The sequence below is a fragment of the Gordonia sp. CPCC 205515 genome (assembly GCF_048537925.1).
GTDB lineage: Bacteria > Actinomycetota > Actinomycetes > Mycobacteriales > Mycobacteriaceae > Gordonia.
This window is the reverse complement of sequence record NZ_JBCLVJ010000002.1, coordinates 741,973-857,315: the sequence shown is the minus strand read 5'-3', so window position 1 is coordinate 857,315 and position 115,343 is coordinate 741,973. Positions and strand designations below refer to the sequence as shown.

102 protein-coding genes, 1 tRNA gene and 1 pseudogene (1 of these 104 running past the window's edge) are annotated in these 115,343 nt (G+C 66.8%); 30 read left to right on the top strand and 74 right to left on the bottom strand.

The genetic code is table 11. The features are described from left to right. The 3 genes in view from AAFP30_RS04305 to AAFP30_RS04295 are tightly spaced (at most 30 nt apart) and all read left to right on the top strand, a layout consistent with a single transcriptional unit that may run on beyond the window. A protein-coding gene (locus tag AAFP30_RS04305; protein WP_419228575.1) for an APC family permease crosses the window boundary here: on the top strand, positions 1–755 show its 3' portion. Its footprint begins 733 nt before the window's first position; only the last 755 of its 1,488 coding nucleotides appear in the window; the start codon falls outside the window, past its left edge; its stop codon occupies positions 753–755. A 30-nt stretch (positions 756–785) separates the two neighbouring features. Beyond that, complete coding sequence (locus AAFP30_RS04300) at positions 786–2,396, top strand: amidohydrolase (protein ID WP_419228574.1); 1,611 nt, start codon at positions 786–788, stop codon at positions 2,394–2,396. Positions 2,397–2,406: 10 nt separating this feature from the next. Continuing rightward, positions 2,407–3,048 (top strand): TetR/AcrR family transcriptional regulator, encoded by a 642-nt coding sequence (locus AAFP30_RS04295; RefSeq protein WP_419228573.1) that lies wholly within the window; start codon positions 2,407–2,409, stop codon positions 3,046–3,048. Positions 3,049–3,129: 81 nt separating this feature from the next. Here the strand turns inward: AAFP30_RS04295 and polA are convergent, their stop codons facing one another. The 7 genes from polA to AAFP30_RS04260 all read right to left on the bottom strand — a co-directional run bounded on the left by polA (position 3,130) and on the right by AAFP30_RS04260 (position 11,835). After that, positions 3,130–5,886, bottom strand: a complete 2,757-nt coding sequence (gene polA, locus AAFP30_RS04290) for a DNA polymerase I (protein ID WP_419228572.1) — start codon at positions 5,884–5,886, stop codon at positions 3,130–3,132. A 46-nt stretch (positions 5,887–5,932) separates the two neighbouring features. Next, positions 5,933–6,502: a GNAT family N-acetyltransferase gene (locus AAFP30_RS04285; protein ID WP_419228571.1), complete on the bottom strand. Its 570-nt coding sequence runs from the start codon at positions 6,500–6,502 to the stop codon at positions 5,933–5,935. Between the two features lie 26 nt (positions 6,503–6,528). After that, a complete protein-coding gene (locus tag AAFP30_RS04280) occupies positions 6,529–7,311 on the bottom strand; it encodes an ABC transporter ATP-binding protein (RefSeq protein WP_419228570.1) in 783 nt (260 codons plus the stop codon). Next, positions 7,295–8,251, bottom strand: a complete 957-nt coding sequence (locus AAFP30_RS04275; protein WP_419228569.1) for an ABC transporter ATP-binding protein — start codon at positions 8,249–8,251, stop codon at positions 7,295–7,297. Before AAFP30_RS04275 ends, AAFP30_RS04280 begins: the two co-directional genes overlap by 17 nt. Next, complete coding sequence (locus AAFP30_RS04270; RefSeq protein ID WP_419228568.1) at positions 8,248–9,465, bottom strand: branched-chain amino acid ABC transporter permease; 1,218 nt, start codon at positions 9,463–9,465, stop codon at positions 8,248–8,250. Before AAFP30_RS04270 ends, AAFP30_RS04275 begins: the two co-directional genes overlap by 4 nt. Beyond that, positions 9,462–10,505, bottom strand: coding sequence for a branched-chain amino acid ABC transporter permease (locus AAFP30_RS04265; protein ID WP_419228567.1), 1,044 nt, complete (start codon positions 10,503–10,505; stop codon positions 9,462–9,464). The genes AAFP30_RS04270 and AAFP30_RS04265 overlap by 4 nt, the downstream gene beginning before the upstream one ends. Positions 10,506–10,596: 91 nt before the next feature. Next, positions 10,597–11,835: a branched-chain amino acid ABC transporter substrate-binding protein gene (locus tag AAFP30_RS04260; RefSeq protein WP_419228566.1), complete on the bottom strand. Its 1,239-nt coding sequence runs from the start codon at positions 11,833–11,835 to the stop codon at positions 10,597–10,599. Between the two features lie 261 nt (positions 11,836–12,096). On the opposite strand from AAFP30_RS04260, the gene AAFP30_RS04255 reads away from it, so the two are divergent. Further along, on the top strand, positions 12,097–12,783 hold the full coding sequence (locus AAFP30_RS04255; protein WP_419228565.1) for a hypothetical protein: 687 nt from the start codon (positions 12,097–12,099) through the stop codon (positions 12,781–12,783). A gap of 69 nt (positions 12,784–12,852) precedes the next feature. On the opposite strand, the gene AAFP30_RS04250 is transcribed toward AAFP30_RS04255, so the two are convergent. Further along, a complete protein-coding gene (locus tag AAFP30_RS04250; protein WP_419228564.1) occupies positions 12,853–13,482 on the bottom strand; it encodes an ANTAR domain-containing response regulator in 630 nt (209 codons plus the stop codon). Between the two features lie 152 nt (positions 13,483–13,634). On the opposite strand from AAFP30_RS04250, the gene AAFP30_RS04245 reads away from it, so the two are divergent. Next, a tRNA-Leu gene (locus AAFP30_RS04245) sits at positions 13,635–13,711 on the top strand. Positions 13,712–13,789: 78 nt separating this feature from the next. On the opposite strand, the gene AAFP30_RS04240 is transcribed toward AAFP30_RS04245, so the two are convergent. The 4 genes from AAFP30_RS04240 to AAFP30_RS04225 all read right to left on the bottom strand — a co-directional run bounded on the left by AAFP30_RS04240 (position 13,790) and on the right by AAFP30_RS04225 (position 17,908). Then, the gene (locus AAFP30_RS04240) at positions 13,790–14,008 is read right to left on the bottom strand and encodes a hypothetical protein (RefSeq protein WP_419228563.1); all 219 of its coding nucleotides are present in this window, start codon (positions 14,006–14,008) and stop codon (positions 13,790–13,792) included. A gap of 1 nt (position 14,009) precedes the next feature. Continuing rightward, positions 14,010–15,338, bottom strand: coding sequence for an ammonium transporter (locus AAFP30_RS04235; protein ID WP_419228562.1), 1,329 nt, complete (start codon positions 15,336–15,338; stop codon positions 14,010–14,012). A gap of 178 nt (positions 15,339–15,516) precedes the next feature. After that, the gene (locus AAFP30_RS04230) at positions 15,517–17,106 is read right to left on the bottom strand and encodes a DUF222 domain-containing protein (protein ID WP_419228561.1); all 1,590 of its coding nucleotides are present in this window, start codon (positions 17,104–17,106) and stop codon (positions 15,517–15,519) included. A gap of 325 nt (positions 17,107–17,431) precedes the next feature. Beyond that, on the bottom strand, positions 17,432–17,908 hold the full coding sequence (locus tag AAFP30_RS04225; RefSeq protein ID WP_419228560.1) for a GyrI-like domain-containing protein: 477 nt from the start codon (positions 17,906–17,908) through the stop codon (positions 17,432–17,434). A 70-nt stretch (positions 17,909–17,978) separates the two neighbouring features. Here AAFP30_RS04225 and AAFP30_RS04220 point away from each other — a divergent pair, with 70 nt between their 5' ends. Then, positions 17,979–20,198: a GH92 family glycosyl hydrolase gene (locus AAFP30_RS04220; RefSeq protein WP_419228559.1), complete on the top strand. Its 2,220-nt coding sequence runs from the start codon at positions 17,979–17,981 to the stop codon at positions 20,196–20,198. A gap of 125 nt (positions 20,199–20,323) precedes the next feature. Here the strand turns inward: AAFP30_RS04220 and AAFP30_RS04215 are convergent, their stop codons facing one another. The 4 genes from AAFP30_RS04215 to AAFP30_RS04200 are packed head-to-tail and all read right to left on the bottom strand — an operon-like array spanning position 20,324 to position 24,154. Continuing rightward, positions 20,324–21,073 carry a succinate dehydrogenase/fumarate reductase iron-sulfur subunit gene (locus AAFP30_RS04215; RefSeq protein WP_419228558.1) on the bottom strand — a complete coding sequence of 250 codons (750 nt, stop codon included), beginning with the start codon at positions 21,071–21,073 and terminating at the stop codon, positions 20,324–20,326. Between the two features lies 1 nt (position 21,074). Next, positions 21,075–23,003: a fumarate reductase/succinate dehydrogenase flavoprotein subunit gene (locus AAFP30_RS04210; protein WP_419228557.1), complete on the bottom strand. Its 1,929-nt coding sequence runs from the start codon at positions 23,001–23,003 to the stop codon at positions 21,075–21,077. 33 nt (positions 23,004–23,036) lie between these two features. After that, positions 23,037–23,864: a hypothetical protein gene (locus AAFP30_RS04205; protein ID WP_419228556.1), complete on the bottom strand. Its 828-nt coding sequence runs from the start codon at positions 23,862–23,864 to the stop codon at positions 23,037–23,039. Then, positions 23,861–24,154, bottom strand: coding sequence for a hypothetical protein (locus tag AAFP30_RS04200; protein ID WP_419228675.1), 294 nt, complete (start codon positions 24,152–24,154; stop codon positions 23,861–23,863). Before AAFP30_RS04200 ends, AAFP30_RS04205 begins: the two co-directional genes overlap by 4 nt. A gap of 140 nt (positions 24,155–24,294) precedes the next feature. Between AAFP30_RS04200 and AAFP30_RS04195 the strand changes: the two genes are divergently transcribed. Then, positions 24,295–25,827 carry a carboxylesterase/lipase family protein gene (locus AAFP30_RS04195; RefSeq protein WP_419228555.1) on the top strand — a complete coding sequence of 511 codons (1,533 nt, stop codon included), beginning with the start codon at positions 24,295–24,297 and terminating at the stop codon, positions 25,825–25,827. 14 nt (positions 25,828–25,841) lie between these two features. On the opposite strand, the gene AAFP30_RS04190 is transcribed toward AAFP30_RS04195, so the two are convergent. The 8 genes from AAFP30_RS04190 to AAFP30_RS04155 all read right to left on the bottom strand — a co-directional run bounded on the left by AAFP30_RS04190 (position 25,842) and on the right by AAFP30_RS04155 (position 33,742). Further along, positions 25,842–27,428, bottom strand: coding sequence for an HD domain-containing phosphohydrolase (locus AAFP30_RS04190; RefSeq protein WP_419228554.1), 1,587 nt, complete (start codon positions 27,426–27,428; stop codon positions 25,842–25,844). After that, positions 27,421–28,227, bottom strand: coding sequence for a methanethiol S-methyltransferase (gene mddA / locus AAFP30_RS04185; protein WP_419228553.1), 807 nt, complete (start codon positions 28,225–28,227; stop codon positions 27,421–27,423). The genes AAFP30_RS04190 and mddA overlap by 8 nt, the downstream gene beginning before the upstream one ends. Next, positions 28,224–28,967 carry a hypothetical protein gene (locus tag AAFP30_RS04180; RefSeq protein ID WP_419228552.1) on the bottom strand — a complete coding sequence of 248 codons (744 nt, stop codon included), beginning with the start codon at positions 28,965–28,967 and terminating at the stop codon, positions 28,224–28,226. The genes mddA and AAFP30_RS04180 overlap by 4 nt, the downstream gene beginning before the upstream one ends. Before the next feature lie 75 nt (positions 28,968–29,042). Next, complete coding sequence (locus AAFP30_RS04175) at positions 29,043–29,606, bottom strand: hypothetical protein (protein WP_419228551.1); 564 nt, start codon at positions 29,604–29,606, stop codon at positions 29,043–29,045. 42 nt (positions 29,607–29,648) lie between these two features. Beyond that, positions 29,649–30,473 (bottom strand): alpha/beta fold hydrolase, encoded by an 825-nt coding sequence (locus AAFP30_RS04170; RefSeq protein ID WP_419228550.1) that lies wholly within the window; start codon positions 30,471–30,473, stop codon positions 29,649–29,651. 123 nt (positions 30,474–30,596) lie between these two features. After that, a complete protein-coding gene (locus AAFP30_RS04165; protein ID WP_419228549.1) occupies positions 30,597–31,583 on the bottom strand; it encodes a GlxA family transcriptional regulator in 987 nt (328 codons plus the stop codon). Positions 31,584–31,647: 64 nt separating this feature from the next. Continuing rightward, positions 31,648–32,268, bottom strand: a complete 621-nt coding sequence (locus tag AAFP30_RS04160) for a TetR/AcrR family transcriptional regulator (RefSeq protein ID WP_419228548.1) — start codon at positions 32,266–32,268, stop codon at positions 31,648–31,650. Between the two features lie 13 nt (positions 32,269–32,281). Further along, a complete protein-coding gene (locus AAFP30_RS04155) occupies positions 32,282–33,742 on the bottom strand; it encodes a purine-cytosine permease family protein (RefSeq protein ID WP_419228547.1) in 1,461 nt (486 codons plus the stop codon). 193 nt (positions 33,743–33,935) lie between these two features. Between AAFP30_RS04155 and AAFP30_RS04150 the strand changes: the two genes are divergently transcribed. From AAFP30_RS04150 to AAFP30_RS04140, 3 genes are all read left to right on the top strand, one after another. Continuing rightward, positions 33,936–34,970: an agmatine deiminase family protein gene (locus AAFP30_RS04150; protein ID WP_419228546.1), complete on the top strand. Its 1,035-nt coding sequence runs from the start codon at positions 33,936–33,938 to the stop codon at positions 34,968–34,970. Next, a complete protein-coding gene (locus tag AAFP30_RS04145; RefSeq protein ID WP_419228545.1) occupies positions 34,967–36,988 on the top strand; it encodes an amidase in 2,022 nt (673 codons plus the stop codon). Before AAFP30_RS04150 ends, AAFP30_RS04145 begins: the two co-directional genes overlap by 4 nt. 85 nt (positions 36,989–37,073) lie before the next feature. After that, complete coding sequence (locus AAFP30_RS04140; RefSeq protein WP_419228544.1) at positions 37,074–37,721, top strand: MBL fold metallo-hydrolase; 648 nt, start codon at positions 37,074–37,076, stop codon at positions 37,719–37,721. Positions 37,722–37,740: 19 nt separating this feature from the next. On the opposite strand, the gene AAFP30_RS04135 is transcribed toward AAFP30_RS04140, so the two are convergent. Next, positions 37,741–38,208, bottom strand: coding sequence for a DUF664 domain-containing protein (locus AAFP30_RS04135; RefSeq protein WP_419228543.1), 468 nt, complete (start codon positions 38,206–38,208; stop codon positions 37,741–37,743). Positions 38,209–38,220: 12 nt separating this feature from the next. After that, positions 38,221–39,819: a BTAD domain-containing putative transcriptional regulator gene (locus AAFP30_RS04130; RefSeq protein ID WP_419228542.1), complete on the bottom strand. Its 1,599-nt coding sequence runs from the start codon at positions 39,817–39,819 to the stop codon at positions 38,221–38,223. A gap of 83 nt (positions 39,820–39,902) precedes the next feature. Here AAFP30_RS04130 and AAFP30_RS04125 point away from each other — a divergent pair, with 83 nt between their 5' ends. Together AAFP30_RS04125 and AAFP30_RS04120 are read left to right on the top strand one after the other, a co-directional pair. Continuing rightward, positions 39,903–41,312: an FAD-binding oxidoreductase gene (locus AAFP30_RS04125; RefSeq protein ID WP_419228541.1), complete on the top strand. Its 1,410-nt coding sequence runs from the start codon at positions 39,903–39,905 to the stop codon at positions 41,310–41,312. Next, a complete protein-coding gene (locus AAFP30_RS04120) occupies positions 41,309–42,199 on the top strand; it encodes an NAD(P)H-binding protein (protein ID WP_419228540.1) in 891 nt (296 codons plus the stop codon). The genes AAFP30_RS04125 and AAFP30_RS04120 overlap by 4 nt, the downstream gene beginning before the upstream one ends. Before the next feature lie 19 nt (positions 42,200–42,218). On the opposite strand, the gene AAFP30_RS04115 is transcribed toward AAFP30_RS04120, so the two are convergent. Next, positions 42,219–43,847, bottom strand: coding sequence for an MFS transporter (locus tag AAFP30_RS04115; protein ID WP_419228539.1), 1,629 nt, complete (start codon positions 43,845–43,847; stop codon positions 42,219–42,221). On the opposite strand from AAFP30_RS04115, the gene AAFP30_RS04110 reads away from it, so the two are divergent. The 5 genes and pseudogenes from AAFP30_RS04110 (at position 43,822) to AAFP30_RS04090 (ending at position 48,380) form a co-directional block, all read left to right on the top strand. Beyond that, positions 43,822–44,016, top strand: a complete 195-nt coding sequence (locus AAFP30_RS04110; RefSeq protein WP_419228538.1) for a hypothetical protein — start codon at positions 43,822–43,824, stop codon at positions 44,014–44,016. The two genes, AAFP30_RS04115 and AAFP30_RS04110, sit on opposite strands and share 26 nt — an antisense overlap. A gap of 55 nt (positions 44,017–44,071) precedes the next feature. After that, positions 44,072–44,705: pseudogene (locus tag AAFP30_RS04105) on the top strand (DUF2461 domain-containing protein). A gap of 65 nt (positions 44,706–44,770) precedes the next feature. Continuing rightward, entirely contained in the window at positions 44,771–45,172 is a 402-nt protein-coding gene (locus AAFP30_RS04100) for a YchJ family protein (RefSeq protein ID WP_419228537.1), read from the top strand. 101 nt (positions 45,173–45,273) lie between these two features. After that, positions 45,274–46,089 carry an SDR family oxidoreductase gene (locus tag AAFP30_RS04095; protein WP_419228536.1) on the top strand — a complete coding sequence of 272 codons (816 nt, stop codon included), beginning with the start codon at positions 45,274–45,276 and terminating at the stop codon, positions 46,087–46,089. Between the two features lie 176 nt (positions 46,090–46,265). Further along, complete coding sequence (locus AAFP30_RS04090; RefSeq protein WP_419228535.1) at positions 46,266–48,380, top strand: glucose PTS transporter subunit IIA; 2,115 nt, start codon at positions 46,266–46,268, stop codon at positions 48,378–48,380. 72 nt (positions 48,381–48,452) lie between these two features. Here AAFP30_RS04090 and AAFP30_RS04085 read toward each other — a convergent pair whose 3' ends face one another. The 3 genes from AAFP30_RS04085 to AAFP30_RS04075 form a co-directional block, all read right to left on the bottom strand. Then, positions 48,453–49,337 carry a sucrase ferredoxin gene (locus AAFP30_RS04085; protein ID WP_419228534.1) on the bottom strand — a complete coding sequence of 295 codons (885 nt, stop codon included), beginning with the start codon at positions 49,335–49,337 and terminating at the stop codon, positions 48,453–48,455. Further along, positions 49,334–50,551, bottom strand: coding sequence for a cupin domain-containing protein (locus AAFP30_RS04080; RefSeq protein ID WP_419228674.1), 1,218 nt, complete (start codon positions 50,549–50,551; stop codon positions 49,334–49,336). Before AAFP30_RS04080 ends, AAFP30_RS04085 begins: the two co-directional genes overlap by 4 nt. A gap of 62 nt (positions 50,552–50,613) precedes the next feature. Beyond that, complete coding sequence (locus AAFP30_RS04075) at positions 50,614–50,868, bottom strand: BatC protein (protein ID WP_419228533.1); 255 nt, start codon at positions 50,866–50,868, stop codon at positions 50,614–50,616. An 87-nt stretch (positions 50,869–50,955) separates the two neighbouring features. Between AAFP30_RS04075 and AAFP30_RS04070 the strand changes: the two genes are divergently transcribed. Then, entirely contained in the window at positions 50,956–51,678 is a 723-nt protein-coding gene (locus tag AAFP30_RS04070) for a DUF998 domain-containing protein (protein WP_419228673.1), read from the top strand. Here AAFP30_RS04070 and AAFP30_RS04065 read toward each other — a convergent pair. From AAFP30_RS04065 to AAFP30_RS03945, 25 genes are all read right to left on the bottom strand, one after another. Next, positions 51,636–53,471, bottom strand: coding sequence for an AMP-dependent synthetase/ligase (locus tag AAFP30_RS04065; RefSeq protein WP_419228532.1), 1,836 nt, complete (start codon positions 53,469–53,471; stop codon positions 51,636–51,638). The genes AAFP30_RS04070 and AAFP30_RS04065 overlap by 43 nt on opposite strands. 110 nt (positions 53,472–53,581) lie before the next feature. Next, a complete protein-coding gene (locus tag AAFP30_RS04060; protein ID WP_419228531.1) occupies positions 53,582–55,525 on the bottom strand; it encodes an ABC transporter ATP-binding protein/permease in 1,944 nt (647 codons plus the stop codon). Between the two features lie 96 nt (positions 55,526–55,621). Further along, on the bottom strand, positions 55,622–56,152 hold the full coding sequence (locus tag AAFP30_RS04055; RefSeq protein ID WP_419228530.1) for a hypothetical protein: 531 nt from the start codon (positions 56,150–56,152) through the stop codon (positions 55,622–55,624). A gap of 31 nt (positions 56,153–56,183) precedes the next feature. Continuing rightward, positions 56,184–57,059, bottom strand: coding sequence for an acyl-CoA thioesterase (locus tag AAFP30_RS04050; protein ID WP_419228529.1), 876 nt, complete (start codon positions 57,057–57,059; stop codon positions 56,184–56,186). Positions 57,060–57,291: 232 nt separating this feature from the next. After that, positions 57,292–58,725: a pyruvate kinase gene (pyk, locus tag AAFP30_RS04045; RefSeq protein ID WP_419228528.1), complete on the bottom strand. Its 1,434-nt coding sequence runs from the start codon at positions 58,723–58,725 to the stop codon at positions 57,292–57,294. A gap of 191 nt (positions 58,726–58,916) precedes the next feature. Beyond that, positions 58,917–60,422 carry a glutamate synthase subunit beta gene (locus AAFP30_RS04040; RefSeq protein ID WP_419228527.1) on the bottom strand — a complete coding sequence of 502 codons (1,506 nt, stop codon included), beginning with the start codon at positions 60,420–60,422 and terminating at the stop codon, positions 58,917–58,919. Beyond that, a complete protein-coding gene (gene gltB, locus AAFP30_RS04035; protein WP_419228526.1) occupies positions 60,415–64,986 on the bottom strand; it encodes a glutamate synthase large subunit in 4,572 nt (1,523 codons plus the stop codon). Before gltB ends, AAFP30_RS04040 begins: the two co-directional genes overlap by 8 nt. 241 nt (positions 64,987–65,227) lie before the next feature. Next, positions 65,228–66,646 carry a prolipoprotein diacylglyceryl transferase gene (lgt, locus tag AAFP30_RS04030; RefSeq protein ID WP_419228525.1) on the bottom strand — a complete coding sequence of 473 codons (1,419 nt, stop codon included), beginning with the start codon at positions 66,644–66,646 and terminating at the stop codon, positions 65,228–65,230. 19 nt (positions 66,647–66,665) lie between these two features. After that, positions 66,666–67,496, bottom strand: a complete 831-nt coding sequence (gene trpA, locus AAFP30_RS04025) for a tryptophan synthase subunit alpha (RefSeq protein WP_419228524.1) — start codon at positions 67,494–67,496, stop codon at positions 66,666–66,668. Beyond that, complete coding sequence (trpB, locus tag AAFP30_RS04020; RefSeq protein WP_419228672.1) at positions 67,493–68,767, bottom strand: tryptophan synthase subunit beta; 1,275 nt, start codon at positions 68,765–68,767, stop codon at positions 67,493–67,495. Before trpB ends, trpA begins: the two co-directional genes overlap by 4 nt. A 91-nt stretch (positions 68,768–68,858) precedes the next feature. After that, positions 68,859–69,677 (bottom strand): indole-3-glycerol phosphate synthase TrpC, encoded by an 819-nt coding sequence (trpC, locus tag AAFP30_RS04015; RefSeq protein ID WP_419228523.1) that lies wholly within the window; start codon positions 69,675–69,677, stop codon positions 68,859–68,861. An 83-nt stretch (positions 69,678–69,760) separates the two neighbouring features. After that, positions 69,761–70,474, bottom strand: a complete 714-nt coding sequence (locus tag AAFP30_RS04010) for a TIGR02234 family membrane protein (RefSeq protein WP_419228671.1) — start codon at positions 70,472–70,474, stop codon at positions 69,761–69,763. Between the two features lie 89 nt (positions 70,475–70,563). After that, positions 70,564–72,135 (bottom strand): anthranilate synthase component I, encoded by a 1,572-nt coding sequence (locus AAFP30_RS04005; protein WP_419228522.1) that lies wholly within the window; start codon positions 72,133–72,135, stop codon positions 70,564–70,566. After that, complete coding sequence (locus AAFP30_RS04000; protein WP_419228521.1) at positions 72,132–72,311, bottom strand: tautomerase family protein; 180 nt, start codon at positions 72,309–72,311, stop codon at positions 72,132–72,134. The genes AAFP30_RS04005 and AAFP30_RS04000 overlap by 4 nt, the downstream gene beginning before the upstream one ends. A gap of 55 nt (positions 72,312–72,366) precedes the next feature. Beyond that, positions 72,367–72,720: a phosphoribosyl-AMP cyclohydrolase gene (gene hisI, locus AAFP30_RS03995; protein WP_419228520.1), complete on the bottom strand. Its 354-nt coding sequence runs from the start codon at positions 72,718–72,720 to the stop codon at positions 72,367–72,369. A gap of 2 nt (positions 72,721–72,722) precedes the next feature. Beyond that, positions 72,723–73,523, bottom strand: a complete 801-nt coding sequence (hisF, locus tag AAFP30_RS03990) for an imidazole glycerol phosphate synthase subunit HisF (protein ID WP_419228519.1) — start codon at positions 73,521–73,523, stop codon at positions 72,723–72,725. Positions 73,524–73,593: 70 nt separating this feature from the next. Further along, positions 73,594–74,439, bottom strand: coding sequence for an inositol monophosphatase family protein (locus tag AAFP30_RS03985; protein ID WP_419228518.1), 846 nt, complete (start codon positions 74,437–74,439; stop codon positions 73,594–73,596). A 10-nt stretch (positions 74,440–74,449) separates the two neighbouring features. After that, positions 74,450–75,193 (bottom strand): bifunctional 1-(5-phosphoribosyl)-5-((5-phosphoribosylamino)methylideneamino)imidazole-4-carboxamide isomerase/phosphoribosylanthranilate isomerase PriA, encoded by a 744-nt coding sequence (priA, locus tag AAFP30_RS03980; RefSeq protein WP_419228517.1) that lies wholly within the window; start codon positions 75,191–75,193, stop codon positions 74,450–74,452. Beyond that, on the bottom strand, positions 75,186–75,470 hold the full coding sequence (locus AAFP30_RS03975; RefSeq protein ID WP_419228516.1) for a hypothetical protein: 285 nt from the start codon (positions 75,468–75,470) through the stop codon (positions 75,186–75,188). Before AAFP30_RS03975 ends, priA begins: the two co-directional genes overlap by 8 nt. After that, entirely contained in the window at positions 75,467–76,105 is a 639-nt protein-coding gene (gene hisH, locus AAFP30_RS03970; protein WP_419228515.1) for an imidazole glycerol phosphate synthase subunit HisH, read from the bottom strand. The genes AAFP30_RS03975 and hisH overlap by 4 nt, the downstream gene beginning before the upstream one ends. Beyond that, positions 76,105–76,731 (bottom strand): imidazoleglycerol-phosphate dehydratase HisB, encoded by a 627-nt coding sequence (gene hisB / locus AAFP30_RS03965; protein WP_419228514.1) that lies wholly within the window; start codon positions 76,729–76,731, stop codon positions 76,105–76,107. Before hisB ends, hisH begins: the two co-directional genes overlap by 1 nt. 4 nt (positions 76,732–76,735) lie before the next feature. Beyond that, positions 76,736–77,899, bottom strand: coding sequence for a histidinol-phosphate transaminase (locus AAFP30_RS03960; RefSeq protein ID WP_419228513.1), 1,164 nt, complete (start codon positions 77,897–77,899; stop codon positions 76,736–76,738). Then, on the bottom strand, positions 77,896–79,224 hold the full coding sequence (hisD, locus tag AAFP30_RS03955) for a histidinol dehydrogenase (RefSeq protein ID WP_419228512.1): 1,329 nt from the start codon (positions 79,222–79,224) through the stop codon (positions 77,896–77,898). The genes AAFP30_RS03960 and hisD overlap by 4 nt, the downstream gene beginning before the upstream one ends. 119 nt (positions 79,225–79,343) lie before the next feature. After that, a complete protein-coding gene (locus AAFP30_RS03950; protein WP_419228511.1) occupies positions 79,344–79,763 on the bottom strand; it encodes a PIN domain-containing protein in 420 nt (139 codons plus the stop codon). After that, entirely contained in the window at positions 79,760–79,996 is a 237-nt protein-coding gene (locus tag AAFP30_RS03945; RefSeq protein WP_419228510.1) for a DUF6364 family protein, read from the bottom strand. The genes AAFP30_RS03950 and AAFP30_RS03945 overlap by 4 nt, the downstream gene beginning before the upstream one ends. Before the next feature lie 144 nt (positions 79,997–80,140). On the opposite strand from AAFP30_RS03945, the gene AAFP30_RS03940 reads away from it, so the two are divergent. After that, positions 80,141–80,437 carry a hypothetical protein gene (locus AAFP30_RS03940; protein WP_419228509.1) on the top strand — a complete coding sequence of 99 codons (297 nt, stop codon included), beginning with the start codon at positions 80,141–80,143 and terminating at the stop codon, positions 80,435–80,437. Positions 80,438–80,560: 123 nt separating this feature from the next. On the opposite strand, the gene nadC is transcribed toward AAFP30_RS03940, so the two are convergent. Then, complete coding sequence (gene nadC, locus AAFP30_RS03935) at positions 80,561–81,463, bottom strand: carboxylating nicotinate-nucleotide diphosphorylase (protein WP_419228508.1); 903 nt, start codon at positions 81,461–81,463, stop codon at positions 80,561–80,563. Further along, positions 81,456–82,511, bottom strand: a complete 1,056-nt coding sequence (nadA, locus tag AAFP30_RS03930) for a quinolinate synthase NadA (RefSeq protein WP_419228507.1) — start codon at positions 82,509–82,511, stop codon at positions 81,456–81,458. The genes nadC and nadA overlap by 8 nt, the downstream gene beginning before the upstream one ends. Positions 82,512–82,740: 229 nt before the next feature. On the opposite strand from nadA, the gene AAFP30_RS03925 reads away from it, so the two are divergent. The 4 genes from AAFP30_RS03925 to AAFP30_RS03910 are packed head-to-tail and all read left to right on the top strand — an operon-like array spanning position 82,741 to position 87,021. Beyond that, on the top strand, positions 82,741–83,247 hold the full coding sequence (locus AAFP30_RS03925) for a LuxR C-terminal-related transcriptional regulator (RefSeq protein WP_419228506.1): 507 nt from the start codon (positions 82,741–82,743) through the stop codon (positions 83,245–83,247). Between the two features lie 20 nt (positions 83,248–83,267). Further along, positions 83,268–84,629, top strand: a complete 1,362-nt coding sequence (locus AAFP30_RS03920) for a pyridoxal phosphate-dependent decarboxylase family protein (protein WP_419228505.1) — start codon at positions 83,268–83,270, stop codon at positions 84,627–84,629. A gap of 39 nt (positions 84,630–84,668) precedes the next feature. Continuing rightward, a complete protein-coding gene (locus tag AAFP30_RS03915) occupies positions 84,669–86,237 on the top strand; it encodes a DUF222 domain-containing protein (RefSeq protein WP_419228504.1) in 1,569 nt (522 codons plus the stop codon). 49 nt (positions 86,238–86,286) lie between these two features. Next, entirely contained in the window at positions 86,287–87,021 is a 735-nt protein-coding gene (locus AAFP30_RS03910; protein ID WP_419228503.1) for an NUDIX hydrolase, read from the top strand. A 3-nt stretch (positions 87,022–87,024) separates the two neighbouring features. Here the strand turns inward: AAFP30_RS03910 and map are convergent, their stop codons facing one another. Next, the gene (map, locus tag AAFP30_RS03905) at positions 87,025–87,789 is read right to left on the bottom strand and encodes a type I methionyl aminopeptidase (RefSeq protein ID WP_419228502.1); all 765 of its coding nucleotides are present in this window, start codon (positions 87,787–87,789) and stop codon (positions 87,025–87,027) included. An 82-nt stretch (positions 87,790–87,871) separates the two neighbouring features. On the opposite strand from map, the gene AAFP30_RS03900 reads away from it, so the two are divergent. Then, positions 87,872–88,138, top strand: coding sequence for a helix-turn-helix transcriptional regulator (locus tag AAFP30_RS03900; RefSeq protein ID WP_419228501.1), 267 nt, complete (start codon positions 87,872–87,874; stop codon positions 88,136–88,138). A 6-nt stretch (positions 88,139–88,144) separates the two neighbouring features. Here AAFP30_RS03900 and AAFP30_RS03895 read toward each other — a convergent pair whose 3' ends face one another. Genes AAFP30_RS03895 through AAFP30_RS03870 form a run of 6 tightly spaced genes read right to left on the bottom strand, consistent with a single transcriptional unit; the run spans position 88,145 to position 93,273 of the window. Beyond that, positions 88,145–88,720: a DUF2567 domain-containing protein gene (locus AAFP30_RS03895; RefSeq protein WP_419228500.1), complete on the bottom strand. Its 576-nt coding sequence runs from the start codon at positions 88,718–88,720 to the stop codon at positions 88,145–88,147. Continuing rightward, positions 88,717–88,953 carry a hypothetical protein gene (locus AAFP30_RS03890; protein WP_419228670.1) on the bottom strand — a complete coding sequence of 79 codons (237 nt, stop codon included), beginning with the start codon at positions 88,951–88,953 and terminating at the stop codon, positions 88,717–88,719. Before AAFP30_RS03890 ends, AAFP30_RS03895 begins: the two co-directional genes overlap by 4 nt. Positions 88,954–88,981: 28 nt before the next feature. After that, positions 88,982–90,013, bottom strand: a complete 1,032-nt coding sequence (gene bioB, locus AAFP30_RS03885) for a biotin synthase BioB (protein ID WP_419228499.1) — start codon at positions 90,011–90,013, stop codon at positions 88,982–88,984. A gap of 40 nt (positions 90,014–90,053) precedes the next feature. Next, positions 90,054–90,806 (bottom strand): dethiobiotin synthase, encoded by a 753-nt coding sequence (gene bioD / locus AAFP30_RS03880; RefSeq protein ID WP_419228498.1) that lies wholly within the window; start codon positions 90,804–90,806, stop codon positions 90,054–90,056. Then, positions 90,803–91,975: an 8-amino-7-oxononanoate synthase gene (locus AAFP30_RS03875; RefSeq protein ID WP_419228497.1), complete on the bottom strand. Its 1,173-nt coding sequence runs from the start codon at positions 91,973–91,975 to the stop codon at positions 90,803–90,805. Before AAFP30_RS03875 ends, bioD begins: the two co-directional genes overlap by 4 nt. Beyond that, a complete protein-coding gene (locus AAFP30_RS03870; protein ID WP_419228496.1) occupies positions 91,972–93,273 on the bottom strand; it encodes an adenosylmethionine--8-amino-7-oxononanoate transaminase in 1,302 nt (433 codons plus the stop codon). Before AAFP30_RS03870 ends, AAFP30_RS03875 begins: the two co-directional genes overlap by 4 nt. A gap of 135 nt (positions 93,274–93,408) precedes the next feature. Here AAFP30_RS03870 and AAFP30_RS03865 point away from each other — a divergent pair, with 135 nt between their 5' ends. From AAFP30_RS03865 to treY, 4 genes are all read left to right on the top strand, one after another. Continuing rightward, positions 93,409–93,987 (top strand): TetR/AcrR family transcriptional regulator, encoded by a 579-nt coding sequence (locus AAFP30_RS03865; RefSeq protein ID WP_419228495.1) that lies wholly within the window; start codon positions 93,409–93,411, stop codon positions 93,985–93,987. A 121-nt stretch (positions 93,988–94,108) separates the two neighbouring features. Next, positions 94,109–96,307, top strand: coding sequence for an acyltransferase family protein (locus AAFP30_RS03860; RefSeq protein WP_419228494.1), 2,199 nt, complete (start codon positions 94,109–94,111; stop codon positions 96,305–96,307). A gap of 52 nt (positions 96,308–96,359) precedes the next feature. Beyond that, on the top strand, positions 96,360–98,861 hold the full coding sequence (glgX, locus tag AAFP30_RS03855; RefSeq protein ID WP_419228669.1) for a glycogen debranching protein GlgX: 2,502 nt from the start codon (positions 96,360–96,362) through the stop codon (positions 98,859–98,861). 15 nt (positions 98,862–98,876) lie between these two features. Continuing rightward, complete coding sequence (gene treY / locus AAFP30_RS03850; RefSeq protein ID WP_419228668.1) at positions 98,877–101,186, top strand: malto-oligosyltrehalose synthase; 2,310 nt, start codon at positions 98,877–98,879, stop codon at positions 101,184–101,186. 88 nt (positions 101,187–101,274) lie between these two features. Here treY and AAFP30_RS03845 read toward each other — a convergent pair whose 3' ends face one another. The 9 genes from AAFP30_RS03845 to AAFP30_RS03805 are packed head-to-tail and all read right to left on the bottom strand — an operon-like array spanning position 101,275 to position 110,676. Further along, positions 101,275–102,135 carry a hypothetical protein gene (locus tag AAFP30_RS03845; protein ID WP_419228493.1) on the bottom strand — a complete coding sequence of 287 codons (861 nt, stop codon included), beginning with the start codon at positions 102,133–102,135 and terminating at the stop codon, positions 101,275–101,277. Positions 102,136–102,160: 25 nt separating this feature from the next. Next, entirely contained in the window at positions 102,161–103,333 is a 1,173-nt protein-coding gene (locus AAFP30_RS03840) for an MlaD family protein (protein ID WP_419228492.1), read from the bottom strand. Beyond that, complete coding sequence (locus AAFP30_RS03835; protein WP_419228491.1) at positions 103,330–104,487, bottom strand: MlaD family protein; 1,158 nt, start codon at positions 104,485–104,487, stop codon at positions 103,330–103,332. Before AAFP30_RS03835 ends, AAFP30_RS03840 begins: the two co-directional genes overlap by 4 nt. Next, complete coding sequence (locus AAFP30_RS03830) at positions 104,484–105,593, bottom strand: MlaD family protein (RefSeq protein ID WP_419228490.1); 1,110 nt, start codon at positions 105,591–105,593, stop codon at positions 104,484–104,486. Before AAFP30_RS03830 ends, AAFP30_RS03835 begins: the two co-directional genes overlap by 4 nt. Next, on the bottom strand, positions 105,587–106,576 hold the full coding sequence (locus tag AAFP30_RS03825; protein WP_419228489.1) for an MCE family protein: 990 nt from the start codon (positions 106,574–106,576) through the stop codon (positions 105,587–105,589). The genes AAFP30_RS03830 and AAFP30_RS03825 overlap by 7 nt, the downstream gene beginning before the upstream one ends. Next, positions 106,573–107,607 carry an MCE family protein gene (locus tag AAFP30_RS03820; RefSeq protein ID WP_419228488.1) on the bottom strand — a complete coding sequence of 345 codons (1,035 nt, stop codon included), beginning with the start codon at positions 107,605–107,607 and terminating at the stop codon, positions 106,573–106,575. Before AAFP30_RS03820 ends, AAFP30_RS03825 begins: the two co-directional genes overlap by 4 nt. Beyond that, entirely contained in the window at positions 107,604–108,941 is a 1,338-nt protein-coding gene (locus AAFP30_RS03815) for an MCE family protein (protein WP_419228487.1), read from the bottom strand. Before AAFP30_RS03815 ends, AAFP30_RS03820 begins: the two co-directional genes overlap by 4 nt. 13 nt (positions 108,942–108,954) lie before the next feature. Then, on the bottom strand, positions 108,955–109,821 hold the full coding sequence (locus AAFP30_RS03810) for an ABC transporter permease (protein ID WP_419228486.1): 867 nt from the start codon (positions 109,819–109,821) through the stop codon (positions 108,955–108,957). A gap of 3 nt (positions 109,822–109,824) precedes the next feature. Continuing rightward, a complete protein-coding gene (locus AAFP30_RS03805) occupies positions 109,825–110,676 on the bottom strand; it encodes an MlaE family ABC transporter permease (protein ID WP_419228485.1) in 852 nt (283 codons plus the stop codon). Between the two features lie 285 nt (positions 110,677–110,961). On the opposite strand from AAFP30_RS03805, the gene treZ reads away from it, so the two are divergent. After that, the gene (gene treZ / locus AAFP30_RS03800; RefSeq protein ID WP_419228667.1) at positions 110,962–112,743 is read left to right on the top strand and encodes a malto-oligosyltrehalose trehalohydrolase; all 1,782 of its coding nucleotides are present in this window, start codon (positions 110,962–110,964) and stop codon (positions 112,741–112,743) included. On the opposite strand, the gene ilvA is transcribed toward treZ, so the two are convergent. Beyond that, a complete protein-coding gene (ilvA, locus tag AAFP30_RS03795; RefSeq protein WP_419228484.1) occupies positions 112,736–114,124 on the bottom strand; it encodes a threonine ammonia-lyase IlvA in 1,389 nt (462 codons plus the stop codon). The two genes, treZ and ilvA, sit on opposite strands and share 8 nt — an antisense overlap. Positions 114,125–114,291: 167 nt before the next feature. Here ilvA and AAFP30_RS03790 point away from each other — a divergent pair, with 167 nt between their 5' ends. Continuing rightward, entirely contained in the window at positions 114,292–115,287 is a 996-nt protein-coding gene (locus AAFP30_RS03790) for an SMP-30/gluconolactonase/LRE family protein (RefSeq protein WP_419228483.1), read from the top strand. The last annotated feature ends 56 nt before the right edge of the window (positions 115,288–115,343 follow it).

Genomic DNA, 115,343 nt, shown 5'->3' with positions numbered 1-115,343 from the left:
CGCGCGCGACCTATTGGGCCGTCGGTTTCATGGCGATCACGTACTGCTTCATCGTCTGGTCGATCGTGCAGGCCTTCGGTGCCGCCGAGGTCCAGCAAGCGGCCACCGACGACATCGGCGGGCTGTTCTTCTCGGCCATGTCCACCTACGTCGGTACCTGGGCCACCGACGTCATGTCGATCCTCATCGTAACCAGCGCTCTTGCCTCCCAGCTGGCCTTCCACAATGCGATCACGCGCTACACCTATTCGCTGGCCCGCGACGGCGCCCTCCCCTCGGTGCTCGACCGGACACATCCGGTGTACAAGTCGCCGGCGCGTGCCGGCGCACTGCAGACGGTGCTCGCTCTCGTCATCGTCGGTGCATTCGCCGTCGCGGGCGCCGATCCCTACCGGCAACTCCTACTGCTGATGAATACCCCCGGCGTGGTGGGCATCCTGGCGCTGCAGGTCATCACCGCGATCGCGGTGGTCGCCTACTTCGTCCGCAAACGCCTCGTCGCCGTCGAACGCCGCGGAGTGATCGCCGGTGTCATCAGTACCGTCCTCCTCGGCGGGGCGACGACGCTCCTCATCTCCAAGATCAACCTGCTCACCAATGCCGCGTTCGGCACCAACGCGATCCTCGTCGGCCTGGTCGGTGTCGTCCTCATCATCGGAGCCGTTGTCGCACAGTACTTCCGAGTACGCCGACCGGACATCTACGCGCGGATCGGCGGGCTCTACGACGACCCGCTCGCCGACGCCGAACGCTGACCACCACCACTGCAAAAGGAGTCCTGACCGATGAGTCCGGCCGATACCGTCGTCTTCGCACGCACGATCCACACCCTGCGCCCCGGCGCACCCGTCACCGCCTTTCCCGTCCACGACGGCGTGGCCACCGCCGACGGCAACCACGCATCGATCCGTCCGCACATCGGGCGCGGCACCGAGGTGATCGACCTCGGTGCCGCCACCCTCACCCCGGGGTTGATCGACGGCCACATCCATCCGGTGATGGGTCTGAAACTCACTGCCGGCGTTGACCTCTCCTCGGTCACCGATCTCGACGAACTGATCACCGCCCTGCGCGGCGCCACCCTCACCGACGGCTGGCTCCTCGGCTGGGGTCTTGACCCCAACGTGTTCGACGGCCGGCCGGTGACGCATGAACCGCTGGTCACGGCGGTGGGTCCGGACATCCCGGTGGTCATCACCCTGTTCGACGCACACTCCGCACTGGCCAGCCCGGCCGCCCTGCGCGCCGCAGGCATCACCGGTCCGCGGGAGTTCGCCGGGAACGCCGAAATCGTCTGTACCGACGGCACTCCCACGGGCCATCTGCTCGAGTTGGAGGCAACCGAACTCCTCGATGGGGTGCGACCGACGGATTCGGCGATCGAACGCCGCATCCGGTTACGCGACCTGTTGACCTCGATGGCCACGGCCGGGCTCACATCGGGCAACGCGATGGATTTCGAAGCCGACAGCGGTGAACTCGTTGCCGCACTGGAAGACTCGGACGACCTGCCGATGCGGCTGCGGTTCGCGCCGTTCTGTATGCCGGGCACCGACCGCGAACAGTTCGACCACATCGTCGACCTGCAGCGCCGCAGCGGCCGTCGGTGGCGGGTCGATGGCGTCAAGTTCATGATCGACGGCACCATTGACGGCGGCACCGCATGGCTGGAACATGCTGATGCACATGGGGAATCGACGGTGCCGTTCTGGCCCGAGCCCGCCGAGTACCGTGAGGCGCTGCACTACCTCGCCGCGCACGGAGTACCGACGGTCACCCACGCGATCGGCGACGCGGGAATCCGCTATGCCCTCGACACTCTCGCCGACGCCGCACCGTTGGCTTCGGGCGTGCGGCATCGGATCGAACACATCGAGACACTGCCCGACGACCTGGTGCCGCGGTTCGCCGAGTTGGGCGTCGTCGCGAGCATGCAGCCCACCCACTGCACGCTCTACACCCGCGGCGACCAGACCGACAACTGGTCGGTGCGCCTGGGCAAGGAGCGGGCCGACCGCGCCTTCCGCACCCGCGACATCCGCGACGCCGGCGGAGTGCTGGCGTTGGGTTCGGATTGGCCGATCGCCCCGTTCGATCCCCGGCACATCCTCGCCGACGCCCAATTGCGGCGTCGGGCAGGTCATCTCGAGGACCAGCCGGTGCGCGCCGACCAAGGTCTGACCGCGTCGATGGCACTCGAGGGCTACACCTCGCACGCCGCCCGCGCCGAGGGCTCATCGACGGCGGGGTGGATCGGTGTCGGCAGCCGGGCCGATCTCACCGCCTTCGCGGTGGACCCGCTGGCCGCGCCGCCCGACGAGCTCATCGAGGCGCCGGTGGTGCTGACGATGGTCGACGGCGAGCCGGTCCATCGCAGCGAACTGATGCACCGATAGGCTCACACCCGTGCCCCGCCCGCCGTCTCCGTTGCTCGACCGCCCGACCATCGCCCGCGCCGCGCTCGCCGAACTCGATGCGCGCGAGACGTTCACGATGCCCGGCTTGGCCAAGAGCCTCGGGGTGGCGGTGTCGTCGCTGTATCACCACGTCAAGGGGCGCGAGGAGGTCATCGAACTGGTGCGCGGCTCGATCGCCGAGTCGATGAACTCCGACGTCGACTGGTCCGGCGAGTGGCGCGAGTGTGTGGCGGAGTGGGTGCGGGCCTACCGCAACGCCTTCGGCGCGCACCCGGCACTGGTGCGGGTGCTGACCCGGCAGACCGTGGCCGCCCCCGGCATCTTGGCCAGCTACGACAACCTCGCTTCCGCGCTGCGTGACGCCGGCTTCGTCGACTCCGACCTGCTGCACATCATCACCGTGCTCGACACTCTGGCGCTCGGCTCGGCGCTGGACGTGGCCGCGCCAGACGACGTGTGGTCGACGGAAGGGCTTGCCGCCGACAGCCCGCTGGCCGTCGCGGTCGCGGCCGCCCCGCGTGGGTCCGAACGCGCCGACGCCGCATTCGAACTCGGACTCGGACTCATCCTCGACGGGCTCGAACGCCGGCGCCGGCCGAACCACGAAGGGCCCTCACCAAGGGCTTCGTGACGCGTCGGGCTCGCAAGCTCGCTCGTCGCTCCTCAGCCAGCGGGTGGTGCGGACGGAGTGGGGTCGGACCGCATCACAGTTCTAGTGCGCGGCGTCGTCCCAGGACTGGCCGAACCCGACAGACACCTCGAGCGGCACCGACAGTTCGATGGCCGCACCCATCTCCTCCCGCACCACGGTTTCGGCGGCGTCGCGCTCCCCCTCGGCCACCTCGACGACGAGTTCGTCGTGCACCTGCAGCAGCATCCGCGACCGGAGCTGTTCGGCGACAAGGCGTTTCTGCACATTGATCATCGCGACCTTGATGATGTCGGCGGCCGTGCCCTGGATGGGTGCGTTGAGCGCCATGCGTTCGGCGGACTGGCGGCGCTGCCAGTTGTCGCTGTTGAGGTCGGGTAGGTAGCGGCGGCGGCCGAACAGGGTGGCGGTGTACTCGTTGCGGCGGGCCTCGTCGACGACGTTGTGCAGATAGTCGCGGACTCCGCCGAACCGGGCGAAGTAGGCCTCCATCTGTTCCTTGGCCTCGTCACGGCTGATCTTGAGCTGCGCGGCGAGACCGAAGGCGCTCAGGCCGTAGGCAAGGCCGTAGGACATGGCCTTGACCCGGTGCCGCATCTCGGTGGTGACCGCGTCGATGGGCACCCCGAAGGCGCGCGCACCGACGAAGTTGTGCAGGTCCTCTCCGGTATTGAACGCCTCGATCAGCCCCTCGTCCTCCGACAGGTGCGCCATGATCCGCATCTCGATCTGGCTGTAGTCGGCGGTCATCAGGCACTCGTACTCGTGACCCACTGCGCCTTTGCCGACAACAAATCCCTTGCGGATTTGCCGTCCGGCCTCGGTGCGTACCGGGATGTTCTGCAGGTTCGGTTCGGTCGAGGACAGCCGGCCGGTCGCGGCGACGGTCTGATTGAACGTGGTGTGCACGCGGCCGTCGTCTGCGACCGACTTGAGTAGTCCGTCGACGGTGACCTTGAGTCGGGTGGCGTCGCGGTGCTCGAGCAGATGCGCGAGGAACGGATGCTCGGTCTTCTCGTACAGGCTCTGCAGCGCGTCGGCGTCGGTGGTGTAACCGGTCTTGGTCTTCTTGGTCTTCGGCATGTCGAGCTTGTCGAAGAGCACGGTCTGCAGCTGCTTGGGTGACCCGAGGTTGATCTGCTCGCCGATGACTTCGTAGGCGGCGTCGGCGGCGGTCCGGATGCGTTGGGCGAACTCGCTTTCCAGCTCGCCGAAGTGATCCACGTCGACGGCGATGCCGGCCGCCTCGAGCTCGGCGAGCACGAACGCCAGCGGCAACTCCATCTCGGTGAGCAGCGGTTTGGAGTCGATGTTGTCGAGTTCGGTGTCGAGGGTGTCGGCGAGCTCGGCGACCGCACGGGCCTCCAGCATCTGCTGCTCGGCTTGCTTGGCGTCGCCGGCGTCCTCGTCGAGCAGCGACATCTGACCGTCGTCGGGGGCGTCGTCGGCGCGCAGTTCGCGACGCAGATAGCGCAGGGCGAGGTCGTCGAGGTTGAAGGTGCGCTGTCCGGGTCGGACCAGGTAGGCGGCCAGCGAGGTGTCGCTGGTGACGCCGGCGAGTGTCCATCCGCGGGCACGGACCGCGTGGATCGCCCACTTGACCTCGTGCAGCGCCTTGGGCCGCTCGGTGTCGGCCAGCCATACCGACAGTGCCTGCTCGTCGTCGGCGTCGAGCCCGGTGACGTCGACGAAAGCCGACGACCCGTCGGCAGCGGCCACGGCCAGACCGGTGGCGTCCGCATCGACGACGACGTGCGGCGAGGTGACCGCGACGCCGCTGCGGCCGGTGGCGGTGTGCTCGTCGAGCCAGGCGCGCACCTCGCCGGCACCGAGGATCGTGCCGTCGAGGTCGAAGCCCGACTCGGCTTCCGGTTCCACCGAACTCAGGGTGGAGAACAGACGGTCACGCAGGACGCGGAACTCGAGGTCGTCGAACAGCCGGTGGATGCGGTCGCGGTCCCAGCCGACCATCGCGAGGTCGTCGGGTCCCGACGGGAGCTGCATGTCGCGGACGAGCTCGGTCAGTCGGCGGTTGGTGAGCACCGACGCCAGGTTGGCCCGCAACGCGTCACCGACCTTGCCCTTGACCTCATCGACGTGATCGACAAGGGCTTCCAGTGAGCCGTATTCGCGGATCCATTTCGACGCGGTCTTCTCTCCCACGCCGGGAATGCCCGGCAGATTGTCGCTCGGGTCGCCACGCAGCGCGGCGTAGTCCGGGTACTGCGTGGGTGTGAGGTTGTACTTCTTCTCGACCTCGTCCGGGGTGAACCGGGTGAGTTCGGAGACGCCCTTGCGCGGGTAGAGGACGGTCACCGAATCGTCGACGAGCTGCAGCGAGTCACGGTCGCCGGTCACGACGAGCACCTTGTAGCCTGCAGCCTCGGCCTGGGTTGCGAGGGTGGCGATGATGTCGTCGGCCTCGTAGCCCTCCATGGCGAACACCGGGATACCGAGCGCGTCGAGCACCTCTTTGGTCAGGTCGACCTGCCCGTTGAACTCGTCGGGCGACTTGGACCGCTGCGCCTTGTACTCAGGGAACATCTCCGAGCGGAAGGTCTTGCGGGAGACGTCGAAGGCGGCCGCGATGTGGGTGGGTTCCTCGTCGCGCAGCAGGTTGATCAGCATCGACGTGAAGCCGTAGACGGCGTTGGTGGTCTGCCCGGTGGCCGTCTTGAAATTCTCCGCCGGCAGCGCGAAGAACGCCCGGTAGGCCAGCGAGTGGCCGTCGAGGAGCATCAACACCGGCTGCTTGTCGCCCTTGCCGGTGGAGGTTTTGGTCTTGTCCTTGGTCGCCGAAGCGTTGGTCGCGGGACTCACCTCTGCGAGTCTAGTGATGACCACCGACAGCCGGACCGTGCGGTGCTCACCCCTTGCGATACATGGGCCACACCGGTGGACCGCCCTGCGGCAGGGTGATCTCGTCGACGACCTCGAAGCCGAACCGCTCGTACAACGGGACGTTGGCCGGATTGGAACTCTCCAGATACGCGGGCCCGTCGAGCCGATCGAGTCCGGCGCGCAACAACGCGGTGCCGACCCCCAGCCCGGGGACCGCCGCGCCGACGGTGCCGAGATACCAGTGCGGTTCCTTCGGTCGCAGCTTGAGGAAGGTCTCCTCCAGGATCAGCCCCCGGCGTATCTGCCCGCGCATGGACGCGATGAATCCCGGCATCGCGCGGATCTGCATCATCGGCGTGATCTTGTGGCCCGGCGGATCCCACATCGCGGCACCGATGGGCGCGCCGTCGCGCAGCGCCAGGTCCATCGACGCGGCCGGACCGTGCGCCCACCGCGCCAGCGTCCGGAACAACGTCGTATCGCGGCGTGGGTCGTCGTTGAGCCAGCGCACCACCGGGTCGGCGGCAAATGCTTGGGCCAGCAGCGAACTCACGAGATCGACATCCTCGGTGGCGGTGACCGTTATGTCCGGCATACCACCCAGACTACCGAGTCAGCGGCTCATGCCACCCCGAGATAGGCCTCGCGCACCGCGTCGTCGACGAGCAGGTCCTTGCCCGCACCCTCCTTGGTGATGAGGCCGGTCTCCAGGATGTACCCGCGGTCGGATCGGCTCAACGCCTGCTGCGCATTCTGTTCGACGAGCAGGATGGTGGTGCCGTCGGCGTTGATCTGCGCGATGATCCGGAAGATCTGCTGAATCACCATGGGCGCCAACCCCATCGACGGTTCGTCGAGCAGCAGCAGTTTGGGCCGTGCCATCAGGGCGCGACCGATCGCGAGCATCTGCTGTTCCCCGCCGGACATGGTGCCGCCGTACTGCTTTCGCCGTTCACCGAGACGCGGGAACAACTCGAAGACCTGGTCCAGCGCCTCGTTGTACTCGCTCTTGCCGTCGAATTTCCTTCCGTAGCAACCCATGTCGAGGTTCTCCAGCACGGTCATGCCGGGGAAGATCCGCCGCCCCTCCGGAACCTGGATGATGCCGCGTCTGACCCGCTCGTGCGGGGCGAGTTTGGTGATCGATTCCCCGTTGAACAGGATGTCACCGCCGGAGAGCTTGTTGAGTCCGGAGATGCCGCGCATCGTCGTCGATTTCCCGGCACCGTTGGCACCCAACAGGGTGACCAGTTCACCGGCCCCCACCTGCAGCGAAATACCGTGCAGCGCACGGATTCGGCCGTAGTGGATGACGACGTCGCGCAACTCCAGAACGGTGGTCCGGGCGGCCGGCGCGGCGTCCTCGGTATGGGGTGTCACAGCCGGATCAGACGGTGTTGTCATCGGGCACTCCCAGGTAGGCGGCGATCACGGCGGGGTTGTCCCGGACGTCCTTGGGCGGGCCCTCGGCGATCTTGCGGCCGAACTCGAGCACCACGATCCGGTCGGTCACACCCATCACCAACCGCATGTCGTGTTCGATGAGCAACACGGTGTAGCCGTCGTCGCGAATCTTCTTGATCAGCTCCATCAACGCGGTCTTCTCGATGGGGTTGAAGCCTGCGGCGGGTTCGTCGAGACACAGCAGTTTCGGTTCGGTGGCCAGTGCGCGGGCGATCTCGAGTCGACGCTGGTCGCCGTAGGGCAGGTTCGACGCCTTCTCCGCCGCCCGGGGACCGATGCCGACGAACTCGAGCAGCGCCATCCCGCGGTCGACGGCGTCGTGTTCCTCCCGATAATGCCGCGGCGTGCGGAAGATGCCACCGAACACCGACGTCTTGTGGCGGGCGTCGGTGCCCACGCAGACGTTCTCCAGTGCGGTCATCTCACCCCACAGTCGCACGTTCTGGAAGGTGCGGGCGATGCCGAGGCGGGTGATCTGGTGTCGTTTGATCTTGCCCAGCGGTTTGCCGTCGAAGGTGACCGTGCCGCGCGACGGTGTGTAGACACCGGTGATCGCGTTGAAGCAGGTCGTCTTGCCGGCACCGTTGGGGCCGATCAGGCCGAGGATCTCGCCACGTTTGATGTCGAAGGTGACGTCATCGAGGGCGGCCAACCCACCGAACTCGACGGTCAGACCGTTCACCTCGAGCAGCTTGTCACCCTCGGCAGTCGCGATGTCACGTTGCGGTGCAACGGCTTCGGCGACCGCCTCGGGATCGGCGAGATCGGGGTCTATGGCGGTGAGATCCACGATGGTGGTGGCCTCGGGATCCTCGACCGCCTCCTCCATCTGTGCGGCGAACTCGGGTGGCGAGTCGTCGTCGGGGTTGCGGTGGGTCACGCGCTCACCTCCTCGTTCGGCGTCGTGTCCGGGGCCCGGTGGCGGACCGCCGAATACACCTGCCGACCGTACGTCACCAGTCGTGCCCGGGCCGGGAAGAGTCCCTGCGGCCGGAAGATCATCAGCACGACCAGCGCGAGTCCGAAGAACAGATACTTGAAGTCACTCAACGATTGTCCGCCGACCTCGACGCCCTGCAAGCGTGCCGGCAGGTAGACGATGACGAACGCGCCGACGATGACGCCGAGCTTGTTGCCCTGACCGCCGAGAACGACGGCACACAGGAACAGCATCGAGTTGATGACGGTGAATGCCTTCGGGTCGACGTACTGGACCTGTCCGGCGTAGACCGCGCCCGAGAGACCGCCGATGCCGGCTCCGATGACGAAGGCCCACAGCTTGTACTTGAACGTCGGCACTCCCATGATCTCGGCGGCGTCTTCGTCCTCGCGGATCGCCACCCAGGACCGGCCGACGCGACTGCGCTCCAGGTTGCCGATGACGATCAGCACGATGATCACCAGCGCCATGCCCAGCCAGAACCACCAGACGCCGTAGTTGAACGGTGGGGTGTTGTTGGCGTTGGAGAACACCCCGTCGGGGTGCTTGTCGGTGGTGAAGAGCTCCGGGAACAACACGTTCTGCAGACCCGAGGCACCGTTGGTGATGTCGACGAGATTGTCGGCGAGCAGTCGGACGATCTCACCGAAGCCCAGGGTCACGATCGCGAGGTAGTCGCCGCGCACGCGCAGCGTTGGGGTGCCGAGGATGAGTCCGGTGATGCCGGTGATCACGATCGCCAGCGGAACACAGGCCAGCCACGCCCACGGCCCGGAGAAGATGCCGTGGTCTGTGCTGCCCCACAACGGGCTCGCCGGCGAGGTCAGCAGCGCAACGACATAGGCGCCGACGGCGTAGAAGCCGACGTAACCGAGGTCGAGCAGACCGGTCTGACCGACCACCACGTTGAGGCCGATGGCGATCAGCGCGGTCATCGCGAAGGTCGCCATCACCACACCGAAATCGGTTGCGGTGGTGGTCAGCAACGGAGGCTTGATGATCGGCAGGAAGGCGATGAGCAGGATGGCCGGGATGCCGACGGCCCACTGTCCGACACGGGGCAGGGAGTCCCACCAGACGCGGATTCGGTCGCCGAGGCCGCGGGGTGTCGCGCCGTCGAACGCGCCCGGCGTCGCGGGTTCTTGTGTCGTCATACCCTCGCCTTCCCCAGCTTCTCGCCCAGGATTCCGGTCGGGCGGAACATCAGCACCAGGATCAGCAGGACGAATGCGACGACGTCCTTCCACTGGTTACCGAAGACCACCGATCCATAGTTTTCCATGACACCGAGCAACAGACCGCCGAGCAATGCGCCGCGGACATTGCCGATACCGCCGAGGACCGCGGCGCAGAACGCCTTGATACCCAGGATGAAACCGCCGTAGTAGACGATGTTCGTCGGCACCCGCAGCGTGTAGAGCATCGCCGCGGCGCCCGCGAGCAGGCCGCCGATCAAGAAGGTGACGGTGATGATGCGGTCCCGGGACACGCCCATCAGCAGGGCGGCATCGGGGTCTTGTGCGACCGAACGGATTCCGCGACCCAGCCGGGTCTGGTTGATCATCGCGTCGGTACCGAGCGCGAGGATCAGCGCCGAAAAGATGATGATCATCGTGACATTGGTGACCGGCGCCCCGAAGATGGTGAACTCCTTCACCGGTTCGACGAGGCGGATGGTCGGCTGGCCGCTGGACCCGCCGAGCTGCGGTTCCACCGGGAACTTCGGCAGGATGTAGTGCACGAATTCCTGCAGCACGAAGGACATGCCGATGGCGGTGATGAGGAAGGCCAGGGGTTTGGCGCCGCGTCGTCGGAGCGGGCGATAGGCGACGAACTCGAGACCCACCGCCGCACCACCGGAGACCGCCATGCCGCACAGTGCGGCGATGACCAGGTAGACGCAGGTCATCACGACGCCCTCGTTATAGGCGTTGCCCGACGGCGAGAAGCCCAGCAGCAGCAGGCCGATGTAGGTGCCGAACATGCCGAGCATGAACACTTCGGAATGCGCGAAGTTGATCAGCCGCAGCACGCCGTAGACGAGCGTATAACCAACTGCCACAAGGGCATAGATGGCACCGTAGGTGAGCCCCTCAATGGTCAGGCCCCAAAAGCCTTCTTTCAGTGAGCCGAGATCGAAGCCGATGGTGCTCGCCACCGTCATCGACGACTCGGCCAACGAATACACGATCATGCGCGCCTTTCAACCTTGCGTTGTCGCATCCGGTCCCCGCAGACCACGGTGCGCCCGGGCTTGGCGACCCGGGCGCACCGTGGGAGTTGTCCTACTTGACTTCGTAGACCCAGATGAGCGACGACGTCAGCTCACCGGTCGGGGTCCACTCGTAGGTGCGGGCCAGACCCGGACCCTTGTAGGTGCGGACGTAGTTGAGCAACTGCGGGCGGGTGGTCTGTCCCGACGCGATGCCCTTCATCAGGATGCTGGCGAGGTCGTAGGCCTCCACCGAGTACACGCCCGGCGCCTGCTTGAACGCGGTCTCGTACTCGCTCTTGAACTTGTCCGGTGCCGGACCACACGGGCACGAGAGAACCGCACCCTGGGAGGCGTCGCCGGCCTGCGCGGTGAACTGCGGATCGTTGGTGCCGTCACCGGAGACGAAGGTCGCGGTTGATCCCGCCGACTTCAACTGCTGCGCCAGCGGTGCGGCCTCGGCGTAGTAGCCGGAGTAGAAGATGGCGTCCGGGTTGGCGGCGGTGACCTTGGAGATGATCGCGGAGAACTCGCGGTCGCCCTTCTTGACGTCACCGGAGCAGGAGGCGTCGGCGGCGGAGCCGAGGGTCGTGGTCATCGCCTTGGCCAGGCCGATGCCGTAGTCGGTGTCGTCCTTGATGACGCACACCTTCTTCTTGCCCATGGTGCCGGTCAGATACTTCGCGACCGCCGGGCCCTGGACGTCGTCGTTCGCCAGGCCGCGGAAGAAGGTCTTCCAGCCGTTGTCGGTGAGGGTGGGGTTGGTGGCCGAGGCGGTGACCGATACCAGGCCGGCCTGGTTGAAGATGCCGCCGGTGGCCTTGGTCTCGCCGGAGAAGGCGGGTCCGATCAGGCCGACGATCGAGTCGTCATTGGCGATCTGCGGGGCGACCTGCGTCGCCTTCTGCGGATCACCCTCGGTGTCAAAGGTTTTCAGCGTGATCTGGCAGTTCGCGTTGGCCTTGTTGTGCTGGTCGACGGCGAGCTGCGCCCCGTTGCGGATGTTGATGCCGAGTGCTGCGTCGGCGCCGGTGAGTGCTCCGGCCATCGCGATGGTGGTCGCCGGGCACTGGGCGTTGCCGTCGCCGGCCGGATTGAGGGCCTGTGACTCCTCGTTGGCCTCGACCTTGTTGCCCTGGGTGTCGATCTGCGCGAGCGGCGCGATCGTGAGGCCCGAACTCGCCGCGGCGGAACCGCTTTCCCCACCACTTGCGGTCGACCCCGAGTCACTCGATTTGCTGCTACACGCGGAGACGGCCAGAACACTGGCCATGGCCACCGCGAGAGCACCAGTCGTCATACGACGATGCATTTCTCATACCTCTCACTACACCCCACCCGACACTCACGCGCCGAGAGATCTGCTGAGGAGACCTTCGCAAAACATAGTCCGAAACCGGGGCAGCCGCGATGGATTGACGCCAAACAATCGGGAGTGTCGTCGGTGTGTTTTCACAGAATTTACGGCCATCCGGCGGTCGAATCCGTCAACCGACATGCGCAGCCGCCGAAGAGTCGTGCCGGCGGGCGGACAACTCGATAACGTCATCGCTGGCAGACCGGAGGAATGCAGATGACGATCGACGACGGTGCACCCACCGATCCCCTGCCACGCGCCGAACGACGATGGACCGCGTCGGCCTTCGTCCTGGTCTCCATGGCGGTGCCGTTCCTACTCCCCGGGCGCTACTCGCCCGGCATCGACTATTACCTGCCGTGGCTGTTTCCGGCGATCGAAGGCGTGGTGCTCGTGGCGCTGATCATCCTCGACCCCGGTCGGATAGATCAGCCCGGACGATGGGTTCGAACACTCTCGCTCATCCTTGTCGCGGCCATCGCGTCGGGAGCTGCGTGGAGCGCAGCGCGGCTCCTCTGGGATCTCCTCCACGGCAACCCCCAGACGACCGTCGCGACCGAGCTGCTCATCTCCGGCGCGCTGGTGTGGCTGCAGACCATCATCGCGTTCGCCTTCTTGTACTGGGAGACCGACAACGGCGGACCCGTAAGCCGGCACCTCCGACACCGGGAGCGTGCCGATCTGGTGTTTCCCCAGCAACTCAGCCCCGAACTCGCTGCACCGGGGTGGCGTCCGATCTACTTCGACTATCTCTATCTGGCGCTGAACAACGCGACCGCCTTCAGCCCCACCGATGTCATTCCGTTCGCCCGATGGGCGAAGCTGGCCATGGCGCTGCAGTCGATTCTGTCGATCATGATCCTGAGCCTCGTTGTGGCCAATGCGGTCAACCTGCTGGGCTGATCGTCACCGCTCACGCCCCGGGATCAGCGCAGGCCATCCCGGAACGTCGATACTGCCACCGCTCGGCGACTACTCCGCCGGAGTCCCGAGGGTCTCGACGACGACGACGGCCACCGCCTTCATCGTGGTGCGCCGATCCATCGCCGCGCGCTGAATCCACTTGAACGCCTCGGGTTCTGTGAGCGATTGCTTCTCCATCAGCAATCCCTTCGCGCGTTCCACGAGCTTGCGGGTCTCGAGGCGGTCCGCCATGGTGGCGACCTCCTTCTCGAGCGCGCTGAGTTCGTTGTAGCGGCTGACCGCCACCTCGATGGCCGGCACCAGATCAGCCTTCGTGAACGGTTTCACGAGGTAGGCCATCGCGCCGGCATCCCGCGCCTTCTCGATGAACTCGCGTTGACTGAACGCGGTCAGCATGACCACCGGCGCGAGCTTCTTCTGCGCGATCTCGGTGGCGGCGTCGATGCCGTCACGGACCGGCATCTTCACGTCCATGATCACCAGATCCGGACGCAGGTTCTCGGTGAGATCGACCGCGACCTGACCGTTGGGCGCCTCCCCGACGACGTCGTACCCCTCCTCGCGGAGCATCTCGATGAGATCCATCCGGATCAGCGAGTCGTCCTCGGCCACCAGCACTCGATGGGTCGTCACCTGTCCATCGGTTTGTGCCGCTGCGCTGTCTGTCACCGTCACCATCCCCTCCTCCGCCGTTGACCTGCACCGTCGATGTCCACGACCAGCACGATCACGCACGCGCTGATGCGTGCAGAGTACCGGTTGGTAGGCGCTTCGGCCGATCATCTAGAGTGAACTGTCGCAGCCGCCACACCAGGTGCGCGACCGCGGATGCCCTCGTAGCCCAATTGGCAGAGGCAACGGATTCAAAACCCGTCCAGTGTGAGTTCGAGTCTCACCGAGGGCACCACAAATCCCGCCGACCAACACGCGTGGTCGGCGGGATTGTGTATGCGTGGCACGCCTCAGCGACACCACGTCCGACGATTCAGTAGACCGGCGGCTCCCCTTCGGCGGCGGGTCCCGGCTCCACCGGCTTGTGCTCGATGATGGCTTTGTACGCCTCGTTCTCGTGAGTGATCATTCGTACGAAGAACGCGACGAACAGCACGACCGCGAGGACGAAGACGATCCACACGCCAACCGAGTGACCACCGAAGGTGAACACCACGTCGGCATCGTCGTAGGACTCGAACGGGTTGAACATCTCAGCGCTCCTCGATTGTCGCGATAGGCATCTTGTCCGCACGCATCACCGTGACCGGGATGCCCTCCGGGTACGGGGTCGCCGGCACCTCGGTCAGGTCGAGTCCGTGTTCCTCCACCTCTGCTGGGATACGGAGCATGCCGATCTTCTTGAGAGCCAAGGAGACCAGGTAGGCCGGAATGAACCCGAGTGCCACGAAGACCAGTCCGCCGACGATCTGACCCCAGAACGAGATGCTGGGGTTCCCATCGGTGTTCGGGTAGCCGGCGAGGAAGACCCCCACCATGATCACCGAGTAAAGTCCGATGCCTCCGTGCACCGCCACTGCGCCGACGACGTCGTCGATCTTGAACTTCTCCAACAGTTTTCCGATGTACGGCACGAGGGCGCCGGCGGCGAGCGCGATGATGAACGCCAGCGCGGGGTGGTAGAGGTCCATCCCCGACGCGACACCGATGACACCGGCGAGACCGCCCGAGATCGTCCAGAACGGCTCACCCCGAGACGTGATGTAGGCACCGATGATGCCGCCGGCCAGACCCATCAACGTGTTGAATGCGAAGGCGGACAGCGTCGTCGGGCTTCCGTAGATCGTTGCGTATCCTTCCGGACCGTAGATCACGCAGCCCATCAGGAAGCCGAAGAAGCCGGCGAAGATGAGCATCAGACCCACCATGGTGAGCGGCAGGTTGTGCGGTCGGATGGTGACCGGCGAACCATCTTCGCGAAAGCGTCCGATCCGTGGGCCGAGGTTGATCAGGATGCCGAGCGCCGCGAAACCGGCGATCGTGTGCACACATCCGGCGGCGCCGACGTCATGAAAGCCCATCTTGGTGAGCATCCAACCGGCGCCGTGCCACCCCCAGGCCGCGCCGATGATCCATACGACCGAACCCACAAGAACCGTGAGGATCAGAAATGCGCTGGTCCGTATCCGCTCGAGGACCGCGCCGGACATGATCGAACCGGTGGTGGCTGCGAACAGGGCGAACGCACCCCAGAAGATACCGCTGGAGGAGTCCTGAATGTTCGGGCCCATGTTGTCGCTCCACGGCAACGCCGCCTTGGCGGCATCGTTGAATTCGATGAAGCCACTGGGCATTGCGTTGTAGAGGAACCATCCGACGAAGAAGAAGGACGCCACGATCGTGGCGAACGCGAGCAGGTTCTTCATCGCAGTGGCGAGGACGTTTTTCGATCGTGACGCTCCGACCTCATAGGCCAGGAATCCCGCGTGAATGAACATCATCAGGGCGATCGACACCCAGTAGAAAAACTCGTTGTTGACCGACGACATCGTCGTGATGGCGTCTCCGACTTCCGGTGGCAAGGCAGACCTCCACTGGCACATAGCCTGTTTCACATGAGTGATGAATGCGCACTAACGGTGTACGCAGCCCTGACTCTAGGTGTGCCGATATCGCGCGCACGTGGCCAATCGGTAAAAAGATCGTAAATCGCGCTTAGCGGACATCAAGGAGAGCCCCGACGCTGGACCGAGCGCGACCTCAGAACGGCGCCTCGGGTCCTTCGTTATGTCGCTTCCGGTTCCGACTCCTCTCCGCCCGCCGTCGGGCATGTTTGTTCGCCGTCCGACTGCGGGTGCGTGTCGGGCGTTCCTGATTCGGGGCGTCGGAGGCCGGTGGGGCCTGGGGTGGGGCGGTGTAGCGGATGCGGCGCAGCCCGGGGAAGAGTTCTTCCATGGTCTCGGCCTCACCCGGGATGACAAAACCCTCGGGAGTGACTGTCTCCGTGCGCAACTGGTCGTTCTCGTCGCGCCACTGGTCGTCGAGCCACCCCGAGAACGTCTTGAGCAGGTGCCAGGGCCGGCATTTTGGGTTCATGTTGTCCGAGGTGGTCTGTCCGCCGGCGCTGGGGTTGTCGTGGTCGAACTCCTCCACATGCTCGGCATCGCACTCCCAGGCGCTCTTGGTGCAGCCGGGTTCGCTGCACACGCCGTGGCGGATGCGGATGAACGCGTCGAGCGAGGTGGTCGGCCGGTACGGATCCGACGCCAGTGATCCGGGCCGCGTGAAAGTGCCGTCCGGGTTCATCGGCGTGCCCGGCGGAATCAGCGGTGCGATCCGCGCATCCGGGCGAGCGGCGAGCTCGCGGACGTGCTCGTCGTCGATCACGCCGTGACCGTCGAGGTAGCCGGGATTGTTCGCGGTCCCGTTGAGGGTGGCTTCGTCGCAGACGACGTGGATGACGAACTTCGGGGCGATCGGCACCAGCGCCTTCGACCGAGCGTCTTCGATGCCGTCGGTGGCAGCGTCGTCGAGAGTCAGTACGGTGACCGCGCAATCGTCGCGCCCGCACTCACACGCGAAATCGCCGCCGGTCAACAACGCGAACTCCAGATCCGACTCCCGCTGCGGCGTGGTGCGTCCATCGTGCTCACACACTTTCGCCGCGGGGGTCGCCGCGAGACTGGCATACGCCAGACGCGCGTTCTCCGCCGACATCACCGCGGTCAACTCGGCGGTGCCATCGCGGCGGTTCTCCACCCAGACGCCACGCTTGTCGATGGCGTCCTTGCGGCGTTCGCGCACCGCATCCGGATCGTGCCGGAAGATGATGCGGTCCACCATGTTCCGCAGAGCCTTGGTGGAGAACGTGCCCTTGCGTAACCGTCGAGCGATCTCCGCATCGACCTCGGGGGCATAGGATTCGCCGTCGATCAGATCGGTGTCAGTGATGATCTGCTGAGCCTGACGCTGAGAGATCACCCCGTCGCCGAGGCACTCGAACACATCGGGCAGGCGGTCCCGCAACACCACCGCCTCGTTCAACAGCACTTCGGCCTGGTGGCGAGTCATCGCCCGCGTCTGCGCGATCCGCGTCGCTGCGTCGGCGAAGCCGTCGACGACGAACCCGTCGGTGTCCTCACGCGGGGCGACGTAACGGTCGTAGACGACCTGCGCCGTCCGGTAGTCGCAGTAGGCGAGGTAGGAGTGGCCGCGGTCGAGGTCGGTCATGCCGAGTAGGAGGTCGTTGATCGGGGCCTCATCGGCGTCGGCGGGATCGATTCCGCCGAGGAAAGCAGCCGGCAACCCACGCCACAACGGCGCGTCGGGTGAACCAGCTGCTGTCGACACGCGAGCGACCTTTCAGAGATGCGGACATGGCTGCAGGACACCCACATTCATCTCTGATGCGACCCCTCAAACCTGGGGTCGCGGCGCTTCGTTCGTTGTCTTCTTCCTGCTACCGAGAACATACCCCGGGGGTCTGACAAGTTTGTTTTCTCGCGTTGCCCTTCGACACGCTCGCGGGTCCTGAGCAAGCGAGCTTGCGAGCGCGACGAAGGGCGGCTGGCGCCTCGCGGGCTGCTCAGGGAGCGGTTGGGGGCGGAAGGGGGCCGGGTTGGGGAGCGCGAGCGGAAGGGGCGAGGCTCAGCGAGCGAGCCGACCGGTGCCGCGATCAGGTCACGGGAACGACGACCTCGGTGACCATGGAGTCCGGGTCGGCGTCGGGTGTCGGCTCGGTCACGTAGACCTCCCAGGCGAACTCCCCCGGTGTCAGACCCTGCTCGCCGATCCAGGCGAACACAGCCGCGTACACCTCAGGAAGCAGGTCGTAACTACCGCGGTGCACATGGCGGGCGACCTTGCCTCCAGGAGTTCGCATCCCGACCACCGAATCGGTGTCGGGGAAAGCTGCATCGACGGGGAACGCCGCCCCCATGTCCATCGCCATTCCGTCGGCGGTCTGAGTCGGCATGGAGAATGTCAATCCGTATGCGGGACCGGCCACTTCACGCTCCGACTGCTCGATCGCCGACAAGAGAAGCGGAAATGCCTCGTCGTAGAAGTTCGGAATCTGTTCCATCACCACGGTTTTGCGCACCACGGCGAGTTCGACCGACTCGAGTTCGATGACCTCTGGGATGATGTCCATGCCTCGAGCGTACTGCCGATCGCGCCCCGAAACTCTCAACTACCGACCACGATGTGCTATTGCTCGGACCATGAGCCTGCGCACCCACGTCAACGTCTTCCAGGGGACCGACAGCATCCCGGAGCTGTCGACCGGAAACACGCTGCCCATCGTCGCGGTGCCATTCGGCATGGCGCACTGGACACTTCAGACCCAGCGGCACGGCGGCTGGATGTTCAGCCCCCGCAACCCGAAGCTGCAAGGCGTGCGGTGTACCCACCAGCCAAGTCCATGGATGGGCGACTACGGATCGTTCGCGATACTGCCGCAGTCGGGACGACGCCTTTTGTCCGCCAGCCGTCGTGCGACAATCTGGCGACGCGACCACTCCACGGTGTCACCGGACTCGATGTCACTACGGCTGGCGGCCCGCGGCATCGACATCGATGTGGCACCCACGTCGCGGTGTGCGGTCATGCGTTTTCGCTTCCCCACCGACACCCAGCACCGGATCATCGTCGAATCCACCTGTGGTGAGACTCATCTGCGTGTTGAGCCGGACCGCCGGACGATCGTCGGGTTCACCCGCGGCAATTCCGGGGGCGTGCCTGACGGCTTCGCCCAGCACTTCGTGGCGGTGCTCGATCACGACATCGTCGACTGGGCGACGTTCCACGACGACGCCCTCGGGCCCGCGCAGACTCCGCGCACCGACGAAGGTCTGGGTCTGGTCGCCGAACTCGGTCCGGGTGCACGGGTTGTGACGATGCGGATCGCGACGTCGTTCATCGGCGAGGCGCAGGCGCGGATCACTCTCAAACGCGAGGTGGGTGGGCGTGATCTCGAGGCGGTGGCCGCCGACGCTGCGCACCTCTGGGACACGGCGCTCGATCAGATCGAGGTGGAGCCCGTCGACGACGGCGCCTCGGATCCGACCGCGACCATCGCCACCTTCGCGTCGTGCCTCTACCGCACCAAGCTCTTTCCGCGTGTCCTGCATGAGATGGACGCGCAGAACCGCACGATCCACTACAGCCCCTACGACGGAGAAGTGCATCCGGGGGTGCTCTACGCCGACACCGGCACGTGGGACACGTACCGCACCCAGTTTCCACTGCTCACGTTGCTTGACCCGGCGTTTGTCGGACAGGTGCTCCAGGGGTTCGTTCATGCCGGACAGGAGAGCGGGTGGCTGCCACAGTGGCCGTCGCCGGGGCATCGGGTATCGATGCCAGGTACGCATCTCGATGCCATCGTGGCTGACGCACTGGTCAAGGGCGTCAACGGTTTCGACGTCGATGCCGCATACCGGATGATGCTCCGGCACGCCGACGGACCGGCCGGCGAGAATGCTCCCGGCGGCGCAGGCCGTCGCGGCATCGAGGAGTACCTGCATCACGGCTGTCGCACCTCCGGTACGTGGGTGGCCGAGACCCTCGATTACGCCTACGACGATTGGGCCATCAGTGTCGTCGCCGACCGTCTCGGCGACGACACCACCCGCGATCGGATGTTGCGGCGAGCCACCAACTACCGCAACGTCTTCGACCCTGCCGTCGGATTCATGCGGGCCCGCGGACCGGACGGCACCTGGCGCGAACCCTTCGACGAGTTCGAGTGGGGTGGACCGTACTGCGAGGGCGGTGCGTGGCAGAGTTCGTGGGCGGTGCCGCATGATCCGGCGGGACTGGGTCGCCTGTTCGGCGGCAGCGCGGCGCTGGCCGCCAAGCTCGACGACATGCTGGCCACTCCCCCGTACTTCGCTGTCGGTTCCTACGGTCACGAAATCCACGAGATGACCGAGATGGCCGCCGCGAACCATGGCCAGTACGCTCATTCCAATCAGCCGGTACACAACGCGCTGTTCCTCTATCTTGCGGCGGGGCGACCGTGGCGAACCCAAACCGAGGTTCGGCGAGTACTGGAGACCATGTACTCGCCGGAGGGATTCCCGGGTGACGAGGACAACGGGGAGATGGCTGCGTGGTATGTGCTCGGTGCACTGGGCATCTACCCGCATTGTCCGGGTCGGCCGGAATGGGCGCTGGGGTCGCCGCTGATGCGTCGGACCACGGTGCATCTGCCGGGCGATCGTGATCTCGTGCTCGACGCCCCGGATAATTCAACGGATCGGCACTTCGTCGAATCGATGACGATCTCATCGCACCGAGCACAGTACCGAGAACTCGTTGTCCCCCATGCGACGCTCATCGCGGGGACAACTGTCCACTGGGGTATGTCGGATCGTCCACGCACGCAGATCGTTCCGGTCGACGCACGTCTCTCGTCGATGAGCGAGTATGTGGACTGAGTTTCGCGGCCCTTCGACACGCTCGCTCGGCTGGCGCCTCGCGTGCTGCTCAGGGAGCGGTGGGAAAGCGCGGCTGGCGCCTCGCGGGCTGCTCAGGGAGCGGTGGGAAAGCGCGGCTGGCGGTGTCACTGACGGCGGAAGAGCTTGTTCCCCAACCACACCAGCGGGTCGTAGTGGCGATCCACCACGCGTTCTTTCATCGGGATCAGTGCGTTGTCGGTGATCTTGATGTGCTCCGGGCACACCTCGGTGCAGCACTTGGTGATATTGCACAAGCCCAGCCCGTGTTCGGAGCGTGCCGAGTCACGTCGTTCGGCCACATCAAGGGGATGCATATCGAGCTCGGCTACACGCATCAAGAAGCGAGGTCCAGAGAAGTTCTGCTTGTTCTCCTCGTGGTCGCGGACGACATGGCAGGTGTCCTGGCAAAGGAAGCACTCAATGCACTTGCGGAACTCCTGCGACCGTTGCACGTCAACCTGTTTCATCCGGTACTCGCCCGGCTTCAGCCCCTCGGGCGGCGTGAACGACTGCACTTCACGGGCTTTCGCGTAGTTGAAGGAGACGTCGGTGACCAGGTCGCGGATCACCGGGAACGTGCGCATCGGGGTCACCGTGATGACCTCGTCCTCGGTGAACGTCGACATTCTGGTCATGCACAACAGCTTTGGGCGGCCGTTCACCTCCGCGGAACACGATCCACACTTGCCTGCCTTGCAGTTCCAGCGCACCGCAAGGTCGGGTGCCTGGGTTTGCTGCAGTCGGTGGATGATGTCGAGTACCACCTCGCCGTCGTTGGCGAGGACGGTGAAGTCCTGGAGGTCACCACCCTCGACGTCACCTCGCCACACCCGGAACTTCGCGTCGTAGCCCATATCAGTTCTCCTTGGTCCCCCCGGCGTCTGGATGACCGGCGATCTCACCGGCCGTGTAGTACTTCTCGATCTCGGAGAAATCGAACAGCTCCAACAGATCCGGGCGCATCGGCACCTGGTCCTCCTTGACGACGGTGACCTCCGGTACCGGTGAATCGTCACCGACGTCGGCGGTGCAGACGAGCAGGGTGTTGCGCCAGTTGGGGTCCATGTCGGGGTGGTCGTCACGGGTGTGACCGCCGCGGCTCTCGGTGCGCAGCAAAGCCGCCTTGGCCACACATTCGCAGACCAACAGCATGTTTCGCAGATCGACAGCCAGATGCCAGCCCGGGTTGAACTGTCGATGTCCTTCCACCTGCATGCCGGGCATCCGGCGGCGCATCTCCTCGAGATCACCGATCGCCTCGCTCACCTCCGCCTCCTTGCGGATGATGCCCACCAGGTCGTTCATGAACTGCTGCAGTTCCATGTGCAGGGTGTACGGATTCTCCGGCTTGCCTTCGGTCGGTGGGTCGAAGGGCGCCAACGCGAATGCCGCGGCCCGGTCGACGTCGTCCGGGGAGACCTGGGGCCGGTTGGCCAGCGATTCGACGTACGATGCCGCACCGAGGCCGGCACGCCGCCCGAACACCAGGAGGTCGGACAACGAGTTGCCGCCCAAGCGATTCGAGCCGTGCATCCCGCCGGAACATTCGCCGGCCGCGAACAGGCCGGGCACGCGTGAGGCACCGGTGTCCGGGTCGACCTCGATGCCTCCCATCACGTAGTGGCAGGTGGGTCCGACTTCCATGGGTTCGGCCGTGATGTCCACGTCGGCAAGTTCTTTGAACTGGTGATGCATGGACGGCAGCCGGCGGATGATCTCGTCGGCCGGCATGCGTGAGGCGATGTCGAGGTACACACCGCCGTGTTCGGTGCCGCGGCCGGCCTTGACCTCTTCGTTGATGGCCCGCGCCACCTCGTCGCGCGGCAGGAGATCCGGTGTGCGGCGGGCGCTGTCGTTGTCGGCGAGCCATTTGTCGGCCTCTTCCTCCGACTCGGCGTACTGTCCCTTGAACACCGGCGGAATGTAGTCGAACATGAACCGCTTGCCCTCGGTGTTCTTCAGAACGCCACCGTCACCGCGCACGCCCTCGGTCACCAAGATGCCCTTGACGCTGGGCGGCCACACCATGCCGGTCGGATGGAACTGGATGAACTCCATGTTGATCAGGCTGGCTCCGGCGCGCAGCGCGAGGGCATGTCCGTCGCCGGTGTACTCCCAGGAGTTCGACGTGACCTTGAACGACTTGCCGATACCGCCGGTCGCGAGCACCACGGCCGGCGCCTCGAACAGGACGAACCGTCCGGACTCGCGCCAGTAACCGAAGGCACCGGAGATCGCATCACCGTCCTTGAGGAGTTCGGTGATGGTGCATTCGGCGAACACCTTGATCCGTGATTCGTAATCACCGGTCTCGGCGTGATCCTCTTGCTGCAGCGAGACGATCTTCTGCTGCATGGTTCGGATCAGTTCCAGGCCCGTCCGGTCACCGACGTGCGCGAGCCGCGGATAGGTGTGGCCACCGAAGTTGCGCTGGGCAATTCGGCCGTCCTCGGTTCGATCGAACAGCGCGCCATAGGTTTCCAGCTCCCAGACCCGGTCCGGCGCCTCCTTGGCGTGCAGTTCGGCCATGCGCCAGTTGTTGAGGAACTTGCCACCGCGCATGGTGTCCTGGAAGTGCGTCTGCCAGTTGTCTTTCGAGTTGGCGTTGCCCATCGATGCGGCACAACCGCCCTCGGCCATCACGGTGTGTGCCTTGCCGAACAGCGACTTGCACACCACCGCGACCGAATAGCCCTTTTCGCGGGCCTCGATGACGGCCCGCAGACCGGCTCCGCCCGCACCGATGACCACGACGTCGTACTTGTGGCGTTCCGGTTCGGTCATGTAGTAGCAACCCCCACTGTGTAATTGATCGAATCAGCCGACGAATCGCAGGTCGGAGATCGTGTTACTGGCCACCAGCATGATGTAGAAGTCGGTGAGTACCAGCGTGCCGAGCGTTATCCAGGCGAACAGCATGTGCCGGGTGTTGAGCTTGGAGACCTGGGTCCAGATCCAGTACCGGACCGGATGGGCCGAGAAGTGCTTGAGGCGGCCACCGGTGACGTGCCGGCAGGAGTGACAGGAGACCGTGTAGGTCCACAGCAGCACTACGTTCACCACCAGGATCACGTTGCCCAGTCCGAAGCCGAACCCGCCGTCCTTACCGTGGAACGCGGTGATGGCGTCGTAGGTGTTGATCAACGAAACGATCACGGCGACATAGAAGAAGTACCGGTGCGCGTTCTGGATGATCAGCGGCAGGCGGGTCTCTCCCGTGTACCGACCGTGGGGTTCGGCCACCGCGCAGGCCGGCGGCGAGAACCAGAACGAGCGGTAGTAGGCCTTGCGGTAGTAGTAGCAGGTCAGGCGGAATCCCAGCAGGAACGGCAGCACGACGAACCCGAGTGGTATCCACATCGGGAGTTCGGGGAACGGCGTACCGAAATGACTCGATCCCGGGACGCACGAATCACTCAGACACGGCGAATAGAACGGCGTCAGGTAGTGATAATCCGCCACCCAATAAGCGCTGCGGACGAACGACCGCACCGTCGCATAGATGATGAACGCCGACAGACCGAGTGCAGTCAGCAGCGGCTGCAACCACCACCTGTCCACCCGAAGGGTGCGCGCGGCAATCCGCGCCCGACCCGGAGAAAAGACCCCGGTGCTCTCCCGCCGCTCAGAAGCGGGGGCACTCACTTGGTGCGCTCACGCGAATGAAAGCCCAGCCCTTCATCTTGCGCACCGAGCCACGCGGCCTCGTCTGATTTGCTGTCGGGAACGTAGACCACTTCGTCGTTCGGCAGCTTGACCTTGCGGAGTGGTGGTGGCGCGTGTTCGAAGTCGTGCAGATCGATCTCGAGTCGGTCGAGATCGTTGGTCATGCGGCGCACGGCATCGACATCCCCGTACTGCGATTTCAACGTCGCGATGTGGTGCCGCAGCACCTCGACGCTGCGATGGAGTTCCTTCATATCGGCGGCTGCCATGGCGTTCCCTCCGGGCTGTGTGACACTCACCACAGTACTGGCACGGCAGATCGAGTCAACGCTTTTGACCCAACGTGTCGAGTTGCCACGACCGGCAAAATCAGTTCCCACCTCTGCAACAGTGCAATAGGTTGGCGCACATGGTCGTGAACTCCTCGCCTGATCGTCATGAACACGATCCGGTGGTTCGCACCGCCGGCGGCAGCCTTGCGGGCACCTGGTCCGGCCCACTCGCCGTGTTCCGCGGAATCCGTTTTGCCGAGCCGCCCGTCGGCGAGCACCGATTTCGCGCGCCCGAGCCGGTGTCACGGTGGGATGGCGTCCGCCCGGCCACCGAGTTCGGCCCGCCTCCCCCACAGCCGGTCAGCTTCGTGGACACGGACATCGACGCCGATGCGACCGATTGGCTGACCCTCAACGTCTGGACCCCCGCCCTCGATCGGCGGTCGATGCTGCCGGTGATGGTGTGGCTGCCCGGTGGCGCGTACGTCGTCGGGGGTTCCGGATTCCCTGAGTACGACGGCGGGCACCTCACCGGACACGACGTCGTGGTCGTGACGGTGAATTATCGGCTCGGCTTCGAGGGGTTCGGGTGGATCGAGGGCGCGCCGGCCAACCGTGGACTCCTCGATCAGGTGGCCGCGTTGGCCTGGGTGCAGGAAAACATCCGGTCATTCGGCGGCGACCCGGACCGCGTCACCGTGTTCGGGCAGTCGGCGGGCGGCGGGTCGGTGGCCGCACTGCTGGCGACGCCACGTGCATCCGGTCTGTTTCGGCGGGCGATAGCCCAGAGCGTCCCCGGCACCTTTCTGACACCAGAACTGGCGGCCGACATCGCGACCGCCTTCGCCGACGAATTGAACAAACGCCCAACGGTATCCGATCTGACCCAGGTACCTCCGATGGATCTGGTGGCCGCCGGCGAGGCAGTCTCGGCCGCCATGGCCGCTCATAGTGCGCAGTGGGGTCAGATCACCCACCGGCCGATTCCGTTGGCGCCCATCGTCGACGGCGATGTACTACCGATGACACCGTGGGAAGCGTTGTCGCAGGGGCGCGGCCGCGACATCGATCTGCTTGTCGGGCACACCCGTGACGAGCATCGGCTGTTCAGTCTGCTCGACGGCGTGCTTGGCGAGGTCACCGCGGCGCAGACGGACAGCGCCTTGCGGGTACTCGCGCCCGGATCCGACGGGCCACAGCGCTTCCGAGAGTCGTTCCCCGCGGCGTCGGACGAGGAACTGTACGAATTGGTCAACGAGGACTGGCTGTTTCGCATGCCGAGCCGACATCTGGCGGACGCGCAGATCGCCGGTGGCGGACGCGCGTTCCTGTACGAGCTGACAATGGACGCACCGGGAATGGGAGGTGTGCTCGGCGCCTGCCACGGATTCGACGTGCCCCTGGTGTTCGGCAACCTCGACGCCGGGCGGCCGGCCATGCTGATCGGCGATCCCATCCCGCCGGCCGTCACCGAGCTGAGCGCACGGATGGGTGCAGCGTGGACGGCCTTTGCGGCGCACGGGGACCCGGGATGGCCCGCCTTTGATGTGGAGGCAGAGCTGACCCAGGTCTTCGACGCCGTTGCGGTAGTCACCCGGTATCCGGAGCAGGGGTCGCGGATGCTGTGGCAGGATCACCCATTCGCAGCGCTGCCGTTGCTGTCGCCCTGATCCCTTGGTGGTGCTCAGTCGACGTCGACCAGGCCGTTCTGCAGTGCATACAGACTCGCACCCACCCGGTTGGATACCCCGATCTTGGTGTATGTCCGTTCCACGTGGTTGCGTACGGTCTTCTCGCTCAACACAAGTCGTTCCGCGATCCGCCGGTTCGACATCCCCCGTGCGACGAGACCGAGGATCTCGATCTCCCGCGGGGTCAACGCATCGGTCCGGTGGGTCCGCGCGCGAATGTGACCGGCGGCCAGCAGAACCGCTTCGACGCATTCGGGATCGAGAGCACCGTCGTCGGCGCGTTTCGTCAGCCGCGCCGCAGCGTCGTCGGGCGACATCGGCTCGCGGTACGGCCGGGGCTCGAGGGCCGACTGGTAGGCGGTCGCCGCGGCGAGCACCCGCTCCGGGCGTCCGAGCGCGGCGCCCCCGATCCCGAGCGGGTAGCCGGAACCGTCGAGATGCTCGTGGTGGGTGCGGGCGATGGCCGCTACCCGTTCCAGTCCCGAAATGCGTTTCAGCACACGGTCGGTGAAGTACGGGTGCATCCGGACTCGTTCCCATTCGGCGCCGGTCAGGTCACCGGCTTTCGACCACACCTGGTTAGAGATGCCGATCCGGCCGACGTCGTGCAGATGCCCCGCCCACCGCAGGTACTCACGGTCGGCAGGCGGCAGCCCGAGTCGCCCGGCCGCGGACTCGGCGAGGGTCGCGACATTGCGCGAATGCCCCAGCGCGAATGGACATTTGAGATCGGCGAAGTCGCCGATGGCGGTCAGTGTCCGGTCCAGTCCTCCGCTATCGAGTCGGATCTCGGCGTCTGGGGCAAGAGCGATGGCTTGTTCCCACGGATCTGCCTCGACGCCCGGGAACAGCTGGTCGGGTGCGGCCGCGAACACGTCGACGAGGGCCGGGTCGAAATGACCGCCTCGTCGGCTGCGCGCCATGGCGACCGCACCCTCGAGCCCATACATCCGCTGGTGCACCTCGATCATGTCGGCGAGCTGGGCGACCCGCATCTCGATCGGTATCGCCGGACCCGGTACACCGTCGGGTAGCCCGTCACCGTCGTACCGTTCAAAAGCGAAGCCGATTGCGTGCTCGACATCCGCACCAAAGCCGATGTGCCGCGCCAGGGCCGCCGCCGACAGACAATGCGAGTGAACCAGTGCCCGCAACTGACCGCGCGCGTCGCGGAACAGGGATGCCATCGTCTTGGCGCGCCGACCGATGGGCTCGCCGCGGGCGACGTTGCCGACGAGGAACCGCAGCAGCGGCAAGCCGGACTGGTCTATCAGGTAGAGGTCGCGCCGGACCGCGATGTCGTCGCCGAACCAGCGCGTGTATTCCTGGGAATCCGCGTGGCAGCCGATCCACATCACCAGGGTCGTGTAGTAGACGGTGGCGCGCTGGGCGGCGGTGAGCCCGATCCGGTCGGACAGCCGGCACGCGATGACGGCGGCGCGCAGCATGTGTTCGGCCGGTTGGCCGAGCCCGAGGTCGATCGCCACCGACAACCCGGCGAGGACCTCGACGCGTCGTGGTAGCGGGGATCGCCCGGACGTCACCGTCTCATTGTCGCGCGCCGAGCCGTCGTCAGCCATGGCGGCGCAGACCCGGCACCAACATGGGCACCCGCCGCCGGTAGGCCGCGTAGTCATCGCCGAATGCCCGCATCAGGTCACGTTCCTCGAGTTGGATGCCGATGAGGATGAAACCCGGGGTGGCGACGGCGAACAGCAGATGTCCGACGGTCATTGTCGGCGCCACCCAGAACGCGATCAGGAAGCCGAGATAGATCGGATGTCGCACCAGCCCGTACCAGAGTGGGGTGACGAACCGGTACGCCGGAAGCGTGCGTCGGCGTGCGTTGGCCACGACCTGACGGAGCCCGAACAGGTCGAAGTGATCGATGAGGAAGGTCGACGCGAGCACCAGCAACCATCCGCCGAGGGAGATCGCGATCAACACTGCGCGCGCCACGTCGCCCGGCACCTCCCAGACGCTGGCGGTGATCGGATGCCACCACCACATCAACGCGGCGAGACAGACAGTGGCCGCCAGCACGAAGGTGCTCCGCTCGACCGGTTGCGGCACGATGCGAGTCCACCATCGCTTGAATCCGGCGCGGGCCATCACGCTGTGCTGTACCGCGAACACGGTCAGCAGCACGAGGTTCACCAGGATCGCCACCCAGACCGACGTGACGGGACCACCATCGTCGATGGTCCGCGGCACCAGGTCGACGCCACCGACGACGATGTGGGCGTTCTCGACAAATGCGATGGCCCAGAGGAAAACCACCAGGAACAGCACGTAGGTGCAGATCCCGTAGCCGAGTGCGGCCGCCCTCGCGGTGTTCCGGGTGGCCGCGGTGTGCTCGGTGCGCTCGGCGGTGCTCATCGGGTCACCGCCGGTTCGCGACGTGCAGTCTTCCCGGTGGCTGCCGCCCAGTCAGGCGTGAAACGTGCTGTGCCCACAAAGAAGACGCCTCGTTGCGGGAGCCACAAGTCGCCGAGCCGGATTTGGCGGTGCAGACCGGCCGGGGTGCCGATGTCAATGCCGCCGATGGTCGCGGTGCTTGACGCCACCCGATACACCACTCTGGGTTGAGCCTGGAACCACTGGCTGTTAGGCGTTGTGCCGCACAACCGAATCCGTCCGGCACCGAGCAGCGTGCTCGCCATCGGGCCCATCGACTTCAGCAGTGCGTTGTCGTCCCAGGCTGCGGCGGGCAGCGCGCTCCCCATCGAGCTCATCAGCCGGGTGGCGGGTGATGGCGTGAGGACGAGGCGCCAGCGGATGGTGTCGCCGAGGGTCACCTCGAACTCGTGATCCCCGGTCCAGGAGACGTCGATCGGTTGCCGATCGACGACGGCTCCGGCGCCGAAGTATCGCGGACAACTCCGATCAGGATCGACCGATGTGTGAATGGTCCACTGGCTCTGCGGGTCTCGATGCCAGATGCTTCGATAGGGCGGACCCACCGAACTCGCGACCATATCGCGTAGGGCGAGGTAGTGACCCGAGGAGAACGGGATACCCATGATGCCGTAGCCGGCGAAACGATCGCCGTTGTCGTCGTCGAGGGTGCGGTGCGCGCGGAGTGCGGAGACCGCCTGTCGTGGGGTGTGCGTGTTCATGCCCTCAGTGTTGGCGGAAATCATCCTCCGCCGCGTGGGGCATCGGCCTCACAATTGGCCGCCTGCCAGCGCGACCTATGACTTCGTCAGCGGCTCGAAGACCCGGCTGTCGGGAACGGCCGGATCGACGAGTTCGGTGTCGAACCTGCCGGTGAGCAGATCGACGATGAACGCGGCGACACCGCCCCGGTGATACAGCCACAGCGACGCGAGATCGGTGTAGAGCACCGGCCAGTCATCAGGATCGCCGCCGACCTGATGCCAATATCCATAGGCCCCACTCGAGCCGCCTCCCCACGCACCGAAGGCGAGTGGGTCGGGTCCGAGGTCGACCGGCTGTCGCCGACCGTCGGACTCGATCCACTGCCATCCACCGTCTGCGACCCAGTCCCGCGAGTCCAGTAGTTCCCGGTATGCGGGCGCGGTGTTGTCGAACAGATCCTCGCCGCCCCGGCCACCGGGCACCCAGACGGCGACCTCGCCGGCGAACAGTCCGGCGCCGTAGGCTTCGACGATGCGTCGGTAGTCCTCGGGCGGCGTGAATGACAGGTGTTCGGCGACCTCGGCCCAGTCGGGCGACGCACCGTGGTTCGGGGGCGGCACCAACTGGCGTAGTTTGCTGAACGCACTGCTGGTCACGCGGGAAGTCTATGCGGAACCGCGTCCGCCAGACTCCTTCGTTCAGGCCCGGAAGAACTCGAGCAGGTCGGCGTTGATGGTGGCGGCTTCGGTGGTGGGCATGCCGTGCGGGAAACCGGGGTAGGTCTTCAGCGTGCTGTTCGGCAGCAACTCGGCCGAGCGCACTCCGGTGTTCTGGTACGGCACCACCTGGTCATCTTCCCCGTGCAGCACGAGCGACGGAATGGTCACCTTCTTCAGGTCGTCGGTGAAGTCGGTCTGCGAGAACGCGACCACGCCGTCGTGGTGTGCCTTGGCGCCACCCATCATGCCCTGCCGCCACCAGTTGGCGATGACGCCTTCCGACGGCTCGGCGCCGTCCCGGTTGTAGCCGTAGAAGGGTCCTTCGGCGAAGGTCCGGAAGAAGTCGGAGCGGCGGGTGGCCACCTGCACTTGGATGTCGTCGAAGGCCTCCTTCGGGATGCCGTCGGGATTCGCATCGGTCTGCACCATGATCGGCGGCACCGAACTGATCAGCACCGCTTTGGCCGCGCGGTCCTGCCCGTGCCGGGCGAGATAGTGCACCACCTCGCCGCCACCGGTCGAGTGGCCGACGTGGATCGCGTCGGTCAGGTCGAGGTGTTCGACGACGGCCGCGAGATCGTCGGCGTAATGATCCATGTCGTGTCCGTCGGCGACCTGTGCCGATCGGCCGTGGCCACGTCGGTCATGGGCGACGACGCGGTAGCCGTGCTGCAGGAAGAACATCATCTGCGCGTCCCAGTCGTCGGACGACAGGGGCCAGCCGTGACTGAACACGATCGGTTGGCCCGACCCCCAGTCCTTGTAGAAGATCTCGACGCCGTCGGCAGTGGTGATGGTGGGCATGTCGCTCCTCGCTGCGGTGGTAACCGGTTGGCCTACACCATCATTCTGCGGACCGCGATGCCGTCGTGGTCCCACTCAGTGCGCCAGGAACACCCCCATTTGGGACATCCACGCCCGGCCGGGTCACACGGCGACGGCTCGGGTCGAGGAGAACCGCTGCTGGTATTTGCGCGGCGAGATGCCGATGCGTGCGACGAACGCCCGGCGCATCACCTCCGCACTGCCATAGCCTGCGGCCTGGGCCGCCTCGGCGACCGTGAATCCGGCGTGCAAGGTGTCGCGGGCGCGTTCGAAGCGGGCGTCGGCGACATACCCTGCCGGAGTGGTACCGAGTTCGTCACGGAACAGTCGGGTCAGTTGTCGCGCACTGACATTCACATGTGCAGCGATGCCCGACACCGAATGCGGCTCCTGCAGGTTGCCGTCAATGTGGTCAGTTGCCTTGCGTACCAACCTGGTTCGGGGAGCGGGACCGGTCAGCGAAGCGGAGAACTGGGACTGCCCGCCGCCGCGCTGCATGTACACGAGCAACCCCTGCGCGGTCCGGCGTGCGACCTCGGCGCCGTGGTCCTCCTCGAGCAACGCAAGACTCAGGTCGATCCCGGCAACCACCCCGGCGGAACTGTACACACTGCCGTCCCGGACGTAGATGGCGTCGGCATCGACCCGGATCTCGGGATAGCGGTGCGCGAGATCGGCGGTGAACTTCCAGTGGGTCGTGGCCGTCCGCCCATCGAGCAGACCCGCGGCGGCGAGCACGAAAGAGCCGGTGCACACCGACGCCAGCCGACGGGTGCGGGTGGCGAGGTCGCCGACGGCGGCCACGAGTTCGGGCGTCACGAACAGTGGCGGAGCGATCTCGCTGCCGGCGACCAGGACCGTGTCGAATCGGCCGGAGCCGGTCACCGGTTGTGTGCTCACCCGCACCCCGACCGAGGTCGTCACGTCACCGCCGGTCGGCGACATGACCACGACCTCATAGTCGCCGCCGAACTGATTGGCTTCGACGAACACCTCGGCCGGCCCGGAGAAGTCGAGAATCTTGACGCCGTCGAAGACGACGATCCCGATCCGTCGTCGTGGCACCGTGGACGGCTGCGCGATCTGCATGGCACGAATCTATGTGCCGGTCTGGGTGTGCGCACGATCGGCACGTACCCGCACCGGTGTCAGGTCACTGCAGGGTGCCGCGCTCGAGCCCCAACTCGTTCTCCATCGCGCGGCAGACGAGTCGCCCGCGATCGGGGGCGCCGGCGTAATGCACGAGCGCGTGGGAGTTGACGCCGTCGATCATGCCGAGGAACTGCCAGGCGACGTCGGCGGCAACATCGGTGGTGAACTCACCGCCGTCGACGCCCTCGTCGATGATGCCGGCCACGAGTAGCTGCCAGCGGTCCATCACCGCGCGCACCGCCGCGGCCAGGGGCTCGTTGGTGCGGCCGAGGCTGAAGGCGTCGGCCCACACCGTCGTCACGTCGTCGCGGGCGGGTTCGAGCAGGGTCGCGATCAGCTGCCGCAGCTTGTCGGTGGCGGTCTCCGCGTCTGCGACGAGCGTGGTGATCTCGTCGACCTCCGCAATGGTGATCGACGAAAAGGTTCGCGCCACAAGCTCTTCCATACTCGGCTCATAGTGGGCCACGAGCGCGGAGGCAACGCCGATACGCGCGGCGACCGCACGCAGCGTCAGCGCGGGCAGTCCTTCGGCCAGCGCGAGGTCGCGCGCGGACGACCGGATCTCCTCGGCCCGCTCCTCCGCCGACTTGCGGGTGCGTACGCCACCGCTTGCCTTGCTCATGCCACAACTCGACTCATACCGCGCCTGCCGTCTCCAGGTCGACGAGCACCGGAGCGTCGGACACGTCGACGTGGTTGCGCGAAAACATCACGAAGCGAAGGTAGACGATCGCGGCCGCCAGACCGGATCCGATCGCGCTCGGGTCGATGCCACCGAGGATGTTCGCCAGCGGACCGGAGTAGAGATCGGTATGCACCCCGAGCAGTCCGACGATCGATCCGACGATCCATGCCGTCACCGCGGCCCGATTCCAGCCCGCACTGAACCAGTACCGTCCACCGCGGCGGCCCTGGGCGAACGCCTGCAGGTCGTACGGATCGTAGAAGCGGGTGCGCAGGGCACCGATGACGAGCACGATCGCCCACGGGGTGGTGAATGCGTTGAGGATGACGGTCGCCGAGGTGATCGCGTCGACGGCGTTGACGACGAAGACACCGACGTAGAGCAACGCCACCGAGACTGCGGCCGCGAGCGCCGTGGTGTGCACGCGCCGCAGGCGCGGGAAGAAGGTCTCGAGGTCGAGGCCGGTGGCGTAGATGCACATCACGCCCTGGCCGAAGCCGCCGAAGACCGACACGAGCAGGATCGGTAGCAGGTACCAGAACGGCGACGACGCCACGAGGTCGCTCATGAATTCGCCGGTGTTCACCGACATCGCGGATCCGGCGAACGCGCCGAGGATCGCCGGCAACAGCGTGCCGAGCATCAGGGCGGCAAACAAGGCCCAGCGGATCGAGGCGTCGGAGTAGCGCTGGATCGAGATGCGTCGGGTGTAGTCACCGATGATCGGGGCGTAGGAGATGGGACCGGCGGTCGCGAGCACCATCGACAGGATGAAGGTCGGCCAGTAACTGCCGACGGCGTACTCGCCCGTGGTGAAATGCGGGTCGAAGCTGCCGCCGAAGGCGACGAAGCCGAGCACAAGGACCACTCCGGCGATCGGGATGATGAACTTCTGCATCGCGACGATGGTCGCGTGCCCGAACAGGGCGACCACCACGACCAGCACCGACACCAGCGCGTATCCGGTGGCCAGCGTGGCGTCGTTCTGCGGCAGTCCGACCAGGCGATGCGCCGCGGCGACCAGGGCGTCGCCGCTGGTCCACACCGTGACCGCGGCGAACACGATCGCGATGATCAGCGAAAGTCCCGATCCGATGAGCCGGCCCCGGATGCCGAAGAACGCGCCACTCGAGACGGTCATGTTCGTCCCCGTGCGCGGTGAGATGCCGACGAGCGGGAGCACCACCAGGGTGCCGATGAGCGTGCCGAGGATCGTGGACGCCGCCGCTCCCCAGAAGTCGAGGCCGAACTGGATCGCCACCCAGCCGTACACCGCGCAGGTCCAACCGAAGTTGCCTCCGGTGAACACGGCGAACAGGTTGCGCGGGCTCGAATCACGTTTGCGTTCCGGCAGATAGTCGACGCCGGCCTCTTCGACGTGACCGATGCGGTCGGTGGGGTCAGTGGTCAAGGCGGTGCTCCTCTTCAACGGCAACCGAGCGTTGATTCCCGGGTGTGTGACAGCGATCATGCGCGCTCTTGATCACACGGTCAATAGCTTTTGATCAATTGGTCAATAATTTCCTCGAAACCCTTGACCCGCCGGCTTCGACGACCTAGTGTCACTTCTATTGATTGAGCGATCAATAACGAGAGGTTCGCCGATGTCCTGGAAAATGCCCGCCGAGACCGCCCCGCACGAGCGCGTGTGGATGGCCTTTCCGCGTAAGAACACCACCCTCGCCGAGAGCGCCGCCGACGCCGAGACCGCCTACGCGGCGTGGAGCCAGGTCGCCAACACCGTCGTCGAGTTCGAGCCGGTCACCGTCGTCGTCGACCCGACCGAGGCCGCCCGCGCCCGCACCATGCTGGCGAGCGCGGTGGAGATCGTCGAGGCCGACCTCGATGACGCCTGGATGCGTGACATCGGGCCCAGCTTCGTCACCAACGACGAGGGTGAGATCGCCGCGGTTTCATGGACGTTCAACGGCTGGGGCGCTCAGGAGTGGGCCGAGTGGGACAACGACCGGCGGATCGGTCGGTTCGTTGCCGCCCACGCCGGCGTGCCGGTGATCAGCTCGATGCTCGTGCAGGAAGGCGGCGCCATCCACGTCGACGGTGAGGGCACCGTGCTGGTGACCGAAACCGTCCAGCTCGACCCCTACCGCAACCCGTACGCCACCCGCGAAACCGTCGAGGCGGAACTGGCGCGCACCATCGGCGCCCGCAAGGTCATCTGGGTCCCCCGCGGACTCACCCGCGACTACGAACGCTTCGGCACCCGCGGCCACGTCGACATGGTCGCGACGATCCCCTCCCCCGGCACCCTGCTGATCCACCATCAGCCCAATCCCGAGCACCCCGACCATCTCGTCACCCGCGAGCTGCGTGAGTTCTTCGCCGGCACCACCGACGCCGCCGGCCGCAGCTGGAACATCGTCGACCTCCCCGCCCCGGACACCATCCGCGATTCCGAGGGCTTCGTCGACTACAGCTACATCAACCATCTCGTCGTCAACGGCGGCGTCATCGCCTGCGGGTACGGCGAACCGGCCGCCGACGCGCGGGCCGCCGAGATCCTCGCCGAGGTGTACCCCGGCCGACGGGTCGTGACCATCGACGCCCGGGAGATCCTCGCGCGCGGGGGCGGCATCCACTGCATCACCCAGCAGCAGCCAGCCGTGGGGAGCCGGGCATGACCACCACCCCGACCCAGCGCCAGACGCCGCCCTTGGTCGAGGCATCGATCGCCGAGTTGACTGCGGCATTGGCCGACGGCCGCGTCACCAGCGTGGAACTCGTTGCCGCCTACCTGAATCGGATCGCCCACTACGACCGGCACGGCCTGACGCTCAACGCTGTCCCCGTCCTCAACCCGGCGATGTTCGACGAAGCGCGCGCCTCCGACGAACGCCGTGCCCGCGGCGAGTCACTCGGGCCGTTCGACGGCATCCCCTACACCGCCAAGGACAGCTACCGCGTGCAGGGACTGACCGTGGCCTCCGGCTCACCGGCGTTCGCGGACCTGGTGGCGGGCTCGGATGCGTTCGCCATCGAACGCCTGCGCGCTGCCGGCGCGATCTGCCTGGGCCTGACCAACATGCCGCCGATGGCCAACGGTGGCATGCAGCGCGGTTGTTATGGTCGTGCCGAAAGCCCGTACAACAGCGACTATCTCGCGGCCGCATACCTGTCGGGTTCGTCGAACGGGTCGGGGGTGTCGACGGCGGCGAGCATGGCGGCCTTCGGGCTCGGTGAAGAGACCTGGTCGAGTGGCCGCTCGCCGGCGTCGAACAACGCGCTCGTCGCGTACACGCCGTCGCGCGGGGTGATCTCGGTGCGCGGCAACTGGCCACTCACCCCGACGATGGATGTCGTTGTGCCACAGACTCGCACCGTCGACGATCTGCTGGCGCTGCTCGATGTGCTGGTGGCCGACGACGCCGACACCCGCGGCGACTTCTGGCGTACCCAACCGTGGGTGACACTGCCCGCCGCATCCGAGGTACGGCCGGACAGTTACCAGCACCTGCGCGACCCGGAATCGTTACGTGGCAAACGGTTCGGCGTTCCCCGGATCATCCTCGGCGACGACGACGAGGCGGGCTGGCCGATCACCCCGCGGCCGTCGGTCATCGAGCTGTGGCAGCGCGCGCGGGCCGACCTGGAGGCGGCCGGCGCCACGGTCGTCGACGTCGATTTCCCTGCGCTGACCAACTACGAGCTCGACCGGCCCGACGCCCGGGACGGCTACGCCCGGGGCATCCTGCCGAAGGGGTTCTTCGACGCCGAGATGTGGGACCTGACCGCCTGGTCGTGGGACGACTACCTGCAGGCGACCGGTGACCCGGCGCTCGATCGTCTCGCAAAGGTCGACGGCGACAAGATCTTCCCGCTCCCCGAGGGGTCCATCCCGGACGAGCTGCACGGCTACTACGCCCGCTACAACCTCGACATCAGCGAGTATCCCGAGCGCGCGGCGCACGGGATCATGCCGCTCGAGGAGATCCCCGATCTCGCCGAAGGAGTTCGGGGCCTGGAAGAATTGCGTCGCGTGGACTTCGAGGAGTGGCTCGACGACCTCGGTCTCGACGCGCTGGTGTTCCCGTCGGCCCTCGACGTCGGTGCCGCCGACGCGGACACCAACCCCGCCTCGCATGAGCGGGCGATGGCCAACGGTGTGTGGGTGTCCACCGGGAACACGATGATTCGCCACTACGGCATCCCGACGGTCAACGTCACGATGGGCACCATGCGCGACATCGGCATGCCGGTCAACCTCACGTTCGCCGGCCGCGCCTATACCGACAACGCACTACTCGCGTATGGCTGGGCGTACGAACAGATTTCGCGACGACGCGTCGCTCCCCCGTCGACACCGGAACTGCCCGGACTCGCCCGGTTCGGGGGTGGTGCCACGGGACCGGCGCCCGATCTGACAGTGCAGGCATCAGTGAGCGTCCACGACGAGGTCGCGCGGGTCGAGATGTCCGGGACGACCGATGCCGAACTGCTGCAGGTGTTCGTCAACGGAATCGCCGCACCGGTCGAGCGAGAGGCGCACGACTACACCATCTCGATGGAGCTTCCCGTGGCCGAACTCGAACGACGACACTCGCAGTGGCGTGGGCCGTACGGCTCCGTCGTGACCGCGGTGGCCACCTCGTCGGCAGGAGCGGTCTCGGCGCGTTATGTCGTGGTCGGCGGGACGGAGTAGCTCGGCCAGGAACAATGCCATACGACGACGGCCGGGAGCGTAGGGTCGAAGTGCTTTCGTTCAACGCCGAACTGTCGGAGGGGTTATGAAGTTCACCAAGTACACGCACGCCACGGTCACCCTGGAAAAGGGCGGGCGCACGTTACTCCTCGATCCCGGCAGCCTGACGCCCAACGCGGCCGAGTTGCTCGCCGCAGCCGATGCGGTGCTGATCACCCACGAGCACTTCGACCACTTCGACACCGACGCCATCGTTTCGGCGATGACCGCACGCCCCGATCTGCACCTGTACGGTCCGGCCGCGATCGCCCCGGCACTTGCCGCCGTGGCCGACCGGGTGCATGCGGTCGGCACCGGCGATTCCCTGGACATCGCCGGATTCACCGTCGAGGCGTTCACCACCGACCACGCGGTGATCCACCCCGAGATCCCGTTGGTGGACAACGTCGGATTCCTCATCGACGGCAGCGTCTTCCATCCCGGTGACGCCTACCTGAATCCCGGTCGGCCCGTCCAGACATTACTGTTGCCGGTGAGCGGGCCGTGGATCTCCACCGAGCAGGCGATCGACTACGTCCGTGCGGTGGCGCCGGCCTACACCATCGCCATTCATGACGTCATGCTCAGCGATGTCGGCAAGGCGACCTCCAACATGTTCCTCGGTGCCGAATCCCTCACCGGCACAAGGATGGAGCTGGTCGAGGTCGGCGACTCCCGCGAACTCGACGGGTAGCCACGACGCTATCGTCCGATCAGCGCAGCAGTTCGTCGCGGCTGATCTGCAACTGACCGAGGTGCTGTGCGAGGTCGTGAATCACGTGCAGCAGCACCCACTGTGGGGTCACCGTCGCCAGATCCACCGTGGCGGCGGTGCCGCGGGCATCGCGGTCGGCGATGCCGTGAGTCAGCATCTCTCTCGACCAATGCGCAGTGTCCGCGCGCACCTCCCCCACTCGTTCCAGCAACTCGAGCACCGACCCGGTCGCCTCGAACTCGCCGGAGCGATCTCGCGGCAATCGGCGGCCGCAGCCGAAGGTGCCGAGCCACCAGCGGGTCATCTCCACGCAGTGATGGCCGATGGCGTACGGCGAGTTCGCCCCGCTCGAGTCGAGTCGCCGATTGGCCTGCTCGTCGTCGAGGTCACTCAAGATCGAGACGATGCCGCCCCAGCAGCGGTCGGCGGTATCGAGGCATGCGTCGAGCCAATTGTCGTCGTTCATGACATCACTGTGTCATCGATGAGTCGTCGTGACCGAGTGGATGAAGTCGATGGTGTGGTCGACGATGTCGTCGGAGCCGCTGAACCACACCGCATCCGCCCCGGCGGCAAGCCGCAACGTCGCGTTCGGCAGGTGTTCGGCGAGGTATCGGCTGTGTCCCGGGTCCACGTTGGTGCAGGAGCGTCGGGACAACAGCAGCACCGGCACGGTCACCTCGGGCAATCGGGGGCGAAGATCTGTGGTGGTCGCCGCAGTGCGAATCTGGCGTGCGGTCCCGGGTCCGGCACCCCGGCGCCCGATGCGATCCCACCACGACCGAAAATCCGGGTCGCCGGCCAGGTTCGGCGCCACCAGGGCGGCCGTCCCGATCCCGTGGGGGCGGTTGGTGTCCACGGCATCCTCGACCAGATCTCGCGCAGTGGACGCGTCCAGGCCGTGTGGGTATCCGTCACCACGCCGATAGCGGGCGAAGCAGTTGATCAGGACCAGACCGGAGAACATCGTGGGCTGCCGTGCCGCACACTCGAGGGCGATCAGGCCGGTGTCGAAGTTGGCGACGATGACCGGCCGAGTCATCGCAGCCGCCGCGACCACGCGGGTGAGGTCGTCGACCCACTGATCGAGCGGCGACGACGAGTGGTCGAGTGGTTCCGACAGACCGATGCCGCGCCGGTCCAGGCATACCAACCGTGCTCTCGATCCCAGCCGTCGATGCGCACGGTTGACGTGGGGTTCGTCGAGCAGACCGTCGATGGTGAGCAGGCCGGGGTTGAGCAAGATCGTGTCCGGCCCGGAGGTGGACACCGTCAGAAAAGCAGTCCGCCCGTCGGGCGTGTACTGCGGTGGGCTGTCGTCGATATGAGCGGTCGGTGCCACGGATTCCGGCTCCAGCACCCGTGCCTGCGCCGCCCGGAGTGCGGGACCGGGATCGAGTCCGACCTCCCCCAGCGCATGCCGGGCGCGCGCAACGGTTTCCAGGGCTTCGGCGTGGCGTCCCGAACGATGCAGTGCCACAACATAGTCCACCCAGGCGGATTCGTCTGCGGGATCGGCAGCGGTGAGGCCGGCGAGCTCGCCGAGGGCGGCACCGGGATCGGAGCCGGCGGCCATCGCACCGAGATGCTCGCGGACGAGCTGTGCGTGCTCGCGTTGCCAGCCGACGAGCATGGCCTGCCCGGCGATGGTGCCCGGCAGTTCCGGGTCGCCGCGCCAGAATTCTCGGGCGGCCGCAAGGGTTTCCACGGCCGCATCCGGCCGGGTGGACACCAGGGTGCGTGCCCGCCGACGCAGTTCCCGCACGTGATCGAGATCGAGATCCGCAACGAGACGGTATCCGGTCCCCACCGTGACGACGGTATCGCCGGTTCCCGCTGCCCGCAGTGCGGCACGAATGCGAGAGACGTGGGCGCGTAGGGTTTTCGGCGCCGACTCCGGGGGTTCGTCCCACAACACCCGGGTCAGTTCCGGCACCGACATCACCGACGGCGCATGGACGGCCAACAGCGTCAACAGTTCCCGCGCTTTGCGCTCCAGCCGTAGCGGTGCGCCACCATCCGGGGCGGCCACCGCTGGTGCGTTGACGACGCGAAGGCCGCCGAGCACGCTGATCACGGTTCCAGAGTAGGACGTCACCACAACCAGACCACAACCCCAACGCAACCGTTTCACCTCGACGGGGCGGTTATCTGGTCGGCATGACATCCACGACAGACACCCCACTCGTCGCCGCGCTCACCGCCCGCCTACACGGCCGCGTCCTTCTGCCCCACCACGCCGACTTCGACGCCATGCGGTGGGGGTGGAATCGCACGGTCGAAGCATCTCCCGACGCGATCATCGTGGCGCAGGACTGCACCGACGTGCAGGCCACCATCCGCGTCGCCCGAGAATTCCACTGCCCGTTGCACGTCCAGTCGACCGGCCATGGAACCTTACGGTCGAGCCACTCGGGTCTGCTCCTGAACCTCTCGTCGATGAACGACGTCCACATCGACACGGACCGACGGCTCGCGACCGTCGGACCCGGCGCCACCTGGCACGACGTCAATCGTGCCTCCGCCGCGGTCGGACTGGGGTCGCTGGCCGGCCGGTGCGGGACCGTCGGTGTCGTCGGATACACCCTGGGCGGCGGATCCGGCTGGCTGTCCCGCACTTTCGGCTACGCCGCCGACAGCGTGGTGAGCGCCGAGATCGTCACCGCCACCGGCGAATTGCTCACCATCGACCGCCATACCGAGCCGGATCTGTTCTGGGCCATCCGCGGAGGTGGCGGCAACTTCGGTGTCATCACGTCGCTGACCTTCCGACTGTTCCCGGCACCAAAGGTGTTCTCCGGCATGTCCTTCTATCCCGTCGAGCGGGCAACCGACATCTTCGGCGCCTACCGGGATTGGAGCGCCGACGAACCCGACGGGATGAACACCGCGGTGCTGCTGATGCGACTGCCGCCGAGCCCCGCCGTGCCAGAATCCTTACGGGGGCGGCAGGTCATCGCGATCCGTGCGTTCGCGCTCTGCGACGAGACCACGGGTCGACGCCACCTCGAGCCACTCCTGCAGGTGGCCGGCCCCGCACTGGTCGACAACTTCGCCGAACGCGGATTCGCCGACGCGAGTGCCGCCACCAACGGCCCGGACGCCCCGCCCATGCCGCACCGGCAGCTGGTGCATCTGTTCGACACCGTCGACGACGAGCTCCTCGACGCCACCCTCGGAGATGAAGCAGGAGCACCGGATTCGCCGTTCGCATTCATCGAACTCCGGCATTGGGGCGGCGCTATGGCGCATCCGTCCGGCGACGTCGGATGTGCCGGCCACCGGAACACGCCGTACTCGATCCTCGCCGTTGCGCCCTACCTGACCCCTGATCGCGCTCCGGTCGATCGCCGGGTCGACGCGTTGGAACAGGCCCTCGCCCGACGGGCCACCGGAGGCTCTTTTCTCACCTTGCAAACCGATCCCGACCGCACCGCAACAGCGTTCACCGTCAACAACTTTCATCGGCTCAAGCAGATCAAGAGCCGTTGGGATCCCGACGACTTCTGTCAACCGTCCCACCACATCGCGCCGTACCCCACGGCCACCACCGAAAGGAATCACCCATGACCACCATCCTGATCTGCGGCGGCACCGGCCGCGTCGGCGCGCATCTCGTCGCCGAACTCCTCGTGGCCGGGCACCGACCGCGGGTACTCGTCCGCGATCCCGCACACGCGCCGCAGGACTGGCGCGCCGCCGGCGTCGACCTCGTGATCGGCGACTTCACCGACGCGAAGAGCCTGGCCACGGCCGTACGCGGCGTCGACCGCCTCTTCCTCACCTCCGCCGACGGACCGACCAAGGTCGCCGACGAGACCGCCGTCATCCACGCTGCCGTCCGCAGTGGTATCCGACGTATCGTCCGGCTCTCCGCAATGCACGCCCAGATCGGGTCGACGCTGCCGGCCTTCGACTGGCACGGTCAGATCGACTACGAACTCGACCGCAGCGAGGTTCCCTACACCCTGCTGCGACCGGCGTTCTTTGTGGACAACCTGCTGATGGTGGCGCCCGGGGTCGCCGCCACCGGCCACCTGGCCTCACCGACCGCCGGTGCCCGGGCCGCGATGATCGACGTGCGCGACGTCGCCGCGAGCGCCGCCGCGGCGCTGCTCACCGACGGACCACTGCGAGCCGACTACGACCTCACCGGTCCTCAAGCGATCACCTTCGTCGAAGTCGCGGCCGCCCTGTCCGAGGCGACCGGACAGGACATCGTGTTCGACGACCTGACACCGGAACAGGCGGCACCCCGATTCAGCGGCGCCGGACTGCCGGACTGGTTGGCCGCACAACTCTCCGGCGCCTTCGCCTTGCTGCGGGCCGGTGGATTCGACGTGGTGGCCGACGGTGTTCCGGCGTTGACCGGCCGGCCCGCGACGACCGTCCGGGCGTGGGCGGACACCCATGCCGCGGCCTTCGGTCCGGCGACCGAACTGGCGTCCGATCGATGACCGATCGGACTCGGGCAGGTCACCGTCCGGCGGGCGCCTCGGCGGAGACCTCCCCGAGTTCTGCTCCCGGAATCTTGGGGAGTCGTTGCGCGACGACCAATCCGAGCGCGGCGAGGAACATCGCGAGCAGGATCGCCAGCTTGATCGACTCCAGCTGGGCGTTGACGTAATGGTCGACGAGGGTGTCCACCTCGCTGGTGGGTACGTGATGGGCCGCGGCGACATCGTCGAGTTGATCGCGCCCGAGGATCTCCACACCGTTGGCCGACGCGTCGGCGATCTGGGTCTTGGTCTGCTCGGTGATCGACGAATCCGCTTGCACTGCGGTGTTGAAACCCGAACTGAGCGACGCCACGAGGATCGCGCCGAGCAGCGCAACACCCACCGAGGTACCGATGTTCTGCGCGGTGCCCTGCAGTCCGCCGGCCTCGCCACGGTCCCGGTCGCCCACCGAGGACATGATCACGTTGCCCAGTTGGGCGGCGATGAATCCGAATCCGGCACCGAATACCGCCATCCCGATGGCGAACAGCACGTTGTCGAGCTCCGGGTCGATCGTGGTGACCAGTAGTCCGCACCCGACGAGAACCAGGGACAGTCCGAGGGTCACCATGCGCCGCGGAGACTGGGTGGCGGCCAGTTTGGGACTCGCGAACGCGGCGATGAGCATCGCAATCGACATCGGTGCCAGCTTGAGGCCGGTCTCGAACGCGTTCTTGAGCAACACGTACTGGAGGTAGATGGGGATGACGAAGAACATGCCGCCGATGATCGTCTGCTGCGCGATCAGCATGACAAGGCCGTTGCGCAGCTGCAGCATGCGCAGCAACTCCGGATGCAGCAACGGGGTTCGGCCCTGTGCCACGACACGGCGCTCCCACGCGACCAGACCGATCAGGATGAAGACGCCCAGCGCGATCATGAACGGCACCACGGAGAAACCGAACGGGGTGATCTCGTGGCCGGCGATCGTCAGCGCACCGGATGGCCGGATGAAGCCCCACGTCCCCGACTGCAGCAGGGCGATCACGATGAAACCGAGACCGAGCGCCGACAACAGCGTGCCGATCCAGTCCATCTCGCCGCGCTCCTCCGACCGTTGGTCGGCGATCACCCGCACCGACGCGACGATCAGCACACACACCACGGTTTCCGCGGCGAACACCACGCGCCAGGTCAGGGCCTCGGTCACCCACCCACCGATGAGCGGTCCGGCGGCCGCACCGGCGGCGGCGATCCCGCCCAACGCGCTGTAGGCGGTGGCCCGGTCCCGGCCGCTGTAGTTGGCGGCCGTCAGCGAGATGATCGCCGGCATCACCATGACCGCGCCGGCCCCCTCGACGAAGGACCAGCCGAAGAGCAGCCAGCCGATGTTCGGGCTGAAGGCCGTGATCAGCGATCCCAGACCGTAGACGACCAGGCCGATCGAGAAGATCCGGCGGCGCCCGAACATGTCGCCGAGGCGGCCACCGAACAGCATGAACGAGCCCATCACCAACGTGTAGAGGGTGATCGCCAGTTGGACTCGGGTCAGTGTCGTGTCGAGATCGACGACGACGTTGGACACCGACACGTTCATGACGGTGGTGTCGAGGACCATGATGAACTGAGCCGCGCTCAGAATGACGAGAACGCCCCAGTGTCGCACCGCGGCAACGCTACCCGATCATTCCGGCATCACCTGCACTGATACCCCGCGCGTCGCCGCGATCGCGCGTAGCATCCCAGCCATGAACGCGATGTGGATCATGCCCGCAGTGGCCGTCGTCTCCTGCATCATCATCGGACTCGGATTCGCCCTCGGCCTGCCGGACTGAGCACTCACAGCTACTGGGCGCTCGACCTACCGGGCGCTCGACCTACCGTGGACACATGACGTTCCAGGGCTTCCCCGAGGCAGCACTCGACTTCTACGACGACCTCGAGATCGACAACTCGAAGGTGTTCTGGGAAGCGCACAGGGACGTCTACCGCACGGCGGTGGCCGGCCCGATCACCGAACTGACCGACGCACTGGCCCGATGAATTCGGTCCGGCCAAGATCTTTCGGCCCTATCGCGATGTGCGGTTCGCCAAGGACAAGACGCCGTACAAGACACATCAGGGTGCCTACGTCGCGGTGGCACCGGCCACCGGCTACTACGTGCAGATCGGTGCGCCCGGCGTCCGAGTGGGCGGTGGGTTCTACGACGCGAGCGCCGAACGACTCGCCGCCATCCGCGCCGCCATCGTGCACGACAAGCACGGTCCGGCCTTGCAGCGCATCGTCCGCAAGCTCGCCAAGGCCGGCTGGGAGGTCGGCGGCACCCAGCTCAAGACCGCTCCGCGCGGCTTCGACGTCGAGCATCCACGCATCGAACTGCTGCGTCACAAGTCCCTGACGGTCATGCGCGACTACGGTTTCGACGCGATCATCCATTCCCCCGACCTCGTCGACCGGGTGCGAGCCGACTGGCGAGAAACGAAACCACTGGTGGACTGGGTCGCCCGTCACGGAATCGTCTGAACGACGGGCCGACCGATCGCCATCACGCCGTGGGCGGCGAAGCGGACGTACTACGCTGAACTCCGATGACCGAGATCCCAGCCGATGACGACCGCTGTCCGTGTGGCTCCGGACTGACCTTCGCCGAATGCTGCGCGCCCATCCTGCGGGGCACCCGCAAGCCGGGCAGCGCGGAGATGTTGATGCGGTCGCGGTTCACCGCCTTCTCGATCGACGACCGCGACTATCTCCTCGACAGCTGGCATCCGCGCACCCGGCCCCGCAACCTGGTCCTCGACCGGTCGATGCGGTGGATCCGCCTGGAGATCGAATCTGCCAGCGCCGGAGGCCCTTTCGACACCACCGGCGAGGTGGTGTTCGCCGCGCACTACACCGTCAACGGCGTCCGCGGCATCCTGCACGAGCGCAGTCGTTTCGAGAAGTACGACGGGGTCTGGGTCTATGTCGACGGAGTCGTCGAACCATAACCGGGTCGTCGAACCATAACCGGGTCGTCGAACCATAACCGGGTCGTCGAACCATAACCGGTCTGACCCCCGGGCAACCCTGAGCGAACGGAGCAGCAAGAGTGGCAAACGAAGTGGTGGTCGTCGTCGGCACCGGCGGGATGGGCGTGTCGATCGCGCGGCGCCAGGCAGCCGGCCGCACCCTGGTTCTCACGGACTTCGACGAGAAGGCCCTCGACGCACACACCGCCACGCTGCGCGGCGAGGGTTATGACGTGTCGGCGCAACCCGTCGACGTGTCCTCGGCCGAATCGGTTGCGGCGCTCGCCCACCACGCCGCGTCCCTCGGCGACGTCGCCCAGGTCGTCCACACCGCCGGACTGTCCCCGGTCCAGGCCCCCACCGAGGCCATCCTGAAGGTGGACCTGCTGGGCGTGGCGCTGTCGCTGGACGCCTTCGGCGAGGTCATCGCCGACGGCGGTGCGGCCGTCGTGATCGCCAGCATGGCCGGACACATGTTCCCGCCCTTGCCGGCCGACCAGGCCAAGGCGCTGGCCACCGCGCCCGCCGCCGAACTCCTCGACCTGGAATTCCTGCAGCCCGACGTCATCACCAACCCCGGCCACGCCTACGGCATCGCCAAGCAGGCCAATCACTTCCGCGTGCGCGCCGCAAGCCGCACCTGGGGTGCGCGGGGTGCCCGGGTCAACAGCATCAGCCCGGGCGTCATCTCCACCGCGATGGGCACCGCGGAACTCGGCGGCGAGAGCGGCGACACCATGCGGGGTCTGATCGCCATGTCCGGGACCGGCCGGGTCGGGACGCCCACCGACATCGCCGATGCCGCAGCGTTTCTCCTCGGACCCACGTCGTCGTTCATCACCGGCGCCGACCTGCTCGTCGACGGCGGAGTGGTCGCGGCGATCACCTCGAGCTGACACCGATATCCCGCTGAGCGTCGAATCGATACCAAAAGGTTTTTCGACAGGCTTGTCTTTCTGGCCCCACACGGGGTGGCAGGCGACTAGCATCCGAAAGGCTGGACGTGTGTCGAGTACGTGGTGGCACGTGTCCGCGGAGTGAACCACAAGCGTTATCACTCACGAGGAGAGCTATGTCGTCCCAATCAGCAGCCGCGATCGTCAGAGCAGTCGGCGGTCCCGGCAACATCGAAAGCCTTACCCACTGCGCCACGCGCCTGCGATTCCAACTCCGTGACAATTCGGGCATCGATCAAGGAACGGTCGAAGGCATCGATGGTGTGCTGGGTGCGGTGTCGCAGGCCGGCAACCGATATCAGGTGATCATCGGCGGCGCCGTGCAGACCACCTACAACGACATCATGGCGCTGCCCGAGATGTCGAACGTGGGCCAACCGTCGGACGCCGAGGTCAAGGCCGCCGCCCGCGCCGGCGGACCACGCGGTAAGACCGCGTGGCTCGACTCGCTGTTCGAGTACCTCTCGGACTCGTTCCGGCCGATCCTGGGTGCCCTGCTCGGCGCGTCACTGTTCATCACGTTCATGTCGCTGATGGCGACGCTGGACGTGATCCCGTCGTGGAATGCGCCGGGGGTCACCCTGGAACCGTCGTGGGCGTTCGTCAACCTCTGCTGGCAGTGTGTGTTCGTCTTCCTGCCGTTGATGATCGCCTACAACGCGTCGAAGAAACTCGACGCGGACCCGTGGGTCGGCTTCGCCATCATGGCGGTGCTGATGTTGCCCGGGTACACCGCGCTCGGCGAGAACGCCACCGAACACACCATCTTCGGGTTCTCCATCAAGACGATCGACATCTTCGGTATCCCGTTGACGATCAACGACTACAGTTCGCAGGTCTTCCCGCCGCTGCTGATGGCCGCGGTCCTCGGCCCGCTGTACAAGCTGCTGAAGAAGCTGATCTCCGAGAACGTCCAGTTGATCTTCGTGCCGTTCTTCGCGATGTTGATCATGATTCCGTTGACCGCGTTCATCATCGGCCCGATCGGTGTGTACGTGGGTGCCGGTCTCGGTGACATCCTGAAATCGATCAACGACTTCTCACCGTTCATCTTCGCCATCGTGATACCGCTGGCGTATCCGTTCATGGTGCCGTTGGGTCTGCACTGGCCGATCAACGCGATCATGCTGATCAACATCCAGACCCTGGGCTACGACTTCATCCAGGGCCCGATGGGCGCCTGGAACTTCGCCTGCTTCGGCGCCACCGCCGGTGTGATGGTGCTGGCGATGCGGGAGCGTGACACGCAGATGAGACAGACGGCGACCGGTGCGCTCGCGGCCGGTCTGCTCGGCGGCATCTCCGAACCGTCGCTCTACGGTATTCATCTCCGGTTCAAACGGATCTATCCACGAATGCTGGTGGGCTGCTTCATCGGCGGTCTGATCATCGGTATCGGCGGCGGCGTCACGACGAACGCCTTCGTGTTCACCTCACTGCTGACGATCCCGGCGTTCGATCCGCTGCTGCTCTACGGCATCGCGGTCGCCGCGGCGTTCTTCGTCGCGATGGCATTGGTCATCGTGTCCGGGTATCGAACGCCCGAGCAGCAGGCCGAGTTCGAGGCGGCCCGGGATGCCGGACTCGAACGGCCGGGCGCGATCCCGATCGACGACAGCGCCGAGGGCGTCGAGGCGGCCGCGACCGCCGCGAGCACCCTTCCGCCGACCGGTGGCGGCGTTGCTGCGGCCGGAGTCGCGGGCGCGGGTGCGGCGGTGGCCACCGCGGCGGCACCGTCGGGCGATGCCGCGACCGCCACACAGGGTGCGGTGACGCAGATCGGTGCGCCGCTCGAGGGCACTGTGGTGCCGCTGTCCGACGTTCCCGACCCGGTGTTCGCCAAGGGCACGATGGGCGGCGGTGCGGCGATCCTGCCGTCCGGGGACACCGTGTACGCACCGGCCAACGCGATGGTCGTGGCGGCGCAACCGACCGGCCACGCGTTCGGACTCGTGCTCGACGGCGGGATCGAACTGCTCATCCACGTCGGCATCGACACGGTGCAGATGAAGGGTGACGGCTTCGATGTGAAGGTGAAGGCAGGCCAGAAGGTCGAGGCGGGCACTCCGCTGGTGACCTTCGACCGCGCCAAGATCGAGGCGGCCGGCTACTCGATCATCACACCCGTGGTGATCATGAACACCAAGAAGTTCGCCTCGGTGCAGCAGATCGGGAGCGGACCGGTGTCGGTCGGCACACCCATCATCGGGGTGGAGGCCAAGGCCACCTGATGCGGTAACCATCCCGTCCAGCAAGGTCTCCCCGGATCGCACCCGCGGTCCGGGGAGATCTTTGCTTGGGTGTCAACCGAAATCGATGGAGTGCAACACGAACTGGCGTACCCGGCCGGCGACCCCGGCGGCGCAGGTCGAGAGCAACGGGTCGGACAGATGTTCGCCGAGAACCACGGTGATCGTTCCGGCATCGCCAAGGAGCCGCACGTGGATCTCGTGGTCGAGGTGGGTGACGTCGAGCGGTGCGAGGGCGTCGATACGGTCGTCGCCGGTCTCGCGGCGCACGAAGTACTGCGCGGCCTGCACCGCATGCGGCAGCGAGGTGCGTCCCCGCAACAACGAATTGTCCAGACGCCCTTGGGTGAAACGGTCGACGATGGCGGCGGCGTCGGGCGAGGTGTCCACCCGTCCGTAGCTGAGTCCGTGTGGCAGGACGAGCATCGTCGCGGCGAACCGGTCACCACCGAGATGGGAACACTCCCACGTCCATTCGGGATAGGCCGCGGAGATCGCCGCAGTCGCCGCGCGTCCGCGCACGGCACAGCACTGGTCGTGTTTGCCGTGGGCGCACACCGCGACCACCGGATCGCTCGATGGCTGCCCGTCGGAGCCGTCGAGCGCGAGGTCCAGATAGCCTTCGGCTCCGCCGACCTCGCCGCGGTAGATCGATTCGGCACCCGGCTCGGAGGTGACGACGAACCATCGCCACCGGGGGACAGCAGGTCGACGACCGGGCCGGCGGATCGCGACAATCCGCATGCCCTCCTTCTCCACTCGGCGGACGATGGTGCGCCCGAGGTCGGGGTCGATGATGCTCGGCGACTTCAGGAATGCCGAGTGGCCCCACGGCCCCGACAGTTCCAGCAGCATCCAGGAGAACCCCGCGGATGCGGTGCCGTGCATCGGGTCGCCGCGTTCGATGGACTGGTCGCTGCACGGGCGGCGATCCCTCATCCGCGCGACTCCGCAACCGGGACGACGACGGCCTCTCGGAGTAGGCGTCGGCTCAGGACCAGCGAGTCGGCGGTGTCGAGGCCGGGGAGTCGTCCGGCGGCCACCACGGTTCCCTGCTGGACCGCCGCGACGGCATCGGCACAGAATCCGGGGAAACCCATGGTGCGGTCGGCCAGCACCAGTTCGATGCGAGTGCCGGCGGGGCGCACGGTGGCGATCAGTCCGTGCCGCAGGCGCAGGTGCGAGTCCACGTCGAGCGCGGTGATCGCGTCGACGGTGGCCAGCGGTCGTACGGGTGCGGGCCGAGTCCGGTCCGCGTGTCGGGCGGTCATCCTGGCCGCCACCGACTCCCCCAGCTCGCTGTCCCGTTCGGCCAGCAGGGTTGTCAGTGCCGCCATCGTCTTGGCGACGATCGCCGTCGTCTCGTCACGGTCGGTGAGATCGACGCCCATCGGCAGCGACGACCGCAGGTCGTCGACAGCGCCGAGTTCGTCGACCAGGGCCCGCAACACGTCATGCCCGGTGACCGCCGCGACGCCGACGGTGAGATGAATCGAGGTGTCGCCCAATGCTTTTGCCGAGTGAATCCAACCACGCGGGAGGTAGAGCGCGTCGCCGGGTTCGATCACGGTGTCGATGACCGGGTCGTCGAGCACCCGTCGACCGATGGCCGCGCGGTGGTCGGTCCACGGCTGCGACGTCAGTGGATCGGTGTGGACGGGTTCGTGGACGGTCCAGTGTTTGCGGCCGGCGATCTGCAGCACGAAGACGTCGTGCACGTCGTAGTGCGGGTCGAATCCGCGGTTGGTCGCGGGCGTGATGTAGGCGTTGGTCTGTACGGGGTGGCCGAGGTCGTCGACCATCCCGCGCGCGAATCCGATGATCGGCGGCCACAGGCGGTGCAGGCCCTGCAGCACGATCGTCGCGCCCGCCGCGAACTCCGTGAGCACCTTCGCGGAGTCGACCTGGTCGGGCATCTCCGCGCCGAAACCCGCTGGGCCGGAGTAACAGTCGCGCCCCAGCAGGCCGCCGTCACGGGCCATCCGGAGGAACGGCGTGCGCACCCCGCGCTCGGCGATCAGCTCGTCCACGTCGGCGGGCGCGAGCAGGTCACCGAAATCGCGGGGCAGCGCCGTCGACCGGCTGAGCAGCGGCCGCCGATCCCAGTGATCGCGGGCGAAGGTGTCCGCGTCCACCGAGATGCAGCGACTCAGTGCCGGCGCCCTCCGGGCTGACGCTTTCCGGATCGGTGCTCTCTGGGTTGATGTGGTGCGGTTCAAGCGGTTCCGTCGGCCCCGCCGTCATGTCCGTCCGGGTTGGAGCCACCGTCGGCCGTTCCTTCACCGGCGGAGGCGGAGCCGTCGGCGCCGCCGTCGTGGCCATCGGGATTCGAACCGCCGTCGGCGGGTCCCTCACCGGCGTCCGCGGTACCGTCCGCGCCGCCGTCGTGCCCACCGGGATTGGAGCCGCCGTCCGCAACACCTTCGCCTCCGGCGCTGGAGGTGGTGATGTCGTCGTCGTCGAGTGCCATCGGGTAATCCTCTCGTCGTCCGGAGTCGCGGGTTCGTGACTCCACCCTCCACTATGCACGCCCAGGACCGGGCCGCGGGCGGATAAGCTGACCGGAGTGAATAGCTGGGCGATACGCGGGACCACCGCGGCAGTGCTGATCGCGGTGGCCGGGATCTGTTACTCGTCGTGGGTACTGGAGTTCTTCTGGTCGACACCGCTGGATCCGTTGCGCAGCTTCCTCAGTGAACTCGACGCCGCACACCGACCGCACCGCGGCGTCTACGTCGCCGGTGACATCACGACCGCCATTACATCCCTGGCCGCAGGCTTGCTGCTGCTTCTGCCACGCCCACTGTTCGGCGGCTGGAAGGCGATCACGGCGGTGGTCGCGCTCGCGGCGTTCGGCGCGTCGACGCTCGCCGACGCACTGCTGCCCATCGAGTGCATCCCGGGAATCGATCCGGGCTGTCCGGTCGAACCGAGCGGCCTGCTCCCCCAGCTGCACCACGTGCACGCGTTGACCAGCACCCTAGCGGTGTTCTCCATTTTCACCGCGATGATCGCCGCCACCGTCACGAGTTATCGCGACCGGATCTGGCCGCTGCTGCGGACGGCCGGTCTGGTGGTGCTGGTGATCGTGGTCGTCTCGACCGTGTGGATGCTGGCCGCCGACAACGCGCACGGCGACTTCCGGCTCGGTCTCGCCCAACGCATTCAGGTCGGCGGCATGACCGTGTGGCTGGTGCTGTGGGGTGTGGCGATCGCGCTGGCGGTGCGCCAGACAACTCAGCGCAGGTCGACGATGTCCGCGCCGGCGGTCGACTCGTAGAGCGCACCGATCTGGGTCGCGTACTTGTCGGCGATCGGCTTGCGCCGCAACTTCATCGTCGGGGTCAGCTCGTCGCCGCCGGGATCCCAGGCCGCGGGCACGACGGTGAACCGTTTGATCTGCTCGACCCGGGACAGCTTGCCGTTGCCCTGCTTGATCGCGGTGGTCACCTCATCGACGACCTCACGCCGCGACGACAGCGTCGCGATATCGGCGTCGGGGATGTTGAGCATCTTGGCGCGCGCCGCGGCGGCGTCCGGGTCGAGGACCACCAGCGCCGAGATGTAGGGCTTGCCGTCGCCGATCGCGACGACCTGGCCGATCAGCGACGACGCCGCCTTCATGGTGTTCTCGATGTTGGTCGGCGACATGTTCTTGCCGGCCTCGTTGATGATGAGTTCTTTCTTGCGGTCGACGATGGTGACGTTGCCGGCATCGTCGATGGTGGCGATGTCCCCTGTGGCCAACCAGCCATCGGCGTCGATGGTCTCCGCGGTCTTGTCGGGTTGCTTGCGGTAGCCGCGCATCACGACCGGTCCGCGGACCAGGAGTTCGCCGTCGGGCGCGAGCTTGGTCTCCACCCCGGTGATGGTGGCGCCGACGGTACCGATCTTCATGTTCTCCGGCACCGTCATGGTGGAGACACCGGTGGTCTCCGACATGCCCCACACCTCGAGCACCGGGATGCCGAGTCCGAGGAAGAACTTCAACACCTCGGGCGGGATGGCCGCGGCACCGGAACCGGCGAACTTGATCTGGTCCATGCCGATGGCCGCGCGCACCTTGTGCAGCACCAACTTGTCGGCAAGCCCGTGTTGCACCCCGCCGAGCAGGCCGGACCCGCGCCCTTCGATCTGTGCTCGGGCCGACGCCGCACCCGCCCCGAACGCCCACGACGCCAGGTTCTTCTTGACCGGGCTGTGCTCCTCCGACATCTTCGCCTCGATCCCCGCCCGGATCTTCTGCCACACGCGCGGTACGCCGAAGAAGAAGGTCGGCCGCACTTCGGGGAGCGCCGCCGCGATCTCGCGGGGATCGGGCACGGTGGTCACCTGGATGCCCCGCACCATGTTCGCGGCATGCGAGGAGACGCGGTCGGCGATGTGCGCGGCGGGCAGATAGGAGATCACCCGGTCGTCGAGACCCACCTCGACGTGCTCGGCCAGCGCCGCGAGTTCGGCGATGATGTTGCGGTGGGTGATCTCCACACCCTTGGGCGGACCGGTGGTGCCGGAGGTGTAGATCAGCGTCGCGAGATCCTCAGGTTGCACCGCTCGCCACGCCGCATCGAAGTCGAATCCGTCTGGCGGCGCAGTCTTTTCGAGCTCGTCGAGGGTGGTGGCACCACTCGCGGCGCCGTCGACGACGATCGTGGTGGACACACTCGTGGTCGCGGCGCGCAGTGCGGGCAGGAACACCTGCTCGGTGACGACGACCGCGTTCTCGGCGTTGCCGAAGAGGTATTCGATCTGGTCGGGTGAGCTCGTGTTGTAGATCGAGAACGGGATCGCACCGAGGTGCAGCGCGGCCGTGTCGACGAGATGGAACTCGGGCCGGTTGGTCAGCATGATGCCGACGGTGTCGCCGCGCGAGACCCCGAGTGCGGCAAGTCCACCCGCGATCGCCTCGACGCGTCTGCCGTACTCGGCCCAGGTGATCTCCTGGATGCCGCCGACGGTGCGGAGTGCGATCGCGCTCGGCCGCAGCCGGATCGTCTCCTGGAAGGCCTCCGGCAGCGTGGCCACCGCCGCGCCGCTCTCGTGTGGGAAGGTGATCCGTTGTGTCTGCCCCATGACCGATGTCCTCGCTTCACCCGACTGTGTGGTGACGCTCACAGTACCGAGGTGTCAGGCGGCGCGGCAGCTATCGGCGAGATTGGTAATGCGATGGTAAAAATTGCTCGTCAGAGCGTCTTTCCTGAGCCATTCGAACGACCTCCCGCGTCGACCGGACGCATCTCCCAGTCGCCACCGCCGGTCAGTTCGAGCACCTCGGTGTGATGCTGGTCGGTGGTGCTGCGGTGGCTGACCGACACGATGATCGTCTCTGGGAGTTCACCGCGGATCAGTGAATAGAGCGAGTACTCGAGTCCCTCGTCGACCGCCGAGGTGGCCTCATCCATGAACACCACCTGCGGGCGGGTCAGCAGGATGCGCGCGAACGCCACCCGCTGCTGCTCGCCCGGCGAGAGCACCTTGGCCCAGTCCTCTTCCTCGTCGAGCCGCTCGGTGAGATGCGGCAGGAACACCTGCTGCAGTGCATGTTTGATCGCCTCATCGCCGACATCGTCGGGCAGCGCGGGGTAGGCCACGGCGGTGCGGAGGTCGCCGAGCGGTATGTACGGGATCTGGGAGAGGAACAGGGTGCTGTCACCCGCGGGACGGTCGAACTCGCCGGCGGCGAACGGCCACAGTCCGGCCAGGCCGCGAAGGAGCGTCGTCTTGCCGGATCCCGAACGTCCCTTGATCACGAGTGCGTCGCCGGGAGACAGCTCGAGGTTGAGGGCGCGGATGAGTTCGTTGCCGTCCGGGGTGCTGATGTCGACGTCGGCGAGTCGCACCGAACGGTCGCGGTCGGCGGTGGTGATCGTCGGGAGTACACGCGATTTCTCGTTCGCGTCCTCGAGTCCATCGAGTCGGTAGAGCGACGCACGCAGGTCGGCGAAGGAGTCGTAGGACTCGCGGAAGAACGACAACGAGTCGTGCACGTTGGCGAACGCCGAGCCCGTCTGGTTCATATCGCCGAGCGTGATCTGCCCGGCGAAGAATCGCGGTGCCTGGATTAGGTAGGCGAACACCACCGACAGCTGGTTGATGACAAAGTTCCAACCAGTGAATTTCAGTGTGCGATAGATGATTTGCCAGAAATTCGCGACGACAGCGCCGAAGCGTTCGAGTAGGCCCGCCTGCTCGCTGCCCTGGCCTCGATAGAAGGCCACGTTCTCGGCACCGTCGCGGACCCGAACCAAGGCGTATCGGAAGTTCGCGGTGAGCCGTTCACGGAGGAAGTACAGGCGGATCAGCGGTCGACCCAACCAGAACGCGATCACCGTGGAGATCAGCACGAACATGTAGACGAACCAGACCATCGCACGGGGCACTTCGGTACCGAAGACATTCATCGGACCGGACAGATCCCACAGGATCTTGGTGAACGACACGATGGTGATCACTGCCGGGATCACCCCGTTGGTCGATGATCCGCCGTAGCCGAACACGAGCTGGCGACTCGAGGTCGCAACGTTGGTGATGTCGGACTCGATACGCTGATCGGGGTTGTCGACACCGGGTTGGATGTGTGCATCCTCTCCACGAACGCCCATGTCGACGAATCGGTTGCGGTAGAACGCCATTCCGCCGAGCCAGTCACTCGTGGTCTTGGTCGTCAGGTACTGCCGCAGGCGGATCTCGAACATGCTGCCGAGATAGACCTCGATCAGGGTCCGTACGACGTGGATGGTGGCCAAAATGCCGAAGATTCCCATCGCACCCCAGAAGGTACGTTTACCCGCTTCGAGCGCTTGTTGGTTACCGGACGAGAAGCCCTCTGCGGCGGTCTGCAGGGCGGTGAACATGTCGTTGCCCTGATAGGAAAAGAGCACCGAGAGTCGCACACCGGTGACCGCGAGTACCAGCAGGACCGCCACCAGCACCCAGGCGCCGGTCCGCGTCGTCGGATCGGTGAAGAAATCGCCGGTGATCCGCCAGTACTGCCGACCCCACAGGGTGAATCGTGCGAGCAAGTAGCCGATGAGGAGCAGCCCGACCGCGGCGATGACGAATACGATGCCGATCCATTTCAGCGAGGCCCATATCTCGTGCGCCCAGTCGATGCTGTACGTCGTCACTGTTCCCCCTTCATGTCGGCGGGACCCACGGTCCGCTCGCGGCAGATCGCCGAAGTCTAACCCGGGCGATCTGTCACCACCGGGTGACGCACCGGCTCATCCCAGAGGTCGCAGGACAACTCCGGATTCCAGTGCCGAACCCGACACGGTCTCCTGATAGACGTTGCCGATCCGGACGACGTAACCGCTCTTGCCGGCCCGGACGGCCTTGGCGGAAAAGGGCAGTTCGCATTGGCCGTCCTCGCCGTTGCGGCGTTGGCCGAGCCGAGTGTCCGCGAGACGCTCGCCACCTTCGTCGTAGATCAGGACGGGTGCGCCGGTGGCCAGCGCGGTGGCCTGGGCCGGCAGCGTCGAGCACACGACCACGCCGTGAGCGGTGAAGTAGGCCCGCGACACCGATCCGAAGAGCAACGCGGCGAGCCCGATCACGAGCAGGGCGACGACACCGATGATGCTGACGATCATCACCGGGGTGCGCGAGGATCGTTGCCAGGTGCGTTGGCGCAGCATCGGTCCCGGCGTGAGCCAGTACTCGGGCTGCGGTCCCTGCGGCGGCGCGCCCACGCCCGGCTGCCACTCCACATGCGGTGACACCGGCGGATGGGCCGGCTGCTGCGGCGAACTCATACCGGACAGTGTGCCATCCGCACCGTTTCGTTCACTTCTTCGGCGGGAAGTACTTGATCAGTGCTTCCTGCACCACCGAGGTGGCCAGGGTGCCGTCACGCTTCCAGAACCGGCCCGAGCCCATGCCGCGCGACCCGGTCGCCACCGGTGAGCGGGTGGCGTAGAGCATCCATTCGTCGAAGCGGAAGTCGCGGTGGAACCACATGGAGTGGTTGACGGTCGCCGCGAACAGCCGATCGATGCCCCACGACAGCCCGTGGGTGGTGATGATCGAATCGAGCACGGTGGTGTCCGACGCGTAACACATGGCGGCCACGTGCAGTATCGGGTCGTCGGGCATGGTGCCGTCGGCCTTCATCCACACCCGGTTGTCCTTGAGGGTCTCCCCCGCGTCGCGCACCTTCCACGTGGGGTCGTTCGCGAAGCGAATGTCGATGGGGTGCAACGCATTCACGAAAGTGGCGATCTGCTCTTCATACCCTTTGAAGTGCTCGCCGAGCGGCGGCAACTCTTCGGGATAGGGCACCTGTGGGATCTCCACGGCGTGCTCGAGTCCGGCGGTGTTGTCCTGGAAGGCGACGAGCATGGTGAAGATCTCCTCGCCGCCCTGCATCGCGGTCACCTGGCGGTTGGCGAACGACTTGCCATCGCGGAACCGGGCGACGTGATACTCCATCGGCTTGGCCACGTCACCGCCCCGGATGAAGTGCGCATGGAGAGCGTGTACCGGCGGGTTGCCGCGGGTCAAGGTGCGCGCCGCGGCGACGACACCCTGCCCGAGCATCTGCCCGCCGAAGGTCCGCGCGGTCTTCTGATCCGGGTGCTGACCGATGAACAGGTCGTCGGACGCGCGCTCCACATCCAGGAGTGCGAGCAGTTTGCCGAGGTCTTCGGATTGGTCGGTCACGCCTCAACACTATGGGCCCGACAAACAAGGCCGGGCGTCGGGCCGACCGCCTGACGCCCGGCCTCGGTCTGGACTGTCCCGCCTGACGCCCGGCCTCGGTCTGGACTGTCCCGCCTGACGCCCGGCCTCGGTCTGGACTGACGAAGAGCGAGGGAGCGCAGCGACTGAGCGATGAGGAGGGAAGACCGTGGACTGAGGGCGTCAGGCCCGGGCCGACGGAGTCGGCCCCAAATCAATGGTCCTGTTCGCCGATCCGGTGCACGTGGATCATGTTGGTGGAGCCGACGGTGCCGGGCGGGGCGCCGGCGACGATGACCACCACGTCACCCTTGTCGAGCCGACCGATCCGCAGGAGCTGATGATCCACCTGATCGATCATGTTGTCGGTGGTGTCAACCCGATCGACGATGAATGTCTCAGTACCCCAACTCAATGCCAGCTGCGACCGCACCGCCTGGGTAGGCGTGAACGCCAGCAACGGCAGCCGCGAGTGCAGACGCGCGAGACGCCGCACGGTGTCACCGGACTGGGTGAACGCCACGAGCGCCTTCACCTCCAGCCGCTCACCAATGTCACGGGCGGCATAGGAGATGACACCCCGCTTGGTGCGCGGCACATGCGAGAGCGGCGGCACATCCCGCGGACCTTCCTCCACCGCCCGCGCGATGCGATCCATCGTGCGCACAGCTTCCATCGGCCACTTGCCGACCGAGGTCTCACCGGACAGCATCACCGCATCGGCGCCGTCGAGCACCGCGTTGGCGACGTCGGAGGCCTCCGCACGCGTCGGGCGTGAGTTCTCGATCATCGAGTCGAGCATCTGGGTCGCGACGATGACCGGCTTGGCGTTCTCCCGTGCCATCTGGATGGCTCGCTTTTGTACCAGCGGCACCTGCTCCAGCGGCAGCTCGACGCCGAGGTCACCACGGGCGACCATGATCGCGTCGAAGGCCAGCACGATCGCCTCGAGATTCTCGATCGCCTCCGGCTTCTCCAACTTGGCGATCACCGGCACCCGACGGCCCTTACGGTCCATCACCTCGTGCACGAGTTCGACATCTGCGGGGCTGCGGACGAACGACAGCGCGATCATGTCGACACCCAGATCGAGCGCGAACTCCAGATCGGAGATGTCCTTGTCCGACATCGCCGGCACCGACACGTTCACACCCGGCAGCGACAACCCTTTGTTGTTGCTGACCGGACCGCCCTCGGTGACCGCACAGACCACGTCGTCACCGTCGACGGCGGTGGCCACCAGACCGACCTTGCCGTCATCGATCAACAACCGGTCGCCGGGCTTGACGTCCTCGGCCAAATGCTTGTAGGTCGTCGACACCCGGTCGTGGGTACCGACAATGTCCTTGACGGTGATGCGCACCTCGTCACCGGTCGCCCACATCACCTCACCGTTGGGCGCACCGGTGTCCTCGAACTTGCCCAGGCGAATCTTGGGGCCTTGCAGATCGGCAAGGATGCCGACGGCCTTCTCCGCGGCGTCACCGGCTTTACGCACCCGGGCGTACACCTCGCGGTGCACATCCTGGGTGCCGTGGCTCATATTCATCCGGGCCACATCCATGCCCGCTTCGACAAGCTCTTTGAGCTTCTCGTCGGAGCTGGTGGCCGGACCCAATGTACAGACAATCTTCGTTCGACGTGTCACTGTCATCACCTTAGTCGTGTTGCGGTGGCATCTCTATTGAAGGCGCGGGCCAAATGCCGTCCGCGCGGACGTCGGTGCAGGTCACCGGCCCGCCGGGCCGCGCATGAACATAACGCAAACACGGCGCGGCATCGTCGAATCACCGTGCGCTGCCGGGTTACTCGCGAGTAAGGCCCGGTGGTCGACTCAGCTCAACGTACCGACAGCGGCAGGGTCGCGGGCCGGACCGGCGATGGCAGGTCCGAGGCTCCCATGAGGAACTTGTCGACGGCGCGCGCGGTAGAGCGACCCTCCGCGATCGCCCACACGACCAGCGAGGCACCGCGATGGGCGTCCCCGCAGACGAATACGCCCGGCGCGTCGGTCTGCCAGTCGCTGCCGCAGGACAAGTCGCCGCGCCGGGTGGGTTCGATGCCGAGATCATCGAGCAGCGGGCCGCGTCGGACACCGGCGAAACCGATGGCGAAAAGGGCCAGCTGGCAAGGGATTTCGAACTCCTCGGCGACCGGGGTGATGACCCGGCGACCGTCTGCTTCCCGTCGCACCTCGACCTCGGCGAGCACCATTGCGGTGACGTTGCCCTCGTCGTCGCCGACGAACCGCTGCACCGCGACCTGGTACTTGCGTTCTCCGCCTTCGGCATGCGCCGACGAGGTACGCATGATGAGCGGCCAGGTCGGCCACGGGGATCGGGTGTCGTCGCGGTCGCCGGGGAGTTCCGGGTTGTAGTCGAGCTGCACGACCGAGGCGGCACCCTGCCGGTGCGCGGTGCCGAGGCAGTCGGCACCGGTGTCGCCGCCGCCGATGATCACCACATGTTTGCCTGCCGCGGTGATCGGCGACGGCCCGTCGCCCTCGCATTCCTTGTTGGCCGGCACCAGGTGTTCCATCGCGAGGTGCACGCCGTGCAGGTCACGTCCGGGGACCGGATTGTCTCGGGCCTCCATCGCACCGATGGCCAGCACGACGGCCTCGTGGCGGGTACGGAGTTCCTCGACCGTGAGGTCGGTGCCTACATCGCAGTTGACGACGAATTCGGTTCCCTCCGCTCGCATTTGCGCAATGCGCCGGTCGATGTCGGACTTCTGCAGTTTGTACTCGGGAATGCCGTAGCGCAGCAGGCCGCCGAGGCGGTCGTCCCGCTCGTAAACCGTCACGTCGTGTCCGGCGCGGGTGAGTTGTTGCGCGGCAGCCAATCCGGCGGGGCCGGAGCCGACGACGGCGACCGATCGGCCGGTCTGCGCGGCCGGCGGCTCGGGTCCGATGATGCCCTCGGCCCACGATTCGTGCGCGATGGTCTTCTCGATGCGCTTGATGGTGACGCTGCCGCCGGTGGTGGCGTCGGAGATGGAGAGTACGCACGCCGCCTCACACGGTGCGGGACAGACCATTCCGGTGAACTCCGGGAAGTTGTTGGTGGCGTGCAGGCGACTGCTCGCCGCGTCCCACCGGCCGCGCCGGACGAGGTCGTTCCACTCCGGGATCAGGTTGCCCAGTGGGCAGCCCGCGGTTCCGGAGTGGCAGAACGGGATTCCGCAGTCCATGCAGCGGCGGGCCTGTTCGGAGACGTCGGACAGTTCCAGCAGCGGGTTCTCCGAGTGCGCGTAGACGTCGTCCCAGTCGGTGACCCGGTCGCCGACGGGTCGATACTTCGATTCCTTTTTCCGGATTTCCAGGAATCCGCGCGGGTCAGCCACGTGCCGCCTCCATGATCGCTGAATCGACGTCGCGCCCTTCGGCTTCGGCCATGCGGGCGGCGTCGAGAACTCGTTTGTAGTCGGTGGGCATCACCTTGGTGAAGGCCCGCTTACGACGCGGCCAGTCGGCCAGCATCGACGCCCCGATCGCCGAGCCGGTCAGCTCGGTATGCCGGGTGATGAGTGCACGCAGCCAACGGTTGTCGTCCGGGTCGGGTCGCATCAACTCGACCATCGCCATGTTGACCTTCGACGGGTCGAGATCGTAGACGAACGCGATGCCGCCGGACATGCCCGCGGCGAGGTTGCGCCCGGTGGGCCCGAGGATCACCACATGACCGCCGGTCATGTACTCGCAGGCATGGTCGCCGACACCTTCGACGACGGCGGTGGCGCCGGAGTTGCGCACCGAGAACCGCTCCCCGACCTTCCCGCGCAGGAACACCTCACCCGACGTCGCACCGTAGAGGATGGTGTTGCCTGCGATGACCTGATCCTCGGCGATGAACCACGAATCCGGGTTCGGTGCGACGACGATCTTGCCGCCGCACAGGCCCTTTCCGACATAGTCGTTGGTGTCACCGGAGAGCTTGATGGTCACGCCGGGCGGCAGGAACGCACCCAGCGACTGACCGGCCGATCCGCTGAGATTGACCGTGATGGTGTCCTCGGCGAGGCCGTCGGCGCCGTAGCGGCGGGTCACCTCGGAGCCCAGCAGGGTGCCGACGGTGCGGTTGACGTTGCGCACCGGCAACTCCAGGCTGACCGGGTGCGCGTCCTCAAGTGCACCTTCGGCGAGCTGGATCATGGTCTGGTCCAACGCATGTTCGAGGCCGTGCTCCTGGCCGCGCATCCGCCGCGTCGGACCTTTGTCCTCGTACTTGCGGAAGATCGGCGACAGGTCGAGCCCCTTGCTCTTCCAGTGCGCCACCGCGGTGTCGGTGTGCAGCCGCTGGGACTGGCCGATCGCCTCGTCGAGGGTTCGGTATCCCAACTGGGCCAGGTACTTTCGTACGTCTTCGGCAATGAAGCGGAAGAAGTTGACGATGTGTTCGGCCTGCCCGGTGAACCGGGACCGCAGCACCGGGTTCTGGGTGGCGACACCGACCGGGCAGGTGTCGAGGTGACAGACCCGCATCATGATGCAGCCGGTGACGATCAGCGGTGCAGTGGAGAAGCCGTACTCCTCGGCACCGAGCAACGCCGCCATGATGACGTCGCGGCCGGTGCGCAGCGCGCCGTCGCACTGCACGGTGATGCGGTCACGTAATCCGTTGAGCATCAACGTCTGCTGCGCGTCGGCGAGGCCGATCTCCCACGGCGTGCCGGCATGCTTGAGCGACGTCAGCGGAGAGGCGCCGGTGCCACCGTCGTGCCCGGAGATGAGGACGACGTCGGCGTGCGCCTTGGACACACCAGTCGCCACCGTGCCGACGCCGACCGCGCTGACCAGCTTGACGTGGATACGGGCGTCTTTGTTGGCGTTCTTCAGGTCATGGATCAGCTGGGCGAGATCCTCGATGGAGTAGATGTCGTGGTGCGGGGGCGGTGAGATCAGCGCGACACCCGGCGTCGAGTGCCGCGTCTTGGCGATCCACGGATACACCTTGTACGCCGGGAGTTGGCCGCCCTCACCGGGTTTCGCGCCCTGGGCCATCTTGATCTGGATGTCGGTGGCGTTGATCAGATAGTCGCTGGTGACGCCGAAGCGCCCGGACGCCACCTGCTTGACCGCACTGCGTCGTTGCGGGTCGTAGAGACGATCGACGTCCTCGCCGCCCTCACCGGAGTTCGAGCGGCCGCCGATGCGGTTCATCGCGATGGCGATGGTCTCATGCGCCTCAGCGGAGATCGAACCATAGCTCATGGCACCGGTGTTGAACCGCGTCATGATCGACTCGACCGACTCCACCTCATCGAGCGGCACCGGATCCCGCTGGGAGAGATCGAGTTCGAACAGTCCACGCAGGGTACCGCCGGCGGCGGAGAGCTTGTCGACCTCGTCGGAGTACTTCTGGAAGACCTCGTCCTGGCCGGTGCGGGTGGCGTGCTGCAGCAGGAAGATGGTCTCCGGGGTGAACACGTGCAGCTCACCTTCACGGCGGTACTGGTATTCGCCGCCGACCTCGAGCCGCCGGTAGACCTGCTCGGTCGCGTTTTCCGGGAACGCCCGATGATGGCGCATCCGAACCTCTTCGGCGAGTTCGTCGAGTCCGACGCCCTCGATCCGCGACACGGTGCGGGTGAAGTACTCCTTGACGACCTCCGACGACAGGCCGACCGCCTCGAAAGCCTGTGACGCGGTGTAGGAGCTGATGGTGGAGATACCCATCTTGCTCATCACCTTGAGCACGCCCTTGCCGAGCGCCTCGATGTAGTTGCGGCTCGCCTTCGGCGCGGCCACACCGGTCAACTCGCCTTCGGCGATGAGGTCCTCGATGGATTCCAGCGCGAGGTGCGGATTGACCGCGGCCGCACCGAATCCGATGAGCAGCGCGATGTGGTGCACCTCGCGGGCGTCTCCGGATTCGACGACGAGCGCCACCTTGGTGCGTTCCTTGGTGCGCACCAGATGGTGATGGACCGCGGAGGTCGCCAGCAGGGACGGGATCGGTGCGTGGTCGCGGTCGGTGCGGCGGTCGGAGATGACCAGCGTGGTGTGGCCCTCGGCGATGGCCTCACTGGCCCGGGCACGCAGATCCTCCAGTGCCGCAGCAAGTCCGGCGCCACCCTCGGCGACCGGGTACAGCCCGCGCAGCACCTTGGCGGACAGGCCGGGATTGTCGCCGTCGTCGTTGATGTGGATGAGCTTGGCGAGGTCCTCGTTGTCGATGACCGGCCAGTGCAGCAGGATCTGCCGGCACGACGCCGCGTTCGGCGCGAGGAGGTTCTGTTCGGGTCCCATCACGCGTGCCATCGACGTGACGATCTCCTCGCGGATGGCGTCCAGCGGCGGGTTGGTGACCTGGGCGAAGAGTTCGACGAAGTAGTCGTAGAGCAGGCGGGATCGCTTGGACAGCACCGCAACCGGGGTGTCGGTGCCCATGGAGCCGAGCGGCTCGTAGCCCGACGCCGCCATCGGGGTGAGCAGGACGCGCAGGTCTTCCTCGGTGTAGCCGAAGGAGACCTGTCGGCGGACGACGGTGTCGTGGTTGGGCTTGTAGACCGGCCGTGACGGCAAGGTGGCGATGTCGAGGAGGCCGGCGTGCAGCCATTCGTCGTAGGCCTCGGCACCGATCAGATCGCCCTTGACCTCTTCGTCGGGGATGATCCGGCCCTGCGCGGTGTCGACGAGGAACATGCGGCCGGGTTCGAGGCGCCCTTTGGAGATGACGTCGTCGACGGGCACGTCGAGGACACCGGCCTCCGAGGCGAGGATGACGCGGCCGTCGCGGGTCTGCCACCAGCGTCCGGGACGCAGGCCGTTGCGGTCGAGGACCGCGCCGACGACGGTGCCGTCGGTGAAGGTGACGCAGGCGGGGCCGTCCCAGGCTTCCATCAGGGAGCCGTTGAACTGCAGGAATGCCCGACGTTTGGGGTCCATGTCGGGGACGTTCTCCCACGCCTCGGGGACCATCAGCATCACCGCGTGCGGGACGCTGCGACCGCCGAGGTGCAGCAGCTCGAGGACCTCGTCGAGGGACGCGGAGTCCGACGCCTCGGGGGTGCAGATGGGGAAGGCGCGCTTGAGGTCGCCGGGGATGAGGTCGGTTTCCAGTAGCGCTTCGCGGGCACGCATGCGGTTGCGGTTGCCGCGGACGGTGTTGATCTCACCGTTGTGCGCGACGAACCGGAACGGATGGGCCAGCGGCCACGACGGGAAGGTGTTGGTGGAGAAGCGGGAGTGCACGATGGCGATCGCGCTCAGGCAGCGGTCGTCGCGCAGGTCGTCGTAGTAGAGCGGCAGCTGCATCGTGGTGAGCATGCCCTTGTAGACGATGGTGCGGCTCGACAGCGACGGGAAGTACAGGCCGATGCCTGCGGACTCGATCTCCGGGGTGACTCGTTCGGCTTGCTTGCGGAATGGGTAGATGGCGCGGTCGAGGTCGATGCCGCCTTTGCGTGGTCGACCGGCGGGCGGGTCGACGGTGACGAACAGCTGCATCATGAACGGCATGCAGCCGAGGGCGGTCTCGCCGATGTCGGCGCGTACGGCGTCGACGGGCAGTTCACGCCAGCCGAGGATGGTGACGCCTTCGGCGTCGGCGAGGGCGGTGACCCGGTCGATGGCCCGCTCCCGCAGTGTCGGGTCGGCGGGTAGGAAGCAGGTACCTGCGGCGTAGGTGTTGTCCCCCGTTGCGGAGGGTGCGGGGAGGTCGAAATCGACCACCGCGCGCAGCAATTCGTCGGGTAGCTGAATCAGGATGCCGGCGCCGTCGCCACTGTTGGCCTCGGCGCCCGCGGCGCCTCGGTGTTCGAGGTTCTCCAGGGCGAGAAGCCCGTCGGACACGATCGAATGCGACCGTCGGCCGTGGATGTCGGCAACCATGGCGACACCGCACGAATCGACTTCGGCCTCAGGGTCGTAGAGACCCTGCTTGGCCGGCAGCGCAGAAAACAGCATTTCGAACCTCCACTCGACTCGATGACGAATCGCAATGCTCGAATGTCCGGTGGGACAGCGCTGGCCCGTGGAGCACTATGTGGGTGCACGAGCTCAGGCTGGGTTCGTGCACCGTTTGGTGAAGCTTCACTCTATCCGACGAGATGCGCACACGCGCTGCTGTCGAGGCCGGGTTCGGGGTGGGCAGCGAATCGGTTGCGGTTTTCATCGCTGAGCGATGAATATCGCAACCGATCTTCGATCAGGACTCCTTGGGCGTCGAGGGCTCGGCGTCATCCTCGTCGACAGCGCCCTCGTCCTCGTCGACAGCGCCCTCACCCTCGTCGACAGCGCCCTCGTTGTCGTCGACAGCGCCCTCACCCTCGTCGACGGCGCCCTCGTCGGCAGTCACGTCCTCGACATCGGCGGCCTTTGTGATGTTGGGGCTCGGCTCGGCGGCGTCAGTCGGTTCGTCCGTCGGTGCGACGATGTGGTGCCCCTCAAGGTCGACGCGTTCGCTCTCGTCGTCGGCCTCGAGGTCGTGGATCTCGTCGCCGTAGTCGCCGTCGTCGTAGATCTCGTCGTCGACGGGTTCTTCGTCTTCTTCGGGCACCGCCTCATCGGGCAGCGCCTCCGTGGTGGGCAGCGATTCATCGTCGGCGAGCGGTACGTCATCGTCGGCCTGCTCATCGTCGCTCAGGTCGTCGTCGTTGAGGTAGAAGCCCTCGACGTCGGAATCGTCGTAGTCCTGCTCGGGATCGATATAGCCGACCACCCCGGCCTCGGCGAGCTCTTCGGCCTTCCCGTCGTGGTACATCTCGAGTCCCTGCTCGCGTCCCTTCGGCGCGAGGACGACGTACGCGGCGGCGCAGGCGAACACGAGTATTGCGGTGAACACGTTGATGCGGACACCGAGGACGTGGGTGGCCGGGTCGGAGCGCATCAGCTCGACGAAGAACCGTCCCACGCAGTACCCGGCGACGTAGAGGGCGAAGAGTCGTCCGTGGCCGATGCGGAAGTACCGGTCGATGACGACGAGCAGTATCACCACCAGGACGTTCCACAGGATCTCGTAGAGGAAGGTCGGGTGCACGATCGCCACCACGTTGCCGTTGGAGACGCCGGTGATCACCCCGGGATCGGCGTTGCCCGCGGAGTCCACCCGTTCATAGATCTTCAGGCCCCACGGGACTGTCGTCTCGCGGCCATAGAGTTCTTGGTTGAAGTAGTTGCCGAAACGGCCGATCGCCTGGGCCAGCAGGATCGGCGGGGCGATGGCGTCGCCGAACGCCGAGAGTTTGATGCCGTGGCGACGACACCCGATCCACGCACCGAGTGCGCCGAAGAAGACCGCACCCCAGATGCCGAGGCCGCCGTCCCAGATGCGGATCGCATCGATCGGTGATTTGGGGCCGTCGCCGAAGTAGGTCCGCCAGTCGGTTGCGACGTGATAGATGCGGCCGCCGATGAGGCCGAACGGAACTGCCCAGATCGCGACATCGAGGACCTCACCGTCTTGGCCACCGCGGGCGATCCACCGGCGGTTGCCCCACCAGACGGCGACGATGATGCCGACGATGATGCATAGCGCGTAGGCCCGAAGCGGGAGCGGCCCGACATACCAGACACCCTGGGGCGGGCTGGGGATGTAGGCAAGGACGGTCGAGGTCGGCAGCGTCACGCTGCCACCCTACCGACCCTCAATCGGCGGCTATCGCCGACCGCACACCCTCGGCGAGTTCCCCGACCAGGGCACCGAGTCGCTGGTTGCTCTCCTTGGCAGCACTCACCAGCGCCGACCCGACGATGACCCCGTCGGCGTAGGCGGCGATCTCGGCGGCCTGGGCGCCGCTGCGTACGCCGAGGCCGACACCGATGGGGATGTCGGAGTGGGCGCGCACCCGGGCGCACAGGTCCGGTGCGGCATCCGACACGGCGTCGCGGGCGCCGGTGACGCCCATCGTCGAGGCGGCATAGATGAAGCCGCGGGAGGCGTCGACGGTCATCGCGAGGCGCTCATTGGTCGACGACGGGGCGACGAGGTAGATGCGGTCGAGTCCGTGCTCGTCGGAGGCGGCATGCCAGTCGGCGCCCTCCTCCGGGATGAGGTTGGGGGTGATGATGCCGGCGCCACCCGCGTTGGCGAGGTCGCGGGCGAAGCGGTCGACGCCGTAGGCGAGCACGTTGTTCCAGTAGGCCATCACCACGGCCGCACCGCCTGCCGAGGTGATCGCCTCGATCGCGCGGAAAGTGTCGCGGACCCGAAAGCCGTTGTCCAGAGCGATATCTGCCGCTTCCTGGATCGTCGGGCCGTCCATCACCGGATCGGAGTAGGGCACGCCGACCTCGATGATGTCGCAGCCCGCCTCGACCATCGTGGTGAAGGTTTCGATCGACTTGTCGACGGTCGGATAGCCGGCGGGCAGGTAGCCGATCAGCGCACTACGCCCCTCGGCGCGGCAAGCGGCGAACGTCGGGCCGAGCTTCGACGGTGCGGTGTGGGCGATCGTCGTCGTGGTCGCCTCGCTCATACCGTCTCCCCTGTCTGCTCGCCGCCGGCACTCGCCTCATCCTGTGACGGCGGCTTGTCGAACAGACCGAACCACTTGGCGGCAGTGTCGACGTCCTTGTCGCCGCGACCCGACAGGCTCACGACGATGACGGCACCCTCGCCGAGTTCCTGTCCGAGCTTCAGCGCACCGGCGACGGCGTGCGCGGACTCGATCGCCGGGATGATGCCCTCGCGCCGACTCAGCAGCGCGAGCGCATCCATCGCCTCGGTGTCGGTGATCGGCAGATACTGGGCGCGGCCGGTGTCCTTGAGGTAGGCGTGTTCCGGGCCGACGCCGGGATAGTCGAGTCCGGCCGAGATCGAATGGGATTCGATGGTCTGCCCGTCCTCGTCCTGCAGCAGGTATGAGTACGCACCCTGGAACGCGCCGGGGGTACCGCCGGTGAAAGTGGCTGCGTGGCGGCCGGTTTCGACGCCGTCACCGGCAGCCTCGTAGCCGACGAGCTTGACCTCGGTGTCGTCGATGAACGGGTGGAAGATGCCGATGGCGTTGGACCCGCCACCGACGCAGGCGGTCACCGCGTCGGGCAGCCGGCCGATCCGGTCGAGGATCTGGGCGCGTGCCTCGAGACCGACGATGCGCTGGAAGTCACGCACCATCGCCGGGAACGGGTGCGGGCCGGCGGCGGTGCCGAAACAGTAATAGGTGTTGTGCGCGTTGGTGACCCAGTCACGCATGGCCTCGTTGATGGCGTCCTTGAGGGTGGCCGAACCATTGTCGACAGCGATGACCTCGGCGCCCAGCAGACGCATCCGCGCCACGTTGAGGGCTTGTCGGTCGGTGTCGACGCGACCCATGTAGATGACGCATTCCTGACCGAGCAGCGCGCAGGCGGTCGCGGTGGCGACACCGTGTTGGCCCGCACCGGTTTCCGCGATCACCCGGGTCTTGCCCATTCGCTGGGCGAGCAGCGCCTGACCGAGAACGTTGTTGATCTTGTGCGAGCCGGTGTGGTTGAGATCTTCACGCTTGAGGAAAAGTCGTGCGCCACCGGCATATTCGCTCATCCGGGTGGCCTCGTAGAGCGGCGAGGGTCGACCGGTGTATTCGCGCTGCAGGCGGTCGAGTTCGGCGAGGTACTCGTCGTCGCGGCGGAGTTTGAGGTAGGTGGCGGTCACGTCGTCGATGACCGACATCAGCGCCTCGGGGACATGCCGACCGCCGTAGACCCCGAAATGTCCACCCTCGTCGGGCTCGACGGAGGTCCGGGTGGTGAGGCCGACGCTCATCGGCGGAATGACGGTATCGGGACGATCGGTGTTCGCGGTCACGGCCTTCTCATCGGTAATCGTCGGTCACGTGCACGGCCCAGAAGTGCCGTCAGCGAACCGGTTTCGGGCAGGACGGGTGAGTACCCGCGGTCACCAGCTCAGACACGGCCGCGCGCGGATCGCCACTGGTGACCAGTCCCTCGCCGACCAGGACGGCATCCGCACCGGCACCGGCGTAGGCGAGGAGATCCGCGGTGCCGCGCACCCCGGACTCGGCAATACGAATCACCTTGGTGGGCAATCCCGGAGCGATCCGGGAGAAGCAGTTACGGTCCACCTCAAGGGTCTTCAGGTTGCGTGCGTTCACGCCCACCACCGAGGCCCCGGCCTCCAAGGCGCGGTTGGCCTCTTCCTCGGTGTGCACCTCGACGAGCGCGGTCATGCCGAGACTCTCAGTGCGATCGAGCAGCGAGGCGAGCACGTTCTGTTCGAGGGCGGCGACGATCAGCAGGATGACGTCGGCGCCGTGCGCCCGGGCCTCGTGGATCTGGTACGGCCCAACGATGAAGTCCTTGCGCAGCACCGGGATGTCGACAGCGGCGCGCACGGCGTCGAGGTCGTCGAGTGAGCCGCGGAAGCGCCGCTGTTCGGTGAGCACGCTGATGATGCGCGCCCCGCCGGCCTCATAGGCACTCGCCAGTTCGGCTGGATCCGGGATGTTGGCGAGTTCACCCTTGGACGGGCTGGCGCGCTTGACTTCGGCGATCACGCCGATGCCCGGCTGACGCAGCGCCGCCATCGCATCCTTGGGGGCGGGGGCCGCAGCGGATGCCGCCTTGACGGCCGCGTAGTCGACCACGGCTTCGCGCGCGGCGACGTCTGCTTTCACTCCTTCGATGATGGAGTCGAGGACAGTCGACGTAGTCACGACCGGTGCGCCCCCTTTCGGTGTTACGTGTGTTCCCAGGGTAGCCGGGCGCCGGAAGCGGCTCGTGCCCGGGGTTGACCGGCTCAGCGGTCCTTGTCGTCGGGCCCAACCTCGTCTGGCCCAATCTCGTCTGGCCCAACCTCGTCTGGCGCGGTGGGGTCGATCCCGGTGTCCAGCGCGTCCCACATCATGCGTTCGTTCGCCGGTGCGCCGGTTTCCCCGGAACCGCTCGGCGGTGCGGCATCCGATGCCGCGTTCTTGCGCTGCTCGTGTTCGGCGAAGATCTGGCGTTCGAGTTCGTCGCGGCGGGCGCCGGGCGTGGTGTACTTCGACGACATGCCCGTCCCGCCGGCCACCCGCATCAGGAAGACGCCCGCCGCGACCGCGCAGGCCGAACCGACGAGCACCACCACCGCAGCCCACGGGTTGGTGGTGATCAGCAGGACCTGGAAGCGGCCGGGCAGGTTGGCCGCACGGGCGGCATAGTCGGCGTTGGCACTGCTGGTCAGCAGCGAGATCGCGGGTATCGCAGCCACCACCCCGGCAACCGCGATGAGGATGGCGATCAGGCGTAAACCCCAGCCGCGCAACGAGAGTGCCGCGAGAATCGCGGCCAGCAGTACCAGCGCGAGCGGGGTCAACCAGGGACTCCAGTCCGAGCCGTGGACCTTGAAGTCGCGGGCGGGTGCGAGGCCGTCGGCGGCCAGGACCGTGCACCACACCAGACGCGACGCCGACCAGAACGCCAGCGCCGAGACCGCGAGCAGCACCGCCGCGATGATCTGCCGGCGACGCATGAACTTCTTGGTGGCGACCTCCGGGTCCACGGCCGACAGTCCCTTTCCGGACGGGGTGGGGTCGGTGGGTGGGGTCGGCTCGGGTTCGATCACGCGGATTCGCCTGCTTCTGCTTGCGTGGCGTCGCCCACGCGGCGCATCGTCCCGGCAGCGGCGACTGCGTTGAGCACCGCGGTCGCCTTGTTGCGGGCCTCGTTGTACTCGTATTCGGGTTCACTGTCGGCGACCACGCCGCCACCGGCCTGCACGAACGCCTTGCCGTCCTTCATCAGAGCGGTGCGGATCGCGATCGCGGTGTCGGCGTCGCCGGCGAAGTCGAGGTAGCCGACGATGCCGCCGTAGGTGCCACGTCGGGTGAGTTCGTGTTCCTCGATGAGCTCCATCGCCCGCACCTTGGGGGCGCCGGTCAGCGTGCCGGCCGGGAAGCATGCGGTGACTGCGTCGAGTGCCTGCCGGTCGTCGCGCAGGGTGCCGGAGACGGTGGAGACGAGGTGCATGACGTGGCTGTAGCGCTCGACGTGGCGGTAGTCGCTGACCTTGACCGTGCCGGGTTGGCAGACGCGGCCGAGGTCGTTGCGTCCGAGGTCGACGAGCATCAGGTGCTCGGCGTTTTCTTTTTCGTCCTCGATGAGGTCTTTGCCGAGGAGTTGATCCTCCTCCTCGGTCTTGCCGCGCCAGCGGGTCCCGGCGATCGGGTGGGTCGTCGCGATCCGATCGGTGACGGTGACCAGCGCCTCGGGGCTCGAGCCGACGATGGTGAACGCCTTCTCATCGTTGAGAGCGGGCATCCGCAGCAGGTACATGTACGGGCTCGGGTTGGAGGCGCGCAGCACGCGGTAGACGTCGATCGGGTCGGCGTCGGTGGTCATCTCGAACCGCTGGGACGGCACCACCTGAAACGCCTCACCGGCCTCGATGTCACCGACCAGGGTGGTCACGATCTCGCCGTATTCGGCCAGCGTGCGCTGGGATGCGTACTCGGGGGTCGGTCGGTCGAAGGTGGACACCGTCGACGGGGCGGGCGCGGCCAGCGCCTCGGTCATCCGGTCCAGGCGGGCGACGGCGTCGGCGTAGGCCGCTTCGGCGCGTTCGGACGATCCGTCCCAGTTGACCGCGTTGGCGATCAGCGTGATGGTGCCCTCGTGGTGATCGACGGCGGCGAGGTCGGTGGCCAGCAGCATCATCATGTCCGGCAGGCCGAGGTCGTCGGTGGTGGTCTCGGCGAGCCGTTCGAGTCGTCGCACCATGTCGTAGGCGAAGAATCCGACGAATCCGCCGGTGAGCGGCGGCATGTCGGGGAACGGGTCGGTGGCCAGCAACCGCAGCGATTCGGCGAGCGCGTCCAGGGGATCACCGCCCTGCGGGGCGCCGTTGGGCACCTCTCCCCACCAACGGGCTTCGCCGTCGACGACGGTCAGCGCGGACGGCGAGTTGGCGCCGATGAAGGACCACCGCGACCAGGAGCGACCGTTCTCCGCCGACTCCAGCAGGAAGGTGCCGTCGCGGTCGCCGGCGAGTTTGCGGTAGGCCGACAGCGGGGTCTCGGAGTCGGCGAGCACCTTTCGGGTCACCGGCACGACGCGGTGGTCGGCGGCGAGGTCGAGGAAGTCGGCGAGGGTCGTGGTGGCCGGTCCCGTCACGGTGGAGTCGACCTCCCTCATCCGAGAGGCTCGCCGCCGACGCCCCACTGCGAGCGCGGCACCTCGGTGATGGTCACCCAGACCGAGTCGGGGTTCTTGCCGGTGGCCCGCGCATACGCCTCGGTGACCGCGGCGATGGTTTCGCGCTTGACCGCGTCGGACAACCCCGGGGTCTGCGAGATCTGGATCAATGGCATGGACGAGCCCCGCCTTTCTGGTGTGGTGTGTTCATTCTCCCCCGTCGCGCTGCGGTCATTCTTCCCGGCCACGGAGGGGCAGCGACGGGGTGTCGAAACAGCTGTGGTTGCCGGTGTGACATGCGGCGCCGACCTGGTCGACGACGAGCAGCACGGTGTCGCCGTCGCAGTCGAGACGGACGTCGTGCACGTACTGGGTGTGGCCGCTGGTGTCGCCTTTGACCCAGTACTCCTGCCGGGACCGCGACCAGTAGGTGGCGCGGCGGGTGTCCAGGGTGCGTTCAAGGGCGGTGTCGTCCATCCAGGCGACCATCAGCACGGTGCCGGTATCGCGTTCCTGGGCGACGGCGGTGAACAGACCGTCGTCGTTGCGCTTGAGGCGCGCGGCGATGTCGGGGTCGAGTGCCACGATCAGCTCCTCGCTTCGGTGTCGCGTTCGGTGCGCACGACGATGCCCTCGGCCGACATCGCGGACTTCACCTCGGGGATGGTGAGTTCGCCGAAGTGGAAGACCGACGCGGCGAGTACGGCGTCGGCGCCGGCGGACACAGCGGGTGCGAAGTGGTCGACGGCGCCCGCTCCACCGCTGGCGATGACCGGCACGTGTACCTGCCCGCGGACCGCCGCCAGCATCCGCAGGTCGAAGCCGGCCTTGGTGCCGTCGGCATCCATCGAGTTGAGCAGGATCTCCCCGACACCGAGTTCCTGTCCGCGCCTGGCCCATTCGACGGCGTCGATGCCGGTGCCCTGACGTCCGCCGTGGGTGGTGACCTCCCAGCCCGACGGCGTGGGTGCCGAACCTTCGGGCACGGTTCGGGCATCCACCGACAGCACGATGCACTGCGAGCCGAACCGGCGGCTCATCTCGGCGAGCACCTCGGGTCGGGCGATGGCGGCGGTGTTGACGCTGACCTTGTCGGCGCCGGCGCGCAGCATGGTGTCCACGTCGTCGACGGTGCGGATGCCGCCGCCGACGGTGAGTGGAATGAAGATCTGGTCGGCCGTCCGCTTGACCACCTCGATCATCGTGGAGCGGCCGGAGCTGGATGCGGTGACGTCGAGGAAGGTCAGTTCGTCGGCGCCCTCGGCGTCGTAGCGGGCCGCGAGTTCGACGGGATCGCCTGCGTCGCGCAGGTTTTGGAAGTTGACGCCCTTGACCACCCGGCCATCATCCACGTCGAGACAGGGGATGACACGTACGGCTACCGGCATTCTGCACACTCCCCTGTCCCCGACGTCTCGATGTTACAGCCCAGGCAGGGGATCACGCGTACGGCGACGGTCATTGCGGATTCCCCACTTCTTCTGGCCGCGTGGCGAACTCGCCGGCGGATGCGTCCTGGATGATCTCCATGAGCTCGTCGTGCAGGCCGGGCGCGGCGGCCACGACGGACGTCGACGAGACGGTCCACGGGGTGCCGCCGAGGTCGGTGACCACTCCCCCGGCTGCACGGACGAGAGCCGCGCCGCCCGCGTTGTCCCACGCGTGACGACCGAAAATAACTGCGCCACCGAAGATTCCGTGAGCGGTATAGGCGAGGTCGACGCCGGTGCTGCCGGTCATGCGCATCCGCGCGACCCGCGAACTCAGGGCCCGGATGACGTCGGCGCGGTTGCCGCCCGGATACCGACCGCCGTGCGCGGCGTTGAACGGGCCGTAGGAGACGACCGAGGTGGCCAGGCGCGTGGGGCCAAGGTTGTCGACGGGGCTGCCGTCGACGAGCAGCGGGCCGTCGACATGTGCTGCGTAGCGGCGGTTCTGCAGCGGCAGCCAGGTGAGTCCGAGGGTGGGTGCGCCGTCGACAAGCAGGCCGAGCAGGATGCCGGTGAGCGGCATCCCGGTCGAGTAGTTGTAGGTGCCGTCGATCGGGTCGAGCACCCATACAACGCCCTCGTCGACCGGTGGCCCGCCGAATTCTTCGCCGTGTACCGGGATCTGGGTGACGTCGGCGAGTTCGGCGACGATCCGCCGCTCGAGGTCGAGGTCGACCTGGGTGGCGAAGTCGGTGGGACTCTTGGTCACCGCGCTGGGCGCGCCGAGGCCGGCGATGAACTCGTCGACGCATCCGTCGAGAACGGCGCCCGCGGTGTGCAGCAGGCGGGGGAAGTCGATCGAAGCAGCAGTCATGAGGTGTGGATCAGACCCCCGACACGGCCGTGAGTGCCTCGGGCAGCGTGAATCGCCCGGCGTAGAGCGCTTTTCCGACGATCGCGCCCTCCACACCACGGTCGGTGAGCCCGGCGATCGCGACGAGATCCTCGATTGCGGACACGCCGCCGGAGGCGACGATCGGTGCACTGGTCTTGGCGGCGACCTCGGCGAGCAGGTCGAGGTTGGGTCCGGCGAGGGTGCCGTCCTTGGAGACGTCGGTGACGACGTAGCGGGCGCAGCCGTCGCGGTCGAGGCGCTCGAGCACCTCCCACAGGTCGCCGCCGTCGGTCACCCAACCGCGGCCGCGCAGGCGATACGACTCGCCTTCGCGGATGACGTCGAGGCCGACGGCGATCTTGTCGCCATAGCGATCGATGGCGCGAGCACACCACTCGGGGTTCTCCAGGGCGGCGGTGCCGAGGTTGACCCGGGTGCAGCCGGTGCCAAGTGCGGCGTCGAGCGAGTCGTCGTCCCGAATTCCGCCGGACAGTTCGACTTTCACGTCGAGTTCGCCGACGACGCCGGCGAGCAGTTCGCGGTTGTTACCGCGACCGAAGGCGGCGTCGAGGTCGACGAGGTGGATCCACTCGGCGCCGTCGTTCTGCCAGGCGAGGGCCGCGTCACGCGGTGAGCCGTACGAGGTTTCGCTGCCGGCGGCACCCTGTACGAGGCGCACGGCCTGCCCGTCGGCGACGTCGACGGCCGGGAGGAGTTCAAGGGTCTTACCCATCGGAGGCGGTGTTCCTGTCTGTCGTGGTTGCGGTTTCGGCCTGCGCGGCGAGGATGTCGCGTTCGGCGGCGGAAATGATGCGGCGGGAGACGACCCCGATGACGCCGATCATCACCAGCACGGCGACCAGCGCGCCGACGAGGCCGGCGATCGGGGTCCAGCGCGCCAGCACCAGGATGATCGGGATCGAGATCAGCAGCACCAGAGTGCCGGCGCCGAGCGAGAAGGTCACCAGTCGGGCGAACGAAAAGTGGGGTGTCCCAGCATCATTGCTCATGTGAGGGACTCCACCCAGTTGCGCAGCAGATGTGCGCCGGCGTCTCCGGATTTCTCGGGATGGAACTGGGTGGCGCTCAACGCACCGTTCTCCACCGCGGCGAGGAATCGTCCGCCGTGCTCGGCCCACGTCAGCTTCGCGGCCTTCAACGGCGAGCCGTCGTTGTCCATCTCCCAGGCCTGTGCGGCGTAGGAGTGCACGAAGTAGAACCGGGTGTCGGCGTCGAGACCGGCGAAGAGCACCGAATCCTGCGGCGCGTCAACGGTATTCCAGCCCATGTGGGGCAGCACCGGTGCCTTCAGCTGGGTGACCGCACCCGGCCACTCGCCGCATCCTTGGGCTTCCACGCCGAACTCGACACCCCGCTCGAACAGGATCTGCATGCCGACGCAGATGCCGAGCACGGGGCGCCCGCCGGCGAGGCGGCGGCCGATGATCCGCTCGCCCTTGACCGCGGTGAGCCCGTCCATGCAGGCTTCGAAAGCCCCCACCCCGGGCACCACGAGGCCGTCGCAGTTCTCCGCGACCTCCGGATCGTGGGTGACGGTGACCTCGGCGCCGGTGCGTTCGAGCGCGCGCTGCGCCGAGCGCAGGTTGCCCGAGCCGTAGTCGAGGATCGTGACCTTGGTTGCCACTACAGGGCGCCCTTGGTGGACGGCACCCCGGCCACGCGCGGGTCGTCCTCGGTGGCGGCGCGCAGGGCGCGGGCGACGGCCTTGAACTCGGCCTCGGTGATGTGGTGCTGGTCGCGGCCGTAGAGCACGCGGACGTGCAGGGCGATGCGCGCGTTCATCGCGAGCGCCTCGAAGATGTGCCGGTTGATGACCGTGGAGTACGGGACGCCCGGGTAGCCGCCGATCACCGCGGTGAGCAGGTGGTCGGGCTCGCCGGTGTGCACGCAGTACGGCCGGCCGGAGACGTCGACCGAGGCATGCGCGAGGGTCTCGTCCATCGGGATGAAGCAGTCGCCGAACCTGCGGATGCCCTTCTTGTCACCGAGCGCCTGACCGAGGGCCTGCCCCAGGACGATCGCGGTGTCCTCGATGGTGTGGTGTCCCTCGACCTCGACGTCGCCCTTGGCCTCGACGGTCAGGTCGAAGCTGCCGTGCTGGCCGAAGGCGGTGAGCATGTGGTCGAAGAACGCGATGCCCGTGTTGATGTTGGTGACGCCGGTGCCGTCGAGGTTGAGTTCGACGGTGATCGACGATTCGCGGGTGGTGCGTTCCACGCGGGCGATGCGCGGCTGCCGTGCAGTGGTCACGTGCTCAATTCTCCAGATCTGTCGGGGCGAGCTGTCGGCTGACGTCGAGGAAGGCGTCGTTCTCGGCGGCAAGGCCGATGGTGACCCGCAAATGGCCGGGGATGCCGACGTCGCGGATCAGAACGCCGTTGTCGAGGTAGCGCTGCCAGGAGGCCGGGGCGTTGGTGAAGGTGCCGAACAGCAGGAAGTTGGCGTCGGAGTCGATGACGCGGAAACCCAGCTCGGTGAGCTCGGCGGCAACCCGCTTGCGTTCGGCGACGATCTTCGCGACGCCGGCGAGGGTGTCGTCGCTGTGCCGCAGCGCCGCGCGGGCGGCGGCCTGGGTGAGCACCGACAGGTGGTACGGCAACCGGACGAGCAGCAGCGCGTCGATGATCGCCGGGGCGGCGGCGAGGTAGCCGAGGCGCCCACCGGCGAAGGCGAAGGCCTTGCTCATGGTGCGGCTGACGACGACTTTGCTCGGATAGGCGTCGATCAGTTCGACGGCACTCGGCCGCTCGGAGAACTCAGCGTAGGCCTCGTCGACGATGACGATGCCGGGCGCGGCCTCGATGATGCGGCGCAGGTCGTCGAGGCCGATCGAACCGCCGGTCGGATTGTTCGGCGAGGTGATGAACACGACGTCGGGAGTCCGGTTGGTGATCTCGGCGACGACGTAGCCGATGTCCAAGGAGAAATCCGAGGCGCGCGGCGCCTGCAGCCAGGTGGTGTCGGTGCCGTCCGAGATGATCGGGTGCATCGAGTACGACGGGACGAACCCGATCGCACTCCGTCCGGGCCCGCCGAAAGCCTGCAACAGTTGCTGCAGGATCTCGTTGGAGCCGTTGGCCGCCCACACGTTTTCCACACCGAGCGCGACTCCGGTTGCGCGCGTGAGGTAGTCGGCGAGGTCGGTGCGCAGGGCGACGGCGTCGCGGTCGGGGTAGCGGTGCAGCGAGGCCGCGGCGGCGCGCGCCGATTCGGCGACGTCGTCGATCAACGCCTGCGACGGCGGGTGCGGGTTCTCGTTGGTGTTGAGCACCACAGGAACCTCGAGTTGCGGTGCGCCGTAAGCACTTTTGCCGCGCAGGTTGTCGCGAAGGGGAAGGTCGTCGACGGTGATCTGCTTGCCGGGCACATTGGGCCCGCTCGCTGCGCTCCCGGCGCCCGGAATGGCGGGTGCGCTCACTTCGCTCCCCCGCTCACGAATCGCTGCTTGACCGCATCACCGTGTCCCGGAAGGTCTTCGGCGTCGGCGAGGGTGACGACCTTGTCGGCGACCTCGCGCAGTGCGGCCTCGTCGTAGTCGATGACGTGGACGCCCTTGAGGAAGGTCTGCACCGAGAGGCCTGAAGCGAAGCGGGCCGAACCCGAGGTCGGCAGAACGTGATTGGAGCCGGCGCAGTAGTCGCCGAGGGACACTGGTGCGTACGGACCGACGAAGATCGCGCCGGCGTTGTGCACGCGGTCGGCGACCGCGGCAGCGTCGCGGGTCTGGATCTCGAGGTGTTCGGCGGCGTAGGCGTCGACGACGGCGAGGCCGGCCTCGAGGTCGTCGACGAGGACGATGCCGGACTGTTTGCCACTCAGTGCGGTGGTGACCCGTTCGCGGTGCTTGGTCGCGGCGACCTGGGCGTCGAGGGCGGTGTCGACGGCGTCGGCGAGGTCGGCGCTGTCGGTGACGAGCACCGAGGCGGCGAGCACGTCGTGCTCGGCCTGGCTGATCAGGTCGGAGGCGAGGATGCCCGCGTCGGCGGAGTCGTCGGCGAGGATGGCGATCTCGGTAGGACCGGCCTCGGAGTCGATGCCCACGACGCTGCGGCAGAGGCGCTTGGCGGCGGTGACGTAGATGTTGCCGGGGCCGGTGATGAGGTCAACCGGGTCCAGGGTGACGCCATCGGTGTCTTCACCGCCGTAGGCCAGCAGTGCGACACCCTGCGCACCGCCGACGGCCCACACCTCATCGACGCCCAGGAGAGAGCAGGCGGCGAGGATGGTCGGGTGCGGCCAGCCGCCGAAATCCTTCTGCGGCGGGGAGGCGATGACGAGCGATCCGACGCCGGCCTCCTGTGCGGGGACGACGTTCATGATGACGCTCGACGGGTAGACCGCGTTGCCGCCGGGTACGTAGAGGCCGACGCGGCGGACCGGAATCCACTTCTCGCTGACCACGCCGCCGTCGACGACCTGGGTGCGGCTGGTTTCACGACGCTGGTCGGCGTGCACCTTGCGGGCACGGGTAATGGATTCCTTCAGCGCGTCGGCCACGGCCGGATCGAGTTTCGCTGCGGCATCGGCGATGACCTGGGCCGGCACGCGGACGCTGGTCGGTTTGACGCCGTCGAACTTCTCCCCGAACTCCAGGGCCGCCTCGGCTCCCCGATGCGCGACGTCGTCGACCAGCGGTGCGACCGTGTCGAGCACGGCATTGACGTCGGTGCCACCGCGGGGCAGCGCACGACGCAGTTCAGCGAGCGTCGGGGTGCTACCGCGCAGGTCGGTTCGGGCGAGCATGAGTGTCTCCTGGGTGGGGCTGGGTTTCGGATCCAGGATAGGTGGCGGGGCCAGTGGGTTTCGAATCCGGTTCCTCACCCGGAACAGGTCAGACCTGAATCGGGACCTCGAGGCGGGGTTCAGGCTGCGAAAGGGTTCTGCACGCGCACACCGGCAATCACTTGGTCGGCGTTCAGATCTTCACTCCAGAGCACGCTGCACCCCATGCGAGAAGCACTCCTGATGATCATCGCGTCCCAGAACGAGACCTGCGCAGAGTCCGCGATCTCGGCGGCGGCGAGCACATCCGGCGCCAAGGGTGAGTGCGTCGGCCATCGACTCAATGTCCGAAGGGCGCCTTGCGCAGCCGTTGAATTGAGGGGCACCCGGATCTTGCGAGTGACGGTCACGTAAAACTCCTGCAGCACCTGCACACTGAGAACACCTTGGCGATTGCGACCGAGATCGGTGACCAGCTGCAGGGCGCGATCGTGGCGGGGGTCACCACCGTTGTCGTACGCGTAGATCAGAACCTTGGTGTCGACGAACTCCCCGCTCATCGCTCATGCAGTTCGTCGCGACTCCACGTGATGTCACCGACCGACATGCCGCTGGAAGCCATTCGCGCAACCTCGCGGTCCCACGCGTGCTCATAGTCCTCGTCGCCCCCGGCCAAGTGCTCGACCAGTTCGGCTACGAGCGCGGATACCGATGTGTCTCGCTCGGCGGCGATGATCTTGGCTTTCCGGACCAACTCTTCAGGCAGCGACAGCGTGATGTTGCGGTTTGCCATGTGATCCAGTGTAGCGCTGGATCACATATTCTATGTTCTCGAATACGTGAGGGTGCACGCCTTCGTCCGCCGCCGTACCCGGAGTCTTTCCGCGGATAAGATTCCTACTTCGATCCCATGTCCGCTACGACTACGCTGCGCCTCATGTCCGCTCCTCTGGAACTGTGTTGCCTGCTCTGGGCCAATCCCGGATTGACGGATGACCTCGCGAGGTATGAGGACACCGTGCTCGCGCTGGTCGCCGATCACCACGGCACCGTCGTCAGCCGGGCGATCGGTGGCGGGGCCGACGGCACACCGCACGAGGTGCAGCTGTTTCGGTTCCGCGACCAGGCTGCCCTCGATGCGTACCTCGCCGACCCACGGCGGAGCTTGCTCGCGAGCGAACGGGACCATGTGGTCGCGCGGACGGAGCTTTTCCCGGTGCGTCTGCACGGGTAGTTCCCGGTTCGTCCTCCCGCTTTCCGTTCGTGCTCCCCTGCACGGCACAGAGGAACGAGCAGGGGGTGGAAGAACTCGTTTGCGTGGCGGCGGCTACGGCGCTGGCGGCTACGGCGCTGGCGGCTAGGGCGCCGGGATGTCCAACCCCAGATCGAGCACCGTGACACTGTGCGTGAGCGCGCCGACGGCCAGGTAGTCGACACCGGTGCGCGCGTAGTCGTTGGCCTGCTCGAGGCTCAGCCCGCCGGAGCTCTCCAGCTTGGTCTCCGGGGAGCGGGTGTTGCGTCGCTGCACCGCGATCTGGGTTTCCCACGGCTCGAAGTTGTCGAGCAGGACGAGTTGCGGCCCGAGGGCGAGTACCTCGTCGAACTGGGCGAGCGAGTCGACCTCCACCTCGACCGGCAGCTCCGGGGCGGCCTTACGCACGGCTTCGAGTGCGGCACTGACCGAGCCGGCCGCGGCGACGTGGTTGTCCTTGATCAGCGCGGCGTCGCCGAGACCCATCCGATGGTTGACCCCGCCACCCGCACGCACCGCGTACTTCTGCAGATACCGCATGCCGGGCAACGTCTTTCGCGAGTCCCGGATCTGGGCGCCGGTGCCGTCGACGGCATCGACCCACGCCGCGGTGGCGGTGGCGATCCCGGACAGGTGGCACAGCAGGTTCAGCGCGGTGCGTTCGGCGGTGAGCAGCTTCGCGGTTGGTGCGTGGACGGCGAGCACGACATCGCCGGGGGCGATGCGGGTGCCGTCATCGACGACCGAGGTGACCTCATAGTCGCCCTCCCCGATCACCGCGTCGAACACCGCGAGCGCGACGGGCAGTCCGGCGATGACACCGTGGGCGCGGCTGACGATGGCGGCATCGACGGTCGCGTCGGCGGGCACCGTGGCCGCGGTGGTGACGTCGGGACCGTAGCGCAGGTCCTCGTCGAGGGCCGTGCGGATGAGCGCCCGGACCTCGTCGGTGATGGCGAGGTCCAGAGCACCGCCCGCGGCTACCTGCCCGACGAAGGTGTCACTCACCCGAACCCGGATTCCCGATGGCGATCATCCGCTCGACGCTCTTGCGGGCACGCTCGGCGACGTCGTCGGCGACGAACACCTCGTCGCGGCCCTCACGCAGCGACCGCAGCAGCGCGGCCGGGGTGATCATCTTCATGTACGGGCAGGATGCGCGGTCGTTGACGGCCTGGAAATCGACGCCCGGCGCGGCCTTGCGCAGCTGGTGCAGCATGCCGATCTCGGTCGCGACGAGTACCTGCTTCGCGCCGGTCTCCCGCGCAGCGTCGAGCATGCCGCCGGTCGACAGGATCTTGACGCGGTCCTCGGGCACCGCACCCTCGCCGGCGAGGTAGAGCGCCGAGGTGGCGCACCCGCACTCGGGGTGGATGAACAGGTCGGCGTCCGGGTGCGACTTTGCCTGCGCGGTCAGTTCGTCACCGTTGATGCCCGCGTGGACGTGGCATTCGCCCGCCCAGATGTGGATGTTGTCGCGGCCGGTCTCGCGCTTGACGTGCGCGCCGAGGAACTGGTCCGGCAGGAACAGCACTTCGCGGTCGGGATCGATGGAAGCGACCACGTCCACGGCATTCGACGACGTGCAGCAGATGTCGGTCAGGCCCTTGACCTCGGCGGTCGTGTTCACGTAGGAGACGACGACGGCGTCGGGGAACTCGGCTTTCCACTCGCGCAGTTCATCGGCGGTGATGGAGTCGGCGAGCGAGCAACCGGCGCGCTCGTCCGGGATGAGTACTCGCTTCTTCGGGCTGAGGATCTTGGCGGTCTCGGCCATGAAGTGGACGCCGCAGAAGATGATCTCGTCGGACTCGACCTCCGCGGCGATCCGCGACAGGGCCAGCGAGTCGCCGACGTGGTCGGCGACGTCCTGGATGGCCGGGAGCTGGTAGTTGTGCGCGAGCAGGGTCGCGTTGCGGGCGCGGGCGAGTCGCCGCACCTCATCGGCCCATTCCTGGGTCGGTTCCACGCCGGTGTAGCCGCCGGGACCGTCGGTCCAGACCGCGTCGATGAGGCCCGGGTCGCTGACGGCCGGACGGTCGCTGGTGATGCTCATCTGCCACTCCTGTGTACGGGTTGCTCGCGGCGCGGGCTGTGCCGGCGAGACAGGTTTTCGACTCATGATCGAAAACGCTGTCCATCGTAACACCGCTCACAGTTGCGTCATTCCCTCGACCGATTCGAGTAGTCCACTACGCGTTCGCTCGCGGCCGCGGATTCCTAGCGTCAATGGTGTCCGAACCATTCGTGGCCTCGCGGCCGCCGACGCAGATAGCGAGCATGAGATGACCATCTCTCCCTCCGACATGAGTTACCCGTCCGCCGCGTCTGCTGCGGCGACCCGGCACCAGGCGTACGTCCGTCCGCAGCACGCCGGCCCGACCTCGCTCGAGGCGCGCCGTCAGGCCGCTCTGGCCCACCTTGCGGGTCGGCGGATGCCGCTGCCGCCACACGATCGGACCGCGCCGCGGTTCACCGTCGTGCGGCCGGACGATCCCGCGCCCTACGTGCCCGCACCCGGGCCGATGTCGCCGGATCCGTCGGCCGCGCCGACGGCCCCGCTCCCCCGCCCCGATCTCACCCGCCGCGAGATCGAGGTTCTTCGGGCGTGGCTGTTGCTGGACTCGAAAGAGCTTGTGACACAGGAGCTCCACATCGCAATGGGTACGGTGAACACCCACCTCACCCGCATCCGGGCGAAGTATGCCGCGGTGGGGCGTCGCGCCCGGACCAAGGCGTCACTCGCGGCGCGGGCCATTCAGGATGAGCTGTTGTCGCTCGATGAGCTCTGAGTTGCGCCAACAATAGGGAGATGACCCGGCGCGACGAACTGGATCTCCTGGCCGATGCGGACGAGCGCGCTCGACGCTGGACCGCGGGCATCGGGAGTCCGGAGCGAGCGGTGTTTCCCTCCGGGTCGGCATTGGCGGATCTGGCGCGCCTCGACGAGCCTTTGACCGCCGCCGGCCATGCGCCCGGGGAGACCCTCGCGTTGCTCGACGAGATCGGCGGAGCCGGCGTAGTCGCGTCCAACGATCCGCGGTACTTCGGGTTCGTCGTCGGATCGACGTTGCCGGTGGCCGCCGCGGCCGAACGCCTGGTGCTGGCGTGGGATCAGTGCGCCACCGCCTTCGACAACTCGCCGGCCGCGCATCTCCTGGAGAAGCAGGCCGGTCGGTTGGCGGTGGAGGTATTGGATCTGCCGCGGTCGTCGGCCGTCGGGTTCACCACCAGCTCGGGCAGTGGCGCGGTGGTCGCGCTGACCGCCGCGCGGCGGGCGCTACTGGCGCGTCAAGGTTGGGATGTGGATCGTCGCGGGTTGACCGACGCGCCGCGCCTCCGAGTGGTGATCTCCGAACTGGCGCATGTGGCGATCGTCCGAGCGGTGCGGGTCCTCGGGTTCGGTCTGGACCACATCGAACGTGTCCCGGTGGACGAGCACGGACGTGTCCGCGCCGACGCCGTCCCCGCGCTGGACGACCGCACGATCCTCATCCTGCAGGCCGGCGAGGTGAACACCGGCGAGTTCGATCCCTTCGCCGACATCCTCCCGGCCGCTCGCGCGGCCGGCGCGTGGGTGCATATCGATGGCGCCTTCGGGCTGTGGGCGCGCGCATCGGGCACCCACCGCCACCTCACCGACGGAATCGAACTGGCCGACAGCTGGACCACCGACGGCCATAAATGGCTGAACACACCGTACGACGCCGCCATGCTGATCGTCCGTGACGCACAAGCACTCTCGTCGACGATGAACTCCGACACCGCATACCTGTCCGGCGACGACTACGCGCAGAAGAACCTGACGCTCGAACTGTCGCGGCGAGCGCGGGGCGTCGGGGTGTGGGCGGCACTGCGGACGCTGGGGTCCGACGGCGTCGAGGAACTCGTCGACCGATGCGTATCGTTAGCGCAGTATGCGGCGGACGGATTGCGCGCCAACGGTTTCACCGTCCTCAACCGGTGCGTGCTGAATCAGGTGCTGGCGCGGGCGGATACCCCGGAGCTGACGCCGGCGGTGCGCGATCGCGCGATCGCCTCCGGGCAGACGTGGTTCGGGCCATCGATGTGGCAGGGACAACCCGCGTTTCGGATCTCGGTGTCGTCGTGGCGGACTCGGCGGGAGCACGTCGATGCGTTGGTCAAGTTGTTGGGTGAGTGTCGAGTGCTCTGACCGACCAATCCTGTCGGTGGTCGCTGATATGTTCGAGTCATGCCAGAAACTTCGACGCTTCTTCTCGACCAACTCCGTGAGGATGAGCAGCACACCGCGCTCGAACTCATCGAGATCCTGCACCACTGCGCGGCGGTCTGTGCGTCGGCGGACTTCCGAATGTTGCAGGCGGCCAGCCTGATCCACGACGAACGTGAGGAGGACTATCTCGCTGCGATCGCTGCCGACGCCGAAACCGGTCAGAGCAGTCCGGCACAGGTGCGCGCCACTGCGCTGCGTGGTCGGGCCGGTGAGGATCCGCGCGGTAGGTACGGACCCAACGGGCTGGAAGCGGCGATCGCCGAAGTGGGCGCGGCGCTGACGGTTCCGCCCGCCCGGGCGCGGGAACTGGTCATCGCCGGCAGTGTGTTGCGGTACCAGCTGCCACTGACCGGCGGCATGCTCGCGTGCGGGCGGATCGATCTGGCGCGGTTCCTCATGATCGTCAAGCGCACTGTGCTGGTCGACCCCGAGAACATGCCGCTGCTCGACATGCTCCTCTGCGGCGAGATCGAAGACCGCGAACCGATGTCGATGACCCGGTTCAAGACCATGGTCGACAAGACCATCCTCGAAGTGGACCCGACGGCCACCCGCAAACGCCGCGAGATCGTCAACAAGGATCGCTCGATCAACATCCGCCCCGACCGGCACACGCCCGGTCAGTCCCGGATGTCGGCGACCCTCCCTGCGGAGAAGGCAGCGGCGGTCCATGCCCGCCTCGACGCGATGGCCGCCGACGTGCACCCCGGCGATCCGCGTACCGCCGAGCAACGACGGCTCGACGCCATCGTCGCACTCGCCGAAGGGTACTCAATGCTGGCCTGCGCCTGTGAGGAGTGCGTCAACGCCGTCGCTCCCGACGAAACTGCTGCACCCGAGCACCAGGTGCCAGACGACAACGCGGCCGAGGAACGCACCGACACCGCGGTAGTCCCTGAGCAGACCCCGCGCCCGACCTTCCACATCGTGGTCAACCTCTCGACTCTGCTCGGCCACGACGACGATCCGGCATACCTCGACGGGCACGGGGTGATCGACGCGGAGACGGCCCGCTCGCTGCTGACCGGGGCACGCCGTTCCTTCATCCACACCGATCACAAGGAAGCAGCGCGTGCTGCGCTGCGCTACACACCCAGTCGCAAACTGGCCGAACTGATCCGCTGCGGAGAACTGTGCTGCACCTTCCCCGGCTGCAACAATCCGGCCTGGCACGCCGATCTGGACCACACGGTGCCCCATGGCAAGCGCGGCGGACGCACAGAACGCCGGAACATCAAGCCGCTGTGCAGGTTCCACCACCGGCTGAAAACCTTCGGCGTCGGCTGGCGCGACTATCAGGACGAGCTCGGCACGGTGTTCTTCGAGTCGCCGACCGGCCACATGTACCTCGGTAACGCGTTCACCGGCGGCGACCTGTTCACCAGCCTGCGGCCGCCACCCGCGAGTCCGGACAACGTGGCCCGGCAGCGGGTCGAGGAGATCCGAGCCCGCCGCGCCGGAACGATCACCCGCGCCGACGACCGCGCCGAAGCCCAGTGGAACTCCGACAACCCGCCGCCGTTCTGACGGGTGCGCCGTCGCGAACACGCGCCGCGCCACCCATACAATCAACGCCATGTCCACGCCCCCGCCCGCCGCACACCCCGAGTCCGCGGCAATCGATGGGGCGCGCTCCGACGTGCGCGTAGAGGTCCTGACCGCTGTCTTTCAGGTCCGGGAGGTCGGCGACGACTCGGCACCGTCGTTGTGCGTGCTGCTCGGTGGCGGGCACGACGATGCGTGGCACCTACCCGGCGGTGACGTGCTGTCCGATGAAACGTTGGAGAGCAGCGGTCGCCGACTGTTGGCGGAGAAACTCGACGTCGACAAGCTTGCCCATCTCGAGCAACTCTCGGTGTTCTCTGCGCCGCATCGGGTGCCGGGTGCACGCACCATCGCGTCGACCTATCTCGGGTTGGTGCCCACTGACGTGACGAGCACGCTGCCCGACACGGCGGCCTGGCATGCGGTCGACCGACTACCACCGTTGCGCTACGACCACGGCGACATCATCGCCAAGGCGCGACAGCGGTTGGCGGCCAAGCTCTCCTACACGAACATCGCGTTCGCGTTGGCGCCGGCGCGGTTCCCGATGTCGGAGCTCTCGGAGATCTATTGCGCTGCTCTGGGTTACGCGGTGGACACCACCAACCTGCTGCGCATCCTGAGTCGCCGCGCGGTGGTGGTCTCCACCGGCACGGTCGGTAAGACCGGGAAGTCGGGGGGACGGCCACCTGCGCTGTACGCGTTCGCCGAGTCACACCTGCGTGTCACCGACGAGTTCGCGACGCTGCGACCCCCGATGATGTAGTCATCACCGTGCCGTGAGGATCTCCGCGTCACTTTCTGTGATGGCGATGGTGTGTTCGCTGTGCGCGGTGCGTGAACCGTCGGCGGATCGGATGGTCCAGCCGTCGGGGTCGTAGGTGATCGCCGCGGTGTGCATCGCCAGCCACGGTTCGAGTGCGAGGGTCAGACCCGGGCGCAGGCGCATGCCGTGTCCCGCGCGGCCGGCGTTGGGCACGTGCGGGTCCTCGTGCATGGTGCGGCCGAGGCCGTGCCCGCCGAACTGAGTGTTCACTGCGTATCCGCGAGCCACACAGACCTTGCCGATCGCCGCAGAGATGTCGCCAAGGCGATTTCCCGAGCGCGCCGCGTCGATGCCCGCGGCCAACGCTTCCCGCGTGGTGTCGACCATCAGTTGGTCCTCGAACCGCGGGGTGCCGGCGAAAACCGTGCGTGCCGAATCGGCCACCCAACCGTCGATCGAGACGGCGATGTCCATGCTCAGCACGTCGCCGTCGGCGAGCACATAGTCGTGTGGGAGTCCATGGAGGACAGCATCATTGACCGACAGGCAGATCACATTCCGGAAGGGCCCGCGACCGAAGGACGGCGCGTAGTCCCAGTAGCACGATTGCGCACCACGACGTTGGATCAGCTCGCGGGCCCGCATCTCCAGGTCCAGTACGTTCACGCCCGGTTGCACTCGCGCTTCCAGGTCGTCGAGGAGTTCGGCGATGAATCGCCCCGTCACCCGCATCGCGGCAACCTCGGTCGACGACTTCAGTTCGATCACAGCACTCCATCCGGTTGGTATTTAAATACCACCATAACGGAAGAGTCCGGTATTTTCATACCGCGGCGGCTATGCTGGCGCCATGGTGCGCAATCCACTCACCCCGGAGCAATTGGCTGCGGGCCGTCGGCTCGGAACCCTGCTGCGCGAGCACCGCGGCGACCGCGCCCTGGCCGAGGTCGCCGAGGGCGCGGGCATCTCGCCGGAGACGTTGCGCAAGATCGAAACCGGACGGCTGGCGACGCCGTCGTTCGCGACGGTCGCGGCGTTGGGTCGGGTGCTCGGTATCCCGTTGGATGAGCTCGCGGATGTCGTCGTCGAGCAGCGGGCCGGTGCCGGGGTGGGGTGAGCTGGGTCAGGGAGCTGAAGACCCAACCAACTGAGGGTCCGGGGTCCCGGGCAGATCCCCGACGCCGAGGTCGGGGTGCCGTGATGACAGTGCGCAGGTCAGGTAGACCAACGTCGCAGCCATCGGTGCGCAGATCAGCAGCACGATCTCGCTGCCGAATCCGCTGACTGATCCGTCGAGCCAGAGGTCCGGGACCACCTGGAAGCTGCTGCCGACGGGCATCGAGTGGGGATCGCCGAAACGCCAGTGCGCCACCTGGGTTCCGATCACCATCGCGAGGATCGATCCGATGAACGAGGCCACCGCGATCGCGAGAAACTCCCACGGCCCGCGCCACTCGCGCCCGCGCACCCAGCCGATGGCTGCCGCGATCACGCCGACGACCAGCATGATTCCCGCGAAGACCGCGACGCCGGCGAACTCTTGGTCGAACTGGGTCGCGGGGATGATCGCGGAGTTGTCGCCGACCACGCGGCCACTCATGGCGGGCGTGACGAACGCCCACACCACGCCGCCGACGATGCCGACGAGCAGCACCGCGGCGACGATCTCGGCGAGACGACTGATCGTCGGCGTCTTCACCGCTGCGCCAGCTCGGTCGAGTCGACCGTGTCGTGTCGGGAGCAGCGGGCGCTCCAGCCGTCCGGGCGCACCTGGACGACCATCCGTCGACCGCACTGACCGCAGAACCGCGGCGGCTCGAGTCCCATCCGGGCCGCGGTGGGCACCGCATCGGGTGACTGCAACTCCAGCTCGAGGCCGGTGTACACGCCAAACCGGCACGGCTGCGCCAGCGGGCCGGGGATCTCCGTCATCGACTTCATCACCATCGCAGGGTAACCGTCAGATGGAGTCGTTGAGGGCCTTGATGGGCATCGACAGATCGGACAGCAGATCCAGATCGTCCTCGGCCGGCCGGCCCAGCGTGGTCAAGTAGTTGCCGACGATGACCGCGTTGATGCCGCCGAGAATGCCCTGCTTGGCACCGAGGTCGCCGAGCGTGATCTCCCGACCGCCGGCGAAGCGCAGGATGGTGCGGGGCAGCGCGAGCCGGAACGCGGCGACCGACTTGAGCGCCTCGGATGCGGGCAGCACGTCGAGGTCACCGAAGGGTGTGCCGGGCCGCGGGTTGAGGAAGTTGAGCGGCACCTCGTCGGGTTCCAGGGTGGCCAGGTCGGCAGCGAATTCGGCTCGCTGCTCGAGGCTTTCGCCCATGCCGAGAATGCCGCCGCAGCAGACCTCCATGCCGGCTTCGCGAACCATGCGCAGGGTGTCCCAGCGCTCCTCCCACGTATGGGTGGTGACGACGTTCGGGAAGTGGCTGCGCGCGGTCTCGAGGTTGTGGTTGTAGCGGTGCACGCCCATGTCGCGAAGCTGGTCGACCTGCTCCTGGGTGAGCATGCCGAGGCTGCAGGCGATCTGGATGTCGACCTCGTTGCGGATGGCCTCGATGCCGGCGGCGACCTGGCTGAGCAGCCGCTTGTCGGGTCCGCGGACGGCCGCGACGATGCAGAACTCCGTGGCACCGGTCTTGGCGGTCTGCTTGGCGGCCTCCACCAGCGACGGGATGTCGATCCACGCGCTGCGCACCGGCGACGCGAAAAGGCCGGACTGCGAACAGAAGTGGCAGTCCTCCGGGCAGCCGCCGGTCTTGAGTGAGATGATGCCCTCGACCTCGACCTCCGGACCGCACCACTTCATCCGCACGTCGTGCGCGACCTGCAGCAGTTCGGTGAGCCGCTCGTCGGGCAGGCGCAGCACCTCGAGCACCTGCTCGCGACTGAGCGCCTCGCCCCGCTCGAGCACCTGGGTGCGAGCGACGTCGAGGATGTCGAGGGTGGTGGTGTTGCCGGGAGCGACGGGGGCCTGGGTCACGGGAATCTCCTTGTGGGGGCTGGGGTCTGGGCTGGGTGGATCAGGAAAGTGCTGTTGCTGTCGACGCGAAAGTGGTTGCTGTGGGCGCAGAAGTGGTTGCTGTGGGCGGGAAAGTGGCGAGCCAGGTGGGGGTGAACCAATCTGGGGCCTGGGATCTGAACGTCTCTGGGGAGAGACAGCCGGCGCCGGCGGGGATCGCGCCGACGATCGGCACGCCGGTGAGGCGTGGTAGGTCGGTGCGGTTGCAGGTCATCGCGAGATCCGGTTCGGCAGGCCAGGATCCGATGACGAGCCCGGCCGGGGTGAGGCCGCGGGCGCGGATCGCGTCGACGGTCAGTTCGGTGTGGTTGAGCGAGCCCAGTCCGGCGGGCACGACGACGATCACCTCGGCATCGACGGCGCCGGCGAGATCGAGGAGGGTGAGGTCGTCGGCGAGTCGGACCAGTACTCCCCCGGCGCCCTCGACGAACACCACGTCGTGCGCCGCAGCGAGATCCCGAACGGCGCCGACCGCGGCGGGCAGTGCCAGTGGCGCCATCCCCGCGCGGCGGGCGGCGGTGTCGGGTGCGAGGGGTTCGGGGTAGCGCACACATTCGGCGGTGGCGACCGGACCGGCGAGCGCCTCGATCACCGCGAGGTCGCCGGGCTCACCCGGGGCGACCCCCGTCTGCGCCGGTTTACACACGGCGGCAGCGAGGTTCGCGCTCGTGGCGGCTGCGACGAGGGCGGCGGTGACGATGGTCTTGCCGACATCGGTGGAGGTGCCGGTAACGGCCAAGACGCGGGCGGTCATCGTGCACCGACCTGACGCAGCGCGTCGTCGACGACACCGGCGACGTGATCGAGGGTGTCGACGTCGAGGTCGGCGCGCACGGTCAACCGCAGCCGCGAGGTGCCGGCCGGCACCGAGGGTGGGCGGAAGCACCCGACGAGGACACCGCGGTCGCGGCAGGCCGCCGCAGCGGCGACCGCGGGCTGCGGATCGCCGATCACGATCGAGATCACCGCAGCCGCCGGCACCGGCACTCCGCAGGTCGCGGCGAGATGAGTGGCATTGGCGCGCAGCCGGTCCGGCATCTGCGGGTCGTCGCGCAGCAGGGAAAGGGCGGCACGGGCCGCGCCGACGGCGGCCGGGTTGAGTCCGGTGTCGAAGATGAAGGTACGGGCCCGGTCGATCAGGTGAGAACGCAGCAGATCCGACCCCAGCACCACGCCGCCCTGTGCGCCAAGGGATTTCGACATCACCGTGGTGACGACGAGATCCGGCGCGCCGGAGAGCCCGAGTTCGGCGACCAACCCGCGCCCGCCGGGGCCGCGTACGCCGAGCGCGTGGGCCTCGTCGACGAGCATGGCCGCGCCGTGATTCCTTGCTGCCGAATAGAGTTCCGCGATCGGAGCGGGTTCACCGTCGATGCTGTACACCGAGTCGGTGACGACCAGCGCCCGTTCTTCGGTGCGCTGCGCGAGCGCCTCGGCGACGGCCGCGTGGTCACCGCGCTCGACCACGACGACCCGCGCCCGCGACAGCCGGCAACCATCGATCAACGAGGCGTGCGTGCCGGTGTCGCTGACGATGAGGTCGCCGCGCCCGACGAGCGCGGTGATGGCGCCGACATTGGCCAGGTAGCCGGAGGAAAAGGCCAGTGCGGCAGGAAATCCCAGGAAGTCGGCGATCTCGTGCTCGAAGTCGATGTGCAGGGCGGTGGTGCCGACGACCAGTCGGGACGCGGTCGATCCGGCTCCCCAGTCGTCGAGTGCGGCGTGCGCGCCGGCGACGACGGCCGGGTGCGTCGAGAGGCCGAGGTAGTCGTTCGACGCGAGGTTGATCATCGGCGAATCGGATTGCCGGACAACCGGAACGCGGTGCAACCCGGCGGCATCGCGGCGGGCGGCGTCGTCGTCGAGCCAGGACAGCGCGTCGTCGACCCGGATATCGGTGCCGCTGGGATGGAGCAGTGTCATCGGGATACTCCCGCCATCAGGTCGGCGGTCAGGCAGGCGTCGACCGCCGCCCGCACGCCGCCGACAATGGTCGCGATGTCGTCGTCGGTACACACCAACGGCGGCATCACGTAGATCAGATCCCGGAACGGCCGTAACCAGACACCCGCGGCGACGGCGGCGTCGGTGGCCGCGGCCATGTCGACCGGCCGGTCGAGTTGCACCACGCCGATGGCGCCACGCACGCGGACATCGGCGACGCCCGGCCGATTGGCCAATTCGAGCAGGCCCGAACGCAATTCGCGTTCGATGGCGGTGACCCGCGCGCGCCACGGGCTCTCGAGCAGCAGTTCGGTGGAGGCCACCGCGACCGCGCAGGCGAGCGGGTTGGCCATGAACGTCGGTCCATGAGCGAGTCCACCGGCCTCCCCGCGACTGATCACCTCGGCGATCTCGTCGGTGCACAGCGTCGCCGCGAGCGTGAGATATCCGCCGGTCAGCGCCTTGCCGACGCACATGATGTCGGGTGAGACGCCGGCGTGGTCGGCGGCGAACAGTTCCCCGGTGCGCCCGAAACCGGTGGCGATCTCGTCGAAGATGAGCAGCACACCGGCGTCGTCGCAGATCCGGCGCAGCTCGGTGAGGTAGCGCGGATCGTGGAACCGCATGCCGCCGGCTCCCTGCACGACCGGTTCGACGATGACCGCGGCCAGCCGGTCGCGATGCTCGCGGACCGACGTCTCGAGCACGTCTACGTAGTCGGCGCGGAATTCGCTCGGCGGCGCGGGCACGAAGACCTGCTCGGTCAGCACGTCGGTCCACATCGAGTGCATGCCGCCGTCGGGATCGCAAACGCTCATCGGGGTGAAGGTGTCGCCGTGGTAGCCGCCGCGCCACGTGAGCAGCCGGGTGCGCGAGGTCTCGCCGCGACTGCGCCAGTACTGCACCGCCATCTTGACGGCCACTTCGACCGACACCGATCCGGAGTCGGCGAAGAACACCTTCTGCAGCGGGTCCGGGGTGATCTCGACGAGAAGCTCGGCGAGCCGCGCGGCCGGTTCATGGGTCAGACCGCCGAACATCACGTGCGACATCGCGCCGGCCTGCGCGGTGAGCGCGGCGTCGAGGACCGGGTGCCGATACCCGTGGATGGCGGCCCACCACGAACTCATGCCGTCGACGAGCCGACGACCGTTGGCGAGTTCGAGTCGGACACCCTGCGCACCGCGGACGACAAGTGGGGTCGTCGATGCGGGGAAAGCGCCGTACGGATGCCAGACGTGCTCGGCATCGATCCGGCTGATGGTGTCCTCGTCCACGATGGGGCTGTCCTTCGATATCGGGGCGTTGGTCCCTGAACGCTGTACAGGTTCCTGAACACTGTACAGGCCCGTCCTGAACGCTGTACAGGACCGTGACGTGGACCACTCGCTTCCGCCGTTTACGCTGATCCCGTGAGCAACAGCCGAGCCGACGTGCTGGCCGCGGCCCGCGACATCCTCACCGAGCACAGCCTCGCCGACCTGTCGATGCGCCGCCTGGCCGCCGATCTCGGCGTGCGCCCCAACGCTCTGTACTGGCATTTTCCCAACAAGCAGACCCTCCTCGCGGCGCTGAGCGACGACATCCTGGACGAGATCGCCGCCGCCCCCGAGGCGCTGGACTGGGATGGGCAACTGGCGTTCCTGGCGACCGGGATGCGCGCGGCACTGCTCGGCGTCCCCGACAGTGCCGAAGTCGTGTCGTCGAGCTGGGCGAGCGGCCTCTCGTCGAAGTCCATCGCCGACGATCTTGCGGCCGCCGCCGCGCGCGGCGGACTGACCGAGCGGGACTCCCGCGCGGTGGCGACCGCGATCACCCAGCTCGTCGTCGGACTCACCATCGAGGAGCAGACTCGCGCCCAGATGGAACGCCTGTCGGTGACCGGGCCGTCCGGCCGCGACTTCACCGGAGAGTTCGCCGACGGACTCTCGGTGATCCTCGACGGTGCCCGACTGCGCGCTCTCACGACGGCGGAAAGTAAAGAAAAGTAAAGGTCAGCGGCGGTGTGTCGCCGGCACCGGAATCGTGGTTTCACAGGTTCGGCCGGTAGATTGCTTCCCGACAGGAAGCCGCAGAGCACACCGATCGAGACAGGAAGACCGCACCGAACCCGTGGCAGCCCCCACTCAGACTGCAAGCAGCGCAGCGTCGGCATCGACCTCCAACGTCCCGGCGTACCGGACCGACCTCGACGGTTTGCGCGGCATCGCGATCACTCTGGTCGCGTGCTTCCATATCTGGTTCGGCCGGGTATCCGGCGGCGTCGACGTCTTTCTCGCCCTGTCCGGCTACTTCTTCCTTGGCTCACTGCTGCGGCACGCCATGCACAGCCAGACCTCGCACGTCACCTACGGCGACGCCATCAATCCGTGGCCACGACTGAAACGGCTGCTGCGGCGCTTGCTGCCCGCGTTGTTCACCGTGCTGCTCGGCGTCACCGTGTTGACGCTGATCGTGATGCCGCAGACCCGCTGGGCGAACATCGGCGAAGAGCTGAAAGCAAGCGCGCTGTACTACCAGAACTGGCATCTGGCGTTCAATTCGCAGGACTACCTGGCTGCGAGTTCCGCGAACTCGCCACTGCAGCACATCTGGTCGATGTCGGTGCAAGGGCAGTTCTTCGTCGGGTTGCTGCTGTTGTTCATGGTCGGTACCGGCCTGATCAAGCTGTTCTCGCGGTTCGTTCCCGCCATCGCCCGACCGCAGACCGTCCGCGCTCTGGTTGCGCTGACCGTGGTGGGTCTGGCCGCGATCTCGTTCTACTGGGCGCACATGCGGATGGGCGTCAATCAGCAGTTCAACTACTACGACACGTTCTCGCGACTCTGGGAACCCCTGGCCGGTGGTCTGCTGGCGATCTGGATGCCGCGCTGGCGTGTGCCGCATTGGGTCCGGAACAGCCTGGCGGTGCTCGCCCTGGCGCTGATCATCACCTGCGGCTGGTGGATCGACGGGGTGGAGTCCTACCCCGGCCCCAAGGCACTGGTGCCGGTCGGCTCGACGCTGATCATCATCTGGGCCGGTGCCACCGCGCTGGAGCATCGGGCGCGGCATGGCCGGCCCCAGTCGCAGGCGATGCCCGCGGTGAATCGGATGCTGGCCACGACGGTGCCAGTGTGGCTGGGCACCATCGCCTACTCGCTGTACCTGTGGCACTGGCCGCTGCTGATCTTCTACTTGACCTGGCGCGACAAGAACCACGCCTCGTTCATCGAGGGCGTGGTGCTGATCGCGGTGTCGCTCGGGTTGGCGTGGCTGACCAAGCGCCACATCGAGGACCCGCTGCGCGGCGGCGGTCGCTCGACACTCGCCCACGGCACCCGCGACGGCCGCACCCGTTGGCTCAGCTACGCGTCGGTGGTCACGTCGATCCTGGTCGTCGGCACCCTCGTGACCGGCGTCGGCATCCGGATGTGGCAGAACCATGTGAGCAACATCGTCGTCGACACCACCAATCTCGACCCGCGTCTCTACCCCGGCGCCCGGGCGTTGCTCAACGGGTATCCGGTGCCGGCCCTCGACCCGCAGCCCTCGCCGCTCGAGGTGGTGAAGGACTTTCCGGAGACCTCCACCGACGGCTACATGAGCGACTTCGAGGACCCCGAGATCCACGTCGGCGTCTACGGCGACCCCAACGCCACCAAGACGATCGCCCTGATCGGCGGATCGCACGCCGAGTTCTGGATCACCGCCCTCGACGCCCTGGGCAAGCGCAACCACTTCAAGGTCACCACCTACTTGAAGATGGGCTGCCCCATGTCGACCGAACTGGTGCCCAAGCAGCAGGGCGTGCCCTACCCGCAGTGCCATGACTGGGTCATGCGCGTGATGGACAAGGTCATCGCCGACAAGCCGGACGCGGTGTTCACCAACTCCACCCGCCCCCGCGACTACGAGCCGGGCGACTGGGTGCCACCCACCTACACCCCGATCTTCGACCAGTTCCTGGCGGCGGGCATCTCGGTGATCGGCATGCGCGACACCCCGTGGCCGCACAACGCGCAGGGACTGATCGACACCCCGGCTTGCCTGGCCGCCGGTGGTACGGCCGACAGTTGTGCGTCGCGACGCGGCGCGGTGCTCTCGCCCACCGATCCGGCGCTGGAACTGGCCAAGACCCGACCCGATTTCCATCCGCTGGACATGTCGAACGGCATCTGCGGTCCGGATACCTGCCAGGCGATCGTCGGCAACATCATCGTCTACAAGGACCTGCATCACCTGAGCGCCACCTATGTCCGCAGCCTGACCGACGAGTTGGGTCGCCAGCTGGCGCTCGCGATCCCATGGACGGGTCCCTCCCCGAGATGAACCCCGGGCGGTTCACGGCTACTGTCATGACATGGATTCGCCGAACGCCGAGATGACCACGTCACCGGCCGCCGATTCCGGAACCGAAGGCCCCGCTCAGCCCGTGGCGGCCCCCGTCGATCCGGTCTCGACCGAACTCACGCCGTCGGCTCCCGAGCCGGTGCCGTTCATCGTCTGGCCCGGCACGCCGTTCCCACTGGGCGCGACGTATGACGGTGTGGGAACCAACTTTTCGCTGTTCTCCGAAGTGGCCACCGCGGTCGATCTGTGCCTCGTCGATGGGTCCGGGGTCGAGCGTCGGATCCGGCTCGAAGAGGTCGACGGCTACTGCTGGCACTGCTATCTGCCCAACATCGGACCCGGGCAGTTCTACGGCTTCCGCGTGCACGGACCCTACGATCCGGCCAGCGGTCTGCGCTGCGACCCCAGCAAGCTGCTGCTCGACCCGTACGGCAAGGCCTTCCACGGCGAGTTCGACGGTGACGCCTCGTTGTTCTCCTATCCGCTGCCCGAACCCGACAGTGAACCCGAGGACGAGCCCGCGGCCGAACCGGAGGACTCGGCAACCGCTGTTGCCGACGCCGAGCAGACCACGAAGGACGCAGCTGCTCCGTCCGCCGCCAAGTCCCGGCCCAACGTGTCCCGATCGACCACGGCCACTCCCCCCGCCGATGCGCTGCCCACCGAAGCGGCCCCGTCGGACGCGATCGACCCGGCCGTCGACACGGCGGCTCCGACCGAACCCGACACGCACATCGAGGCCGGTGTCGAACTCCCTCGGTTGCGGGTTCCCAAAGATAATATGCCGCAGCTGGATTCGCTCGGTCACACCATGCTGTCGGTGGTCATCAACCCGTACTTCGACTGGCAGAACGATCGCGCACCGAAGCGCCCGTATCACCAGACGGTCATCTATGAGGCGCACGTCAAGGGCATGACGATGACGCATCCCGATGTGCCCGAACACCTTCGGGGCACCTACGCGGGGTTGGCCCATCCGGTCATCATCGAGCATCTGAAGTCGTTGGGGGTCACCGCGATCGAGCTGATGCCGGTGCACCAGTTCATGCAGGATTTCGTCCTCAAAGACCGGGGATTGCGAAACTACTGGGGCTACAACACCTTCGGGTTCTTCGCGCCGCACCTGGAGTACGCTTCCAAGCCCGATCAGCCGGCCAGCGCCGTCACCGAGTTCAAGGCGATGGTCCGCGCGTTCCATCTCGAGGGCATCGAGGTCATTCTCGACGTCGTGTACAACCACACTGCCGAGGGCAATCACCTCGGTCCGACGGTGTGTTTCCGCGGCATCGACAACACCGCCTATTACCGAGTCGTCGACGGCAATCCCGAGATGTACATGGACTACACGGGAACCGGCAACAGCCTCAACGGCCGGCACCCGCACACCCTGCAGTTGATCATGGATTCGCTGCGCTATTGGGTGCTCGAGATGCACGTCGACGGTTTCCGCTTCGACCTCGCGTCGACGCTCGCCCGCGAGCTCCACGACGTCGACCGACTGTCGGCGTTTTTCGATCTGGTGCAACAGGATCCGGTGGTCAGTCAGGTCAAGTTGATCGCCGAGCCGTGGGATGTCGGCGAGGGCGGATACCAGGTCGGCAACTTCCCGCCGCTGTGGACCGAGTGGAACGGCAAGTACCGCGACACCGTGCGCGATTACTGGCGCGGTGAGCCATCGACGTTGGGCGAGTTCGCATCGCGCCTGACCGGATCGTCGGATCTCTACGAGGCGACCGGCCGGCGGCCGCTGGCCAGCATCAACTTCGTCATCGCCCACGACGGCTTCACGTTGCGGGACCTGGTGTCCTACAACGAGAAACACAACATCGCCAACGGCGAGGACAATCGCGACGGCGAGAGTCACAACCGGTCCTGGAACTGCGGGGTGGAGGGACCCACCGACGACCCGGAGATCCTGGAACTGCGTGCGCGGCAACAACGCAACATCCTGGCGACACTGTTCCTGTCGCAGGGCACCCCGATGCTCGCGCACGGTGACGAGATGGGCCGCACCCAGCAGGGCAACAACAACGTGTACTGCCAGGACTCGGAATTGGCCTGGATGGACTGGAACCTCGCCGAGCGCAACGCCGAATTGGTCGAGTTCACCCGCAACGTGATCGCGCTGCGCACCAAGCATCCGGTGTTCCGACGACGACGGTTCTTCGCGGGCAAGCCGATTCGTTGGGGCGATCAGGCCCTCGACATCGCGTGGCTGACCCCGTCGGGCGAGGAGATGACGTCGGCGGACTGGGACAGCGGATTCGGCAAGAGTCTCGCGGTGTTCCTCAACGGCGACGGCATCGCCGAGAAGGACGAGCGCGGCGAAAAGGTCACCGACGACAGCTTTCTCATCTGCTTCAACGCGTGGCACGAGGGTCTCGACTTCGAGCTGCCGACCGTGATCGGCACGACGTGGGAAAGCGTCCTGGACACCTCGCATCCGGCCGGGGACACCGACACCGACGTCGAGATCGGTACCTCGGTGACGGTCGGCCCGCGGTCGCTGCTGGTGCTCCGCAAGACCGGATGATCGGTGGCTGACGACGTGACCGAGCGCCCGGAACTGGTGGCCACCTATCGGATTCAACTCACCCCCGACTTCGGGTTCGACGCCGCCGCACAACTCCTGCCGGAGCTGGCCGACCTCGCGATCAGTCACCTCTACCTGTCGCCGATCGGTGCCGCGGTCGAGGGGTCCACGCACGGCTACGACTGGGTGCCGCCGCCACGGGTCGCCACCGTGCTGGGCGGACTCGACGGTCTGCGGGCCCTACGCCGCGCGGCCACCGAGCACGGCCTCGGCGTGATCATTGACATCGTCCCCAATCACACCGGCGTCGCCGATCCACGACAGAACCCGTGGTTCACCGACCTGCTGCGCTACGGATCGGCGTCGCAATACGCACAGTGGTTCGACGTCGACTTCTCCTCCGACAACGGCTCCGACGGGAAGATCGCACTTCCGGTGCTCGCCGAGGACGGCGATCTCGCACCCCTGGTCGTCGAGGACGGTCACCTGCGGTACTACGAGCACGTGTTCCCGCTCGCCCCGGGCACCGCGACACCCGGTACGCCGGTCGAGGTGCATGACCGTCAGCACTACCGCCTCGTGCCGTGGAACAGCGGCCTGATCGGTTACCGGCGCTTCTTCACCGTCAACGAACTGGCCGGGCTGCGGCAGGAGGACAGCGAGGTCTACGCCGCGACTCACGGATGGCTCCGCGATCTCGTGGCCGAGGATCTGATCGACGGTGTGCGCGTTGATCATCCGGACGGCCTGTGGGATCCGATGACCTACCTGCGCCGACTGCGCACCGATCTGGGTGACGACCGGTTCATCTTCATCGAGAAGATCCTTGCCCCCGACGAGGAAGTCGATCCGACGCTGCCGGTGCAGGGCACCACCGGATACGAACAACTCCGGATCATCGACGCGGTGTTCGCCGCGCCGTCCGGAGTGATCGAACTCGGCGAAACCCATGAACGGCTCACCGGTTTCGAGGGCAACGCCGAATGGCTGCACAAGGCCGAGCGTTCGACGAAACTGCGTGTCCTGCAGGACTCGTTCCCCACCGAGCATCGTCGGCTGGTGCGGGCGATCACCCACTCCGATCCGTCCGCCGACCTGGATCTGGTGGCCGAGGCGAGTGCCGAGTTGATCGCCGACCTCGGTGTCTACCGCGCCGACTATCCGTCGTTGCGGTCGCGCCTCGTCGACGTCGCCGCGGCAATCGGTGACCGCACCCCGCGGCTGGTGCCCGCGCTCTCACTCATCGTGCGCGCCACCGCAACTCCCGGCGCGGCGTCGTCCCGGTTGGCGCAGACGTGCGGCGCGGTCACCGCCAAGAGTGTCGAGGACAGCTTGTTCTACCGCACCGCACGACTGGTCAGCGCGCAGGAGGTGGGCGGCGATCCGGCCAATCCGTCGTTGTCGCGCAGACAGTTTCACGATGCCAACACGCTGAGGGCGGCGACCTGGCCACGTGCGATGACCGCCGCCTCCACCCACGACACCAAGCGCGGCGAGGATGTCCGGACACGCATCCTGTTGCTCACCCAGGTGCCCGAGCGATGGTCGATACTGGTGCGTCGCATCTGGTCGATGTCGCCACCGCCGGACGACCTGACCGGATACTTCCTGCTGCAGAACATCTTCGGGGTCTGGCCGGTCGATCGCCCCGTCGATGACACGCTCCGGGACCGGATCAAGGAGTACGCCCGTAAGGCCGCCCGCGAAGCCGGACTGCGCACCACCTGGACCGCCGTCGACGAGGAGTTCGAGACCGCACTCGACACCTGGATCGACACCATCACCACCGGCGAGGCGGCCACGGCGATCACCGGTCTGGTCACCGCGACCGCGAACAGCTGGCATCAGGAAGTATTGGCACACAAAGCGATCACACTGCTGGGGCCGGGTTTCGGCGACATCTATCAAGGCACGCAGTGGTGGGACGACTCACTCGTCGACCCGGATAATCGCCGTCGGGTCGACTACACCCAGCCCACCGACCATCCCAAACGCGCCCTCATCCGCGACGCGTTGCGTACCCGCGCCGAGCATGCCGCCGCTTTCGGTCCCGGTGGCACCTACGAGCAGTTGATCGCCGACGGACCGGCCGCCGACCACGTGATCGCCTTCGGCCGCGGCACCGCCGACGGACCCCGGGTACTGCTGGTCACCGCCCGTTTCACGCACAGCCTCACCGCTACAGGCCAGTCGCACACCACCATCCGGCTTCCGGCCGGCCGATGGCGCGACGTGCGCAACGGTGCGTTGCACGAGGGCACCCCCACCCTGGCCGCCCTCCGCGCCGACGGTCCTGTCGCCATCCTGGTGCCCCTGGCCGATTGACGTCGCATGCGACCTCATCTCGGAACATCGACGTCAGCTGGCGTCGCGTTTTCGAGACGACGTCGCATGCGACGTGGTTTCGACAGGGTCAGCCAGCGGGGGCAGGTGCCGGGGCCGGAGCGGGGGCCGGGGCGGGTGCGGGTGCGGGCTGGTTCTGCTGCGCCTGCTGCTTGACGTCGGCGGCGGACTGGCCGACGTCGGCCTGGGCGCCGTCGACCTCGGCGACGAGCCACTTGCCGTCGACCTTGCGCAGATCCATCCACAGCAACGTCATCTGCTGCCCACCGCTCGGTGAGAGCGAGCTGCTGCCGGTGACGTTGACCAGGACGTTGGTACGCGCGGAGTCGGCGTCGAAGCTCTCCACCCCAACCGATTTCACCGTCGGCGTGGCCTTGACGTTGAGGTCCTTGAGTGCTTTGGTGCCCTCGGACTGTTCCTTGGCGAGCCGCTCGTGGAAGGCGCCGGTGGTCAGCGGACCGAGCACTTCCTTCATGTCGCCGACCTCGTCGGTGTTGAACGACGAGATCATCTTGACCGCGAAGTTCGCCGACGCCGCCTTGCTGTCGTCGTAGGCGGCGAGCTTCTCCCGCTGCTGGTAGTAGCCCCAACCGAGCAGACACACGCCGACGACGGCCGCAACGATCAGCACCGCCGCCAAGACTTTGAACACGCCGCGGGCGGTGAAGGTCAGCGAGACCTGTCGCGGCGTGCTGTCCCCCTTGCCGCTGTCCCCCTTGCCGCTGTCACTCTTCGCGGTGTCGATCGCGGCCGGTTCGGCGACCACATCGGCCGTGGCCGCGTCGTCGCCCGACGACTCACGACGCTTGGCCGCGCGAGCCGACTTGGTTCGCGGGGTCGCGGCGGGCTCGGTTGTCTCGGTCGAGTCGGTCGTCTCGATCGTGTCGTCCCCGTCGGTCTTCTTGTCCTGCTCGGTCATTCCTGCTCTCACGTCAGTCCTCCGTTGGCAGTCATGCTCACTTGTCCAATGGGACGGTGCGCGCATTCGGGTCATACCCGGGCGGTGGCCCGGCGGTGTCGTCACCGGGCGGTCGCGGCGCATTGGCCGACCCGCGCACCTGTTGGTGCGGGTCCTCGGTGACACAGTACAGATTGGTCGGCACCGACAGTTCCAGGATCTTCGTCGGCCGCACCGGCGTGACCGGATAACTGCAGTACGGGCGCGGATAGACGGAACCGAAGGCCCACCAGGCGCCGTCGTGGAACATCGCCAGGCTCTTGACGCTCGCGTCGCGGATCGACGGCAGCAGCACCGCGAGCGCGGGTGCCCGCAACGCACCCTGATGGGCGATGTCGGTGAACTGCTGCAGCACGTCGGTCAGCGGGTCGGTCATCTGATTCAGTGACCCGGTCAGGCTGGTGAGCTGCGCCGGACCGCGGCCCAGCAGTGTGCGGAGTTCCTTGTCCGCGGCGACCGCCTGATTGACGATGGTGCTCATCGACGACACCGTGGTGCCGAAGTCCGGCTGGATGTCGGCCGTTGTCTTGAGGATGGTGCCCGAGTCCGAGATCAGCTTGGTGGTCTGCGGCAGTACCCGATACAGGTCGGCGAAGATCACGCCGCCGGAATCGAAGACCGCCCGCAGATCGTTCTGCGGTGTCTCGGTGTTGATGGCCAGGTTCAGGTTTTCGATGGACACCTGCAGCTTCTGCGGATCGATCTGCTGAATGACGTTCATCGCCGATTCGAGCGTATTCGGGAAGGATGCGGTGACCTTGGTCTGGTTGACGTTGATCTCGTCGCCGTCGCTGAAATACGGCCCGTCGGCGGTGGACGGCTGGAAGTCGACGTACTGCTCGCCGGCCGCCGACAGACCGAGCGCGGCGACCAATGCGTTGCGGTTGATCTGTACGTCGTCGTCGATTTTCACGGTCACGTCGACAGAAGTCGGCTGCACCTGGATCTTGTCGACCTCACCGATGTGCGCGCCGCGCAAGGTGACACCGCTGGTGTCCTGGAGCCCACCAGATTTCGGGAAATGGACGAGCAGCTCGTAGGAACCCTTGAACGGATCCCAGCGCAGCGCCCCGAAGGACAGGTAGGCCAGACCCACCAGCATCACCAGGACGAGCCCGATGTTGCCCAGCACGATCGAATGCTTGCGCAGCCACGTGGCGATCCCGCTCATCCGCAGCACCCCCTGGTTCCGGTGAGACGTGCCAGCAGCCGGGTCAGCGTCTGCTGCAACGCCTTCGAGCCCTCGTCGACGTCTTGGAGTTCGGGCAGTCGGGTGCCCGAGTCGAAGCCGACTCCTGGGTTGAGGTAGTAGACCTTCGCCGACAGCGCGGCCGCGCTGCCCGGTGTCGACTTGATCCACTTCGGCGTCAGGGTGGCGACGTTGTCCGACAGCGGCCCGAACGTCCCGGCCGCCTGCCGCAGCGCCGACAGCGAGGTGGACAGATGGGATATGAGTTCGACCAGATTCTCCCCGTCGGTGTTGAGGAAATCGTTGGACGCCGCGGTCACCGAGTGGGCCTTGTCCAGGGTCGTCAGGATCGAGCCGATCTGCCCGTTGACCGCGTTGACCGCCGGTGCCAGTTTGTTGATCGACGCCATGATCTGCGCGCGCCCGGCCGCGACCTGCGCGGAGAGAATCCTGGTGTTACGCATGGATTCATCGACCAGGGCGGCGTTCTTGTTGAACTTCGTGATCGCGGTCGTGAGCTCCTGGATGGAACCCGAGAGCGCATCCGGGTTGCCCGACACCGCGCGGCTCAGTTCGGTGAGGATCACCTGCAGCGAACTCAGTGACCCACTGTCGACCACCGCGGCCGTGCTGACCAGGATGTCCTCCACGGTCGCGGCCGCCGACGTCGGACCGGTCAGGGCGTCACCGTCGGAGAGATAACCCGACGGCTGTCCCGGGGGTGGCAGCAACGCGACGAACACGTCGCCGAGCGGTGTCGCCTGGCGCAGTTCCGCGCCGGTGCCGACCGGGATCTTCGACGCCTTGCTGACATCCATGGAGACGATTGCGGTGTAGTCCTTGGCGACGATGTCGGTGACCTGCCCGACGTCGGTGCCGTTGAGTTTCACCTTGGCCCGGCTCGGCAGGTTCAGGGCGTTGTCGAAGGTGGCGGTCACGTCGATCGAGTCACCGATGCCGCCCGGTGCGGGCAGCGGGATCTCCTCGACGGTCAGGCCGGGCAACAGCCCGCAGCCCGACACCGACAGGATGGTGGCGACCATCAGCGCCAACGCCGCCCGACGCCGGGTGCGGGCACCCGGTGCCCCATCGATCACTTGCTGAATGCGGAACCCTCGCTTGCGTTCTCGTGTCATTTCGACAGCTCCAGCAGTCCGGAGAAGATACCGAGGTCGGGTCCGAAGTCCTTGAGCTGGCCGGTGCGGCAACCATCCTTCTGCAGGTTGATGCGCTCGCAGAAGGTGGACAGCAGTTCGGTGTCGACCAGCGACTTGTCCAGCAGGACCTGCGCCCGCCACGCACCCTGTTCGGCCGAGACCGAGTTGGCGAGGTTCTGGAACAGCAGCGGACCGAGGTCGATCGACTCGACGACCTGTCGGGAGAAATCACTCAGATTGGCGGCCAGGGCGGCGAGCCGTCCGGTCGACGAACTGATGGTGCCCGCGTTGTTCTTCAGGAACACCGTGGTGTTCTGCAGCGCGACGTTGAGGTCACCCAGCACCGACTGCAGCCCGGGCGCCTGCACCTGCAGCATCCGCGCGACGTCGTTGATGGACCGCGAAAAGGCGGTCATCTTGGGGTAATTCGCCACCAACGTCGAGGTGAGTTGCTGCACGGTCTTGATGATGTCGACGAGGGCGTCGCTGTTACCCGAGGCGACCGAGGCCGCCTTGCCGAGTTCGTCGATCGCGATCCGCATGCGGTCACCGTTACCGCTGGTGATGCCGTAGGTGATGTCCATCAGGTCCGCGACCGGCCCCTCCCCGGGCCGATCTCCGCTGAGCGCCTTGACAAGTCCGTCGATCGAGTCGAACAGATCGCCGATCGCCACCGGGGCCTTCGCGTTCTTGATGACCGAACCGTCGGTCAGTTTGTCGCCACCGGAATACGCGGGCGTCAACTCGATATGCCGGGTGGTGACGATCGAGGTGTTGACGATCGCGGCGGTCGCGGTGGCCGGCACCGGCACATCCTTGTCGATGGTGAAGGTGACCTTGACCCGATTGCCCTGCTGCTGCACCGAGGTCACCTGACCGACCGGCATGCCCAGCACCGCAACGTCATTGCTCTTGTACAGGCCGGCGACGTTGTCGAAGTAGGCGCTCACCTCGATGGATTGGCCGAGCGCGTGGGTCCAGCCCGCGGGGATCAACGAACAGCCGGAGAGGCCGAGCACCACGAACAGTGAGATGACCATCGCCGACAGGGGGCGGCGCCATCGATTCGATCGAGTGGTCAGCATCCGTCCACCACCCGGGCCAGGCACAACCAATTGTCGGGAAAGATGCCCCACGGCAGATAGCCGTTGGCGTACGGACCGTCACCGATCACGTTGTTGGTGAGACGGGCGGTCACCGGAAGAACCTCCAGCAGCTTGCGCAGGTTGGTGCGGTTCTTCTCCAGACCCTGCGACATCGTGTTGAGATTGGCCATGATCGGCGCGAACTGGTTGCCGTTTTCGGCGGCGACCGCCCGCGCCTGTTCGGTCAGTTGGGCGATGCCGTCGAGCATTCGGGTCACCAGCGCCTCGCGGGTCGCGATCTTCTGCGCCAACTGCTGGCCCTGCCCGACGATGATCGCCAGTTGCGCCGAACTGTCGTTGACGATGCCGGTGACCGACTTCGTGTCGGTGACAAGCTGATTGATCTCGTCGCGCCGGTTGGTGATGATCTTCGACATCGCGGTGAGCGAGTCCAGCGTCGGTTTGGTCACCGCGGGCGCACCCGCCAGCTGCTGGTTGAGGGTGCGGATGGAGTTGGCGAAGTCCTCGTCGTTGACACCGGCGATGATCGGGGTGCCCTCCTCGATCGTCTTCTGCAGATCGTAGGGGACGCTCGTCTGTTCGATGTGGCCGTCGGGTGCGGGCTGAGATGAATCGCCCAGCGACACATCGATGTAGCGCTGACCGAGCAGCGTGGACATCTTGATCTCGGCGGACCCGTTGGCGGTGACGTCGACGTCCGTGTCGACCTTCATCGTGATGGCGACGTGGTTGCCCGCGAGTTCGGTCTTGGTGACCTCGCCGACGTCGATGCCGGCGACCCGCACCTTGTCACCCGGACGGATACCGCCGGCCTGCGCGAAGTTGCCGGTGAGCGTTTCCTTGCCGAGGTGGGCTTGGGCCAGACCGGTCACGCCGAGCACCAGAAGCACGATCATCACTGCTCCGGCGATGCCGTACCAGAATCGGCGGTTGTTGTCGAAACTCTTGCGCCAGCGGCTCATTGGCACACCACCGAGTGCTTGGAGCCGCCGATACTGCTGATCAGTCCGGGCGGGAACAACACGTCGCCGATCGCGATGTCGAGGTCGCACGCGTAGATGTTCAGGTATGCCCCCTCGCCGAGGACCATCGGGAAGTGCCCGAGGAAGACCGGCAGATTGGTCGCCAGGCCGTCGAGCTTGGCACCGTTGTTGATCAGTGTGTTGGTGGCGATCCGGGCGTCGGTCGCCGCGGAGGCGAGATCGCTACGCGACTGGGTCAGTACATCGGCGAATCCGGTTGCGGTCTGGCCGATCTCATCGACCGACCGGCCGAAGGCCGCGGAGTTCTCGTTGAGATTGGCGATGAGTGTGCTGATGCTGTCGACGACCGTGCCGACCTGTGTGCCCTGACGCGCGAGATCGGCCATCACTGCGCTCAGGTTGTCGATGATGGCACCGATGACCTGGTCGCGGTTGGCCATGTCGTTGGCGAGTTTGCCGACTTGGGCGACGGTGTAGCTCAAGGACACCGCATTGCCCTGGAACGCCTGAATGATGCCCTCGGACAACGCATTGACCTGTTCGGGTTGCAGCGTCTCGAAGACCGGCTGGAATCCGGCGAGCAGCTTGGTCACGTCGAAGGAATCCTCCGACGGCTGCTGCAGCGTCGCTCCGGCCGACAACGGTGTGGATTTCGCTCCCTCGACGAGGCTGAGCGCGAGATACCGCTGCCCGATGAGGTTTTGGTAGCGGATCGCGGCCTTGGTGCTGGTGAACATGGGCTGGTCATGCTGAACGTCGAAGGTGACCTTGGCCCGCCCCTTGTCGAGGTTGATCTCGCTGACCCGGCCGACCCGCACGCCTGCCATGCGGACGTCGTCGCCCGAGGCCAGGCCCGACGCGTCGTCGAAATACGCGCTGTAGGCGTGGGTGTCGCCGGGCAGCGACCGCTCCAGCGTCGACCAGATGACGTAGGTCAACAGCATCGCGACGATCGCGAACAGTGAGAAGCCGATCAGCGGTTTCCGAATACTGGCCTGTCCCCGGCTCATCGTCCTCCTCCCCCAGCGTTGTCTCCCGGTGCGGTGGGTTCCCCGACGGCGCTCGACTGCACGAGCGGGCCGAGCATCAACGTGTCCGCAGCGGTCGGCTTCCGTTTCAGGGCCGCGCCGAGTGTCTTGTTGTCCGACGAGGTGGTGACCGCACCGGCGGTCGGGAACTTCAGTCCGCGTCGCATGCCGTCGGACGGGTAGATCATCAACGGCCCCGACATCGTCGGCCCGGTTCCGGTACCCGGTCCGACACAGCCGGGTCCGCGTAGCTGTCCGTACGGCCCGCCGTTGTACACCGGGCAGTTCTGCCGGGTATAGCGGTAGAAGGCACCGAAGTTGACGCCGATATTGAGCTGCGCGTGACCGTTCACGCCGGTGAATACCGTGAGCACGCGGGCGGCGAGGTTGTTGAGCGCAGCCAACGCCTCCGGCAGCGCATTCGGTTCGAGCATGGCGGCACCCAGTGTCCGGTTCAGGTCGGTGACGACGCGTTTGCCACGATCACCGTTGGCGGCGAACAGGGTTTGGGTCTGGTCCAGCACGCCCTGTCCCGCCGACAGCAGCGCGGTCAGATCCTGCTGCTTCTCGGCGATGGTCATCGCCGGAATCACGCTGCGGCCCAACGTGTCGAGCAGCTGCGGCGTCGACTGCGCCAATCCCTGGACAGCATTGTTGAAGTTGTCGAAGCCGCCCGGTGCACCCGGCGGGAACTGCTCGTTGATCGTCTTCCAGTACGTGTCCAGGATCGGCACGAAGGCGGCGAAGACGTTGCCGCCGCCCTCGAGTGCGTCGGCGAAGGTGCCCAGCACCGCGGCGAGTTGCTCCGGCGGCACCGCATTCAAGAGTTCGGTCAGTTCATTCTGCGCGTCCTGCAGCCGCACCGTCGGCAGCGTCTTATCCGCGGGGATCGTTGCGCCGGAGTCGAGTTGGCCGTTGGGCTGCGCGGGCTGCACCAGTTCCACCGAGTTGACGCCGAACAGGTTCGACGGGATGGTCCGCGCGGTCGTGTTCGACGGGATGCCCGACGCCTGATCGGGGTTGATGTCGATGGCGACGTTCTTGAGTTGGATGTTGTCGCGGCCGACTTCCGAGGACAGTTCGATGGATTTCACCGTCCCGACGATCAGCCCGTTGTAGCGGACGTCCGCACCGGTGATGAGACCGTCGCCGACGTCGGTCATTTCCGCGGTCACCCCAACGGTTTTGGTGAATACCCCCTGGTAGCGCAGGAACAGCAACACGAACAGGATGAGCAGCACGATCAGGAAGGCCGTCCCGCGCAGCACGTACTGGGCCAGCGAGGGATTGTTTCCGTCGGTTTCGATCAATGGCATGTCGCGCTACCCCCTAACCCGAGATCTTGATGCCGGGCGCGGTGCCCCAGAACACCAGCGTCATGATCAGGTTGGCGAACACGATCACGATGATCGCCATACGGATCGCGTGCCCCGCGGCCACACCCACGCCCTCCGGACCGCCGGACGCGAAATAGCCGTAATAGCACTGGATGAAAGTCGTCAACAGGACGAAGACGATCACCTTGATGAAGGAGAACACCATGTCCGACGAGAGCAGGAACTGGTTGAAGTAGTAGAGGTAGGTGCCGGCGCCCTGGCCGCTCTGGACCTGGTACATGACCTGGCAGGCAATGTAGTTCGCGGTCAGCGACACCGCGTAGAGCGGGACGATCGCCAGGACGGCCGCCGACATCCGGGTGGTGACCAGGTACGGCAGCGGCCGGATCGCGATCGACTCGAGTGCGTCGATCTCCTCGCTGATGCGCATCGAACCGAGCTGAGCGGTGAAGCGGCAGCCCGACTGCGCGGTGAATGCGGTCGCCGCGAGGAGCGGCGCGATCTCCCGGGTGGTGGCGAAGGCGGACAGGCCACCGGTGACCGGCCCCATGCCGAGCAGGTTCAGTGCGGTGTAGCCCTCGATGCCCACGGTGGCGCCACCCATGACGCCGAGGATCACCATGACCCCGACGGTGCCGCCGCCGACCACGATCGCCCCGTTGCCCCAGGCGACATCGGACAGCAGCCGCCAGACTTCCTTGCGGTAGTGGGTGAAGGCGATCGGTACGGCGCCGATGGATTTCACCAGGAAGGTGATGAGGTGCCCCATCGCGGCGAGCCCGGAGCGGGGGACACGATAGACGCTTTTCGCGGCCTCGACCGGCCGCAGCGCCGGTGGCACATAACGTGATGCCGTCATTCCTCAGACCACCTTCGCCGGGATGAGCATCGCGAACAACTGTGTGAGCACGACATTCACGGTGAACAACAGCAGCACCGAGTTGACCACCGCGGCATTCACCGAGTTGGCCACGCCGGCCGGACCGCCCTTCGTGGTCAGGCCACGATCACAGGCCACCACCGCCACGATCGCCCCGAAGATGACGGCTTTGGCTATGGCGAAGGCCAGATCCGACGTCGAGGCGAACGACGCAAAGGTGCCGGTGTAACTACCCGGGGTGCCGCCCTGGAAGTAGACGTTGAAGACGTAGCCGGTGATGAACCCGACGAAGCAGACGAAGCCACAGAGCAGAAAGCTGACCACCATCGTCGCGAGCAGTCGCGGCGAGATGAGTCGCTGGATCGGGTTGACGCCCATCACCTTCATCGCGTCGATCTCGTCGCGGATGGTGCGGGAACCGAGGTCGGCGGCGATGGCCGAGCCGACCGCACCGGCCAGCAGCAGCGACGTGACCAGCGGTGCGCCCTGGCGGATGACGCCGAGACCGGTCGCCGCGCCGGAGAACGACGTCGCGCCGATCTGTCCGGCGATGTTGGAGACCTGGATCGAGACGATGACGCCGATCGGAATGGCGACGAGCAGCGTCGGGAACACCGAGGTGCTGGCCATGAAGGCGCACTGCCGGATGAACTCGCCGAACGGAAACCGTCGTTTGACGATGTCGACGATGAGCACCTTGAAGACCTCGACGAACATGCCCAACTGGCGTCCGAACGTGTCGAACGACGCCATGATGTGTTCGCGGAACCATTTGCGCACTGCGCCGGTTGCCGCGAGTGTCCCCCCGGTGGAGGTCGCCGCGTCAGTACTCAATCCCCTACCCTCGCGTCTCCGCTGTCCCTAATCCCCGCGATAGTTCCTATCACATATATGTGATGGGAATCGCACACAGGTCTGTTAAACCTTGCTGTTCATGTCCCCCACGAACCCCGCCCGGTAATATACCTCTCTTTTCGCTCGGCACTGTGTCGTGGATCACGGTACCGTGATCTGCGCATTCCCCCGTGGCGACATACCTTGAGGTTGATGACAGATCAGTCACAGCTCCCGAACACCATAACTGGGTCGGACGTCCAAGGTGGGCAGAACCCCACCTCGATGTCGCATGTGTCCGCGTTCACACCGCCGACGACTCTCGAGGACCTGCGGGTGTGGGCACCAGCCGCGCGGTCGGTGGCACTCATCGCGCGTACCGCCGGGGACCAGCGGGAGATCGCCATGGAGGCCGATCCGGCGGCACCCGGATGGTGGAGCGCGCCGGCCGGCACCCCGTCGACGACGCCGGTCCGCTACCTGTTCGCCGTCGACGACGCCGACCCGGCACCCGACCCGCGGGCCGCCCGACTTCCCGAGGGCGTTCACGGTCCGGCCGAGCTCTACCGCGTCGACGAGGCCATCTGGACCGACAGCGACTGGGCCGGCATCGACATCCGCGGGGCCGTGCTCTACGAGCTGCACATCGGCACGTTCACCCCGCAGGGCACCTTCGACGCGGCCATCGCCCGCCTCGACCATCTCGTCGACCTCGGTGTCGACGTCGTCGAGGTGATGCCGATCAACGCCTTCAACGGCGAGCACGGCTGGGGCTACGACGGCGTCGCCTGGTACGCGGTGCACGAGGCCTACGGCGGTCCGGACGGCTTCGCGCGGTTCGTCGACGCCTGCCACGCGCGCGGGCTCGGGGTGGTGCTCGACGTCGTCTACAACCATCTCGGACCGTCCGGCAACTACCTGCCGCGCTTCGGGCCCTACCTCACCGAAGGCACCAACAGTTGGGGGTCGTCGCTGAATCTGTCGGAGGCCGACTCCGACGAGGTGCGCGCCTTCATCATCGGTAATGCGTTGCGCTGGATGCGCGAATTCCATGTCGACGGGCTGCGGCTGGACGCGGTGCACGCGTTGATCGACCACCGGGCGGTGCACCTGCTGGAGGAACTCGAGGTGGCGACCGAGACGTTGGCGGGCGAACTCGGCCGGCCGCTGTCGCTGATCGCGGAGAGCGACCTCAACGATCCGCGCCTCATCCTGCCGCGGCCACTCGGTGGATACGGACTGGCAGCGCAGTGGGACGACGACATCCATCACGCCATCCACACCGCGGTCTCGGGTGAGCGCCAAGGCTACTACGCGGACTTCGGCAGCCTGGCTGCGCTGGCAAAGGTGATGCGCGGCGGCTACTTTCACGACGGCACCTATTCGTCGTTTCGTCGGCGGCACCACGGACGCCCCATTCCGACCGATCACGTGGCACCGACCGCCCTGCTGGCCTACACCTGCAATCACGATCAGGTCGGCAACCGTGCCATCGGCGACCGCCCCACCGCCTACCTCGACGGCGGGCAGCTCGCGATCAAGGCAGCACTGGTACTGCTCTCACCATTCACACCGATGCTGTTCATGGGTGAGGAATGGGCGGCAGCAACACCTTTCGCGTTCTTCACCGCCCACCCCGAGCCGGAACTCGGTGAGGCAGTACGCACCGGACGGCGCAGCGAGTTCGCCGATCACGGCTGGGATGCCGCCGATGTCCCCGACCCGCAGGACCCCGCGACCTTTGCCGCGTCCAAACTCGACTGGGCCGAACTCGACGACGCCGAGCATCGTCGGATGCTCGAGTTCTATCGTGCGCTGATCTCGTTGCGCACAAACGAGTCCGACCTCACCGGCGGCGGGTTCGACTCCGGCACATACGAGTTCGACGAGGATGCCGGCTGGTTTGCGATGCATCGGGGCGGCTGGAGCGTCGTGGCGGTGTTGGGTCCCGACGCGACGACCGTCCCGATCACGCTGACGCCCGAATTGTCCTGGCACGCGGTCGAAGTCACCGACTCTGGCATCCGCTCCCCCGGCCACAACGTGGTGGTGGGACGGATCAGGTGAGGTAGTCGTAGGCGGGGGTGCCCGGCTCCAGCCGCTCGCAGTGCAGGCGCGAATGTGCCATCCGATCCATCAGTCCTGCAAGGCCATCCGGCGATCCCAGCTCGACGCCGACGAGCGCGGCCCCGGTTTCCCGGTTGTTGCGCTTGACGTATTCGAACAGGGTGATGTCGTCGTCGGGTCCGAGGACCTCGTCGAGGAAGCGGCGCAGTGCCCCGGGCTCCTGCGGGAAGTCGACCAGGAAGTAGTGCTTGAGACCGCGGTGCACCAATGACCGTTCGATGATCTCGCCGTAGCGGGAGACGTCGTTGTTGCCGCCGGACACCAGGCACACGACGACCGCGTCCTCGGACAGGTCCAGCGTCGAGAGTCCGGTGACCGCAAGTGCGCCGGCGGGCTCGGCGATGATGCCCTCGTTCTGGTAGAGCTCGAGCATCGCCGAGCAGATCGCGCCCTCGTCGACATGGGTGATGTGCGCGGTGCCCGGCTTCGGCACGTAGGGCACGCCGCTCGGCGTCACCGGGACGACCGGGTTGGGCACCAGGGTCGCCAGCAGTGGGTGGTTGGTGATGGTGGCGTCGAGGTCGGCCATCACCCCGTGCCCGATCGATCCGATGCGTTTGACCGAGGCACCGTCGACGAACGGATCGATCTCGTCGAGGGTGATCGGGCCACCCGCGGCCAGCGCGGCGGTCAGCGAGATCGCACCCGTGGGTTCGACGCCCACGACGGCCACATCGTCGCTGCGGCCCCGCAGGTAGGTGGCGATGCCGGCCAGACATCCGCCGCCGCCGACCGGCGCCACCATGACGTCGGGCACTCGGCCGAGTTGCTCGACGATCTCGTAGGCGATGGTGCCCTGGCCGGCGGCGGTGCGTGGGTCGTCGAAGGCGTGAATCCAGGTGGCGCCGGTCCGCATGACGTCGGACTGGGCGGCCGCCGCGGCCGCGTCGTAGGTTTCCCCCACCGAGATCAGCTCGACGAAATCACCTCCGTGCCAACGAATTCGGTCGCACTTCTGCTTGGGTGTGGTGGTCGGGACGTAGATCCGGCCATGGGTTTCCATCGCGCGGCAGGCGAACGCGACACCCTGGGCGTGGTTGCCTGCGCTGGCGGCCACCACGCCGCGGGCCAGTTCGTCGGCGGTCAGCTGGGCCATCACGTTGTAGGCACCGCGGATCTTGTAAGAGCGCACGGTCTGCAGGTCCTCACGCTTGAGGTAGACCTGGGCGCCGCCGACCGCGGCCGACAGGCGCGGCGCCGCCTCGAGCGGCGTGCGGGCCACCGCTTCGGCAATACGCGGCACCGACGCCTCGATGGCGTCGACACTCAATGCGTTGCCGTCCTGGTGAACCGGTGCCTGCTGCGTACTCACGCCGTCCATGTTCTCACTGTCCGGTTCATGCGGTCGACTTGGTGCGGTCGACTTGCTGCGGTCGACTTGCTTCCGGGGCGGGCGTAGTGTCAGCGCCAGGTCAGCGAACTTCAGTCGTCCTCGCGAGTTCAAGACGCGCGACCCGCCGACGGACGGCACCAAAGCCTGGAGGCTGTATGTTCCGTCGCACCCGACCCACCCGGCAGACCGTCGCACCGCGCTTCCCGCGTCGACGCGTCGGCGCCCTGATCGCCGCCGCAGCTGCCACATCAGGGCTGATCACCGCGCTATCACCGGCAACCGCCGACGCGGCACCGGTCTGCCCCGGTGCCGGCGCACCAGCGCGGCTGGTGGGGTCGGTGCCCGGCGCCGCACTCGAGGGGCTGACCGTCGATGCTCGGGGACGTCTGTACACCACCGACCTCATCAGCGGCCGGGTGTTCCGACTCTCGGCGCCCGGCGCGCCCGCCGTACCGATCGCCACCACCCCGGGAGCGGGCGGTGGTCTGGCCTGGGCGCGCGACGGCGCGTTGCTCGTCGGATACGGCCCGGCGGCGACGGTCGTCGTCGGCGACACCGCCCGGCAGTACTCCATCGGCCGACTCGACGTGAACAATCTGGCGTTTCGTCCGTGGGTCGGCGGCCTGTCGGCGTCCAACGGGCTGGCCAGCGCCGGCAACGGAATTGTCTACGCCACCAACGACTTTGCGACCAATATCGGGCGCGCCTACCCCAACGGCGCAGTGCAGTCGGACTGGGGTCGGGTGCCGAGCGCCAACGGCGCGGTGCTCAGCCGCGGCGATCGATGGCTCTATGTCTCGCGGACGTTCACCAACCCCGGGGTCAGTCGCGTGCTGACGTCGAATCCGCGAGTCGTGCAGAGCCTGCTCACCCTCGGTGGTGACATCACCGCGACGCCGGACGGTCTCACCCTCGACAAGCAGGACCGGCCGGTGGTGCCGTTCAACGCCGCGGGCCGGATCGTGCGGATCACCTCGCCCGGCAACTACTGCGTCCTCGCATCCGGGCTACCGCAGTCCAGCGTGCTCAGTTACGGTCGCGGAAACCGCGGGTTCTCGGCCGGGCACCTCTATCGGGCCGGATTCGACGGCCGTATCTACGAGATCCCGGGCGGATTCGACGCCGGGTCGACCGCGGCGGTGCCGCGGTAAAGGGAACTCCCGGACCGACGTGGTTGCCGTCGGCGGGAAAGTGGTTGCCGTCGGCG

Bases quoted from the DNA above. Each gene is read 5' to 3' on its own strand.
- AAFP30_RS04160 (WP_419228548.1), bottom strand. From the start codon at position 32,268: ATGAGCAAGGCAAGCGGTGGCGTACGCACCCGCAAGTCGGCGGAGGAG.
- AAFP30_RS04270 (WP_419228568.1), bottom strand. From the start codon at position 9,465: ATGACGACACAAGAACCCGCGACGCCGGGCGCGTTCGACGGCGCGACA.
- AAFP30_RS04285 (WP_419228571.1), bottom strand. From the start codon at position 6,502: ATGCCGGACATAACGGTCACCGCCACCGAGGATGTCGATCTCGTGAGT.
- AAFP30_RS04090 (WP_419228535.1), top strand. From the start codon at position 46,266: ATGTCGTCCCAATCAGCAGCCGCGATCGTCAGAGCAGTCGGCGGTCCC.
- AAFP30_RS04240 (WP_419228563.1), bottom strand. From the start codon at position 14,008: ATGTTCAACCCGTTCGAGTCCTACGACGATGCCGACGTGGTGTTCACC.
- AAFP30_RS04150 (WP_419228546.1), top strand. From the start codon at position 33,936: ATGTCCTGGAAAATGCCCGCCGAGACCGCCCCGCACGAGCGCGTGTGG.
- AAFP30_RS03900 (WP_419228501.1), top strand. From the start codon at position 87,872: ATGGTGCGCAATCCACTCACCCCGGAGCAATTGGCTGCGGGCCGTCGG.
- AAFP30_RS03910 (WP_419228503.1), top strand. From the start codon at position 86,287: ATGTCCACGCCCCCGCCCGCCGCACACCCCGAGTCCGCGGCAATCGAT.
- AAFP30_RS03985 (WP_419228518.1), bottom strand. From the start codon at position 74,439: ATGACTGCTGCTTCGATCGACTTCCCCCGCCTGCTGCACACCGCGGGC.
- bioD (WP_419228498.1), bottom strand. From the start codon at position 90,806: ATGACCGCCCGCGTCTTGGCCGTTACCGGCACCTCCACCGATGTCGGC.
- AAFP30_RS04135 (WP_419228543.1), bottom strand. From the start codon at position 38,208: ATGAACGACGACAATTGGCTCGACGCATGCCTCGATACCGCCGACCGC.
- AAFP30_RS04140 (WP_419228544.1), top strand. From the start codon at position 37,074: ATGAAGTTCACCAAGTACACGCACGCCACGGTCACCCTGGAAAAGGGC.
- AAFP30_RS03815 (WP_419228487.1), bottom strand. From the start codon at position 108,941: ATGCCATTGATCGAAACCGACGGAAACAATCCCTCGCTGGCCCAGTAC.
- AAFP30_RS03835 (WP_419228491.1), bottom strand. From the start codon at position 104,487: ATGACACGAGAACGCAAGCGAGGGTTCCGCATTCAGCAAGTGATCGAT.
- AAFP30_RS04110 (WP_419228538.1), top strand. From the start codon at position 43,822: ATGACGAGAACGCCCCAGTGTCGCACCGCGGCAACGCTACCCGATCAT.
- AAFP30_RS04065 (WP_419228532.1), bottom strand. From the start codon at position 53,471: ATGGGGCAGACACAACGGATCACCTTCCCACACGAGAGCGGCGCGGCG.
- AAFP30_RS03875 (WP_419228497.1), bottom strand. From the start codon at position 91,975: ATGACACTGCTCCATCCCAGCGGCACCGATATCCGGGTCGACGACGCG.
- AAFP30_RS04190 (WP_419228554.1), bottom strand. From the start codon at position 27,428: ATGGCTGACGACGGCTCGGCGCGCGACAATGAGACGGTGACGTCCGGG.
- AAFP30_RS04125 (WP_419228541.1), top strand. From the start codon at position 39,903: ATGACATCCACGACAGACACCCCACTCGTCGCCGCGCTCACCGCCCGC.
- AAFP30_RS04255 (WP_419228565.1), top strand. From the start codon at position 12,097: ATGACGATCGACGACGGTGCACCCACCGATCCCCTGCCACGCGCCGAA.
- AAFP30_RS03825 (WP_419228489.1), bottom strand. From the start codon at position 106,576: ATGAGCCGCTGGCGCAAGAGTTTCGACAACAACCGCCGATTCTGGTAC.
- AAFP30_RS04215 (WP_419228558.1), bottom strand. From the start codon at position 21,073: ATGGGCTACGACGCGAAGTTCCGGGTGTGGCGAGGTGACGTCGAGGGT.
- AAFP30_RS04005 (WP_419228522.1), bottom strand. From the start codon at position 72,135: ATGAGGGAGGTCGACTCCACCGTGACGGGACCGGCCACCACGACCCTC.
- AAFP30_RS03830 (WP_419228490.1), bottom strand. From the start codon at position 105,593: ATGCTGACCACTCGATCGAATCGATGGCGCCGCCCCCTGTCGGCGATG.
- AAFP30_RS04225 (WP_419228560.1), bottom strand. From the start codon at position 17,908: ATGGACATCATCCCAGAGGTCATCGAACTCGAGTCGGTCGAACTCGCC.
- AAFP30_RS03790 (WP_419228483.1), top strand. From the start codon at position 114,292: ATGTTCCGTCGCACCCGACCCACCCGGCAGACCGTCGCACCGCGCTTC.
- AAFP30_RS04000 (WP_419228521.1), bottom strand. From the start codon at position 72,311: ATGCCATTGATCCAGATCTCGCAGACCCCGGGGTTGTCCGACGCGGTC.
- trpA (WP_419228524.1), bottom strand. From the start codon at position 67,496: ATGAGCGAGGCGACCACGACGACGATCGCCCACACCGCACCGTCGAAG.
- AAFP30_RS04220 (WP_419228559.1), top strand. From the start codon at position 17,979: ATGAGCCTGCGCACCCACGTCAACGTCTTCCAGGGGACCGACAGCATC.
- AAFP30_RS04300 (WP_419228574.1), top strand. From the start codon at position 786: ATGAGTCCGGCCGATACCGTCGTCTTCGCACGCACGATCCACACCCTG.
- ilvA (WP_419228484.1), bottom strand. From the start codon at position 114,124: ATGGACGGCGTGAGTACGCAGCAGGCACCGGTTCACCAGGACGGCAAC.
- priA (WP_419228517.1), bottom strand. From the start codon at position 75,193: ATGGGTAAGACCCTTGAACTCCTCCCGGCCGTCGACGTCGCCGACGGG.
- AAFP30_RS04170 (WP_419228550.1), bottom strand. From the start codon at position 30,473: ATGCCCACCATCACCACTGCCGACGGCGTCGAGATCTTCTACAAGGAC.
- AAFP30_RS04265 (WP_419228567.1), bottom strand. From the start codon at position 10,505: ATGATCGTGTATTCGTTGGCCGAGTCGTCGATGACGGTGGCGAGCACC.
- AAFP30_RS03975 (WP_419228516.1), bottom strand. From the start codon at position 75,470: ATGAGCAATGATGCTGGGACACCCCACTTTTCGTTCGCCCGACTGGTG.
- AAFP30_RS03820 (WP_419228488.1), bottom strand. From the start codon at position 107,607: ATGAGCCGGGGACAGGCCAGTATTCGGAAACCGCTGATCGGCTTCTCA.
- gltB (WP_419228526.1), bottom strand. From the start codon at position 64,986: ATGCTGTTTTCTGCGCTGCCGGCCAAGCAGGGTCTCTACGACCCTGAG.
- treZ (WP_419228667.1), top strand. From the start codon at position 110,962: ATGTCGCATGTGTCCGCGTTCACACCGCCGACGACTCTCGAGGACCTG.
- AAFP30_RS03940 (WP_419228509.1), top strand. From the start codon at position 80,141: ATGTCCGCTCCTCTGGAACTGTGTTGCCTGCTCTGGGCCAATCCCGGA.
- hisF (WP_419228519.1), bottom strand. From the start codon at position 73,523: ATGCCGGTAGCCGTACGTGTCATCCCCTGTCTCGACGTGGATGATGGC.
- AAFP30_RS04010 (WP_419228671.1), bottom strand. From the start codon at position 70,474: ATGCGTCGCCGGCAGATCATCGCGGCGGTGCTGCTCGCGGTCTCGGCG.
- AAFP30_RS04145 (WP_419228545.1), top strand. From the start codon at position 34,967: ATGACCACCACCCCGACCCAGCGCCAGACGCCGCCCTTGGTCGAGGCA.
- AAFP30_RS03925 (WP_419228506.1), top strand. From the start codon at position 82,741: ATGACCATCTCTCCCTCCGACATGAGTTACCCGTCCGCCGCGTCTGCT.
- nadA (WP_419228507.1), bottom strand. From the start codon at position 82,511: ATGAGCATCACCAGCGACCGTCCGGCCGTCAGCGACCCGGGCCTCATC.
- AAFP30_RS04180 (WP_419228552.1), bottom strand. From the start codon at position 28,967: ATGAACACGCACACCCCACGACAGGCGGTCTCCGCACTCCGCGCGCAC.
- AAFP30_RS03945 (WP_419228510.1), bottom strand. From the start codon at position 79,996: ATGGCAAACCGCAACATCACGCTGTCGCTGCCTGAAGAGTTGGTCCGG.
- AAFP30_RS04195 (WP_419228555.1), top strand. From the start codon at position 24,295: ATGGTCGTGAACTCCTCGCCTGATCGTCATGAACACGATCCGGTGGTT.
- AAFP30_RS03915 (WP_419228504.1), top strand. From the start codon at position 84,669: ATGCCAGAAACTTCGACGCTTCTTCTCGACCAACTCCGTGAGGATGAG.
- trpB (WP_419228672.1), bottom strand. From the start codon at position 68,767: ATGAGCGTCGGCCTCACCACCCGGACCTCCGTCGAGCCCGACGAGGGT.
- AAFP30_RS03890 (WP_419228670.1), bottom strand. From the start codon at position 88,953: ATGACGGAGATCCCCGGCCCGCTGGCGCAGCCGTGCCGGTTTGGCGTG.
- AAFP30_RS03810 (WP_419228486.1), bottom strand. From the start codon at position 109,821: ATGACGGCATCACGTTATGTGCCACCGGCGCTGCGGCCGGTCGAGGCC.
- AAFP30_RS04085 (WP_419228534.1), bottom strand. From the start codon at position 49,337: ATGAGGGATCGCCGCCCGTGCAGCGACCAGTCCATCGAACGCGGCGAC.
- AAFP30_RS04250 (WP_419228564.1), bottom strand. From the start codon at position 13,482: ATGGTGACGGTGACAGACAGCGCAGCGGCACAAACCGATGGACAGGTG.
- hisD (WP_419228512.1), bottom strand. From the start codon at position 79,224: ATGCTCGCCCGAACCGACCTGCGCGGTAGCACCCCGACGCTCGCTGAA.
- AAFP30_RS03950 (WP_419228511.1), bottom strand. From the start codon at position 79,763: ATGAGCGGGGAGTTCGTCGACACCAAGGTTCTGATCTACGCGTACGAC.
- AAFP30_RS04120 (WP_419228540.1), top strand. From the start codon at position 41,309: ATGACCACCATCCTGATCTGCGGCGGCACCGGCCGCGTCGGCGCGCAT.
- AAFP30_RS04075 (WP_419228533.1), bottom strand. From the start codon at position 50,868: ATGGCACTCGACGACGACGACATCACCACCTCCAGCGCCGGAGGCGAA.
- AAFP30_RS03920 (WP_419228505.1), top strand. From the start codon at position 83,268: ATGACCCGGCGCGACGAACTGGATCTCCTGGCCGATGCGGACGAGCGC.
- AAFP30_RS04055 (WP_419228530.1), bottom strand. From the start codon at position 56,152: ATGAGTTCGCCGCAGCAGCCGGCCCATCCGCCGGTGTCACCGCATGTG.
- AAFP30_RS04165 (WP_419228549.1), bottom strand. From the start codon at position 31,583: ATGCAGATCGCGCAGCCGTCCACGGTGCCACGACGACGGATCGGGATC.
- AAFP30_RS04100 (WP_419228537.1), top strand. From the start codon at position 44,771: ATGACCGAGATCCCAGCCGATGACGACCGCTGTCCGTGTGGCTCCGGA.
- AAFP30_RS04260 (WP_419228566.1), bottom strand. From the start codon at position 11,835: ATGCATCGTCGTATGACGACTGGTGCTCTCGCGGTGGCCATGGCCAGT.
- glgX (WP_419228669.1), top strand. From the start codon at position 96,360: ATGACCACGTCACCGGCCGCCGATTCCGGAACCGAAGGCCCCGCTCAG.
- AAFP30_RS04280 (WP_419228570.1), bottom strand. From the start codon at position 7,311: ATGACAACACCGTCTGATCCGGCTGTGACACCCCATACCGAGGACGCC.
- AAFP30_RS04200 (WP_419228675.1), bottom strand. From the start codon at position 24,154: ATGGCAGCCGCCGATATGAAGGAACTCCATCGCAGCGTCGAGGTGCTG.
- AAFP30_RS03840 (WP_419228492.1), bottom strand. From the start codon at position 103,333: ATGAGCGGGATCGCCACGTGGCTGCGCAAGCATTCGATCGTGCTGGGC.
- AAFP30_RS04210 (WP_419228557.1), bottom strand. From the start codon at position 23,003: ATGACCGAACCGGAACGCCACAAGTACGACGTCGTGGTCATCGGTGCG.
- mddA (WP_419228553.1), bottom strand. From the start codon at position 28,227: ATGAGCACCGCCGAGCGCACCGAGCACACCGCGGCCACCCGGAACACC.